103 protein-coding genes and 4 pseudogenes (2 of these 107 only partly in view) are annotated in these 115,343 nt (G+C 63.1%); 45 read left to right on the top strand and 62 right to left on the bottom strand.

Annotation, left to right across the window (positions count from 1 at the left end):
- The 3 genes from LY284_RS05440 to LY284_RS05430 all read left to right on the top strand — a co-directional run.
- A protein-coding gene (locus LY284_RS05440) for a PrkA family serine protein kinase (protein WP_014191328.1) crosses the window boundary here: on the top strand, positions 1–1,876 show its 3' portion. Its footprint begins 47 nt before the window's first position; 1,876 of the gene's 1,923 nt are visible here — the last part of the coding sequence; its start codon lies beyond the left edge, outside the window; its stop codon occupies positions 1,874–1,876.
- A 196-nt stretch (positions 1,877–2,072) separates the two neighbouring features.
- On the top strand, positions 2,073–3,338 hold the full coding sequence (locus LY284_RS05435; protein ID WP_014191329.1) for a YeaH/YhbH family protein: 1,266 nt from the start codon (positions 2,073–2,075) through the stop codon (positions 3,336–3,338).
- Entirely contained in the window at positions 3,335–4,996 is a 1,662-nt protein-coding gene (locus LY284_RS05430) for a SpoVR family protein (RefSeq protein ID WP_014191330.1), read from the top strand. Before LY284_RS05435 ends, LY284_RS05430 begins: the two co-directional genes overlap by 4 nt.
- A gap of 68 nt (positions 4,997–5,064) precedes the next feature.
- Here the strand turns inward: LY284_RS05430 and LY284_RS05425 are convergent, their stop codons facing one another.
- The gene (locus tag LY284_RS05425; protein WP_233385162.1) at positions 5,065–6,117 is read right to left on the bottom strand and encodes an AI-2E family transporter; all 1,053 of its coding nucleotides are present in this window, start codon (positions 6,115–6,117) and stop codon (positions 5,065–5,067) included.
- 289 nt (positions 6,118–6,406) lie between these two features.
- On the opposite strand from LY284_RS05425, the gene rarD reads away from it, so the two are divergent.
- Positions 6,407–7,282 (top strand): EamA family transporter RarD, encoded by an 876-nt coding sequence (gene rarD, locus LY284_RS05420; RefSeq protein WP_014191332.1) that lies wholly within the window; start codon positions 6,407–6,409, stop codon positions 7,280–7,282.
- 10 nt (positions 7,283–7,292) lie between these two features.
- Here the strand turns inward: rarD and LY284_RS05415 are convergent.
- Positions 7,293–8,226 (bottom strand): annotated as a pseudogene (locus LY284_RS05415) (aldo/keto reductase).
- A gap of 100 nt (positions 8,227–8,326) precedes the next feature.
- Complete coding sequence (locus LY284_RS05410; RefSeq protein ID WP_077157861.1) at positions 8,327–9,727, bottom strand: DHA2 family efflux MFS transporter permease subunit; 1,401 nt, start codon at positions 9,725–9,727, stop codon at positions 8,327–8,329.
- Positions 9,728–9,880: 153 nt separating this feature from the next.
- Here LY284_RS05410 and LY284_RS05405 point away from each other — a divergent pair, with 153 nt between their 5' ends.
- A complete protein-coding gene (locus tag LY284_RS05405; protein ID WP_014191335.1) occupies positions 9,881–10,741 on the top strand; it encodes a LysR family transcriptional regulator in 861 nt (286 codons plus the stop codon).
- Positions 10,742–10,866: 125 nt separating this feature from the next.
- On the top strand, positions 10,867–12,525 hold the full coding sequence (locus LY284_RS05400) for a tannase/feruloyl esterase family alpha/beta hydrolase (RefSeq protein WP_233385160.1): 1,659 nt from the start codon (positions 10,867–10,869) through the stop codon (positions 12,523–12,525).
- Positions 12,526–12,540: 15 nt separating this feature from the next.
- Here LY284_RS05400 and LY284_RS05395 read toward each other — a convergent pair whose 3' ends face one another.
- Entirely contained in the window at positions 12,541–12,939 is a 399-nt protein-coding gene (locus LY284_RS05395; protein WP_233385158.1) for a DUF2917 domain-containing protein, read from the bottom strand.
- 278 nt (positions 12,940–13,217) lie between these two features.
- Between LY284_RS05395 and LY284_RS05390 the strand changes: the two genes are divergently transcribed.
- The 3 genes from LY284_RS05390 (at position 13,218) to LY284_RS05380 (ending at position 15,334) form a co-directional block, all read left to right on the top strand.
- Positions 13,218–13,571, top strand: a complete 354-nt coding sequence (locus LY284_RS05390; RefSeq protein ID WP_014191338.1) for a YciI family protein — start codon at positions 13,218–13,220, stop codon at positions 13,569–13,571.
- A 66-nt stretch (positions 13,572–13,637) separates the two neighbouring features.
- The gene (locus tag LY284_RS05385; RefSeq protein ID WP_233385157.1) at positions 13,638–14,036 is read left to right on the top strand and encodes a VOC family protein; all 399 of its coding nucleotides are present in this window, start codon (positions 13,638–13,640) and stop codon (positions 14,034–14,036) included.
- Positions 14,033–15,334: an RNA polymerase sigma factor gene (locus LY284_RS05380; RefSeq protein ID WP_233385149.1), complete on the top strand. Its 1,302-nt coding sequence runs from the start codon at positions 14,033–14,035 to the stop codon at positions 15,332–15,334. Before LY284_RS05385 ends, LY284_RS05380 begins: the two co-directional genes overlap by 4 nt.
- Positions 15,335–15,473: 139 nt before the next feature.
- Here the strand turns inward: LY284_RS05380 and LY284_RS05375 are convergent, their stop codons facing one another.
- The 16 genes and pseudogenes from LY284_RS05375 to LY284_RS05300 all read right to left on the bottom strand — a co-directional run bounded on the left by LY284_RS05375 (position 15,474) and on the right by LY284_RS05300 (position 39,799).
- On the bottom strand, positions 15,474–16,121 hold the full coding sequence (locus LY284_RS05375) for a hypothetical protein (protein ID WP_233385147.1): 648 nt from the start codon (positions 16,119–16,121) through the stop codon (positions 15,474–15,476).
- Positions 16,122–16,198: 77 nt separating this feature from the next.
- Entirely contained in the window at positions 16,199–16,603 is a 405-nt protein-coding gene (gene hfq, locus LY284_RS05370) for an RNA chaperone Hfq (protein ID WP_233385146.1), read from the bottom strand.
- Positions 16,604–16,702: 99 nt separating this feature from the next.
- Positions 16,703–17,797 carry a branched-chain amino acid aminotransferase gene (locus tag LY284_RS05365; protein WP_233385136.1) on the bottom strand — a complete coding sequence of 365 codons (1,095 nt, stop codon included), beginning with the start codon at positions 17,795–17,797 and terminating at the stop codon, positions 16,703–16,705.
- Between the two features lie 117 nt (positions 17,798–17,914).
- Positions 17,915–19,054, bottom strand: a pseudogene (locus tag LY284_RS05360) (2-isopropylmalate synthase); the annotation flags it as partial.
- Between the two features lie 158 nt (positions 19,055–19,212).
- Positions 19,213–20,346 carry an alanine racemase gene (gene alr, locus LY284_RS05355; protein WP_233385126.1) on the bottom strand — a complete coding sequence of 378 codons (1,134 nt, stop codon included), beginning with the start codon at positions 20,344–20,346 and terminating at the stop codon, positions 19,213–19,215.
- Positions 20,343–22,184, bottom strand: a complete 1,842-nt coding sequence (locus LY284_RS05350) for a hydantoinase B/oxoprolinase family protein (protein WP_233385119.1) — start codon at positions 22,182–22,184, stop codon at positions 20,343–20,345. The genes alr and LY284_RS05350 overlap by 4 nt, the downstream gene beginning before the upstream one ends.
- Entirely contained in the window at positions 22,181–24,292 is a 2,112-nt protein-coding gene (locus LY284_RS05345) for a hydantoinase/oxoprolinase family protein (RefSeq protein WP_233385117.1), read from the bottom strand. The genes LY284_RS05350 and LY284_RS05345 overlap by 4 nt, the downstream gene beginning before the upstream one ends.
- A gap of 77 nt (positions 24,293–24,369) precedes the next feature.
- Positions 24,370–25,539 carry a porin gene (locus LY284_RS05340; protein ID WP_014191348.1) on the bottom strand — a complete coding sequence of 390 codons (1,170 nt, stop codon included), beginning with the start codon at positions 25,537–25,539 and terminating at the stop codon, positions 24,370–24,372.
- Between the two features lie 148 nt (positions 25,540–25,687).
- Positions 25,688–26,497, bottom strand: coding sequence for an ATP-binding cassette domain-containing protein (locus LY284_RS05335; protein WP_233385114.1), 810 nt, complete (start codon positions 26,495–26,497; stop codon positions 25,688–25,690).
- Positions 26,484–27,317 (bottom strand): ABC transporter ATP-binding protein, encoded by an 834-nt coding sequence (locus tag LY284_RS05330; protein WP_233385112.1) that lies wholly within the window; start codon positions 27,315–27,317, stop codon positions 26,484–26,486. The genes LY284_RS05335 and LY284_RS05330 overlap by 14 nt, the downstream gene beginning before the upstream one ends.
- Positions 27,314–28,285, bottom strand: coding sequence for an ABC transporter permease (locus LY284_RS05325; protein WP_233385109.1), 972 nt, complete (start codon positions 28,283–28,285; stop codon positions 27,314–27,316). The genes LY284_RS05330 and LY284_RS05325 overlap by 4 nt, the downstream gene beginning before the upstream one ends.
- Positions 28,282–29,217, bottom strand: coding sequence for an ABC transporter permease (locus LY284_RS05320; protein ID WP_233385099.1), 936 nt, complete (start codon positions 29,215–29,217; stop codon positions 28,282–28,284). The genes LY284_RS05325 and LY284_RS05320 overlap by 4 nt, the downstream gene beginning before the upstream one ends.
- Positions 29,218–29,227: 10 nt before the next feature.
- Positions 29,228–30,793, bottom strand: a complete 1,566-nt coding sequence (locus LY284_RS05315; RefSeq protein WP_233385097.1) for an ABC transporter substrate-binding protein — start codon at positions 30,791–30,793, stop codon at positions 29,228–29,230.
- Between the two features lie 237 nt (positions 30,794–31,030).
- A complete protein-coding gene (locus LY284_RS05310; protein WP_233385074.1) occupies positions 31,031–32,140 on the bottom strand; it encodes a LacI family DNA-binding transcriptional regulator in 1,110 nt (369 codons plus the stop codon).
- Between the two features lie 98 nt (positions 32,141–32,238).
- Complete coding sequence (locus LY284_RS05305; RefSeq protein WP_233385072.1) at positions 32,239–38,553, bottom strand: autotransporter outer membrane beta-barrel domain-containing protein; 6,315 nt, start codon at positions 38,551–38,553, stop codon at positions 32,239–32,241.
- A gap of 361 nt (positions 38,554–38,914) precedes the next feature.
- Positions 38,915–39,799: a LysR family transcriptional regulator gene (locus tag LY284_RS05300; RefSeq protein ID WP_233385069.1), complete on the bottom strand. Its 885-nt coding sequence runs from the start codon at positions 39,797–39,799 to the stop codon at positions 38,915–38,917.
- A gap of 171 nt (positions 39,800–39,970) precedes the next feature.
- Here LY284_RS05300 and LY284_RS05295 point away from each other — a divergent pair, with 171 nt between their 5' ends.
- The 6 genes from LY284_RS05295 (at position 39,971) to LY284_RS05270 (ending at position 45,332) form a co-directional block, all read left to right on the top strand.
- Positions 39,971–40,717, top strand: a complete 747-nt coding sequence (locus tag LY284_RS05295) for an SDR family NAD(P)-dependent oxidoreductase (protein ID WP_233385067.1) — start codon at positions 39,971–39,973, stop codon at positions 40,715–40,717.
- A 40-nt stretch (positions 40,718–40,757) separates the two neighbouring features.
- The gene (locus LY284_RS05290) at positions 40,758–41,879 is read left to right on the top strand and encodes an alkene reductase (RefSeq protein ID WP_233385064.1); all 1,122 of its coding nucleotides are present in this window, start codon (positions 40,758–40,760) and stop codon (positions 41,877–41,879) included.
- Between the two features lie 203 nt (positions 41,880–42,082).
- Positions 42,083–42,931, top strand: coding sequence for an alpha/beta fold hydrolase (locus tag LY284_RS05285; RefSeq protein WP_233385062.1), 849 nt, complete (start codon positions 42,083–42,085; stop codon positions 42,929–42,931).
- A gap of 34 nt (positions 42,932–42,965) precedes the next feature.
- On the top strand, positions 42,966–43,712 hold the full coding sequence (locus LY284_RS05280; protein ID WP_233385060.1) for an SDR family NAD(P)-dependent oxidoreductase: 747 nt from the start codon (positions 42,966–42,968) through the stop codon (positions 43,710–43,712).
- A 150-nt stretch (positions 43,713–43,862) separates the two neighbouring features.
- On the top strand, positions 43,863–44,609 hold the full coding sequence (locus LY284_RS05275; RefSeq protein ID WP_233385057.1) for an SDR family NAD(P)-dependent oxidoreductase: 747 nt from the start codon (positions 43,863–43,865) through the stop codon (positions 44,607–44,609).
- 75 nt (positions 44,610–44,684) lie between these two features.
- On the top strand, positions 44,685–45,332 hold the full coding sequence (locus tag LY284_RS05270) for a glutathione S-transferase family protein (protein WP_233385055.1): 648 nt from the start codon (positions 44,685–44,687) through the stop codon (positions 45,330–45,332).
- Between the two features lie 62 nt (positions 45,333–45,394).
- On the opposite strand, the gene LY284_RS05265 is transcribed toward LY284_RS05270, so the two are convergent.
- The 7 genes from LY284_RS05265 to LY284_RS05235 form a co-directional block, all read right to left on the bottom strand.
- A complete protein-coding gene (locus tag LY284_RS05265) occupies positions 45,395–46,753 on the bottom strand; it encodes an MFS transporter (protein WP_233385052.1) in 1,359 nt (452 codons plus the stop codon).
- Between the two features lie 81 nt (positions 46,754–46,834).
- Complete coding sequence (locus LY284_RS05260; protein ID WP_233385050.1) at positions 46,835–48,409, bottom strand: AMP-binding protein; 1,575 nt, start codon at positions 48,407–48,409, stop codon at positions 46,835–46,837.
- Positions 48,402–48,953, bottom strand: coding sequence for a (2Fe-2S)-binding protein (locus LY284_RS05255; protein WP_375294236.1), 552 nt, complete (start codon positions 48,951–48,953; stop codon positions 48,402–48,404). Before LY284_RS05255 ends, LY284_RS05260 begins: the two co-directional genes overlap by 8 nt.
- Positions 48,950–49,771, bottom strand: coding sequence for a xanthine dehydrogenase family protein subunit M (locus LY284_RS05250; RefSeq protein ID WP_233385048.1), 822 nt, complete (start codon positions 49,769–49,771; stop codon positions 48,950–48,952). Before LY284_RS05250 ends, LY284_RS05255 begins: the two co-directional genes overlap by 4 nt.
- A complete protein-coding gene (locus LY284_RS05245; RefSeq protein ID WP_233385047.1) occupies positions 49,768–52,710 on the bottom strand; it encodes a molybdopterin cofactor-binding domain-containing protein in 2,943 nt (980 codons plus the stop codon). The genes LY284_RS05250 and LY284_RS05245 overlap by 4 nt, the downstream gene beginning before the upstream one ends.
- A gap of 427 nt (positions 52,711–53,137) precedes the next feature.
- Entirely contained in the window at positions 53,138–54,007 is an 870-nt protein-coding gene (locus LY284_RS05240) for an AraC family transcriptional regulator (protein ID WP_014191368.1), read from the bottom strand.
- 61 nt (positions 54,008–54,068) lie between these two features.
- Entirely contained in the window at positions 54,069–54,875 is an 807-nt protein-coding gene (locus LY284_RS05235) for an enoyl-CoA hydratase/isomerase family protein (protein WP_233385037.1), read from the bottom strand.
- Between the two features lie 520 nt (positions 54,876–55,395).
- Between LY284_RS05235 and LY284_RS05230 the strand changes: the two genes are divergently transcribed.
- Positions 55,396–56,088, top strand: a complete 693-nt coding sequence (locus LY284_RS05230) for an alpha/beta family hydrolase (protein ID WP_233385029.1) — start codon at positions 55,396–55,398, stop codon at positions 56,086–56,088.
- Positions 56,089–56,236: 148 nt separating this feature from the next.
- On the opposite strand, the gene LY284_RS05225 is transcribed toward LY284_RS05230, so the two are convergent.
- Positions 56,237–57,118 carry a LysR substrate-binding domain-containing protein gene (locus LY284_RS05225; protein ID WP_233385020.1) on the bottom strand — a complete coding sequence of 294 codons (882 nt, stop codon included), beginning with the start codon at positions 57,116–57,118 and terminating at the stop codon, positions 56,237–56,239.
- Between the two features lie 177 nt (positions 57,119–57,295).
- Here LY284_RS05225 and LY284_RS05220 point away from each other — a divergent pair, with 177 nt between their 5' ends.
- On the top strand, positions 57,296–57,625 hold the full coding sequence (locus tag LY284_RS05220) for a cupin domain-containing protein (protein WP_233385009.1): 330 nt from the start codon (positions 57,296–57,298) through the stop codon (positions 57,623–57,625).
- A 524-nt stretch (positions 57,626–58,149) separates the two neighbouring features.
- Here the strand turns inward: LY284_RS05220 and LY284_RS05215 are convergent.
- Genes LY284_RS05215 through LY284_RS05200 form a run of 4 tightly spaced genes read right to left on the bottom strand, consistent with a single transcriptional unit; the run spans position 58,150 to position 62,311 of the window.
- Positions 58,150–59,535 carry a tripartite tricarboxylate transporter permease gene (locus tag LY284_RS05215; protein WP_233384993.1) on the bottom strand — a complete coding sequence of 462 codons (1,386 nt, stop codon included), beginning with the start codon at positions 59,533–59,535 and terminating at the stop codon, positions 58,150–58,152.
- Complete coding sequence (locus LY284_RS05210; protein WP_233384992.1) at positions 59,535–60,005, bottom strand: hypothetical protein; 471 nt, start codon at positions 60,003–60,005, stop codon at positions 59,535–59,537. The genes LY284_RS05215 and LY284_RS05210 overlap by 1 nt, the downstream gene beginning before the upstream one ends.
- A 22-nt stretch (positions 60,006–60,027) precedes the next feature.
- Complete coding sequence (locus LY284_RS05205; RefSeq protein ID WP_233384989.1) at positions 60,028–60,966, bottom strand: hydroxymethylglutaryl-CoA lyase; 939 nt, start codon at positions 60,964–60,966, stop codon at positions 60,028–60,030.
- Positions 60,959–62,311 (bottom strand): hydroxymethylglutaryl-CoA reductase, degradative, encoded by a 1,353-nt coding sequence (locus LY284_RS05200; protein ID WP_309243191.1) that lies wholly within the window; start codon positions 62,309–62,311, stop codon positions 60,959–60,961. The genes LY284_RS05205 and LY284_RS05200 overlap by 8 nt, the downstream gene beginning before the upstream one ends.
- 106 nt (positions 62,312–62,417) lie before the next feature.
- On the opposite strand from LY284_RS05200, the gene LY284_RS05195 reads away from it, so the two are divergent.
- Entirely contained in the window at positions 62,418–63,791 is a 1,374-nt protein-coding gene (locus tag LY284_RS05195) for a PLP-dependent aminotransferase family protein (RefSeq protein ID WP_233384971.1), read from the top strand.
- Positions 63,792–63,873: 82 nt separating this feature from the next.
- Here the strand turns inward: LY284_RS05195 and LY284_RS05190 are convergent, their stop codons facing one another.
- The 7 genes from LY284_RS05190 to LY284_RS05160 all read right to left on the bottom strand — a co-directional run bounded on the left by LY284_RS05190 (position 63,874) and on the right by LY284_RS05160 (position 70,548).
- A complete protein-coding gene (locus LY284_RS05190; protein WP_233384962.1) occupies positions 63,874–64,422 on the bottom strand; it encodes an MAPEG family protein in 549 nt (182 codons plus the stop codon).
- 291 nt (positions 64,423–64,713) lie between these two features.
- Complete coding sequence (locus tag LY284_RS05185; protein WP_233384946.1) at positions 64,714–65,040, bottom strand: BON domain-containing protein; 327 nt, start codon at positions 65,038–65,040, stop codon at positions 64,714–64,716.
- Positions 65,037–65,459: a BON domain-containing protein gene (locus LY284_RS05180; protein WP_233384938.1), complete on the bottom strand. Its 423-nt coding sequence runs from the start codon at positions 65,457–65,459 to the stop codon at positions 65,037–65,039. The genes LY284_RS05185 and LY284_RS05180 overlap by 4 nt, the downstream gene beginning before the upstream one ends.
- Positions 65,460–65,769: 310 nt before the next feature.
- Positions 65,770–66,966, bottom strand: a complete 1,197-nt coding sequence (locus LY284_RS05175) for an AI-2E family transporter (protein ID WP_233384936.1) — start codon at positions 66,964–66,966, stop codon at positions 65,770–65,772.
- Positions 66,967–66,986: 20 nt separating this feature from the next.
- A complete protein-coding gene (locus tag LY284_RS05170) occupies positions 66,987–69,278 on the bottom strand; it encodes a heavy metal translocating P-type ATPase (RefSeq protein WP_375294235.1) in 2,292 nt (763 codons plus the stop codon).
- Between the two features lie 34 nt (positions 69,279–69,312).
- A complete protein-coding gene (locus LY284_RS05165) occupies positions 69,313–69,762 on the bottom strand; it encodes a CBS domain-containing protein (protein ID WP_077157866.1) in 450 nt (149 codons plus the stop codon).
- 93 nt (positions 69,763–69,855) lie between these two features.
- Positions 69,856–70,548: a CBS domain-containing protein gene (locus tag LY284_RS05160; RefSeq protein ID WP_233384934.1), complete on the bottom strand. Its 693-nt coding sequence runs from the start codon at positions 70,546–70,548 to the stop codon at positions 69,856–69,858.
- Between the two features lie 248 nt (positions 70,549–70,796).
- Here LY284_RS05160 and LY284_RS05155 point away from each other — a divergent pair, with 248 nt between their 5' ends.
- Entirely contained in the window at positions 70,797–72,062 is a 1,266-nt protein-coding gene (locus LY284_RS05155; protein WP_233384931.1) for a cation:proton antiporter, read from the top strand.
- A gap of 413 nt (positions 72,063–72,475) precedes the next feature.
- On the opposite strand, the pseudogene ppsA reads toward LY284_RS05155, so the two are convergent.
- Positions 72,476–74,899: pseudogene (gene ppsA, locus LY284_RS05150) on the bottom strand (phosphoenolpyruvate synthase).
- 45 nt (positions 74,900–74,944) lie between these two features.
- Entirely contained in the window at positions 74,945–75,409 is a 465-nt protein-coding gene (locus LY284_RS05145; protein ID WP_233384917.1) for a hypothetical protein, read from the bottom strand.
- A gap of 232 nt (positions 75,410–75,641) precedes the next feature.
- Here LY284_RS05145 and LY284_RS05140 point away from each other — a divergent pair, with 232 nt between their 5' ends.
- From LY284_RS05140 to LY284_RS05125, 4 genes are read left to right on the top strand one after another with little or no spacing between them, the layout of a single operon-like run.
- Positions 75,642–76,304, top strand: a complete 663-nt coding sequence (locus LY284_RS05140) for a SagB/ThcOx family dehydrogenase (protein WP_233384908.1) — start codon at positions 75,642–75,644, stop codon at positions 76,302–76,304.
- An 18-nt stretch (positions 76,305–76,322) separates the two neighbouring features.
- Positions 76,323–76,922 (top strand): hemerythrin domain-containing protein, encoded by a 600-nt coding sequence (locus LY284_RS05135; RefSeq protein ID WP_233384906.1) that lies wholly within the window; start codon positions 76,323–76,325, stop codon positions 76,920–76,922.
- Positions 76,919–77,311, top strand: coding sequence for a c-type cytochrome (locus tag LY284_RS05130; protein ID WP_375294234.1), 393 nt, complete (start codon positions 76,919–76,921; stop codon positions 77,309–77,311). The genes LY284_RS05135 and LY284_RS05130 overlap by 4 nt, the downstream gene beginning before the upstream one ends.
- Before the next feature lie 41 nt (positions 77,312–77,352).
- Positions 77,353–78,192, top strand: coding sequence for a universal stress protein (locus tag LY284_RS05125; protein ID WP_233384904.1), 840 nt, complete (start codon positions 77,353–77,355; stop codon positions 78,190–78,192).
- Positions 78,193–78,221: 29 nt separating this feature from the next.
- On the opposite strand, the gene LY284_RS05120 is transcribed toward LY284_RS05125, so the two are convergent.
- Both LY284_RS05120 and LY284_RS05115 read right to left on the bottom strand, forming a co-directional pair.
- Positions 78,222–78,527 (bottom strand): hypothetical protein, encoded by a 306-nt coding sequence (locus LY284_RS05120; RefSeq protein WP_233384902.1) that lies wholly within the window; start codon positions 78,525–78,527, stop codon positions 78,222–78,224.
- Between the two features lie 2 nt (positions 78,528–78,529).
- Positions 78,530–79,222: a CBS domain-containing protein gene (locus LY284_RS05115; protein ID WP_233387144.1), complete on the bottom strand. Its 693-nt coding sequence runs from the start codon at positions 79,220–79,222 to the stop codon at positions 78,530–78,532.
- A 234-nt stretch (positions 79,223–79,456) separates the two neighbouring features.
- Here LY284_RS05115 and LY284_RS05110 point away from each other — a divergent pair, with 234 nt between their 5' ends.
- Positions 79,457–80,248: a TIGR00730 family Rossman fold protein gene (locus LY284_RS05110; RefSeq protein WP_375294233.1), complete on the top strand. Its 792-nt coding sequence runs from the start codon at positions 79,457–79,459 to the stop codon at positions 80,246–80,248.
- Here the strand turns inward: LY284_RS05110 and LY284_RS05105 are convergent.
- On the bottom strand, positions 80,220–80,420 hold the full coding sequence (locus LY284_RS05105; RefSeq protein WP_233384894.1) for a hypothetical protein: 201 nt from the start codon (positions 80,418–80,420) through the stop codon (positions 80,220–80,222). The genes LY284_RS05110 and LY284_RS05105 overlap by 29 nt on opposite strands.
- Here LY284_RS05105 and LY284_RS05100 point away from each other — a divergent pair.
- Positions 80,410–80,526: pseudogene (locus tag LY284_RS05100) on the top strand (SagB/ThcOx family dehydrogenase); the annotation flags it as partial. The gene LY284_RS05105 and the pseudogene LY284_RS05100 sit on opposite strands and share 11 nt — an antisense overlap.
- A gap of 82 nt (positions 80,527–80,608) precedes the next feature.
- Here LY284_RS05100 and LY284_RS05095 read toward each other — a convergent pair.
- Positions 80,609–81,607, bottom strand: coding sequence for a universal stress protein (locus tag LY284_RS05095; RefSeq protein WP_233384884.1), 999 nt, complete (start codon positions 81,605–81,607; stop codon positions 80,609–80,611).
- A 187-nt stretch (positions 81,608–81,794) separates the two neighbouring features.
- On the opposite strand from LY284_RS05095, the gene LY284_RS05090 reads away from it, so the two are divergent.
- The gene (locus LY284_RS05090; protein ID WP_233384883.1) at positions 81,795–83,150 is read left to right on the top strand and encodes an MBL fold metallo-hydrolase RNA specificity domain-containing protein; all 1,356 of its coding nucleotides are present in this window, start codon (positions 81,795–81,797) and stop codon (positions 83,148–83,150) included.
- Between the two features lie 123 nt (positions 83,151–83,273).
- Here the strand turns inward: LY284_RS05090 and LY284_RS05085 are convergent, their stop codons facing one another.
- The 3 genes from LY284_RS05085 to LY284_RS05075 all read right to left on the bottom strand — a co-directional run bounded on the left by LY284_RS05085 (position 83,274) and on the right by LY284_RS05075 (position 85,554).
- A complete protein-coding gene (locus tag LY284_RS05085) occupies positions 83,274–83,924 on the bottom strand; it encodes a BON domain-containing protein (RefSeq protein ID WP_233384874.1) in 651 nt (216 codons plus the stop codon).
- Between the two features lie 58 nt (positions 83,925–83,982).
- Positions 83,983–84,414, bottom strand: a complete 432-nt coding sequence (locus LY284_RS05080; protein ID WP_233384865.1) for an Hsp20/alpha crystallin family protein — start codon at positions 84,412–84,414, stop codon at positions 83,983–83,985.
- Positions 84,415–84,576: 162 nt separating this feature from the next.
- Positions 84,577–85,554 carry a universal stress protein gene (locus LY284_RS05075; protein WP_233384856.1) on the bottom strand — a complete coding sequence of 326 codons (978 nt, stop codon included), beginning with the start codon at positions 85,552–85,554 and terminating at the stop codon, positions 84,577–84,579.
- A gap of 258 nt (positions 85,555–85,812) precedes the next feature.
- Between LY284_RS05075 and LY284_RS05070 the strand changes: the two genes are divergently transcribed.
- On the top strand, positions 85,813–86,844 hold the full coding sequence (locus tag LY284_RS05070; protein WP_233384855.1) for an Acg family FMN-binding oxidoreductase: 1,032 nt from the start codon (positions 85,813–85,815) through the stop codon (positions 86,842–86,844).
- Between the two features lie 195 nt (positions 86,845–87,039).
- On the opposite strand, the gene LY284_RS38995 is transcribed toward LY284_RS05070, so the two are convergent.
- The 3 genes from LY284_RS38995 to LY284_RS05055 form a co-directional block, all read right to left on the bottom strand.
- Positions 87,040–87,231, bottom strand: coding sequence for a hypothetical protein (locus tag LY284_RS38995; RefSeq protein ID WP_309243178.1), 192 nt, complete (start codon positions 87,229–87,231; stop codon positions 87,040–87,042).
- A gap of 113 nt (positions 87,232–87,344) precedes the next feature.
- Positions 87,345–87,932 carry a lipocalin family protein gene (locus LY284_RS05060; RefSeq protein ID WP_233384848.1) on the bottom strand — a complete coding sequence of 196 codons (588 nt, stop codon included), beginning with the start codon at positions 87,930–87,932 and terminating at the stop codon, positions 87,345–87,347.
- A gap of 214 nt (positions 87,933–88,146) precedes the next feature.
- Positions 88,147–88,386 (bottom strand): hypothetical protein, encoded by a 240-nt coding sequence (locus tag LY284_RS05055; protein WP_014191401.1) that lies wholly within the window; start codon positions 88,384–88,386, stop codon positions 88,147–88,149.
- Between the two features lie 306 nt (positions 88,387–88,692).
- Here LY284_RS05055 and LY284_RS05050 point away from each other — a divergent pair, with 306 nt between their 5' ends.
- The 6 genes from LY284_RS05050 to LY284_RS05025 all read left to right on the top strand — a co-directional run bounded on the left by LY284_RS05050 (position 88,693) and on the right by LY284_RS05025 (position 93,711).
- Complete coding sequence (locus tag LY284_RS05050; protein WP_233384839.1) at positions 88,693–89,541, top strand: universal stress protein; 849 nt, start codon at positions 88,693–88,695, stop codon at positions 89,539–89,541.
- Between the two features lie 168 nt (positions 89,542–89,709).
- Positions 89,710–91,077: a PAS domain-containing sensor histidine kinase gene (locus LY284_RS05045; RefSeq protein ID WP_233384833.1), complete on the top strand. Its 1,368-nt coding sequence runs from the start codon at positions 89,710–89,712 to the stop codon at positions 91,075–91,077.
- Positions 91,074–91,727 (top strand): response regulator transcription factor, encoded by a 654-nt coding sequence (locus tag LY284_RS05040; RefSeq protein WP_045450555.1) that lies wholly within the window; start codon positions 91,074–91,076, stop codon positions 91,725–91,727. The genes LY284_RS05045 and LY284_RS05040 overlap by 4 nt, the downstream gene beginning before the upstream one ends.
- A 197-nt stretch (positions 91,728–91,924) precedes the next feature.
- Positions 91,925–92,713, top strand: a complete 789-nt coding sequence (gene fnr / locus LY284_RS05035) for a fumarate/nitrate reduction transcriptional regulator Fnr (protein WP_233384831.1) — start codon at positions 91,925–91,927, stop codon at positions 92,711–92,713.
- Between the two features lie 207 nt (positions 92,714–92,920).
- Positions 92,921–93,211, top strand: coding sequence for a c-type cytochrome (locus LY284_RS38595; protein WP_309243190.1), 291 nt, complete (start codon positions 92,921–92,923; stop codon positions 93,209–93,211).
- Positions 93,212–93,234: 23 nt separating this feature from the next.
- Positions 93,235–93,711, top strand: a complete 477-nt coding sequence (locus LY284_RS05025) for a DUF3564 family protein (protein ID WP_233384815.1) — start codon at positions 93,235–93,237, stop codon at positions 93,709–93,711.
- Positions 93,712–93,752: 41 nt separating this feature from the next.
- On the opposite strand, the gene LY284_RS05020 is transcribed toward LY284_RS05025, so the two are convergent.
- Both LY284_RS05020 and LY284_RS05015 read right to left on the bottom strand, forming a co-directional pair.
- Positions 93,753–94,055, bottom strand: a complete 303-nt coding sequence (locus LY284_RS05020) for a hypothetical protein (protein ID WP_014191408.1) — start codon at positions 94,053–94,055, stop codon at positions 93,753–93,755.
- A gap of 136 nt (positions 94,056–94,191) precedes the next feature.
- A complete protein-coding gene (locus LY284_RS05015; RefSeq protein WP_233384814.1) occupies positions 94,192–94,662 on the bottom strand; it encodes a hypothetical protein in 471 nt (156 codons plus the stop codon).
- A 300-nt stretch (positions 94,663–94,962) separates the two neighbouring features.
- Between LY284_RS05015 and LY284_RS05010 the strand changes: the two genes are divergently transcribed.
- The 5 genes from LY284_RS05010 (at position 94,963) to LY284_RS04990 (ending at position 99,174) form a co-directional block, all read left to right on the top strand.
- Positions 94,963–95,802, top strand: coding sequence for a universal stress protein (locus LY284_RS05010; RefSeq protein WP_233384811.1), 840 nt, complete (start codon positions 94,963–94,965; stop codon positions 95,800–95,802).
- Positions 95,803–95,843: 41 nt separating this feature from the next.
- On the top strand, positions 95,844–96,671 hold the full coding sequence (locus tag LY284_RS05005) for a universal stress protein (RefSeq protein ID WP_233384803.1): 828 nt from the start codon (positions 95,844–95,846) through the stop codon (positions 96,669–96,671).
- A gap of 348 nt (positions 96,672–97,019) precedes the next feature.
- The gene (locus tag LY284_RS05000) at positions 97,020–97,454 is read left to right on the top strand and encodes a YeeE/YedE family protein (RefSeq protein ID WP_233387138.1); all 435 of its coding nucleotides are present in this window, start codon (positions 97,020–97,022) and stop codon (positions 97,452–97,454) included.
- 1 nt (position 97,455) lies between these two features.
- On the top strand, positions 97,456–97,887 hold the full coding sequence (locus LY284_RS04995; protein WP_233384794.1) for a DUF6691 family protein: 432 nt from the start codon (positions 97,456–97,458) through the stop codon (positions 97,885–97,887).
- A 231-nt stretch (positions 97,888–98,118) separates the two neighbouring features.
- On the top strand, positions 98,119–99,174 hold the full coding sequence (locus tag LY284_RS04990; RefSeq protein WP_233384792.1) for an IS630 family transposase: 1,056 nt from the start codon (positions 98,119–98,121) through the stop codon (positions 99,172–99,174).
- A 403-nt stretch (positions 99,175–99,577) separates the two neighbouring features.
- Here the strand turns inward: LY284_RS04990 and LY284_RS04985 are convergent, their stop codons facing one another.
- Complete coding sequence (locus LY284_RS04985; protein ID WP_233384783.1) at positions 99,578–100,111, bottom strand: cytochrome b; 534 nt, start codon at positions 100,109–100,111, stop codon at positions 99,578–99,580.
- A gap of 144 nt (positions 100,112–100,255) precedes the next feature.
- Here LY284_RS04985 and LY284_RS04980 point away from each other — a divergent pair, with 144 nt between their 5' ends.
- Together LY284_RS04980 and LY284_RS04975 are read left to right on the top strand one after the other, a co-directional pair.
- The gene (locus LY284_RS04980; RefSeq protein ID WP_233384781.1) at positions 100,256–100,915 is read left to right on the top strand and encodes a response regulator; all 660 of its coding nucleotides are present in this window, start codon (positions 100,256–100,258) and stop codon (positions 100,913–100,915) included.
- A complete protein-coding gene (locus LY284_RS04975; RefSeq protein WP_233384779.1) occupies positions 100,912–102,363 on the top strand; it encodes an ATP-binding protein in 1,452 nt (483 codons plus the stop codon). Before LY284_RS04980 ends, LY284_RS04975 begins: the two co-directional genes overlap by 4 nt.
- 10 nt (positions 102,364–102,373) lie before the next feature.
- Here LY284_RS04975 and LY284_RS04970 read toward each other — a convergent pair whose 3' ends face one another.
- Together LY284_RS04970 and LY284_RS04965 are read right to left on the bottom strand one after the other, a co-directional pair.
- Complete coding sequence (locus LY284_RS04970) at positions 102,374–102,724, bottom strand: hypothetical protein (RefSeq protein ID WP_233384772.1); 351 nt, start codon at positions 102,722–102,724, stop codon at positions 102,374–102,376.
- A gap of 259 nt (positions 102,725–102,983) precedes the next feature.
- On the bottom strand, positions 102,984–103,688 hold the full coding sequence (locus tag LY284_RS04965) for a GntR family transcriptional regulator (RefSeq protein ID WP_233384770.1): 705 nt from the start codon (positions 103,686–103,688) through the stop codon (positions 102,984–102,986).
- A 171-nt stretch (positions 103,689–103,859) separates the two neighbouring features.
- On the opposite strand from LY284_RS04965, the gene LY284_RS04960 reads away from it, so the two are divergent.
- Genes LY284_RS04960 through LY284_RS04940 form a run of 5 tightly spaced genes read left to right on the top strand, consistent with a single transcriptional unit; the run spans position 103,860 to position 109,733 of the window.
- Positions 103,860–105,158 (top strand): MFS transporter, encoded by a 1,299-nt coding sequence (locus LY284_RS04960; protein ID WP_014191416.1) that lies wholly within the window; start codon positions 103,860–103,862, stop codon positions 105,156–105,158.
- A 53-nt stretch (positions 105,159–105,211) separates the two neighbouring features.
- Positions 105,212–105,940 carry an aspartate/glutamate racemase family protein gene (locus LY284_RS04955; protein WP_233384768.1) on the top strand — a complete coding sequence of 243 codons (729 nt, stop codon included), beginning with the start codon at positions 105,212–105,214 and terminating at the stop codon, positions 105,938–105,940.
- 11 nt (positions 105,941–105,951) lie between these two features.
- Positions 105,952–107,358, top strand: a complete 1,407-nt coding sequence (gene hydA / locus LY284_RS04950) for a dihydropyrimidinase (RefSeq protein ID WP_233384759.1) — start codon at positions 105,952–105,954, stop codon at positions 107,356–107,358.
- Between the two features lie 15 nt (positions 107,359–107,373).
- Entirely contained in the window at positions 107,374–108,558 is a 1,185-nt protein-coding gene (locus LY284_RS04945; protein WP_233384757.1) for a serine hydrolase, read from the top strand.
- A 2-nt stretch (positions 108,559–108,560) separates the two neighbouring features.
- Positions 108,561–109,733 (top strand): serine hydrolase, encoded by a 1,173-nt coding sequence (locus LY284_RS04940; protein WP_233384755.1) that lies wholly within the window; start codon positions 108,561–108,563, stop codon positions 109,731–109,733.
- A 23-nt stretch (positions 109,734–109,756) separates the two neighbouring features.
- On the opposite strand, the gene LY284_RS04935 is transcribed toward LY284_RS04940, so the two are convergent.
- The 6 genes in view from LY284_RS04935 to LY284_RS04910 are tightly spaced (at most 50 nt apart) and all read right to left on the bottom strand, a layout consistent with a single transcriptional unit that may run on beyond the window.
- Complete coding sequence (locus LY284_RS04935; protein ID WP_233384752.1) at positions 109,757–111,145, bottom strand: aromatic acid/H+ symport family MFS transporter; 1,389 nt, start codon at positions 111,143–111,145, stop codon at positions 109,757–109,759.
- 50 nt (positions 111,146–111,195) lie between these two features.
- Positions 111,196–112,347, bottom strand: a complete 1,152-nt coding sequence (locus LY284_RS04930; protein ID WP_233384750.1) for an FAD-dependent monooxygenase — start codon at positions 112,345–112,347, stop codon at positions 111,196–111,198.
- A gap of 10 nt (positions 112,348–112,357) precedes the next feature.
- Positions 112,358–113,140 (bottom strand): Asp/Glu racemase, encoded by a 783-nt coding sequence (locus tag LY284_RS04925; RefSeq protein ID WP_233384748.1) that lies wholly within the window; start codon positions 113,138–113,140, stop codon positions 112,358–112,360.
- Positions 113,137–113,613 (bottom strand): thioesterase family protein, encoded by a 477-nt coding sequence (locus LY284_RS04920; protein ID WP_233384746.1) that lies wholly within the window; start codon positions 113,611–113,613, stop codon positions 113,137–113,139. The genes LY284_RS04925 and LY284_RS04920 overlap by 4 nt, the downstream gene beginning before the upstream one ends.
- Positions 113,610–115,292 (bottom strand): AMP-binding protein, encoded by a 1,683-nt coding sequence (locus LY284_RS04915; protein ID WP_233384743.1) that lies wholly within the window; start codon positions 115,290–115,292, stop codon positions 113,610–113,612. The genes LY284_RS04920 and LY284_RS04915 overlap by 4 nt, the downstream gene beginning before the upstream one ends.
- 32 nt (positions 115,293–115,324) lie before the next feature.
- A protein-coding gene (locus LY284_RS04910) for a VOC family protein (RefSeq protein WP_233387136.1) crosses the window boundary here: on the bottom strand, positions 115,325–115,343 show its 3' end. It continues 845 nt past the right edge of the window; only the last 19 of its 864 coding nucleotides appear in the window; the start codon falls outside the window, past its right edge — the gene reads right to left on this strand; its stop codon occupies positions 115,325–115,327.

The following is a 115,343-nucleotide window of genomic DNA, read 5'->3' as shown; positions in this document are numbered from 1 at the left end:
GGAGGAATTCTCGCTCGAAGAGTACCTCGCGCTCTGCAAAGAAGATCCTGCCACGTATGCAACAGCGGGCGAACGCATGTTGACGGCCATCGGGGAGCCGGAGCATGTCGATACGCGACTCGATCCGCGGCTTTCGCGTGTGTTTGCAAACAAGGTCATCAAGGTCTATCCGGCATTCCGCGAGTTCTACGGAATGGAGGAAGTGATCGAGAACGTCGTGTCGTACTTCCGGCACGCGGCACAGGGTCTGGAAGAGAAGAAGCAGATCCTGTATCTGCTGGGTCCGGTGGGCGGCGGCAAGTCGTCTATCGCCGAACGGCTCAAGCAGCTCATGGAACGCGTGCCGTTCTATTCGCTGAAGGGCTCGCCCGTCAACGAATCGCCGCTAGGTCTCTTCGATTACGACGAAGACGGCCCTGTGCTCGAAGAGCAATACGGCATTCCGCGCCGCTATCTGCGCAACATTCTTTCGCCGTGGGCCGTGAAGCGCCTGCACGAATACAACGGCGACATCCGCAAGTTCCGCGTGGTGCGCCGCTATCCGTCGATCCTTCGCCAGATCGGCATCGCGAAGACGGAACCTGGCGACGAGAACAATCAGGACATCTCGTCGCTCGTCGGCAAGGTCGATATCCGCAAGCTCGAAACGTATTCGCAGGACGACGCCGACGCATACAGCTATTCCGGCGGCCTGTGCCTCGCCAATCAGGGCTTGCTGGAATTCGTCGAAATGTTCAAGGCGCCGATCAAGGTGCTGCATCCGCTGCTCACTGCAACGCAGGAAGGCAACTTCAAGGGCACGGAAGGCTTCGGCGCGATTCCGTTCGACGGCGTCATCCTCGCGCACTCGAACGAGTCGGAGTGGAAGGCGTTCCGCAACAACAAGAACAATGAAGCACTGCTCGATCGTATCTTCGTCGTGAAGGTGCCGTATTGCCTGCGCTACGGCGAAGAAATCAAGATCTACGAAAAGCTCTTGCGCAACTCGTCGCTCGCGGAAGCGGTATGCGCGCCCGGCACGCTCAAGATGATGGCGCAGATGGCCGTGCTCACGCGTCTGCACGAGCCGGAGAATTCGAGCCTCTTCTCGAAGATGCAGGTGTATGACGGCGAGAACCTGAAGGACACCGACCCGAAGGCGAAGTCGTATCAGGAATATCGCGATTACGCGGGCGTCGACGAGGGCATGACGGGCGTCTCCACGCGCTTCGCGTTCAAGATCCTGTCGCGCGTGTTCAACTTCGATTCGAGCGAGGTCGCCGCCAACCCGGTGCATCTGATGTACGTGCTCGAACAGCAGATCGAGCGCGAGCAGTTCCCGCCGGAAACGGAGCAGAAGTACCTCTCGTTCATCAAGGACGTACTGGCTTCGCGCTATGCCGAGTTCATCGGCAAGGAGATTCAGACCGCTTATCTGGAGTCGTATTCGGAGTATGGACAAAACATCTTCGACCGCTATGTGACGTATGCGGACTTCTGGATTCAGGATCAGGAGTTCCGCGATCACGATACCGGCGAGAGCTTCGATCGCGCGTCGTTGAATGCCGAGCTGGAGAAGATCGAAAAGCCCGCGGGCATCAGCAACCCGAAGGATTTCCGCAACGAGATCGTGAACTTCGTGTTGCGCGCGCGTGCGGCCAACGGCGGCAAGAATCCGGCGTGGATCAGCTATGAAAAGCTGCGCGTGGTGATCGAGAAGAAGATGTTCTCCAACACCGAAGAACTTCTGCCGGTGATTTCGTTCAACGCGAAAGGCTCGGCCGAAGAGCAACGCAAGCACGAAGACTTCGTCAATCGCATGGTCGCGAAGGGTTATACGCCGAAGCAGGTGCGGCTCCTGTGCGACTGGTATCTGCGCGTGCGCAAGTCGTCGTAGCAGGGTATTGGCCGGAACGGCGCTTCGTGCGCGGTTCCGGTCCCGCGCAGCGCGGGAGTTGGGCTGTCTCTGGTCGTGCGGACGCGCGGTTTGCGTTCGGGCGGCACAGTGGACGAATTGCGAGAGAGAGACGCTGCGACAGATGCACGACGCAGGCAGCGCCTCGCTTCCTCGCCAATAACGCGGGAGACTGGATGTGCTGCACCAAATCATCGACCGCAGGTTAGCCGGCAAGAACAAGAGCATCGCCAATCGCGAGCGCTTCCTGCGACGCGTCAAGAGTTATATTCGCCGCGCGGTGTCCGACGCGGTGCGCGATCGCAGCATCAAGGACATTCAAAGCACGCAGAGCATCACCATCCCGAAGAAGGACATCTCGGAGCCCTCGTTCCGGCATGGACCGGGCGGCAAGCGCGAGTATGTCCATCCGGGCAACGCCGACTACATTCGCGGCGACAAGATTCCGCGTCCGCCGGGCGGCGCGGGCGGCGGCGGCAAGAGTGCGAGCAACGAAGGCGAAGGGCAGGACGATTTCGTCTTCGAACTGTCGCGCGAAGAATTCATGCAGTACTTCTTCGACGATCTCGAACTGCCGCGCCTCGTCAAGACGCAACTGCTCGCCGTGCCGACCTGGAAGAACGTGCGCGCAGGCTGGGCGGCGGAAGGCACGCCGAACAACATCGATGTGGTGAGATCGCTGCGCTCCGCGCTCGGAAGGCGCATCGCGCTCGGCTGGCCGCTCGCGTCGCAATTGCGCGAGATGGAGCGTCAGCTTGAACAGTTGAAAGACGAGAACGGCGACGCCGAGGAAATCGCGCGGCTCGAAGCGGATATCGTCATCATGCAGGGGCGCATCACGCGCATTCCGTTCATCGATCCGTTCGACCTGCGCTATATCAATCGCGTGAAGCAGCCGACGCCTTCGAGCAAGGCCGTGATGTTCTGCCTGATGGACGTTTCCGGCTCGATGGACGAGCAGCGCAAGGATCTGTCGAAGCGCTTCTTCATTCTTCTGTATCTGTTCCTGCAGCGGAACTACGAAAAGATCGAAGTCGTGTTCATCCGGCACCACACGCGCGCCGAGGAAGTCGACGAAGACACGTTCTTCCATTCAACCGAAAGCGGCGGCACGGTGGTGTCGAGCGCGCTCGAACTCATGAAGAAGATCATGGACGAGCGCTATTCGCCGACTGAATGGAACATTTACGGCGCGCAGGCCTCCGACGGCGACAACTGGACGGACGATTCGCCCAAGTGCCGCAAGCTGCTCGCGGAAGACATCCTGCCGAAGGTCCGGTATTTTGCCTATATTCAAGTTGCGCCGGAGGAGCAGAATCTCTGGTTGGAGTATGCTCAGCTAGCGATGGGCGCGCCTGAACTTGCCATGAAGAAGGTGGATTCGGCCGCCGACATCTATCCGGTGTTCCGCGAACTTTTCGAAAAACAGCAGGCGGCCGCATGACGATGCGGCATTTGCAAAACGAGACGCGCGGCTATCAGCTGGAAGGCACGGACGATCGTGCGGCTTCCAGGCTGGGGCCCGAGGCAGAGCAACGCAAGGCGTCAGCGACGAACGATGCGCACGAGGAAGGCAGGATGAATGTTTCGGAGAAGCGGCGGCCGCTGCCGTGCCCGTCGGACTGGAGCGTCGAGCTGATCGAGGAATACGACGCCGAGATTTCGCGCGTTGCCAACCGGTACGGGCTCGACACCTATCCCATTCAGCTCGAAATCATCAGCTCCGAGCAGATGATGGACGCGTATGCGTCCGTCGGCATGCCGGTGAATTATCGGCACTGGTCGTTTGGCAAGCACTTTCTCTCGACCGAGAAGGGCTATCGGCGCGGGCAGATGGGCCTCGCGTACGAGATCGTCATCAATTCGAATCCCTGCATCGCGTATCTCATGGAAGAGAACACCATGACGATGCAGGCGCTCGTGATCGCCCATGCGGCGTACGGGCATAACTCGTTTTTCAAGGGCAATTATCTGTTCCGGCTGTGGACGGACGCGCACGCGATCATCGATTACCTCGTGTACGCGAAGAATTACATCGCGGAGTGCGAGGAGCGGTTCGGGCTCGATCGCGTCGAGGAACTGCTCGATTCGTGCCATGCGCTGATGAATTACGGCGTCGACCGATACAAGCGTCCGCAGAAGCTGTCGCTTGCGAAGGAAGCGGCGATGCGCCGGGAGCGCGAGGCGTATCTGCAATCGCAGGTCAACGAACTCTGGCGCACGCTGCCCAAGGGCAAGGAGCAGTCGCAGGAGGAAACCGAAAGCCGTTATCCGCCGGAGCCGCAGGAAAACCTGCTGTATTTCGCGGAAAAGAATGCGCCGCTGCTGGAGCCGTGGGAGCGGGAAGTCATTCGCATCGTGCGCAAGATCGGACAGTATTTTTATCCGCAGCGGCAGACGCAAGTGATGAACGAAGGCTGGGCGACGTTCTGGCATTACACGCTGCTCAACACGCTCTACAACGAAGGCCGGCTCGAAGACGGCTTCATGATGGAGTTTCTGCACTCGCATTCGAACGTCGTGTATCAGCCGCCGGTGACGAAGCCGTATTACAGCGGCATCAATCCGTACGCGCTGGGCTTTTCGATGATGAGCGATATCCGCCGCATCTGCGAAAACCCGACGGACGAGGACCGCGAGTGGTTTCCGGAGCTTGCGGGCAGCGACTGGCTCGAATCCCTGCATTATGCGATGCGCAACTTCAAGGACGAGAGCTTCATCGCGCAATACCTGTCGCCGCATTTGATCCGCGAGATGCGCCTGTTCTCGATTCTCGACGACGACATGCGCGACGCACTCGAAGTGTCGGCCATTCATGACGGCAGCGGCTATCGCTATGTGCGCCAGGCGTTGTCGCGTCAATACGATATTCACCACCGCGAGCCGAATATTCAGGTGTATTCGGTGAACACGCGGGGCGACCGCAGCCTGACGCTGCGTCACTTCATGACCGATAACCGCCATCTCTCGAACGACAGCGACGAAGTGCTCAAGCACATGGCGCGCTTGTGGCAGTTCGATGTCTATCTCGAGAGCGTCGATGAGAACGGGACGGTGAGGAAGCGGTTCGAGTGCAGGTATGTGGCGCCGAGCACGCGCTGATAGCTTGTTCTTAGAATAAAAAACCGGCTCCTTGCGAGCCGGTTTTTTTTTGCGCAGTGCCTGAAGCCCTACGAATTCATCCGATCCTGCGAGAACAAATCCCAGCTCGCCATGAACAGCGCGGCCACGAGCGGCCCGATCACGAACCCGTTGATGCCGAACAGCGCCATCCCGCCGAGCGTGGAAATGAGCACGACCCAGTCCGGCATCTTCGTATCCTTGCCGACGAGAATCGGGCGCAGCACGTTATCGACGAGCCCGATCACGACGACGCAAAAGACCACGAGAATCAGCCCCTTGATAATCGCGCCCGTCATGAAGAAGTAGAGCGCCGCGGGCACCCAGACGATCGCCGCGCCCACCGCCGGCAACAGCGAAAGAAACGCCATCAGCACGCCCCACAGCAGCGAGCCGCCGATACCGAGAACCCAGAAGATCAGCCCGCCGAGCAAGCCCTGAACCGCCGCGACCGCGATGTTTCCCTTGACCGTCGCGCGCACCACGGTTGTGAATTTCGCGATCAGATGAAGCTTCGGCTCCGGATCGAGCGGAATCGCCCGGCGGATGCGCCGCCCAATTTCGCCGCCATCGCGCAGCAGGAAGAACACGAGATACAGCATCACGCCGAAGCTCACGACGAACTGGAACGTGTTCTGCCCGATCGACAGCGCCTGCGCCGCCGCGAACTGGCTGATCTGCGCGGCGCCTTCCATCAGCTTGCGCTGCACGCCGCCGATGTCGTCGAGGCCGTAACGCCCGAGCAGTTGTTGCGCCGAGGCCGGCAACGCATGCAGCACATGCTGGAAGTACACCCCGAAATTCAGCTCGCCGCTCTTGATCCGCGAGTAGACGAGGGCGATTTCCTGCACGAGCGTCACCGCCACGACCGCGAGCGGAATGATGACGATCAGGATCGCGGCGGCCAGCGTCGTCAGCGCGGCGAGATTGCGGCGCTTGCCGAAGCGCGCGGCGAGATAGCGCTGCATCGGCTGAAACAGGATCGCGAGAATCGCGCCCCAGAAGATCGCGCCGAAGAAGGGCAGCAGTACCCACGCGAGCGCGACTGTCACGACGAAAAGCAGAATATGGAAAAAATTTTGATGAACGGTTTGATTATCCATTGGCAAAGCCTGTGCGGGCGGAACGGCGGACTGCGGGGCTGACGTCGGGGCTGACTGAAGCAATCGCGAGGCCGGCCATGCTATCACGGCCCTTCGAACGGCTTTTCTCGCTCAGGGTTCGAGCACGAATTCGTCCAAGGGTTCGCGCGCCGCTGGAGCGCAACCCCGCGCGTCGACTAAAATCCGGCTTCCAATCCCTTGCGGATCGCTTACCGGCCAACGGTCAGGCAAACGCGGGCGAGCGAGCCGATCGTTCGTGCGCGCCCACGTCCGCTCAACGCATCGAACAATGAATCCAGGCGTCGTCTACGCATTCTCGGCCTTTGCCATCTGGGGCCTTTTTCCTATTTATTTCAAAGCCTTGCATTCGATCGGCGCGGTCGAGATGCTCGCGCATCGCATGGCCTGGTCGATGGCCTTCCTGCTGATCGTGATGACGGCGCGCCGTCAGTGGACGTGGCTCGGCCCGGTGTTGCGCGACAAGCGCCTGCTCGCGCGCTTCGCGGCGAGCGCCGTGCTGCTGTCGGCGAATTGGGGCATTTATATCTGGGCCGTGAACGACGGGCGCATCGTCGAGGCGAGTCTGGGCTACTTCATCAATCCGCTCATCAACGTGCTGTTCGGCATGGCGTTTCTGCACGAGCGGCTGCGGCCCGTCCAGTGGATCGCGGTGATCGTCGCGGCGGCGGGTGTCGTCTGGCTGACGTGGGTGAACGGCGCGCCGCCGTGGATCAGCCTCGCGCTCGCGCTGACGTTCGGCGGTTACGGTTTGCTGCGCAAGACGGCATCGCTCGGCGCGCTCGAAGGGCTCACGCTCGAAACCATGCTGCTCTGTCCCGTCGCGCTGCTTTATCTGTTTTTCCTGAGCTCGCACGGCGGCAGCGGCTTCGCGCACGCATCGATCGGCGTGAAACTGCTGCTCGCGGCAGCCGGGCCGGTGACGGCCGTGCCGCTTTTGCTCTTCGCCGCGGGCGCGCGGCGCATTCCGCTTTCGATGCTCGGCCTGATCCAGTACATCACGCCGACCTTGCAATTGCTGATCGGCGTGGTGATCTATCAGGAATTCTTCGGGCACGATCAGCTGATCGGCTATGGCGCGATCTGGACCGCGCTCGCCCTCTATTCGCTCGAAGGTTTTTACCGGGCGCGCGCGGCCCGGCCTTGAAACACCGCGCTCAGCGCAACGCGTCGCCGAAGCGATACTCGCGCGTCGCTTCGTCGAGCTTCGCCTTGATCTCCGGATCGATCGGCAGATCGACGGCGGCGAGCGTCTCGTTCAACTGATCGGGCCGGCTCGCGCCGATGATCGCCGATGTCACCGCCGGATTGTCCAGCACCCACGCGAGCGCCGTGCTCGCGAGCGAGCGGCCCGTCGGCGCGACGATTCCGTTGATCGTCTCGATCGTGTGAAATTCGCGCTCGTGCCAGTAGCGCTCGGTGTACGTCGCGCCCGCCTTGCCGACCGCGCCGGTGAAACGGCCTTCGCCCGGCGCGGCATCGAATTGATGCTTGCCGGTCAGAAGCCCGCCCGCGAGCGGGTTATACGGAATGACGGCAAGGCCTTCCTCGGTGGCGAGCGGCAGCAGTTCGCGCTCGATCTGCCTGAAAAGCAGGTTGTAGCGCGGCTGCACGGAGACGAAGCGCGCGGCGCGCAGCACGTCCGCACGGCCGAGCGCGCGCAAGCCGGTACGCCAGAAAATTCGACACGCCGATATAACGCGCCTTGCCTTGCCGCACGATGATGTCGAGCGCTTCGAGCATTTCGTCGAGCGGGGTGTCGCGGTCGTCGTTGTGAAGCTGGTACAGATCGACGTAATCGGTGCCCAGACGCTTGAGCGAAGCGTCCATGGCGTCGAGCAGATGCTTGCGCGACGTGCCCTTGTGCCACGCGAGCGGCCCCATCTCATGCGCGGCCTTCGTCGCGAGAATGTAATGATCGCGACGGCCCTTGAGCCAGCGCCCGACGATTTCTTCGGTGCGTCCCGCGAGATCGTGGCCGCTGCCGAGCGGGTAGACGTTCGCCGTATCGATGAAATTCACGCCCGCGTCCGCCGCGCGGTCCATGATGCTGCGCGACACGTCTTCGTCGGTCTGAAGGCCGAACGTCATCGTGCCGAGTGTGAGACGCGAAACGGTGAGACCGGTATTGCCGAATTTGCGGTATTGCACGGTTGCGCTCCAGAAATCGGTTGGACCGACAGAATAATCGTTAAGCGGCGCGCTTGCCGACGCCGGCCGGCGCGGCATTGCCCGGCTTGGCCGGCGCGGAATCGAGGCGGCGGAACACGACGCCCGAGAAAAGCGTCACCACGCCCATGCACACGAAGCTCAGCCTGAAGCCCGTCGATGTCGAAAACGGCCCCTGGAACAGCTGCACGAGCGAGCCGCCGATCGACACGCCGAGGCCGATCGCGAGCATCTGCACCATCGAGAACAGGCTGTTGCCGCTGCCCGCGTCCTTGCTGGCCAGGCCTTTGAGCGTGACGCTGTTCATCGCGGCGAACTGCATCGAGTTGCAGGCGCCGAACACCACGAGAATCGCGATTTCGACCGCGAGCGGCAGTGTCGGCGAAAACAGCGCGAACGCGACGATCGACGCGCCCACGAGCGCCGTATTGACGAGCAGGAAGGTCTCGTAGCCGTAGCGCTTCACGAGTTGCGCAATCCAGCGCTTGCTGATCGTCCCGGCGACGGCGATGGGCAGCATCATCAGCCCCGAATGCAGCGGGCTGTAGCCGAGTTCGAGCTGCATCATGAGCGGCAGCAGGAACGGCACGGCGCTCGATCCGACCCGGCAGAGCAGGTTGCCGATCAGCCCGACGCTGAAATTCGGCTCGCGAAAGAGCGCGAGATCGAAGAGCGGATTGCGCTTGCGGCGCGCGTAAGGCACATACGCAAACGCCGATACGGCCGCCAGCGCGAACAGCGCCGCCGAGACCGCGCCGCGATGCGTCTCGACCGGGCTATCGAGCGCAAGCGAGAACGACACCATGCACATCGAGAGCAATCCGCAGCCGACGAAATCGAAGGGTGGCGCATCGTGCAGCGTGTCGTTCGGCAAGAAGCGCTGCACCGCATAGAGCCCAACCGCGCCGATCGGCACGTTGATCAGGAAAATCCAGTGCCACGAAAACGACTCGACGAACCAGCCGCCGAGCGTCGGGCCGAGAATCGGGCCGACCTGGCCGGCAATGGAAATCATCGCGAGCGCGGAGACGTAGGCTTCGCCCGAGACGGCGCGCAGCACGGCGAGACGGCCGATCGGCAGCAGCATCGACCCGCCGATGCCTTGCAGCACGCGCGCCAGCACGAGTTGATTCAGGGAATGCGCGCTCGCGCAGGCGAGCGAACCGATGACGAACAGCGAAATCGATACGAGATACACGCGCCGCGTGCCGAAACGGTCGGCGAGCCAGCCGGAAGCGGGCGTGAAGAGCGCCATCGTGAGCGTGTAGGCGACGACGATGGACTGCATCGCGAGCGGCGCGGCGTTCAGGCTGCGCGCGATGGAAGGCAGCGCCGTGTTGACGATCGTCGTGTCGAGCGCCTGCATGAAAAAGCCCACGGCGACGATCCAAAGCAAAGCCGTGTGCGAAGAACTTTTGGTCATGAGAAAACGAGGGTGCGGTGGCCGCACCGCCAGCAGAAAGCCGTTTGAAAACAAGCGCATTGCGCGATTGATGAAATATTAATGACTTCCGGCGTCATCGGGAAGACCGCTAACCGCATTGACTGTCATCGGCATTAACGATCACAATGGCGCATGCTGAATCCTGTCTGGCTGAATACCTTCGCGACCGTGGCCGCGTCGCACAGCTTCACCGACGCCGGCCGTCAGTTGGGCCTGCGGCAGTCGAGCGTCTCCGAGCATATCCGGCGGCTGGAAGAGAGCGTCGGGCGGCGGCTTTTCGTGCGCGACACGCATTCGCTCGCGCTCACCGCCGACGGCGAAGCCATGCTCGTCCACGCCCGCGTGATTCTCGAAGCGATGGCGCACGCGGAGTCGCAGTTCAGTTCGCCGCGGCTGCGCGGTCGCGTGCGGCTCGGCTCGTCGGACGATATCGCGCTCGGGCCGCTGCCGAGCGTGCTCGCCGCGTTTCGCGACACGCATCCGGACGTCGAGCTGGAAATCACCATCGGTATGACGGGCAGGCTTTATCAGATGGTCGATGCGGGCGAACTCGACCTCGCGGTCGGCAAACGGCGGATCGGCGATGCGCGCGGCACGCGGCTTTTTTCCGGCCGCCTCGAATGGCTCGCGAAGCCCGGCACGGTGGTCGATACGGGCGAGCCGCTGCCGCTCATTCTGGTGTCGGAGCCGAGCGTCACGCGCGGCGTCGTGCTCGATTCGCTCGCGATGACCGGCGCGAGCTGGCAAATGGTCTGCACGAGCAGCAGCCACGCGGGCTGTATCGCCGCGGCGCGCGGCGGGCTCGGGCTGACGGTGCGTTCGCATTTTCTGGCCGCGCGCGGGCTTGCACCGCCCGTGAACCGCGCGGACTTGCCCGAATTGCCCGAGGTGGAATTCATCGCGTTCGGCGCGAAGCACCTGAGCCGTCCGGCCGAAACCTTGCTTCAGCTTCTCGAACGCAGCGACCTGCGCGGCGAATGGACCGGCGAATAAGCGGGCAAATAAGCAGGCGAGGGCGGCAGGCCGGTTGTGCCGCCGCAACGGCCGGACGTTCCGAATGGCGGTCGAAAGACTGTTCTTATATATTGTGCGGCGTTTGAAGTAGCCGCTTTCAGGACGTGTTCCGCTTCCTCCGTATCCTTTCTTTCGCTCCGTTGCGCTTTCCGGTGTTTTTCGCCGCGATGGCGCTCGTCGCGTGCTCAACCGCCCAGGCCGCCGCGTACGTGACGAAGCATTGCGACGACCTCGAAGGCAAGACCGTGCCCGCGTCGATCATCGGCCTGCCGACGCGAGGCGGGACGATCGTCTCCGCGTGGGTCGTGAAAGCCGCCGCGCCCGGCAACCGCAACGGCGAGTACTGCCGCATCACCGGGTTCATCAAGGCGCTGCAGGACACCACGCCCGATATCCGCTTCGAAGTGAATCTGCCGAGCCGCTGGAACGGCCGCGCGCTGCAGATGGGCGGCGGCGGCTACAACGGCACGATCGTGTCCGGCACCGATCCGATGCCTTTCGCACCCGATTCGACGCCGCTCGCGCGCGGTTATGCAACCTTCGGCTCCGATTCGGGCCACGTCGGCAATTCGGGGCGCGCGGATTTCGCGGGCAACGACGAAGCCATCGTCAATTTCGGCTTCGGGCATCTCAAGAAAACGCGCGATGTCGCGCTCGCGCTGATCCAGATGGGCTACGGGCGCGCGCCGGAAAAGACCTATTTCGCGGGCGGCTCCACGGGCGGGCGCGAAGGCTTCACCGTGATCGAGCGCTTTCCGAACGACTACGACGGCGTGATCGCCAACGCGCCGGCGATCAACTTCTCGGGCGTGCGGCTGATGGGCGTGAAAGTCGGGCAGGCGTCGTATGCGAAGCCGGGCGGCTTTGTCGGGATTGCGCAGCAGCGCCGCGTGTTCGAAACCGTCGTGCACGATTGCGACAAGCTCGACGGCGCGGCGGACGGCATCGTCAGCAACGTGGAGGCGTGCAGAAAGCTGGAGCCGCAGATCATCGCGTCGCTGCGTTGCGCGAACGGCCAGCGTCCTTCCTTGCGCGACAGTTGCCTGTCCGATGCGCAGATCGACACGCTCCAGACCTTGCGCGACGGCGTGAGCCTGCCGTATCCGCTCGCCTACGGCGTCGATACGTATCCCGGCTACAACGTGTTTCAGGGCGTGGATTTTTCCGGCTCGCTCGGACTTGGCGACTCGCCGGTGCTGCTCAATCCGCCGACCTTCGCCGCGAACGGCTACCTCTTCGCCCAGGGCGACGCGTATATCCGGCACTTCGTCACGCGCGATCTCGGCTTCAACGCACTCGGATTCGACCTCGACAATCCCGGCCGCTTCAAGCAGCGGCTGACCACGCTCGCGTACACCGTCGGCGCGATGAACCCGGACTTCTCGGCGTTCATCGCGCGCGGCGGCAAACTTATCGCGATGCATGGACTCGCCGACGAAGTCATCAGCCCGAAGCAGACGATCGCGTTCTATCACGGGCTCGTCGAACGATACGGGCAGGACACCGTCGATTCGTTCATGCGGCTCTACATGGTGCCGGGTTTCCAGCACGGCAACGGCGTGTTCATTCCCGCCTGGGACGAACTCGGCGCGCTCGACGACTGGGTGAGCAACGGCATGGCGCCGGAAACGCTCGTCGGCAGCGACATCGCGCCCGCCACCAACGGACGCACGCGACCGATATGCCGTTATCCGAACTATCCGCGCTACGTCGGCAAGGGCAGCGTCAACGCCGCCGCGAATTTTCGCTGCGTGGAGCCCTGACACACGCATAAGCGGCTAAAGCGCGTTCGCGTGCGCACCCGCCATGCGCGGCCAATAGCGCCCGAGCCAGCGCGCGATCACGCCGCGCCGTTCGACGCGATACGACGTGAGCGACACCTCGAACGCCTCGTCGCTTTCCGATGTGAGCCACACGCGTTCGCCGCGCGACAGGCGCACCGTATCGCCGGGCTTCATCCAGTAGTCATACGGATCGCGATGACGCGTGAGCCACAGCGAACCCGTGGATACATCGCCGATACGCAGCTCGGCATCGCGCGTGACCCGCCACGACACCATCTGATGCGGATGCACTTCGACATAGACCACGACGCGCGCGCCCGATGTGCTCAGGCGACCCGATGCGACGCCGTGGCCGACGCCATGACGCGCGAAAACTTGCGACACTTCTTCCATCTCTGCTCTCCATGATGTGAGCCGAAGACGGAAACCTTGCACGCAAAAACAAGAAGGCCCCGTCTTGCGGCGGGGCCTTCGGAATCGATTTGCTTGCCTGTCTCGCTAGCGCACACGCTCTTCCGATGACCCGCCACACATGGCGTTCATACGGTTTTTAATCGCGGCGATGGAGAAAAGGATGGCTGCGTGCATGTGTCGCAGTATCGAGGGGCGCATCTGTGTTTGTCAATATCGAGATAGACTTGAACGCATCAAAAAACTTCCGGAGGCTTGTCGTGGCTTATCTGCTGCTCGTCGTGGAACCGGTTGAACAACGTGGCCAGCGCACGCAGGAGGAGGGGCGCGAGGCGTATGACCAGATGGTGCGCTTCGCCGACGACCTGAACGCGCGCGGCATCCTGCGCGCGGTCGAATCGCTGAGCTCGCTCAAGGATGCGGCGCGCGTCACTGCGAGCAATGGCGATGCGCGCGTCGTCGATGGTCCTTTCGCCGAGGCCAAGGAGATGATCGGCGGCTTCTTTCTCATCGATTGCGAGACGCGCGAGCAGGCGGTCGAGATCGCGGCGCAATGCCCGGCGGCGAAGTGGTGCACGATCGAAGTCCGCAAAGTCGGGCCGTGTTATTCCTGAGCGCTTTCGTGTCGATTTTTGCGTGAGTCGTTCGTCGTGGTATTGAAAACCCCGGAGACCCCTGTCATGCACAAACAGATTTTCGTGAACCTCCCGGTTCGCGACCTCAAGCGTTCGATGACCTTCTTCAAGGCGCTGGGCCTGAGTTTCGACCCGGCATTTACGAACGATGACGCCGCGTGCCTCGTCATCGGCGAGAACATCTTCGCGATGCTGCTCGTCGAGAAGTTCTTCCAGACTTTCACGGAAAAGCCCATCGCCGACGCGCACAAAAGCACCGAAACGCTCGTGTGTCTGTCATGCGAGAGCAGGGCGGAAGTCGACGATCTGGTGGCGAAGGCCATCGCCGCGGGCGGGCGCGCGCCGCGCGAGCCGCAGGATCACGGCTTCATGTACGGCCACGGCTTCGAGGATCTCGACGGTCACATTTGGGAGCTCGTGCATATGAATCCGGAAGCGGCGTGAGCGGAAAAGCGAAGGCGGCAGAAGCCGGCGATGCGGCCCGGCGGGCGATCGACGCCGTCTGGCGCATCGAGTCGGCGAAGGTGATTGCGAGCGTCGCGCGCGTCGTGCGCGATGTCGCGCTCGCCGAGGAACTCGCGCAGGATGCGTTCGTCGCGGCGCTCGAACACTGGGGCCAACCGGGCGTGGGCGTGCCGGATAAGCCGGGAGCGTGGCTCATGACGACAGCGAAAAACAAGGCGCTCGACCGGCTGCGGCAGCACGCGCTGCACGCGAGAAAACACGAGGAATACGGCCGCGATCTCGACGCGCAGGAGGCGTACGTCACGCCGGATTTCGTCGATGCGCTGGACGCCGCGCGTGAGGACGACATCGGCGACGATCTGCTGCGGCTTATCTTCACGGCGTGCCATCCGGTGCTGTCCGTCGATGCGCGGGCCGCGTTGACGCTGCGCCTGATCGGCGGGCTCACCACGGACGAGATCGCGCGCGCGTTTCTCGTGCCCGAGCCGACCATCGCGCAGCGCATCGTGCGGGCGAAGCGCACGCTGTCGGCGGCGCGCGTGCCGTTCGAGGTGCCGCAGGCGGATGCGCGAGCGGCGCGGCTCGGCTCGGTGCTCGAAGTCATCTATCTGATTTTCAACGAGGGGTATTCGGCGACCGCCGGCGACCACTGGATGCGTCCGGCGCTCTGCGAGGACGCGCTGCGGCTCGGACGGATTCTCGCGGAACTGACGCCGAACGAGAGCGAGGTTCACGGGCTCGTCGCGCTGATGGAGATTCAGGCGTCGCGCATGAAGGCGCGCGTCGACCGGGATGGGCGGCCGGTGCTGTTGCCGGATCAGGATCGCAGCCGCTGGGACCCGTTGCTGATCCGGCGCGGGCTGGCGGCGCTGAAGCGTTCGGAGGCGCTGGGCGGCGCGCGCGGCGTGTACGCGCTGCAGGCGGCGCTGGCGGCATGCCACGCGCGCGCGGCGAGCGCCGCCGACACCGACTGGCCGATGATCGTCGCACTTTACGACGCGCTGATGCAGACCGCGCCGACGCCGGTCGTGGAACTGAACCGGGCGGTCGCGGTGAGCATGGCGTATGGGCCGGAAAAGGCGCTGCCGATCGTCGATGCGCTCACCGACGCGGCATCGCTCAGCCGGTATCACTGGCTGCCGAGCGTGCGCGCGGATCTGCTGGCGAGGCTTGGGCGTAGAGATGAAGCGCGAGCGGAGTTCGAGCGCGCGGCGTCGCTGGCGAAGAATGCGCGGGAAAAGGAGTTTTTGATGAGGCGGGCTGGGGAGATGGGTTGAGGGGGTCTTGTTGCGGTGAAAATTTGATTTTACATAAGATAAATTATCAACGTTTTGGTTGTAGGTCCCAAGTTCAAATGTCGCGTTACCGCCAAACAGATCGCGATTCTTCGCAAGAACAACGAGCCCCCACACCAACTCAGCTTCGGAGATTTTTCTCGCAATCGTCCCAGTACCGCAGCGGGTCGTGATGATCTGGATAACGTAAATCAAGCCACGCTGCGAGCTTCGTCCAATCTGGATGCTGGGTGCCCGTGCGCGCCGACCAATTGGAAGACCGCTCGAGAATTTGACCGTTCCCGCGATCGCGAACAAGCACGCTTCCCAATCCGTTCGAAGTGTTTGTCTGTGACTCGATCTGATAACGCGGCAGGAGCCTGAGCTCAGCATTCTTGGCCCATCCGAACAAGCCGCGGACTACGCCGGACGGATCTCGCAACTCGCTGGGGCCACTTACTGGGCGAATCGCCGTCCAGCCTTCCGGAAACTCGGCGACAACCTCGTCTTTGCCCTCCCTGACCCACTTCACGCGCAGAGCCCGCGTCATCGCTTCGCGCATGCGCGACACCGAGTCATAGCCTTTGGGCAACTCGATTGCCACCGGGAGCGTGATCAGGTTGTCTTTCCAGAGCGCGGATTCGTCTTCGACGCGCTTGACGACGTCGGACACTTCTGGCCCGAAAGGATTCTCAGGACGGCTCGACGCCTTCGCGGTTGCTCCCGCAGGCAGACCCTCGAAAAGGCGCTCAGCGTCTTGACGGGTTAGTTTCGTCTTTGCCTTATTCATCGTCTCGTACGGTCTTTAGCTGAAAACGAACGCGGCTGGAACGCAGCGAAGCCACCCCCTGGAAACGCCGTAGCTGCCTATTTTGCGTGAGAACGATTTGTGAAGTCGCGCGGTCCGCTCGCTCGGCTGTTCGACCGAACGGCCGGACCCGTGTCTTCGCCGATCGTCGAGATCGAGTGCTTGAAGATCATCTGGGATCCTGTGGTCGAACTGAGATAAAGCATGTACGTATCGAATGACTGGATGTGTCCAACCAATCTGATTCCGTTGACCAGATAGATCGCCACGCGCTTCCCTTCCTTTCTCGCCGCATTGAGAAAGTCGCCTTGTACACCGGGTTGGTTCTGCGCCATTTCAGTTTTGTCCTTAAGTTTTGATGGGCTCAGGCATATTCGATCGTGTCCGATCACTGAATAGAAATCCGCTCGACAACCCATCTCGGGATACTGCTCCAGGCGCGCAATAAGCTCAACGATAATCACGTCTGCCTCTTGGCGCGGCGTTTTCCCGCACGAGTGCGCGACGCATGGCGCCACGCACCCACTTCGGCAAGGATGAGCGCAAACCAGCTCCAATCAGCCTCAGTCGATGCGATAAACCCATTCAAGAGGATCGGCGAGCTTACCACGCTGAATTCCGGTCAGCTGCGTGCGGATGCGTTGCGTCACCGGCCCTTCTTCCCCGTTGCCGATCTTAAACTCTCCAGCGGCATGGCGAACCTCACCGACCGCAGTGACGACAGCAGCGGTCCCACAAGCGAATGCCTCCCGCACACGGCCGCTCGCGGCATCGGCACGCCACGCGTCGAAAGCATACGGCGTTTCGTTGACTACGATGCCTTCACGCCTGGCAAGCTCGATGATCGAAGCCCTGGTGATGCCCGGCAGAATCGTGCCTGAGAGTGGCGGCGTTGTCAGGGAACCATCGTCCATGACGAAGAAAAGATTCATCCCGCCCATCTCTTCGATCCATTTGTGCTCGGCGGCATCGAGAAAAACGACCTGGTCGCAGCCCTTGGCCGCAGCCTCGGTCTGCGCGATCAGGCTGGCAGCATAGTTTCCCCCGCATTTGGCCGAACCCGTTCCGCCCGGCGCCGCGCGCGTGTATTGGTCGGACACCCAGACAGTCACCGACGACTTCCCTGCCTTGAAGTACGGACCTACCGGGCAGGCGATGACGCAGAACACGTACTCGTGTGACGCGCGCACGCCGAGGAAGCTCTCGGAGGCAAACATGAACGGACGTAGATAGAGACTGCCATCGCCACCCGGCACCCAGTCCCGGTCTACCTTGACGAGAGACTCCACCGCCCCGACGAAGAGCGCTTCCGGCAGATCGGCCATGGCAAGACGCGCGGCCGAGGCCCGAAATCGTTTGGCATTCTCGAACGGGCGGAATAGCGAGATCGAGCCGTCTTCGCCGCGGTACGCTTTCATGCCTTCAAAAATTTCCTGCGCATAGTGCAGCACGGCGCAAGCGGGATCGATCTGAAACGGCCGGCGAGGCTCGACCTTCGCATCGTGCCAGCCAAGGGTGTTGGTCCAGCGCATCGTCGCCATGTGATCGGTGAACACCCGGCCGAATACGGGGTTTGAAATGCTCGCGACGATCTGATCGTGCGGAGTCGGCGTCGCGCTCGGGGAAACGACAAACTGTGTGGGCATATCAGTTTTCATGCTTTCATTCGACCAAAGACAAGACGGGGCACCAGACTCACACGGCGACCCGCGATGGATTGAAATGGAACGTCAACGTTGCAAACCGGTAGTATCCGTGACCTTGCCTTGCTGCGACAAAGCGACGAGTGCGTCGTCGGACACGGTTGCTTCCTGATCGGCGAGCGCCTTGAAGCGAACGAACGCGGCGTTCAGTTCAGCGTCGCTGGCCATCTCGATTCCCAACTCCTGCAACCGCTGCCTGAATGCATTTCGTCCAGACAGTTTGCCGAGCACGATCTTGTTCGCGCTCCAGCCTACGTCTTCGGCGCGCATGATTTCGTAGGTGTCGCGCGCTTTCAGGACGCCGTCCTGGTGGATACCCGATGCGTGTGCGAATGCATTAGCGCCCACTACCGCCTTGTTAGGTTGCACCGTGAACCCTGTGATCTCCGACACCAGCCGCGAGGCTTCGACAATCTGAGTCGTGTCTACGCGCACATCGAGGCCGAAGACATCGCGTCGCGTCTTGACTGCCATCACGACTTCCTCGAGCGCCGTATTGCCCGCTCGCTCGCCCAGGCCGTTGATCGCACATTCGATCTGTCTGGCCCCGCCCGACTTGACGGCCGCCAGCGAGTTGGCCACGGCCAGGCCGAGATCGTCGTGACAGTGGACCGAAAAGACCGCCCGGTCGGAATTGGGGATGCGTTCGCGAAGTTCGCGGATCAAGGCGGCATAGCCATCCGGAACGGCATAGCCGACCGTATCGGGAACGTTGATGGTAGTCGCACCTTCGTCGATCACGCCTTCTATCACGCGACAGAGAAAGTCGAGATCGGAGCGGCTTGCGTCTTCCGGCGAAAACTCGACGTCATCGGTGTAACCACGTGCCAGACGCACCGCGCGCCGCGCCTGTTCATAGACCTGATCAGGCGACATGCGCAGTTTCTTCTCCATGTGCAGCGCGGACGTGGCGATGAAGGTATGAATGCGCGACCGGCTGGCCGGCTTCAGCGCCTCGGCGGCTCGCGAAATATCACGCTCGTTCGCCCGCGCCAGAGAACAGACGATGCTGTCCTTGATCTCGCTCGCGATGGCTCGAATCGCCTGGAAGTCGCCTTCGGAACTCGCGGCGAACCCCGCTTCGATCACGTCGACGCGCATGCGTTCGAGTTGTCGGGCGATGCGCAGTTTTTCGTCTTGGGTCATCGACGCACCCGGCGACTGTTCTCCATCGCGCAAGGTGGTGTCGAAAATGATGAGGCGGTCTGACATGCCAGTCTCCTGTGGGGAACGGCAATTGCGTTGATCAGGGAATGGGGGGTAACCCTTCCTGCCTGTCGAGACGCTGGATCACAGCGCCTGACCGCGCGATTATAGCTAACGATGCCGCGAGCCAATCTAGGGGCAACCCGCGTTTCCCGCCTCCAAATTCAAATCTGGGATATCTGAGGCAGCATCCGGACGACCCGTGGCAGCAACTCCATTACCGGAACGCGAACCGCATCCGCCAGTTCGTCGATGCCGATGAACCCGCCGCCGTCCTCGCCGACGAACGTCACGACGCTGCCGACTTGGGCCTCGGGCAATGCGCTCAGATCGATCACCGTGTGCTGCAATGAGCGCCGCCCCATGATCGTCGCCTCGCGTCCGCCGATGAGCACGCGCCCGAGCGGCGGCACGTGATTCAGCCCATCCCCGAACCCGATCGGCACGACGCCCACGCGCACCGCGCGCTCGAGGCGAATGGGCGCCGCATAGCCGATGCCGAGCATCGATCCTGCCGGATGTTCCTGCACATGGATGATGCGTCCGCGAATGGCGCGCAGCATCGGGCGCAACGGCACGCGCGCCATCCATTCGGCATCGAGTGCGCCGTAGAGCAGCCGTCCCGGATCGACCGCGCTGTAACGCAGTTCCGGATGCGCGATCATCACGCGCGAGCTCGCGAGCATGGTTTCCAGATCGTCAAAGCCCGCTGAACGGGCATCGGCGAGCGCGGCATCGAAGACGCCAGCCTGGCGCGCAGTGATTGCGTCGTCGCCGGGCGAACTCAGGTGCGTATAGATGCCCTTCAGGCGAACCGTGCGCTGATGCGCCAGCGCGGAGAACGCCTCCGGCCATTGCGACGCGAGAAAGCCGAAGCGGCCGAAGCCCGGATCGATCTCGATGAACGCATCGACCGGAACGCCCGCCGTCACGAACGCGCGCAGGCTCTCCATGCTCTGGATCGTGACCGTCAGGCCGAGCGCCGCGACGCGCGCCGCGTCCTCCGGCAGCGTCGATGCGAACAGCAGGATGTCGCGCGTGACGCCCGCCGCGCGGATCGCCATGCCCTCCTCCGGACTGCCGACACAGAGGCCATCGACACCCGCTGTGTCCGCCAAGCGTGCAACCTTCGCCGCGCCGAAACCGAAGCCGTCGCCCTTGCAGACGAACCAGATTTTCGCGTCGCCCGCGAGCTTGCGCGCCACCGCGAGATTCGCGGCGATCGCGCCTTCATCGATTTCCGCCCATGCGGGGCGCAGCAAACGGTATTCGCGCAGGTCGTCGGCGCATGCGTTCATGTCCGCACCTCGCCGGTTTGGGAAGAAAGCGCTTCCTGCAGACCGTTCGATTCGGCGAAGACGCGTTCCTGCCGCGCGCGCAGTTCATCGGCCGGCAATCGTGCGAGCGCGGCGCGTGCCGCTTCGGTCGCGGCAGGATCGATTTCGCCCCGGTCGATGACCACGCCATACAGATCGCGCGCCATGCGCTCGGAAATCAGTCCGTCGAGCACATCCTCGAAGACTGCTCGCGGCTCGCGCTCCCAAGGCGGACCGTAGCCCGCGCCGCCCGCCGCGATATGACAGACCCGGTCATCACGCCCGAGCGCGATGACCGCGCTCGGCATGCTCGGCAGCAGCGTGACTTCGCCCTCGCGCGTGAGCAGATTGAACGACGGCGAGCCGTCCAGTCCGCCGTGCGATCCCGCGGGCCGATGCACGCGCCGGTCCGAGCGCAAGCCGAGCGACGCGCTTTCCGCCCGCAGCGCGTAGGTGCGGCGCATCGCGAGACCGCCGCGATGCTTGCCCGCGCCGCCCGAGTCCGGCACGAAACCATAATCCGTGATGACGACGGGCAAGCGCGCCTCGATCAGTTCGACCGGCTGATTCGACAGATTGCCGAGCGGATTGGCGATGCCTTCGCTGCCGTCGCGCTGCCCGCTTGCGCCCCAACTGCCGAGGATGCCGTCCGTGATCAGCCAGTTGCCCGCCGCGCCGCGCCCCGAGATCGACACCACCGACGGGCCGCCTTCGCCGAGCGCCGGCATCGCGTCCGGCACGATCTGCGCAAACGCGCCCTGCAGCACGTCGAACATGCGATACGCCATGATGCCGCGCGCCGCGCACGCCGCCGGCTCCACCGGATTGACGATCGAGCCCGGCTCCGCGAACACGCGCACCGGCCGCGAGAAGCCCTCGCAATTCGGCACGTCGACGCCGATCGCGCAGCGCACCGCCGCGTACGCGACCGATTGCGTCGTCGCGAACGGGCCGTTGATCGCGCCGGCGACCTGCGCATCGGTGCCGCTCCAGTCGATCGTCACTTCGTCGCCGGCAACGGTCACCTTGACGCGAAAGCGGATCGGCTGCGGCCGCTCGCCCAGGCCGTCGATGAAGTCCTCATAGCCGTATTCGCCGTCGGGCATCGCGGCGATCGCCTGGCGCGTCAGACGCTCGGCATAACCGTGCAGCGCATTGACGAGCCGCGCGAAGCCATCCGCGCCGTATTTCTCGATCAGTTGCGCGAGCCCGCGTGCGCCCGCGCGGCACGATGCGACCTGCGCGCGCAGATCGCCGCGCAGTTGATCGGGCATGCGCGAATTGGTTTCGAGCAGCGCGATCAGCGTGTGATTCGGCTCGCCCGCGTCGAAAAGCTTGAGCAGCGGAATGCGCAAGCCTTCCTGAAAGATCTCGGTCGCGCCGATCGCCATGCTGCCCGGCGCCATGCCGCCGACATCGGCGTGGTGCACGATCGTCGCGACATAGCCTTCGATGCGTCCGTCGAAGAAGACGGGCTGGATCAGATACACGTCGGGAAGATGCATGCCGCCCGAGGTGTACGGATCGTTCATCACATAGACATCGCCCGGCTGGCCGTTCGCGCTAAAGCGTTCGATCACGTTGCGCATTGCCGCCGGAAACGCGCCGAGATGGATCGGCAGCGTGAGACCCTGCGCGATCACGCGGCCCTGCCGGTCGAAGACGGCGGTCGAGAAGTCCATCGAGTCGCGCACGATCGGCGAATAGGCCGAGCGCAGCACGACGAGCGCCATCTCGTCCGCCACCGAGCCGAGTGCGTTCTTGACGATTTCGAGCGTGATGGCGTCGTCCGAAGACGGCGTGTGCGGTGCGGAGGTCATGCGTTCTCTCCCAGCGTAATGACGATGTTTTCATGCGCGTCGACGCGGGCGCGCGCGCCCGGCGGCACGACGCAGGTCGAGTCGTATTCCTCGACGATGACCGGTCCGTCGAGCGGCGCGGCGCGCAGCATTGCGCGCGAGATTACGGGCGTATCGACGAATCCATGAGCGGGGCCGAAGTACGCGCGCCGCGTTACGCATGTGGCCGCATCGGCTCGGTTCCCTCCCGCGCGCCGTGCGTCGTACACGCGCGAGCGCTCCGACTTCAGACTGCCGAGCACGCGCAGATTGACGAGCTCGACGGCATCGTCCTGCGACGCGTGGCCGTAGGTGCGCTCGTGCTCCGCGTGAAAGGCGCCCTTCACTTCTTCGATATCGACGGTCTCGCCCGATCGCCACGCGAGCGGCACCGCTAGTTCATACGCCTGTCCCGCGTAACGCAGATCGAGCGAGCAGCGCATTTCGATGTCATTGCGCGCGAGGCCTTCTTCCATCATCTCCGCGCGCGCGCTCGCGGCCAGATCTTCGAGCGCATCGCCAAGCGGCGCTGCGGCATCGGCGTCGAGGCGGCGGAACATCGTCTGCATGAATTCGTGCTGCGTCGTCGAGAACAGCAGACCGAGCGCGCTGAACACACCGGGGCTGGGCGGAACGATGACCGTACGCATGTCGAGCAGCGCGGCGATCGCATGCACGATGATCGGTCCGTTGCCGCCGAACGCGAACAACGCAAAGTCGCGCGGGTCGCGGCCGCGATACGTCGATACGGCTTTTACGGCGCGCGTCATCGTCGATGCGGCGATCGAGAACACGCCGTAGGCGGCTTCGTGGAGTTCAGTGTTCGTCGGAACGGCCACATGCGCGCGCATCGCGTCGCAGGCTTTCGCATGGTTGATGCGTAACTCGCCGCCTGCGAGATACTCGGGATTCAGATAGCCGAGCGCGAGCACCGCGTCGGTGAGCGTGGGCGTCGTGCCGCCGGCATCGTAGGCAACCGGACCGGGCACGGAACCGGCCGAGTCCGGTCCGACCTTCACGAGGCCGCCCGCATCGATGCGCACCATGCTGCCGCCGCCCGCGCCGATCTCCGACACATCGATGAACGGCAGCTTCACCGCATGGCCGCCGCCCTTCACGAGCTTGCTGCTCAGGTTGATGCCCGCGCCGACTTCATATTCCGTCGTGCGCGCCGGTTCGCCGCGTTCGATGATCGCGGCCTTCGCGGTCGTGCCGCCCATATCGACGGTGATGCAGTCGGCATAGCCTGACGCCGAGGCCACCGATGCCCCCGCGATCACGCCCGCCGCCGGACCGGACTCGATGATCGCCGCCGGTTTCTGCATGACGGCCGCCGCGCTCATCACGCCGCCATTCGAATGCATGATCTGCACCGGCCCGCGCATGCCGACATCGCGCAGCCGGGCGATCAACGAGTGCAGGTAGCTCACCACGACGGGGCCGAGATAGGCGTTCACCACGGTCGTGCTGGTGCGCTCGTATTCGCGGATCTCGGGAAGAATCTCGTGCGAGCACGTCAGATACACGCGCTCGCCGAGCACGCGGCGCAACAGTTCGCGAACGCGGATCTCGTGCTCCGGATTCGCATAGGCGTGCAGCAGGCTGATCGCGACCGCTTCGATGTTCTGTTCCGCAATTCGCTCGGCCACCGCGAGGACTTCCGCTTCGTCGAGCGCCTTCGCAATCGAGCCGTCGGCATTCAGGCGCTCGTCGACTTCGTAGCGATGACGGCGTTTCGCCAGCGGCGCAGGCTTGCGATACGCGAGGTTATAAAGCATCGGCACGCGCAGGCGGCCGATCTCGACCACATCGCGAAAGCCGCGCGTCGTCACCAGCGCCGTGCGCGCGCCCTTGCCCTCCAGCACCGTGTTGGTGGCGATGGTCGTCGCGTGCACGAGTTCCGTCACCTGACGCGGCGTCGCGCCGAGCGACGCGAGCAGCGCCTCGAGTCCCGTAACGATCGCCACGCCGTAGTCCTGCGGCGTGGACGACACCTTCTTCGTGTGCACCACGCCCTGATCGTCGATGACGACGATATCGGTGAACGTCCCGCCGATATCCACGCCTGCCCGATAAAGTCTTTCTGACATGCTCACCGCCTCTTCATGTTCGACGCAGCCAGAGCCGCGTTGGTGAATCGATTCATTATCCGCATCAAAAAAAGCGGTTAGAACTTGTGCACGAAGCCGATGCTCGCCACCGCCTGATTCTTCGACGACGACGGATTCATCGTCTGGATCTGCGAAGCGAGCGTGCCATCCGAGGTCGCCGGCAGCGGACCGCCGACCGGGCGCGGAAACACCCCGCCGCCTGCCCGCAACCAGATCACTTCCAGATAGACCGACGTGCGCTTCGACAGGAACTGGTCGACCAGCAGGTTCACCTGATGCCAGTGCACCTGCGCGGGACCATCGGGGCCGCCGGTGATGTTGTCGCTCGTATAGGTGTACGCCGCGCCGACGATGAGCGACGGCGTGATGGTGTAGCGCACGTTCGCCTCGTAGTTGTTGAAGCGATAGTTGATGCCGCTCGTGAGCGACGTGCCCACGTCGGTATAGATCGCATTGCTGTACATCAGGCTGAACTTCGCCGGCCCGTAGATGTACGACGCGCCAATGCCCGCGATCTGTTCGCGCTTCGAGGTGATCGGCGCGTCGCAGCAGGTGATCGCGCCGCCGGTGTTGACCGTCGGCGTGGTGTTGACGCCGGGCCTGTCGTAGAGCGAATAGGCCGCCGCGATCGAGAACGGGCCCTGCGTATAGATGCTGCCCACCGACCACATGCGATTGTTCGAGAAGTCGCCGGCGGCGTTGCTGAACGCATACATCGCGATGCCGGTGAACCCATGAAAATTCGGCGAGGTGTACTTCACCGAATTGTTCACGCGCAGATAGTTGTCGGTGTTGTCGTTGTCGTAGGGATGCGAGAACATCACGCCGCCCCACGCGCCGTTGGAGGTCATCGTCTGCAGCGTGCCGACGATGGCGTCGTACTGGCGTCCGAACGTCAGCGTGCCGTACTGCGCGTTGGTCACACCCATGTAGGCCTGACGCCCGAACATGCGGTTGTTCTGGCCGAGCGCGCCGTTGACGGGATTGAAGCCGTTCTCCAGCGTGAAGATCGCCTGGGTTCCGCCGCCCAGATCCTCCGCCCCCTTCAGGCCCCAGCGGCTGCCATATTCGCCGTTGCCCGTCAGTTGCACGGCGTGATGGCCACCCTGATTCGACGACCACGTCAGTGCCTCGTTGATGACGCCATACAGCGTGACGGAACTCTGCGCGTGGGCCGCACAACTCGCGCCCGCGAGCGCGAGCATGCCGAGCGATCTGATCTTCACTGCTTCTCTCCAGACTGGCGTCGCCGATGGCCCGGTCCCGGCGACAGTTGATATTCGTGAGTGAATCGATTCATTCCGCATGGATTTTCAGGCAGTCCACCGAATGTCCGGGCTTCGATTCAGTCGCGTAGTGGGTTTGTCGCGCCGCTCAAGCGGACGCGTGCTGTCCTGCCAGCCCTCGCGGAATGGCCGCCAGCAGTTCCGCCGTGTAGCGTTCGCGCGGCGCGTGCAGCACTTGGCTCGCACTGCCGATTTCGACGAGACGCCCGTGCTGCATGACGGCGACGCGCTCGCACAGTTCACCGACAAGCGCGAGGTCGTGACTGATGACCACGAGCGTCACACCCGCCGTGCGATGCAGCTCGCGCAGCAAGCGGATGATCTCCGCCTGAATCGATACGTCGAGCGCGGAGGTCGGCTCGTCGGCGACGAGCAGCGTCGGCCGGCGCGCCAGCGCCCGCGCAATGCCGACGCGCTGCCGCTGTCCGCCTGACAACTGATGCGGCAGGCGCGCGAGCACCGCGCGCGGCAGGCGCACCATGTCGAGCAGATCGGCGACCGGCACGCCGTCGCGACCGATGGCTTCGGTGAGCGTCGTGGCGACCGTCTTGCGCGGATTCAGCGAGTTCATCGTGCTCTGGAACACCATCTGCACCTGCTGGCGGAATGCGGCGAGATCGCGGCCCGCCAGTTGCGCGATGGATTGCCCCTTGAACGCGAGTTCGCCCGTCGTCGGATCGACGAGGCGCACCATCATGCGCGCGACGGTCGACTTGCCGCTGCCGCTTTCGCCGACGATCGCGAACGACTCGCCCGCCGCGACATCGAACGACAGTCCCGACACCGCGTGAAACTGCTCGCGATTCAGAAGGCGCGTCAGCACGGAGCGCCCCAGCGCATACGATTTGCCCACATCGGACAGGCGCAGCAGCGGCACGGCGCGATCAGATTGCGGCATGATTGCGGCCCTCCCCGGCCATGGCGTCGCGCGGCAGGCGCGGAATGCTGTCGATCAACTGACGCGTGTACGCGTGCGCCGGCTGCCTGAAAAGTTGCGAAACTCCGCCGTGCTCCACCACTTCGCCGTTACGCAGCACGACAGCACGCGAGCACAGTTCGGCCATCAAGTCGAGGTTGTGCGTGATGAAGACGAGACCCATGTTCAGCTCGCGCACCAGCGAGCGCAGCAACGCAACGATCTGCGCCTGCACGGTGACGTCGAGCGCGGTGGTCGGTTCGTCGGCGATCAGGAGCGCGGGCTCGCAGACGATCGCCGCCGCGATCAGCGCCCGCTGCTTCATGCCCCCGCTCAGCTCGTGCGGATAGGCGCGCGCCGCCCGACGCGGATCCTTGAAGCCGACCCGCGCGAGGATGTCTTCGATCTCGGCCGTGAGCGCCCGGCCGCGTGCCGGACGATGTGCGCGAATCACATCGGCGATCTGCGTGCCGACCGTGAACGCGGGATTGAGCGCGGTGCCCGGGTCCTGAAAGATCATCGACAGACGCTTGCCGCGCAGTTCGCGCAGATGCGCTTCGCCCACTCGCGCGAGATCTTCGCCTTCGAAGAGGATGCGCCCGCCGGTCACGTGCCCGCCCGCGCCGAGCAGACCGAGCACGGCAAGCGACGCCACGCTCTTGCCCGAGCCCGATTCGCCGACCAGGCCCACGGCCTCGCCTGCCCTCACCGTCAGGTCCAGACCGTGCAGCACGTCGAGCGCATCGCGGCCTTGCCCATACGCGACCCGCAGACCTTCCACCGATAGCAGCGCGCCGTTCATGCCGTGCCTCCCTGCGTTGCGTCGGCCACGCGGCGGCGACGTCGCGGATCGAGAATCGTGCGCATGCCGTCGCCGACGAGATTGAACGCCAGCACGCTCACGAACACTGCCGCGCCGGGAAAGATCGAGACCCACCAGAAATCCGTGAAGATGAGCGCGCGCGAATCGGAGAGCATCGCGCCCCAGCTTGGCGTCGGCGGCTGCACGCCCAGTCCGATGAAACTCAGGGAGGCCTCGACGATGATCGTCACGCCGAGCAGCAGCGTCGCCTGAACGAGCACGGGCGAAATGATGTTCGGCAGCACGTCCGAGAGTACGATGCGCGTTGCGCTCGCGCCCTGAAGACGGCGCGCGGCGACGTACTCCGCTTGCACCTCCGCGCGTGCCAGACCATACGTGAGACGGGCGAGACCCGGCGCATAGAGCACGCCGATCAGCAGCACGAGCTTTGTCTCGTTAGAGAGCGCAATACCCGCAACGCGGATCGTGTCCGTTCCCGTGATGCCGACGAGCGCAATGGCCCAGATGAGCAGCGGGATCGACGCGAGCACCTCCATCGCTTTCATGAGCAACTCGTCGATCCACGTGCCCGCCCTGTAGCCCGCGATCAGGCCGATGGCGGTGCCGAGCACGATGCCGATCGCGACCGCCGCAAGCCCGATGGCAAGCGACGCCCGCGCACCCCAGATCACGCGGCTCAGCACGTCGCGGCCGACCTGATCGGTGCCGAGCCAGAACTCCGCGCCCGGCGCCTGCAAACGATGTTCGATAAAGAGCTTCAACGGATCCTTCAGCGGCAGGAGCGGCGCACACAGCGCGACGCCGAGCAGCACGACGATCAGCACGAGCCCGACCGCACCGGTCGGCTCACGCATCAGCGCGCGCACGAAGCGGCCCGCGCCGCGCGCGGTGGCGGTCATCGCGGAAGGCCGGTCGGGCACGGCGGGCAAGGAGGAATCGGCCATCATTTGCGGTTCACCTTCGGATCGAGAGCGCCTTGCACGAGGTCGGCGCAGCAATTCGACACAATGAAAATCGTCGTGATCACGAGCACGATTGCCTGCACGGCGGGATAGTCGCGCTGGAAGATCGCGGTCAGCAGCGCGCGCGACACGCCCGGCAAATTGAAGATCTGCTCGACGATCAGCGCCCAGCCGAACATGTAGCCGTAGCTCATCGCCGCCGTGCTCACGAGCGACGGCAACGCGTTCTTGAGCGCATAGACGAGAATGCGTCCGCGCGGGAGGCCGAGCGCGCGCGCCGTGCGGATATAGTCCTGCGACAACGCATCCACCATGTTCGTGCGCACGAGCCGGCTCAGCACCGCGATGTAGTACACGGACATCGTGAGCACCGGCAGCACGAACGAGCCGAGATGCGCGCCGATGCCGTCGCTCCACGACGCGACTCCACCGACCGGCAGCCAGCCCGTCTTGAGCGACACATAGCGGATCAGCAGCAGGCCGAGCCAGAACGAAGGGATCGACAGACCGACGATCGCCGCGATCCGCAACACGTGATCGGCGGCGCCGTCTTCTTTCAACGCCGCGATCGTGCCGAGCAATATCGACATGACGACCGTGAACACGAACGACAGCGTGACCAGTTCGACCGTGCCCGGCAGCGTATCGGCGATCTCGGGCCCGATGTCGTTGCCGGAGACATAGGAGCGCCCGAAATCGAGCGACGCCGCCTGCCCGAGCCACGTGCCGTATTGCGCGACGACCGGCCGGTCGAGCCCGTACTGACGGTTGAACGACGCGATCTGATCGGCGCTCGCGTCGCTGCCCAGCGTGAGGCGCGCGGGCGAAACGGGCGTCGCGCGGCACATGGCGAAGAGCAGCGCGCTCACGACGACGAGCAGCATCAGCGAAGACAGCAGCCTGGAAAAAATTCTCATCGCGTATCCTTTATGCCCGCCCGACGGACACGCCGCCCAGCGCGAGCGAAAATCCCGTGTTCACCTCGAAGCCCTTCACTTCGCTGCGCCAGAGGTTCTGCACTTCCAGCGCGCCGATCCAGATCGCGGGCGCGTCGCGCGCGATGGTCTGCTGCATCTTCGCAAGCAGCGCCTTCAGTTCGGCAGGTTCGTCCGCGCCGTAGCTCTGATCGATCAGATCGACGAAGGCCGGATTGTCGTAGGCGGTCGCTTTCCAGAGGCTCTCGGTCGGGCGGAACAGCGCGTTCAGCAGATAGGTTGCCTCCGGCGGCGCAATGAAGCCCGTCAGCACCGCCTGATGATTGCCGACCATCGCCTGCGAGATCATCTGGCCGAAGTCGAGCGGCCGCAGGTTGACGCGCACGCCGATCGACGCGAGCTGCGACTGCATGAAGAGCGCAGTCATCGAGGTATCGATGAGATACGCAGGCTGCACGTACAGCAGATCGAATGATGCGCCCGTCGCGTACTTCGAGCGCGCGAGCGCCGCGCGGGCTTTCGCCAGATCGAAATCGAGGCGCGCGGCGCTGGCCGCGTCGTACCACGGCGAATCCGGCGCGAACGGCATGCTGCTCGCCTTCACCGCGCCGTAGCACAGGTCGCGGCAGATCTTCACGCGGTCGAGCACGAGCGAGACGGCCTGACGGAACGCCGGATCGTCGAACGGTGCGCGGCGCGTGTTGAGGCACAGCATGAGCGGACTTGTCGGCGACGGCCGGCTTTCACCGACGATGCCAGGCGAACGGCTAATCTGCCCGAAGAGCTGCGCGGGCGGCGCGCTGATGACCTGCGTCTGCATCGACATCAGCGAAGCAAGGCGCGACGACTCCTCGGGGATGATGCGGAACATCACGCGCTCCCATTGCGGCTCGCCGTGGCGCCAGTAATTTGGGTTGCGGCGCAGCTCGACGAAGTCGTTCGCGCGCGACTGCACGAAAATGCCCGGTCCCGTGCCGACGCCCACCGGTGCATGCCTGAAGAAGTCGCCCGGATGCTGCTCGCGGCTGCCCGCCGGAAAAATGCCCATGTACTTCGACATGTAATCGAGCAAGGGCCGATACGGCCGCTTCAGGCGAATCACAACCGTGTTCGCGTCCGGCGCGCTCACCGAATCGATGACGGTCCAGAACGGGCGGCGAAACGCCTTGTGCGCCGGATCGAGCACGTAATCGAAGCTGTATTTCACATCGGCGGACGAAAACGGCTGGCCGTTCTGGAACGTCACGTCGCGCGCCAGATCGAAGCGGTATGCCAGACGGTCGGGCGTGACGGTCCATGCGCGCGCCAGTTGCGGCACGCGCTGGCCGTGCGCATCGATGCCGACGAGATTCTCGAAGATCAACTGGTTGATCGCCATCACGTCGTGATTCGGCTGATTGATCGGATCGAGCGTCTGCGGATTGCTCGGGATCGCGACGGTCAGCACCCCGCCCTGCGCCGCCAGCGCGCGCTCACCGAACGCAAGCGGCAGCGACCATCCCGCGAGGCCTGCCGCGCCGATTCGAAGCACCTGTCTTCGGGTTCTGTCGAAACTCATTGATGTCCTCTGTGTCACCGGCGTGCCCGTTTGAATCTGATGAATCGATTCACGAACAGTACGAGCCCGATGTTTGCTCGTCAACCAATCAAAAATAAAGAACGCCTGAATTGCGATCCCAACTCGCGCAACGAGATGAAAATTTGCCACGGGCTCGTTGTTCGCTGATTCGGTGAATCGATTCACTAAAGATCGTCGATTTGAGGTGCGCTGTCAATCGGGTTGACCCTGAGTGTCTCAGCCGGGCTGAACGGACCGCGCCCGGCGGCGACCCGGCTTGGCAGACCCGGCAGGCAGGGCTGCGCACGATTCACGGATGATCATGCGCATCGGGTGGCGCGATCGCCGGATGCCCGGCGGCGCGGTGCCGTCGAGCAGTTGCAGCATCAGGTCCGCCGCTTCGGTGCCGATATCGCGCGGCTCCTGCGTCACGACGGTCAGCGCCGGCGCGCAGAGGCTCGCGTACTGATGATCGCCGACCGACACGACCGAGAGATCGCGCGGCACATTCAGACCGAGTTCGCGGGCGGCCTGCAGCACGCGCGCGGTATCGTTGAGCGGAGCGACGATCGCGGTCGGCCGCGACGGTCCCGCGAGCAGCGCGTGACAGGCGGTTTCGTCGAAGGCGTCCGTCCGCTGGATGAGCGCGGGATCGACCAGGATGCCGGCGGCTTCGCACTCGACGGTGTACCCGCGGACCATCTCCCGCCCGACCCACGTGTGCTCGTGCCCCGCGACCAGCCCGATGCGCCTGTGTCCGAGCGATGTTAGATAACGCACGGCCTGCCGGCATCCATCGGCGTGATCGGTGAGAACCGAGTGGAACTGGCCTTGGGCGTCGCGTTCCCACAGCACGACAGGCATGTTCAGCGTATGGAGGATGTTGTAGTACGAAGGCGTCTCGTCATCGGAGATCACGCCGATCAGGCCGTCGAGGCGCCGCTGACGCAGGCTCTCGAGAAAGGCGCGCTCGCGCTCCAGATCGTAATGCGAATTGGCGATGAGAATCTCGTAGCCGCGCTCGCGCAAGCGCGTTTCGGCGGCGCTCACCATCTGCGCCGCCGTATGCTGTGCGATATCCGAGATGAGGCACGCGATGGCCTTCGAGCTTCCGCTGCGCATGCTGCGCGCCACCGCGTTCGGCACGAAGTTCAGCCGCGCAACCGCCTTCGTCACGGCCTCGCGGATTTCCGGGGCGACGTTGTCGCGCCCGTTGAGTACGCGCGATACCGAGCCCACGGACACCTTGGCGAGACGCGCGACATCCTGGACGGTCGGCGACCCTTGCGGCGACTTTCGGCTGCGCGTGGAAGGCGATGCGGACTCTGGTGCTTTCAGTTTCGACATGGGCTTTTCGGCGTTGACGAAAATTTCGAACAGCGCTCGGTGAATCGATATATCGAGATTATAAGCACTCGGGTGTTTGTTTATGTTGCAGCCCCCCCTCAAAACCTGTACTTCAGCCGCACCTGTCCGCCGTTTTCAACTTCATGTGCGGCCACTACGCCGTCATACTCCAGACGCACATCGACGCGTTTGGCCGTAAACACCTCCACCCCGGCGGAGAACTTGCCCGCGACGTGCGCGTTGGTGAGGGTATTCGTGAAGCTGCCGTAACCCGGGGCAGCGGCGAAGGACGCGTTGGTCGTGTAAGTATTGCCCGCAATGAAGCTCACCCCGGCGCCGACATAGGCGTCGACTGTCGCTGACCCGACCTGCGCGCGCGTCCCGATCCGCAGATTCGGCGTGCCGGTCGCAATGAAATTATTCGCACTCTTCACCTTCAGATTGAGTGCGCCCGCACCGCTCTCCGTGTAGCCCGGCAGATTGATATCGTTCAGATCGGCGTCGAGCGCAGGCTCCAGGTAGAAGCGATCGAACGGAATCTGGTACGCCGCGCGCAAGTGCAGTCCGACATTGAACGAATCGGGCGAGGCAGTCGCCACCGTATTGGCGCTCGGAATGACGCGCGAACTGTTCATCCAGCCGTAGCTGGCGTCCGCCGCACCGGTGAATGTCCACGGCCCAACCTCGTGCTTGAGCGCGACGACTCCAAGAAGGGCATTGCCATTGGCGCTCGTCAGGTTGTCGTTGCCGGTGAAACGGTCGGTCTCGTAGCCAAGGGCGCCACCGAGAAACCAGCCGGGCTGCAGCTCGATCTGTCCGCCGACCTTCATCGTCGTACCTTGCCAGCCGAAGCCCGGGAAGGACGCGTCGGCGCTGCGGTTTTCCCACATGCCCGTGGCGCGGAACCACACGCACGAGCCCTGCTTTCTCACGGCGGTGTCGTCGTCGGCGAACACCGGGCAACTGAATACGGAGCGCGCGAATGCCTGGCTGGCCTGGTAGCGCGCCGCAGCGATGCCGAGCAGCTCCTGGCCCGAGACGGCAGTCAGCGTCTGGGCATAGCCCGCCGCGCTACCGACGTTGCCGAAGGCGCCGAAGATGGGCGCGAAGGCGGGATCGGCGCTATTCCACAGCCGGTCCAGGTTGGCGGCGACGCTCTGCTGTGTGGCCGAAGCACCCTTGCTCGCACCCACGAAATCCGCATCGGTCCTGATGGCGACGGTGTTGCCCTGCATCAATGGCGTGAAGCGGTAGACGGGCGTCGAGGTGCCCGCGAGCGTCGCATCCGGCTGAATTCCACCGGCCGCCGTCAGCACGGTGCTCGTACTCTTCAGATAGCTCACCGGCTCAACCTGCACCTTCCCGGCAAGCGCGGCGGTACCCGTGATGTCGAGCAGATCGGAGCGCTTGTTGGCTGGATCGATCTGGACGTTCAGCGCGCCAGTCGGGCTCTGCACGAGATTGCCGGTGAGCACCGTCTTGCCGGCCGAGTTGGCGCCGCCGACTGTGAGCGTGCCGGCATTGTTCACCGTGCCCCCTCCGACGTTCAGCGTGGTGGGTGTGTTGATCACGCCACCGGGCAGATTATGGATATTGCTGGGGCCGCCAAGGGCATCGATGTCACCGGTGATCGTGCCGGAGTTGTTGACCGTGATGGTGCCGGTGGGCACGCCCCCGTACGTCGTGGGGTTCACCAGGATCGCGTATTTGCCCAAGGTCTGGATGGTCCCCTGGTTGTTGATGACGTTGTTATTGCCCCCAAGTATGCGGATCGCGGCAGCGTCGCGATACTCGTCGTACTGCCCAACCATTTTGCCCGTCGGGAAATTGGGATCGGTCGTGCCGCCGATGACTTTCGAGCCGGGCGCCAGGTTGATCGAAATTTGCCCGCCTGTCTGGCCGTCGCTCTGGGCCAGGATGCCGGCAGACCCGACGCCTGTCGCCATGACCGTGTCGTTATTCCTCACGTTGACGAAGACCGGGCCGCCCGCGCCCGCGCCACCCGCGCTGCCCTCTCCCATCACATTCGGCAGGTTGGCTGCGCTGTAGTTAGCGACCACCAGACCACCGCCACCGCCGATCGATTGCGCGAAGATCGCCGGCGCGTACCGGCCGGTCGTCACAACCTTCCCGCCGTTTGCCACGAGGACGTTGACGGTGCCGCCATTGCCGCTGTTGGCCAGTACCGCGGTGTTCGTCGCGCCACCGTAGCCCTGCGGGGCGGACGGGTCGCCCGCAAAGCCCCCGCCACCGCCGATCGATTGCGCGACGATCCCATACGCACCGTCGCCGGAGGTGGCGACAGTGTTATTGGTGTCCACGACGAGAACCTTGCCGCCATCGCCCTTCGCGTTGCCGGCGCCGGAGGTCGTGTTCGCGATCTGTCCGCCCGCCACGAAGCCGCCCCCGCCGCCGATCGATTGCGCGACGATACCGTGCGCGTCGAGCCCGCTCGTCGTCACGTTGCCTTCCGTGTTGACCGTGACTTCGCCGCCATTTCCCGAACTGCCGTTCTGACCGCCGAAGCTCAGTGTCACACCGTAGACGTCGGCGAGCCGTCCCTGAGGATTCACGAAGATTTTGGAGGGATCGAACGTCTCGTCGCTGCTCGCGGTCGTGACGACACCGCCGCCACCGCCGATGCTTTGCGCGAAGATGCCGACGCTGTGCTTGCCCAGTGTCGTGACCGCGCCGTTGTTATCGACGCTCACGGTGCCGCCATTCCCGGCGCCTCCGCCATTGCCGCCCACCGCGATCGACAGGCTTTTCAGCGAACCGCTGACCGCCCCCGACATCGCGCCGTTGCCGCCCCCGCCACCTACGCTCTGTGCGTACACGCCAAACGCTTCCACACCCTGCGTTTCGACTGCGCCACCCGATTTCTGCACGACACTCACCGCACCGCCCGAGCCGGCCGCGCCGCCGCTGCCGCCCACGGCGACCGCGGCCTGCACCTTCGAATCATTGTTCGACTTGCCGACCGAACTCGCCGCGCCGCCGCTGCCGCCGCCGCCGCCGATGCTCTGCGCGAAGATGCCGTGCGATTGCGCGCCATAGGTGCCGATCGCGCCGGCGTTGGTGGTGTTCACCGCCCCGCCCTGGCCACCCGCGCCGCCGCTGCCGCCGACCGACACGCCAACGCTGATCTGTGACACGGTGCCCAGAACTTTCGATACCCCATCCGGCTGCGTGAAGAGTTTTTGCAGATCACCATAAGTCGCTTTGATTTTTTCGCCGAGCACGCCGACCTGCAGGATGTTGTCGCCCAGGTTCTGCACATCCTGGTTGAGGCCGAGGCCCTGACCCAGAATACCGAACAGGGTCTGGGCGTTGGAAATCGTGTCGAGGCCGCCGCTGCCGCCCGCAGCCGCCGCACCCTTGCCGCCTTTGCCCCCGCCGCCGCCGACGCTTTGCGCGAAGATGCCGGTCGAGGCCGCGCCGCGGGTGACGATGTTGCCGTTGTTGGTCGTCGTCACCGTGTTGCCGTCGCCGCCGACGCCGCCCTTGCCGCCCACACCCACGGCGATGGCAGCCTTGCCGCCGCTGGCCGCAGCGGTACCGCCGCCGCCTGCGCCGCCGCCGCCGCCCACGCTCTGGGCGAACACGGCATCCGCGCCGTCCCCGCGCGTCGCGATCGAACCGTCGTTGGTCAGGCCGACCGTGCCGCCCGTGCCCCCGGTTCCACCCGTTCCGCCCACCGCGATCGACGCGCTGAAGCTGGCTTTGGCGTTGGCCGCCGTGGCCGAGGCATCGCCCGTGCCGCCATTGCCGCCGCCACCGCCAATCGACTGTGCGAACACGCCGTGGGCGTCCTGGCCCAGGGTGGCGATCAGCCCCGAGTTTTCCAGGCTGACGGCGCCGCCCGTGCCACCGCTGCCGCCGCTGCCGCCGAGCGCCACGGAGACCGAGAGGGACGCCCCTTTGGCAGGCGACGCGGAGTAGGACGCGGCGGTCGCGTCGCCGCCCGTACCCCCGCCACCGCCGACGGATTGCGCGAAAACGCCGGTCGCGCTGTCGCCCGCTGTGGTGATCAGACCGGAATTATCGAGCGTGACATTGCCGCCGGTGTTTCCGGTCCCGCCGGCGCCGCCGATCGCGGCGCTGACACTGATCGATGGAATGTTGGGGCTACCCGATGCGGCAACGGCACGCGCCGTGGCGCTGCCACCGGAGCCGCCGCCGCCGCCGATGCTTTGCAGCACGACACCTTCGGCATCCGAACCATACGTCGCAACCTGTCCCGTGTTGGTCAGCGAAACCGCGCCCGCCGCGCCGCCTCCGCCGCCTTGTCCGCCAATGGCAACCGAACTCGTCAGGGGGCCGCCGACCGTGAACGCTGTAGCGTTGCCGCCATTGCCGCCGCCGCCGCCGATCGACTGGGCCTTGATACCGGCTGCGTGGTCGCCGTAGGTCGTGACGAGTGCGCCGTTGTCGACCGTGACCTGGCCGCCCGAGCCGCCACCGTGGGCATCCCCGCCGATCACCATAGTGATCAGCCCTCCGCCTTTCGACGTCGCGCTGCCGGCGTTGCCGCCGGAGCCGCCGATGCTTTGCGCGAGTATCCCCGCGCCACCGCTCTGGTCGAGGCTGCCAAATACGCTGTTCTGGCCCAGCGTGAGTTTCACCGCGCCGCCATTGCCGCCTTGACCGCCGTTGCCGCCGATCTGAAAACCCGCACCCGCGGTGACGCCGCTGGCGTCGCCGCCGCTTCCGCCGCCACCGCCGATGCTTTGCGCGATCAGCGGGATGCTGCCTTCGCCTGAAGTGCTGCCGGCCGTGACAAAGGCGTGGTCCGAGTTCACCGTGACCGCACCGCCATCGCCGCCCGCGGCACCTGCACCGCCCGTGCCGGACAGCGCGAAGCTGACACTGCCGCCATTGCCCCCGCCGCCGCCGATACTTTGCACCAGGGCGCCATGCGTATAGGGGCCGTTCGTTTTGATGGTCGCCGTGTTCGTCGCGTCTCCGAGGGTCAGCGACGCGCTCCCGCCAGCGCCTGCCTTACCGCCGTTACCGCCTTCACCCACGATCGTGCTCTGGGCGCCGTCACCGACACCGCCGGCGCCTCCGTTGGCCTGCACCAGCACCCCCTCACCCCCGATCAACCCGGCAGTGGTCTGCCCGGCCGGAACACTCGCGGTGTAATCGATCGCACCAAGGACGGTGGCGCTCGCGCTGCCGGCATTCCCGCCGTTGCCGCCCGTACCACCCTCATTGCGGATCGTGCCGTCGATGGCAGCGCCACCGCCACCGCCCGCGCCACCATTCGCCGTGGCGGTGATGCCGCTGCCCGGCTGATACTGACTGTTCACCGGCTGCATCTGATCGGAGAAAACAATCTGGCCACCACTGCCGAGTGCCGCGCTGGCTGTGCCGCCGTTACCTCCGTTGCCGCCGGTCCCGCCAAAACTGCCGCTTCCACCGAGCGCACCACCCGCATTGCCGCCTCTACCGCCATCGGCGTTAGCCTGCATCGGGAAGATCTGGCCTAAAGGGGTGCTGGCGGTCAGACTGCCGTTCTGATACGCAAGTGTCGCGGTACCGCCGGCGCCGCCATTGCCGCCCTTGCCTCCATGGCCTTCCACGGCAAGATCGCCCGGAGTCGGCGAGTCGCCACCTGCCCCGCCGGCTCCGCCCCGGGCGGACGCTCGCAGGCCGACGCCATAGAACTGAATATTGCCGGAGGCGTCAAGCGCTGCCTGACCACCCTGTCCCCCTGATCCCCCGTTGCCGCCATAGAGCGGCTCAATGCCCTGGGCATTGGACACGGCGCCCGCTCCGCCGGTGCCGCCATTGGCTTCTACGTCGAGAGCAACTTCCGGAAGGACGCCCTTCGAGTCGGGACCCACCGTGCCGCTAAACTGCACGGAGACCGCGCCGCCATTGCCAGCCGCTCCGCCGTTTCCCGTGTGGGCGGAGCCATCATCGTCATAACCGCCCTGTCCGCCGGCACCGCCGTCACCGCCGTTGACAGACCATCCCGCTCCGATCGTGGGACTGATGGGCGTCGGCGCGAAGCCCCCCTTCACCGAAATGCCGCTGTTGACGCTGTTAAAGGAACCACCCGACTGACCAGCGAAGCCATCCTGGCCTTTTCCGTTCCAGGAGCCGTCGTCGGCGCCTTTGCATCCCGCCTGCCCCGAGGCGTCCAGGTAATACTGGGGAAGCGGCGCTGCGCCAAACGACTGATTGGAAAAGTTGGTCTGTGCCGGCGCCGAAGGCCGCGCGGGATTGGCGCTCCTGTTGCACTGGGCTCGCGCCGCGACCGGAACGAATAGCGGGGCAACTGACGCTACGGCCAATGCCAGCGCAACCACAATCCGGCGCTTCTTCCCGCAGCCATCCTCCACAAAAAGTGCCGACGTCACTGCCCGCGCAGACCCACAACGCGATGAATGCTTGAACATGTACATGATCTTTTCCCTTTTTGGTTCCGTCGCATTAACAGATGCAAATGGCCGATGTCATAATCCAATTGATTTGCACTGCGAATTACATGAAGGTCGCACCTGCGCGTGAGATCTACGAAATTGAGCCCTAACCAGGAATGGACGAGAAGACTTCAGGCCGACGCACTTAATCCCGACCTGAAACACACATCAATCGCTTGCCCTTAGGCTGCATAGTGTGCGCGATGAGTTAGATATTGATTAGTCGGATGGAACGGCGGGTACCGACCCACTCGGACGCGGCCGCCTAAGAAAAGTGGTTCCACGAGAAGGTGCAGCGGATATCTGATCCGGGGTCATGGCGGTCCACCGCCATTTCCCGCCCTCACTTGGCGGCAATCAGCTCATCCGCTCTCGACAGAAACAGCTTCAGCACGGGCGATGCATTCGAACGACTGTAGCCGATGGCGAGATCGACCGTCGGCGCCTCGCCTTCGAGCGGCCGGCTCACGACCGACCACGGCAGCAGATTGTTCGCATACTCGGGCATCAGCGACAGGCCGCGTGTCGAAGCAACGAGCGACATGGCCATCGCGAGATTGTCGACGCCATGCGCGGGCTTCGGATCGAGCCCATTCTCGTGCAGATATCGCGCAACCACATCATGCAGCACGCGCGCCTTGTTCGACGCCATCACGAACGTCTCGCCCCGCAGGTCCGACGGATGGATCGCCGTCTTCGCCGTCAGCCGGTGATCGCTCGGCATCAGCACGACAAGCTTCTCGCAATAGACGACGCGATACTCGAGATCCAGACCCGGCTCCGTGCGCACGAACGCAAGATCGAGCTTGCCGCGCGCGACGGCGTCGGCGAGATCGGGCGAGTAGCCGCTCGACACCGTGACGTCGATGTTCGGCAGCTCGTCACGCAACACCTGCATCGCTCGCGGCAGCCACGTCATTTCCTGTCCCGTCAGAAAGCCGAGCGCAAAGATCTGCTTCGCGGGACGCGCGGCACGGCGCGCGGCTTCGATCGCGGCATCGACCTGCGCGAGCGCCAGCCGTGCATGGTCGAGAAAAGCCTTGCCCGACGCGGTCAACTCGACGCCGCGCGCGCTGCGGCTGAACAGTTCCGCGCGCACTTCGTCTTCGAGATCGCGGATCTGCCGGCTCAGCGAAGGTTGCGACGTGAACAGCCGCTGCTCGGCGGCGACGGTGAGGCTACCTGTTTCCGCGACCGCAACGAAATAGCGCAGATGGCGTAGCTCCATGCTTTCTCCCGGTTCCGCCTCGCTGTGCCGCGCCGCTCGTGGCCATGCTTGCAAGGCATGCCAGCAAGCCTACAAAGTCTTTTTCGGTTGCGCAAGCGACGGCTAGATTACCTGCCAATCGCACATCGAGCCGGGGGAACGACCCGCTCGTCAACCTAACGGAGCTTCGTCATGAACGACCTCGCAGGAAAAACCGCGCTCGTCACGGGCGCGTCGCGCGGCATCGGCCGGGCCATCGCGCTTGCACTCGGCCGAGCCGGCGCGCAGGTGCTGGTGCACTACAGCAGCAACGAATCGGCCGCCGATTCGGTCGTCGCCGAGATCATGGCGAGCGGCGCCCATGCGCAGAAAGTCGCCGCCGATCTGCGCACCGCCGACGGTCCGCATACGCTCGCTCGCCGTGTCAGTGCGATCGTCGGCGGACGGCTCGACGTGCTGGTCGCCAATGCAGGCATTGCCACGGCCGCGAGCATCGAAGAGACGACCGTCGAAGACTTCGATGACCTCTTCGCCGTCAACGTGCGCGCGCCCTACTTCCTCGTCCAGCAGCTTCTGCCGATGCTGTGCAAAGGCAGCAGCGTCGTGCTGCTTTCTTCGCTGGCTTCGCGCGCGGCGGTGGGCGAACTGGCCGCGTACGCCGCAACCAAAGGCGCCATCGACACGCTCGTGCGCCATTTCGCGTCCGCGCTCGGCGAGCGTGGCGTGCGCGTGAATGCGGTCGCGCCCGGTGTCGTCGCGACCGACATGTCCAGCTTCGTGACCACCGACGCGGGCCGCGACTACGCGCTGAACCTGCAAGCCCTGAAGCGCGTCGCGCAGCCCGACGATATCGCCGGTGCAGTGACTTTCCTTGCTTCCGACAGAGCGAACTGGATCACGGGCGACACACTGCGCATCGACGGCGGATCGAAGCTCTGATCATGATGTGATAACCGTATCAATCAATAAGGTATCCAGAATGATGAAAAAAAACTTGAAACTGTTTTCATCCACGAAGGTAGGACGACTGCAACTGTCACATCGTGTCGTCCACGCGCCGATGACTCGGCTGCGTTCCGACTCCGACGACAGCCCAAGCGCGATGATGATCGAGTACTACGAGCAGCGCGCCTCGCAAGGCGGTCTGCTGATTACAGAGAGTGCGCATCCTTCGTACGACAGCCGCGGCTATCTCGGCGCACCGGGCATCTACACCGACGAACACATCGAAGCGTGGAAGAAGATCACCGACGCCGTTCACGCGAAAGGCGCGCACATCTTCATGCAGATCGCGCACGACGGCCGTCAGTCGCACGTCGATCTGAGCTGGGGCAATGCGCCCGTTGCGCCCTCCGTCGTGCCGTACGAAACCACCGTATTCACGCAGAACGGCTGGGTGCCGAACTCGCCGCACCGCGCGCTGGAAACGAATGAAATTCCGGCCATTGTCGAATCGTTCCGGCGCGCAGCGGAGCGCGCAAAAGCAGCGGGTTTCGACGGCGTCGAGTTGCACAACGCGAATGGCTATCTCGCCGACACGTTCCTGCAGGACGGCACGAACAAACGCACGGACGCCTATGGCGGCACGATCGAGAAGCGCGCGCGCTTTTCGCTGGAACTGGTGGACGCGTTCGCGTCCGTGTGGGGTGCGGATCGCGTAGGCGTGCGCGTGTCGCCGAGTGGCCGCTGGGGCGCCATCTCCGACAGCAATCCCGAAGCAACCTTCGGCCATTTCGCCGCGCATCTGAACGGCTATGGCCTCGCGTATCTGCATGTCATCGAACCGCGCGTGATGGGCACAGAAACGCTCGACGAAGCCCAGCCAGCCGTTGCGTCATCGTTCCTGCGCAAGGTATTCGACGGACCGATCATCGCCGCCGGCGGCTTCGATCGTGCCGGGGCCGAGCAGATTCTTGAACGTGGCGATGCCGATCTCGTTGCCTTCGGCCGCTGGTTCTCATCGAACCCGGATTTGCCCGAGCGCCTGCGTCGCGACCTGCCGCTCACGCCCTATCAGCGCGATGCCTTCTGGGGCGGAGACGAACGCGCCTACATCGACTTTCCCGCCCATGACGAGACGGGCAGCCATGCAACCGTCTGATTCGAAGAGCAAGCCGTGTCCAACGGCAACTTCACGGACCGCGCCGTGTCCGCTCATGCTTTTCAGGCATGCCGCGCAGCTTATTAAGTCTTTTTCCTCTTAGCCCGGCGCGCCTACATTACGCGTCAGGCCGGTGTTACGCGAAGCGACGCTTCAGCGATATCGCACCGCAATGACGATCAACGGTTCAAAGGAAAACTGCCATGACCCGCCATACCCACCAGACCGCGCCGACTCAGTTCGTCGAAGCCAACGGCATCCGCTTCGCGTATCGCCGCTTCGGCAATCCGGGCGGCGTGCCGCTCGTGATGAACATCCACTTCACCGGCACGATGGATCATTGGGATCCCGCCGTCACCGATGGACTCGCGCAAAACCGCGAAGTGATCCTCTTCAACAATGCGGGCATCTCCAGCAGTTCCGGCACGGTCCCCGAGTCGATCGAGGAGATGGCCGCTAACGCTGCCGCGTTTATCGAAGCACTCGAACTGAAACAGATCGACGTCCTCGGCTTTTCAATGGGCGGACTGATCGCGCAGGAGCTTGCCATCACGAAGCCGCAACTCGTGCGTCGCGTGATTCTCGTCGGCACGGGCCCGCGCAGCGGCGAAGGCATGGCGACGCTCACGCCTGAAGCGCAGGAGATTTTTGGCGCGTCATACGCGCACCCCGACGATCTGTGGCTGCGCGTGCACTTCTCGCCTTCGGAGGCGAGCCAGGCGGCGGGCCGCGGCTTTGTCGAGCGGTTCCGTTTGCGCGCCGACAATCGAGATCCCGAAGCCAACGACCTGGTCGCGCCCGCGCAGCTCGCCGCACTCGCGAAGTGGGGTGCGCCGCGCGAGAACCCGTACGACTACTTGCACGCGCTCAAGCAAGCGACCCTCGTCGTCAACGGCGACAACGACGTGATCATCTATTCGATCAATTCGTGGCACCTGCAGCAGCACATGCCGAACGCGCAACTGATCCTCTATCCCGACGCCAATCACGGCTCGCTGTACCAGTACCCGGAGCGTTTCGTCGCGCACGTCGATCAGTTTCTCTCGGAATAACGCACCCCTACACGACTCTCAACGGAAACCCGCCATGACCAAACTCACAGGCAAAACCGCCCTGGTGACAGGCGCATCCCGCGGCATCGGCCGCGCCACGGCCATCGCGCTCGCCCATGCAGGCGCACGCGTGCTGGTCCACTACAGCAACGGCGAGCAGGCCGCCGATTCCGTCGTTGCGGCCATTCGCGCAGCGGGCGGACAAGCCGACAAGGTCGCCGCCGATCTGCGCGATGCGCGCGGACCACACGAACTGGCGAGACGCGTGCGCGCGCTGACGGGCGAACGGCTCGACATTCTCGTCGCGAACGCCGGCATCTCGAAGGCCGCGCCGATCGAAGAAACGACGGTCGAGGATTTCGATGACCTCTTCGCCGTCAATGTCCGCGCGCCGTTCTTCCTCGTGCAGCAATTGCTGCCCGTGCTGGGCGATGGAAGCAGCATCGTGTTGCTGTCGTCGCTCGCGGCGCGCGCATCCGTGAACAATCTGTCGGCGTACGCCGCGACCAAGGGCGCGGTCGATACGGTCGTGCGCCACTTCGCGTCCGCGCTCGGCGGGCGCGGCATTCGCGTCAACGCGATTGCGCCGGGCGTCGTCGAAACGGACATGTCGAACTTCGCGAAGACGGACGCGGGCCGCGACTTCACGCTAGGCATGCAGGCGCTCAAACGCGTCGCGCAACCGCACGATATCGCCGGCGCCGCCGTGTTCCTCGCCTCCGACGATGCGCGCTGGGTCACGGGCGACACGTTGCGCGTCGACGGCGGATCGAAGCTCTGATCTGTACGGCTCGCATGCCTCGCAAGCATGCCCTCCAGCCTTAAAAGTCTTTTTCACGGCCGAAAGAGACGCCTAAAGTTAGCTCCGTCATGCTCACCGAGCAGCGCGACGCGAGCCACGTGTCGTGAACCTTATTGACAGGAGCCTCAAATGTCCCAACCCGTCGTTCTTATCACTGGCGCCCTCACGGGCATTGGCCGCGCAACCGCTTTGGCGTTCGCCCGTTCGGGCGCGCGGCTCGTCGTATCCGGCCGCCGCCCGGCGGAAGGCGCCGCACTCGAAGCCGAACTGCGCGAAGCCGGCGCCGAAGCACACTTCGTCCAGGCCGACGTGCGCCGCGACGAAGAAGTCCGCAACCTCGTGGATCAGACCGTCGCCCGCTTCGGCCGTCTGGACGTCGCCGTCAACAATGCCGGCACGGAAGGCCGGCCGGGACCTGTCGTCGAGCAGACCGCCGAAAGTTATGCCGACACGTTCGACATCAACGTGCTCGGCACGCTGCTGAGCCTCAAGCACGAACTGCGCGTGATGACCGCGCAGAAGGCCGGCAGCATCGTCAACATTTCGTCGACTTACGGTCATGAAGGCGCCGCATTCGCATCGGTTTATGCGGGCAGCAAGCACGCCGTCGAAGGCATCACGAAATCGGCCGCGCTCGAAGTTGCGTCGACGGGCGTTCGCGTCAACGCCGTCGCGCCCGGACCGACCGACACGGGCATGCTGGATCGCTTCACCAGCACCGCTGAAAACAAGGCAGCGCTCGCCGCCACGGTGCCGCTTGCGCGTATCGGCAAGCCTGACGATATAGCAGCAGCGGTGCTCTATCTCGCAGCCGACGGCGCGGCTTTCGTCACCGGGCAGATTCTGACTGTCGACGGCGGCAAGACGGCAGGCTAAGGCAACTTCACATGCTCGCCTGCGCGGTCACTGTCAGGCGGGCAGCTTGAAACTTTTATCGGAATGAACACGTACATGAAAACCGATCTCACGCTTTACGAATCCAAGGCGTCTCCCAACGCTCGCCGGGTTCGCATTTTCCTGGCCGAGAAAGGGATCGAAGTGTCGACGAGGGCCGTGGACCTCGGCGCAAAAGAGCAATTTTCCGACGCCTATGTCGCCATCAACCCGCGCCGGCAGGTGCCGACGCTCGTGCTGGAAAACGGCACGGCGATCGGAGAAGTCCCCGCAATCTGGCGCTACATCGAGGAAGCGCATCCCGGCACGCGTGCATTGCTCGGGACCACGCCGCAAGAAAAGGCGCTCGTCACGATGTGGGAGCGGCGCGCCGAACTCGACGGATTCGCGGCCGTGATGGAAGGCGTGCGAAACGCGGTCGCCGGACTGAAGGGGCGCGCGTTGTCGGGTCCGCATGCGTATGAGCAGATTCCGGAGATCGTGGAGCGCAGCAAGCTTCGCGTCGCGAACTTTTACGCTGATTTCAACGAGCGCCTGAAGACAGTGCCTTTCGTGGCAGGCGAAGCGTTCTCGGTAGCCGACATCACGGCGCTCGTGACCGTCGACTTCGCGGCGGGCGCGATGAAGATGAACATTCCTGCGGATTTCGATGCATTGCAGGCATGGTACGACAGGATATCGGACCGCCCTTCTTCCAGGGCGTAGTGAAGGCCCACTGAATGCGATGCCCGATGTTCGGGCATCGCATTCACCTCACGCGCGACCGGTCATTTTTCGTCCGCAAGACTACCCTGGGTCTCCGGTATGACGAAAGCACCGACCAGATACAGTACGCTCACGGCAGCCAGACACACGGCCAGCACGATCGGCAGATCGGCGGGTGTGCGAGCGATCATAGAAACCACGGTAGGCATCATGCCGCCAATCGCGAAGCCTATGTTCCACGAAAGGCCGGTGCCCGATGCGCGGATTGCGGTCGGAAAACGTTCGTTGAGGAAGATGAGGATCGGCGCATAACTGGCACTTCCCAACGCGCTCAGCAGCACCGCGCAAACGCCAATCATGACAACGCTGTCTGCCCGCGCCAACGCGATGAAAAGCAGTGGGAAGCCGACGAGCCGTGCCACGCCGAGCCAGATGAAACTACGCTTGCGCCCGATGAGCGTGCTCATATGACCGGCTGCCGTCGACGCGACGATCACGGCGACGCTCGATATCATGAGAACAATGCCGGCCACGCTGTTGGGCGCGTGATTCACGACCTTGAAGAAGGTGGGCAGGAAGCCCGATGTCAGGTAATAGCCGCTTCCGCCCCCGATCGTGAGCAACAAGTTCACCATGAGAATGGCGCGATACCGCTTCGAAAACAGCGTTCGAAGCGGCGACCTGGCGGGCTTTTGTTCATCGCGTCCGGCGACGGAAGCGGCCTTGCGTTTTTCGGCGGCAAGCGCAGCCCACACGGGAGACTCTTCGAGGCTGTTGAACACGAACACACCGAGAATCGAGCTGACGATTCCGGCAAAGAACATGCATCGCCATCCCCATACTTCGAATTGCGCGCCGGGAAAAGCCGCGGACATGGCCAGATAGACCAGCGAGGCGAGCAGCGCGCCAAGTCCCGCGCCACCGCCGCCGACGAATCCCGAGACGGCGCCCCGATACTTCGGGCTCACCGTTTCCGTACCGATGGTATGCGTCGATGCGACCACACCTCCGACAAACACGCCCTGAACCAGACGCAGCACCAGGAACAAGACCGGCGCAATGACGCCCGCCTGCTGAACGGTCGGCAGCAATCCGAACGCTGCGGTCGAAAGGCCGACGCCCACGACCGATATGATCATCGATCGCTTGCGGCCATGCTGGTCGGCCAACGATCCGAAGATCGCGGAGCCGAGCGGCCGCATCAACAGAGTGACGGCGAAGGACGCATACACCGCTGCGAGTGAAAGCATCGAGTCCGTCGAAGGGAAGAAGAGTTTCCCGACCACCGGCGCCACGAACAGCACGACGAACAGATCGAACAGGTCCAATGCCCAGCCCAGACACGAGGCGCCGACGGCGGCGAGAACCTGCTTGCTGTCCGCACTTCTGACCATGCGGTCATTTCGAAACACTTCTTCCATGAGGATCTCCATCCGATGTTAAATATAGTTAGGATTACCATGTTTTATTCATGGTTTTTTATTGATGGTCCTTTACGCGCTTCAGATCTGCTCGCCCGCGCCCTCCACATCTGCCGCGCGGTTCTCGCGCGCATATTCGCCACTTGAGAGCTTTCGTCTCAGGATCTTGCCCACCGGAGACTTCGGTATCGCATCCACGAAGATGTATTCGCGCGGCCGTTTGAAATTGACCAGATCCGATGTGCGGCAGAACTCGTCGAGTGCCGTCGCGTCGACCGCGCATGAGCGTTTGATGAAAGCCACCACCTTCTGGCCCCAACGCTCGTCCTTCAGGCCGACGACCGCCACCTCATCCACCGCGGGATGCAGCGAGAGAATCGATTCGATATCGACGGGAGAAATGTTCTCGCCGCCGCTGATGATCATGTCGTCGACGCGACCCGTCACATAGAGATCGCCGTCCGCGTCCAGATAGCCCGTGTCGCCCGTGAAGTACCAGCCCTCCCTGATCGCCTTCGCATTTGCATCGGGACGTTTCCAGTAGCCTTCGAAGGCTTCGTCGCCCGCGAGTTCGGCGATGATCTGCCCTTCTTCACCCGTGCGCGCGAGCGCCTCCGGACTCGATGCGTCGAGATTGACGACCCGCAGGCGCGTGTTGATGCCTGCGCGTCCCGCACTTCCCGGCTTTATCGTGGCGTCCTGATCGACGCTGAAGGTGTACACCTCGGAAGAGCCGTAGTGATTCACGAACAGCTCGGGCCTGAAAGCAGCCGCGCAACGCCTGAGCAGGCCATCGTTCATGGGCGCGCCGGCAAAGCCGAGTTTCGTTATCGAGCCGATTTCCGTTCGTGCAAAATCGGGCGCCGCGAGCAGATCGTGATACAGCGTCGGAACCAGATACAGACAGGTGATCCCGTACTTCGCGATGCAATGCAGCGCGAATGAAGCATTCCAGCGACGTACGCAGACGAAGACACCGTCGACCAAGGCCATCGCGAGCAATGAGCGCACGCCCATCGTGTGATAGAGCGGCATCACGCCAAGCGTGCGTTCGCCGCGCCGGTAGAGGTTCTGCGCGACATGCGCGAGCGCCGCGGCGCGCTCGTGACGATGCCGCCGCGGAACACCTTTGGCCAAACCTGTCGTGCCGGACGTATAGAGCATCACAGAGTAGTCGTCGGCCGATGCGGCAGGCCGCGGCGCGAGCGCGGCAGCATCCCGCTCTTGCGTCGCGATCAGTTCCTCGAAGCTGCAAGTCGCGCCTTCGACCTGATTGAGACCGACGCGCGTCGTCGTCCGGGCTGCTTCGCTTGTGATGACGGCATCGGCCGAAGCAGGTTCGTAGATCACGACCGTGGCGCCCGCATCGGCGATCGTGTGGTCGAGCTCTTCCGGTTTGGCGCGCCAGTTCACAGGCACGATCACAATGCCGACGAACTGGCAGGCCCAATGCAGCGTCGCCATTTCCCAGCGGTTCTGAAGCACGACGATCAACCTGTCGCCGCGTTCGAGTCCGAGGCTCCGCAAACCCGCAGCGAAGCGAGCGATTTGCGCATACCACTGTGAATACGTCAGTTCCACCTCACCGTCGACGATTGCAAGCGCATTCGGATTGCGTTCGACTGCCTGCAGAAACGTTCGTCCCAGATCAAGCATGGCTCACCTCTATCGTGTTGTCGTTATTGCGTCGCCGTGCGGCCACGTCGAGTACGGCCTTCACAATGGGCGTATAGCCGGTACAGCGGCAGATGTGCCCCGACAACATTTCCCGCACTTGTTCCTCGCTCGGATTCGTGGCGCGTTGCAGATAATCGGCGCATGACATCAGGATGCCCGCGGTGCAGAACCCGCACTGAAGCGCGTGGTGCCGCTGGAAGGCCGCTTGCAGATCGCTCAGCGTATTGCCGTCGGACAGTCCCTCGACCGTATCGATGCGCCGCCCGTCGGCCTGCACGGCGAGCAGCAGGCAGGATCGGCATGCCACGCCGTCGACATGCACCGTGCACGCACCACATACGCCGTGCTCGCAGCCCACATGCGTTCCGGTTGCCCCCAGTTCGTGCCGGATGAAATCGGAAAGTAACTCGCGCGGTTCGCATGCACCGCTTCGCTTCACGCCGTTCAGATTCACCGTAATGCTGCACAGCGCCCCTGCCTGATGAGCGTCGTGCAGCGGATTGCCGTTCTTTGCTTGTCTCACATTGCCTCCTGTATCGCTTTCCATCCGAGATGTCGAACGAGATGCCTGCGATGACTCGCGCTCACATGCGCGTCGTCCTGAGCGCCCAGCTTCCACGCAAGATCGTTGAGTGCCGCACGCAGATCGTCACCGGTCAGCCTGGGAAGCTGTTCGACGACGGGCCGATCGGCCACGCCGCCCACGCCAATGCGAATCGAGTCGTCGGTGACGACCGCCGCGCACGCCACCAGCGCGAAGTCGCCGTGCCTCGCAGAGAACTCCGTGAACGCGAAGCGCTCGCCCGGTTTCCTGAGAGGGAAGCGCACGGCCTCGACAAGCTCGTCGGGTTCGCGGGCGGTCATCAGCATCCCCTGGAAGAAGGCATCGGCGGGAAGCCGCCGCTTCATTTTTTGCGAGCGCAGCATCACGTCTCCGCCCAGCGTCGCGAGAACGAGCGGCAGTTCGGCGCTCGGATCCGCATGCGCCACCGACCCGCATACCGTGCCCCGGTTTCTGATCTGAAAATGCGAGATGTAGGGAAACGTGTAGCGCAAGAGCGGCACTTCCTGCTCCAGCGTCTTGCGCCACTCCACGCTGCCTTGTGTCGCTGCGGCCTTGACGACGAGATAACCACCGTCCTCATCGACCTCCACGACATTCAGATCGCCCGTGCGCGACACGTCGACGATCCAGCGCGGCTGCGACAGCCGCATGTTCAGGACGGCCATCAACGACTGGCCGCCGGCCATGATGCGGGCATCCGCGCCGCCGTGATGCAGCGCCTCGAGCGCGTGCTGCGTGCTTTCCGCGCGTAGATAACTGAATGGCGATGGCTTCATGCTTTCCTCCGGAACCGGGCCAGCAGCTTTTGCAACCACGACCCGCCGCCATCGCCGACGGGCTTGCCCGCAGCCTGCCGGCCGAGCGATTCGAAGAGCTGATTCAGCACGACCTTGGCGGCGCCTTCCAGCATTCGGCCGCCGACGGCCGCGACCTTGCCGGAGACCTGTGCTTCGTAGTCGTACGTCAGCAACGTGCCTTTCGCGGTGGGCGTGAGTTCGACGAGTCCCTCTCCCTCGGCTGTGCCGAGCGGCGAGATCCCTGCGCCCGCGAGCCGAAGCCTGCGCGGCGCTTCGATATCGGAGAGGCCGATCCTGGCCTCGAACCGCGCCTTGATCATGCCGACCCCGACCGTGACATCCGCGCGATACTGATTCGCGCCTGTCGTTTCGAGCGCGTTGCAGCCCGGCACCACCCTGGCGAGCGCAGCCGGGTCCATGAGAACCGCGAAGACCGCCTCCGGCGTTGCGTCGAACTCGACCGTGCCTTGCGCCGTGAGCGCCTTACCTGCGCCAGCCGCTTTTTTCTTTGGAGCCGCCGCGCGATACTCGGGCCGCGACGGCTCCGGATCGTCGATCCCGATGAACGCAAGCACCTTCGCTGGCGTGACAGGCAAGCGCACATCCTCGATGCCCAATGCATCTGCGACCGCATTGCCGATGCACGGCGGCGTGCTCATGTTGTTGCCCTCGCCGAGGCCCTTCGCCCCGAGCGGCGTGAATGGCGACCGCGTCTCGAGATGCAGTATCAGCGGGTCCGGAACCTCGCAGGTCGTGGGCATCAGGTAATCCGCGAGCGTGCCCGACTGGAAGCTGCCGTCCGCGCCGTACCTGAACTCTTCGAGCAGCGATGCGCCGAGCCCCTGTGCAAACGCGCCGCGAATCTGTCCGTCCGCGAGCGCGGGATTCAGCAACGTGCCGGCATCGTGGGCGGTCACGTAGCGGTCGATTCGGATACGGCCTGTCATGCGGTCGATCTCCACGGCGCACATGTCGAATGCGAAGCCGTAGCAGGCCGACGTGTTGATCCGGTCGTGCTCGTCGGGCGGTTCCATGTTCGGAGGCGTCCAGAAGACCGTTTCGCGCAGGCCGGGCTCCTCCCCGTCAGGCAAAAGCGCGGGCGCCCAATGCGGTGCGTTGCTCGCCGCGCGATTGAACGGCAATGCGCTTGCTTCGTCGCCCATCGGCACGATGCGGCCGCCTTCGAACGTGATCTGCTCCGGCGCGCAACCGAACTGCTTCGCGACGATGCGCGCGAGCTTGTCTCTCACGCGCATGGCCGCCAGATGAACGGTTCCCGCCACGGCCCCGGCGAAGCGGCTGGAGTAGTTCCCCGACGCCACCGACCACGCGTCCTTGTGCGTATCGAATTCGACGTTGACGACGATGTCGGCCGGGTCGAGCCCGAGCACGTCGGCCACGACCTGCGCGCACACGGTCATATGCCCTTGACCAGCGGGTGTCGACGCCACGGTGACGACCACGCCGCCCAGCAGGTCGACGCTCACGGTCGCACTGGCGATCGCGCCGTTCTTCGGACCGGCCTTGCGCCGCGCCTCCACCGGCAGCACGGTCGAGATATAGCCCATGTTCGACACCGAAGGCTCGATGATCGCCGCGAATCCGATGCCGTAAAGTCGCCCCTCTTTGCGCGCGGCATCGCGCCGTGCGGCCAGCTCATCGAAACCGCCATCCGACAGCGCGCGTCTCAGGGCTTCCTGATAGTTGCCCGAATCGTAAAGCGCGCCTGATGGCGTGCGATACGGAAACGCGTCGGCGGGGATGAAGTTGCGCCGGTAGACCTCCACGATGTCGAGCTTCAGCTCGATCGAAATGCGCTGCACCAGTCTCTCCAGCGCGAAGTAGACCTGCGGGCCGCCGAAACCGCGCACGAGGCCGGTCGGCGTCTTGGTGGTCAGCGCTACGCGGTTACGCACGAGCAGGTTGGGAATCGCATACGCGCCCGTGAGGCAGCCGTGCATCCGATAGAAAGTAGCGGGCTCTGGCGCACGGAGATAGCCGCCGCAGTCCTCGATCTGATCGTAGGAGAGCGCCGTGATGCGGCCATCGCGCTCGACAGCGGCCTCGAGCTTAGTCAGACGCGCGGTCGCCGACGTGGCGGCGCTCAGATGCTCGAGCCGGTCCTCGACCCACTTGACCGGCGCGCGCGCCTTGCGGGATGCAAGACACATCAGCACTACGTAGGGAAAGACGGCCTGCTTGACGCCGAAGCTGCCGCCCGAGTCGCGCGGCGCCTTGTGCCGCAATCGGTTGGCGGGCAGCTTGAGCGCCATCGCCATGACCGCGTGCAGCGAGAACGGTCCCATGAAGTTCGACGTGACCTCGTAACCTTCGTTGCCGGCCAGATGCTCCGCGACGACCACGGCGCATTCGATCGGCGTGCAGGTATTGCGCGGGTAATGTGCTTCGAGCGTCACCCGATGAGGCGCCTTCTCGAATGCCGCTTCGGGGTCGCCATAGCGAAAGCGGCGGTCGCTCACGACGTTCGAGCCGACCTTCGGATGCAGGACAGGCGCATCGTCGGCGATGGCTGCCTCGATCGACGTGACGGGCGGCAACGGTGAATAGTCCACCTTGATGTGCTCGAGCCCATCCTCGGCCTGTGCCCGCGATTCCGCAACGACCACGGCCACGGGTTCGCCGCTGTAACGCACACGGTCGATCGCGAGCGCCCAATGCTCCATCGGCGACTTGACACCCACGACGAAGGGCTGAGACCAGGCGCGTACATCGTCGCCGGTCAGAACGGCATGCACGCCTTGCTGCGCGAGCGCGCCCGCAACGTCGATGCTTTTGATCACGGCGTGGGGATGAGGAGATCTGAGCACGGCCGCATGCAGGGTGCCGGGCTTCACGGCGATATCGTCGCCGTAGCGGCCACGTCCGGTGAGGATGGCTGCATCCTCGAGCCGTTCCATCGGCCGACCGACATGGCGATGTAATCGCCGCCCGTCGTTCGATGGTTCGACGGTTGGTGCTGGGCGAGCTTCCTTTTCGAGGAGGAGCCCGGTTTCGTGTTCGCTCACGCGTGTCTCCCGCATGGATGAATCTGTCTTCACATGGATGCTGATGCCTTGCTTGCCGTGCGCTTCGAGGCAAGTCAGCATGCTCCGTTGACTTCAATGTAAAGCCGGATATCCCGAATCGTTTTACCCGGAGATCGGGCGATTTACCCTGGAGTCTGATGCTTTCTCGATGATCGTCTTCGGACGCGGGCAGCAGCGGTGACCACGCGCATCGCGTGCATCGAATGTTGAATCGAATGTTGTCGCGGGAAGGGGACGTTCGGGCGAGCGGCCGTCATTTCCGAAAGCTCGACTGCACTTTCGGGCCACGAATGGACGCCTATATCTGCACCTCACCGCGATCGTCGTAGAGTTCGACCACGCGGCGGTATTCGCTCGGCGTGATGCCGAGATGTTGTCGAAAAAACCTGGAAAAATGCGCTGGGGCTGAGAATCCGAGATCGTATGAGATGTCGGTCAATGACGTCTTTGCGGACGCCAGATCCCTGATCGCACTCTCCATGCGCAATACATTGAGGTACACGTTTGGCGTGACCCCGGTGCAGCGATGAAACAAGGCGAAGAAATGGGCGCGTGACAAGCCGCAGTGTTCTGCGAGCCTGTTCATATCCGGCTCGCCTCCCGTATTTTCGCGAAGCCAGGCGATCGCACGGCGAATGCGCGGATCGCTCGGGCGGCGGCTGGCGAACTCCATTTGCCGTGACAAATCGGCCCAGCTCCGGTCGGGGTCGATCACCGAGATCATCACCTCGCAAAGAAGCCCCTCCAGCCGCTCGGATGCAATGCTGTCGGACCACCACATTTCCAGCGCAAGCTCCTCCGACAGCTTGCGCGCATGCGCCGACATCCGCACACAAGCCTGCGGGAAAAATTGCGGATGACCGCTGCCGCCCAACGGATGCTGGATATCCGTGAGCCAGTCTGGTTCGATGTACATCGCCAGAATGACCGTATGCTGCTCCGAGTTCGCATTGTGCTTATAGGCGTGCGGTTCCCAGGGATTGACGAGTACTGCTGTGTCGGCCGTGAGCGGCTGCATCTCATCATGCACGGCGAAGAACGTGTCAGGCCCCGCCGCCTTGATGAGCAGATGGCAGTGGTGATGTGCATGGTGAACGAGGGGCGCATCCATATCCAGCAGTGCGACCCGCCCGAATCTGCCCTGGTAGATTTTTATCGCGCTCGACACTCTTGCGGCCTCTCACAAAACACATCTGGCTTTGAGCCCGGTCGTCATCCTGAGGCACTACTCAGTTACCCGTGAAGGTTGCCTTGCGCTTTTCATGAAACGCCTCGACGCCCTCGCGAAAGTCTTCCGAGCTGCGAAGCCGGCTGTAGCTGTGTCCTTCCAGCTCGATCGCAATCGAAAGCGGAGCGTCCTCTGTATCGTTCAGCAGTTTCTTCGCGGTGCGTTGAGCGAGCGGAGAAAACGCGATCAGTTCGCGAACGAGTGCATCGGTTGCAGCTTCGAGATCGCTATCGGCTACGCACTCCGTCGCGATACCCCAATCGTACGCCTGCTCGCCAGGAATGCGACGCGAGCGCATGACGATATCCTTGGTCCGCCCGATGCCGACCATTTTCTGCAGACGTGCCGAGCCGCCCGAGCCGGGGATTTGCCCGAGTTTCTGTTCGGGCAGCGCGTAAAGGGTCGTCTCGGTGGCGATGCGGAAATCGCAGGCAAGCGACAACTCGAAGCCGACGCCGAAGCAATAGCCCCGATTGGCGGCAATCACGGGCTTACTGCAGCGAGCCGGCGAAGCGATGTTCCAGGCAAGCTTCGACACATGCTCCGGCGATGACTCGATAAATCCCTTGATGTCGCCGCCGCTCGAAAAATGTTCTCCGACGGCGCGCACGACAATCACGCGTACTTTGGGATCGTCATCCAGGGCCTCGAACACCACGCGGAGTTGTTCGCGCTGCAGCATCGACACGATATTGAAGGGCGGGCGGTCAAGAATAATGTCGGCACGCGAGCCCGCCTCGTTAATTTCGACGCGAAAGCCATCAAGGTCTGCGAGCAACTGATGCGCTTTATGGATGAGCTGATTCATGAAGGTTCCTCTTCTCCGGCTAGATTAATCAGGGTTATCACGGATCCGACACCGATGGTTCAGATATAGCAGACACTCGCGAGGAGAGTTTTGATGATTCGAGTATCGAGTAATGCCTGTCTTCCTGCTTACCCGTGATTCCGGTCACTTACCCTGGAGTCTGATTTTGCGCGTCGCGGTTGAGGGTATGCGGCGCTCGGTTAAGCTGAGCATCATGAGGCGCGGATGAAGTGAAGAACACACTCTGAATTTTAGCGACGCTGTTTAACTTTATGAATTATGCGGGCTCAGTTGTATCCGGGAACACAGCAAGTTGTGATATAGGCCAGATATTTTCAAAGGCTCATCTGAATCACGATCTCTTGAGATTATCTTGTGATCCATGGTTTCGTTTATCTCAGATTCGTGAAACACGCTTCACCTCGTATAGGTGAAATTCTGATAGATTCGCGCTCGCATCTCGATGCAGGGCTGTGATGCAGAATAGGCGCAAAGGCCACAACGACAGGACCTGAATACGATGGACGACCCAGAATCGCTTTCCCTGACACTGCCCGACGACACTAAGGTCTCTGCGCTTCTCCAAGTGCCGGAGGACGCGCGAGCCGTCTATGTCTTCGCGCACGGTGCCGGTGCGGGCATGCAGCACGCCGGCATGTCGTCATTGGCCGAGGCGCTTGCGGCGGCCCATGTCGCCACACTGCGCTACCAGTTTCCGTACATGGAGCGGGGCTCCAAGCGGGTGGACTCGCCGGCCGTGGCACATGTTGCCGTGCGGGCAGCCGTCGCGGAGGCACGCCGGCGGCTGCCAGCCCTGCCGCTGTTCGCGGGCGGCCGGTCGTTCGGCGGCCGCATGACGTCCCAGGCCCAAGCCATCTCCCCGCTCGACGGCGTGCGTGGCCTCGCGTTCGTCGCGTTCCCGCTGCACCCGGCGGGCGCGCCCGGCGTGGAGCGGGCACAGCACCTGGCGGACGTCACGGTGCCGATGCTCTTCCTGCAGGGCACGCGCGACAAGCTGGCCGAGCTTCACTTGCTGAGGTCTGTCGTCGAGACGCTGGGGCCGCGCGCCACGCTGCATGTGGTGGACGACGCAGATCATTCGTTCCACGTGCGCGCGTCCTTCGGCCGGACCGACGCGGAGGTCGTGCTCGAACTGGCACGGACGATGGCGGCGTGGTTCTTCGCCGAAGGAGACTTCGTGCGCGTTACCTGAGCAAGCGCAGGAATGCTTGTAGCAGAGTCGGGACGGCGAGCCGGCGAACTCGCCGTGCTGCACTCGCCCGCTCAATCCCTTAGCTATCCGCAGATGGTCTGTCGCATAGCCAAGCACACCACTCCCGCTTTCACGGAAACCCGAGCGGCTATGGCCGGATCTCTGTCGAGGCCTCTATACACAGCCATTCGCGAAGGATACGCACTGGCCCGCCCTGCTGATCGCGCTTTGAACAAAAAGCGAAGGTGGCGTCAGTCTTGATAAAACCGAGCGGTGCAATCAATCGTTCTTGCGATATCTCGCGCTCCACAAGCAATGCAGGGGCGATCGCAACGCCAAGACGCGCGGCGGCTGCTTCCAGGAGCAAAGACAAGTGATCGAAGCGACGGCCGATCGCGAACAACGATGGGTCCAGCCTATTACTCGCCGCCCATGCTTCCCACGCGTGCGGACGCGAACTGGTATGGAGCAAGGGTTGGCCGACCAGATCGTCCGGTCCCTTAAAACGAGGGGCCCAATCCGGCGCACACACGGGACCAATTGTCTCGTCAAAGAGGCTGACGGCGTCAACATCCGCTGGCCAGCTTTCACCACTGACGACCAGGCAATCGATGATCTGCTTCTGAAGGTCCTCTAGGGTTCCGCTCGTCTGCAGGCGCACCCGCACGTTTGGATGGGTCGCCTCGAACCGCTCCAGGCGCGGAATGAGCCAGTTGGACAGGAAGCTCGCTGGCGCTCCCAGCACAATCTCGGCAATTTGCGCCTGTTCCACAAGCTCTTCGCAACAGGTTTGCAACTGCGAAAAGATCTGATCAGCAGCCTGCTTGAGACGCTGTCCTTCAATCGTCAAACGAACGCCGCCCGCGTGGCGGACGAAGAGCGATTTGCCGAGCCATTCTTCCAGTTGCCGGACCTGGTGGCTCACGGCACTGTGAGTAACATGAAGCTCGCGTGCTGCCGCCGAGATATTCAGGTGTCGGGCTGCGGCGTCGAACGCGCGGAGTGCATTGAGGGGTGGCAGTCGGCGCATCTGGCTAGGGTGTCAATTTAATTCACGTCATTGTGCACAAATTGGTCGCTACCGGGAAAATGCGCCGGCCCCTACAGTAGAGGCCGTGATGATGAGCAACCAGGCGTGCTTTGAAACTGCGTGTTCTGAACCCGTCAGCGCCCATCGATTCTCGTGGAAAAAAAAGGCCCACCTTAAATGAACGACAAATACATTCCCCTGGCTAACCAGAAAGTAGTCTATGAGACGCTGTTGACGGCCGACAGTTACGTCGTCGCTCAGACCACCGTCAAGCCGGGCGGCGAGACACAGTGGCACCACCACACCCATGTGAGGGACCGATTTCTTGTTGTACAGGGCGTTTTGACCGTTGAGACAAGAACGCCCGAAGGGATTGTCAGTCGACAAGTACGTGACCATTACACTGTGGACCAAGGTGTCGTGCATCACGTTAAGAATGAAACGGCTGACGACGTCATTTACGTTATGGTGCAGTCGGGAGGAGCAAGCGACATCGTGCTCGCTTGAACGCGTCCGACAAAAAGCGCGGTGCAATTCGTATAAATCGAGGGCCAAAGGGCTCACGGTTGAGGCACAGCTTCGGCCGTTGGGTATGCGCGTTATCGGGGTCTATCCCGGACCCATCGACACACCGATGAGTGCCCGCATCTCATTGCCCAAGATATCGCCCGACCAAGCGGAACGGATGACTTGTTTCATGGCGAAGTAGCTGAGACATTCATTCAGAAGTTTGCGTTGCTGTCGTGACAGATGACCTTTCTGGAAGCGGCGGCGCGCCGTCCATAAGCGCGTGCGCCCGCTTCGAAAGCGGGCGGTTACGCAAGAGCGCAAACGTAGCTGATCGCCGACGCGAACAACGTGACGTCGACATTCCCGCCCGACGCTATGCAGTAAAGCTCTTGGAGTACGACGCGGGGTCGGTCGTGACCACAGTCCTTGCCTAAAGCCGCGTGACTGGAAATCTGCGCGGAAAACAAAGTCACCGCTGTCTGCAGCACGCGGCGCGCTCGCTGTGACACGAGCGCGCTGCTTCATGCGCCGAATGCCTTCGTGAGCGCAGGCACGCTCAGCACCGCCGTGTAGTACCCCATGAACTGCACGCCGGTATTGAAGCCGAAGTTGCGCGACAGCAAACCGCCGAGCAAGCCTACGCTCAGAATCACGAGAAGCCCGAGCAACTGCCCTTCCCACACGCTGATGACGACGATCAGGCCGACGAACGTCGCGATGATCGCCTCGTGACTCAGCTTCCTTGCGACGAACGAAGCCGCACGATGCGCGTAGTTCATCGACAGCGGATACGCGACGAGCGCGGCAAGCACGACCGCGAGCAAGCCGAAGCCGAGGAACTGCCATGTCGTCATCAGCGTGTGCAGATTGTTGATGTGACCCGTGGCCGTATCGACGAAAAAGCGCGGCGGTGCGTTGAAGAGCGGCGCGGCCGGTCCCGCCGCAACCGGACTCAACGGCAGCCCGAACGCGATCAGCGGAATCAGCGCTTCGGCGATGTACGTCGCTTCGGTCACGCCGTTGCGCGCGGAGATCACGGTCGTCAATCGGTGATACGCATGCTTCACGCGTGAGCCGACGAGCTCGCCGAGCACGACCGTCATCGCGACCGGGCTGAACACGAACGTCGCGCTCGATATGGCAGCGGTCGCCGCAACCCAGCCGCGTTGCTGGCCGTCGAGCACTTTCATCGGATTCGGGAAGTAGCCACTCCAGCCCTTCACGTCCGGCGCGAGCGAGAACGTGCGCACGCGTTCGCGGCGCATGCGGGCGCGATCGGCCGGCGAAAGAATCGAAAAGAGATCGGCGATGAGCGGCCCGATCGCGATGCCGAGGAAGTAGCTCACGGAGAGCTTCACGCCATACTTGCCCGTCAGCGCCTGCAAGCCGACGATCACCAGCACGAACGGCACGAGCAGGAATACCGAAGCCCATCGCCCCGACGAGAAGTACGCGATGAAGATCGATGCCGCGAGGAACACCCACGGCGCGGCCTTCGTGATGACCGGCCCGAACGGTGCAAGCAGCACGGCAAACAGCACCGCGAGCGGCACGGCGACGAAGGCCGCGACGATCGCGCCCGAGATCATCTTGCGCAACGCGATATGCGGCACGCCGAGATTGCGCAGCATCGTCGCCTGTTGCAGCAAGGGCGTCGCGAGCGTATCGCCGGGGATGCCGAGCAAGGCGGTCGGAATCGCGTGCGTCATGTGCTTCGACACGGCGCCCGCCATGAAGAACGAGAACACGCCGACGGGCGGCACGCCGAGCAGCACGACAAGCAAGGTGAGCGGCGCGAGCGTCGTGGTTTCATCGGTGCCGGAGATGAGGCCGATGCCCGAGAACACGATCGCGCCGATCAGCCCCATGCCGAGCGCGACGAGCAGTTGAGTGACGAACGGTTCCATCAATGTGCCCCTTCGCGCTTTTCGTACTCTGCGAACAGCTCGTACAGGCCGAGCTCCTTCATCTCCGCGACGACCGCGGGCGGCAGATCCGCGACACGCCCAAGCCCGCCCGCTTCGCTCGCGAGCTGCCTGAGCACCTCTTCGCGACCGGCCGCGCCGTGCGCTTCCTCGATCACTTCGCGCTTCGGCTTGAAGAGCCTCGCGCACACCGCACCGGCGACGAGACAGCCGCCGAGGCCGACGAGCATCGCGTAGGCACGCGCCATCGCGGCGTCGGGCACGTATGCCGCGAGCACGCGATTAGCGATCGCAAACGCGCCGTAGCTCATCGCGATGCCGAGCACGACCGACCACGCGAGATGCCGCGTATCGACCGTATCGCCCCAGATTTCGACGAGCTGAAAGTCCGCTCTGTCCGCGCTCTTCGATGACGCATGACCGCGCTCGTGCGCGGCGAGTTGCTGCTCCATGTCTCCTCCTTTGATGGAGTTTTTAGATGCACTGCTGTTCTTGCCGAAGCCGCTTTGCTTCGAGCGCACGCGCCACACGCGATGACGTATCGCGTTTCAACGCACGCGAAATGAACGCGCCCGCCTCCGCGAGCTTCATCAGATCAATGCCTGTTTCGATGCCCATGTTCTCGCACAGGTAGACGATGTCTTCCGTCGCGACATTGCCCGTCGCGCCCGGCGAATAAGGGCATCCGCCGATGCCCGACACGGAGCTGTCGAACACGGCGACGCCGCGTTGCAGCGCCGCGTGCACATTCGCGGCGGCCATGCCCCACGTATCGTGAAAGTGACCCGCCAGCGCATCGACGGGCATGGAGTCGATGCACGCATCGAGCATCGCCTGCGTCTTCGACGGCGTGCCCGCGCCGATGGTATCGCCGAGACTGATCTCGTAGCAGCCCATGTCGAACAGTTTCTTCGCGACACGCGCGACGGCCTGCGGCGCGATCTCGCCTTCGAACGGACAGCCGAGCACGCACGACACATAGCCGCGTATGCGCACGTTCGCGTCGCGCGCGGCGGCAATCACCGGCGCAAAGCGCGCGATGCTCTCGTCGATCGAGCAATTAATGTTCTTCTGCGAGAACGATTCGGAGGCCGCCGCGAAGACCGCGATTTCATCGACATGCGATGCGAGCGCTGCTTCGAGTCCTTTCATGTTGGGCACGAGCGCGGCGAGCGTCGTGTTCGTCGCGCGCGCCTTGTCGCGCACGCGCTCAAGCACCTGCGCGCCATCGGCCATCTGCGGCACCCATTTCGGCGACACGAACGATGCGGCTTCGACATAGCGCACGCCCGCATCGATCAGGCGTTCGATGAGTTCGGCCTTCACTTCCGCCGATACAGGCGAGGGTTCGTTCTGCAAGCCATCGCGCGGCCCGACTTCGACGATGCGCACACGCCTCAGCGTCTCATTCATCGCGCGACCCTTGCAGAAGGCTCATGCCGTAGTCGACGCTCACGTTGCGCGCGGCGACCATCTTCTTCACGACCCAGTCGATGTCCGCGCCGCTCGCGCCCGCGGCCAGCGCGATGTTGCGCGCGTGCAGCGCCATGTGTCCGCGCTGAATGCCCTCGGTCGACAACGCGCGCAACGCGCCCATATTCTGCGCGAGTCCGACCGCGACCGCGATCTCGCCGAGCTCCTGCGCGGACGTGACGTTCATGATCTTCAGCGCGAGCCGCGCAAGCGGATGCGTCTTGGTCGCGCCGCCGACGAGGCCGACGGGCATCGGCATTTCGATGGTGCCGACGAGGTCGCCGTTGTTCGCCACTTCCCACGTCGTGAGCGACGTGTAGCGTCCGCCGCGGCTCGCGTACGCATGCGCGCCCGCTTCGACCGCGCGCCAGTCGTTGCCGGTCGCGACGATGACGGGATCGATGCCGTTCATGATGCCCTTGTTGTGCGTCGCGGCGCGGTACGGATCGATCGCGGCGAAGAGGTACGCATCGACGACGCCTGCGATCACATCCTCGCCCGCGTATTCCTTCGTTTGCAACGTCGCTGCGCTGTAGCGCACTTGCGCACGCGCGAGGCGCAGATCGGCGAGATTGGACAGGATGCGCAGACGCACCTTGCCGCCCGTGATTTCCTCGATGCGGCCCGCGACTGTCTCGGCCATCGTGTTGACGGTGTTCGCGCCCATCGCGTCGCGCACATCGACGATCAGATGCGCGACGACCATCGCGCCGCGCGGCGTATCCGGGAACACGTGCACCTCGATGTCGCGGCAGCCGCCGCCGAGGCCGATCAGCACCTTGTCGCGCGCGTTCGCCATCTCGATCAGCTCGTCCCGGTGCTTTAGGATCGCGAGCCGCGCGCCGTATGGATCCGTCACGCCGACGATCTGCACCTGCGCGCGCATGAGCGGCCCCGTGCTCGACGTGCGAAAGCCGCCCGCCTCGCGCGCAAGCTTCGCCATGTACGACGCCGCTGCGACGATCGACGGCTCCTCGACCGCCATCGGCACGAGCACGTCGCGGCCGTTGATCTGAAAGTAGCCCGCGACGGCCATCGGCAATTCGAACGTGCCGACGACGTTCTCGATCATGCCGTTCGCGGTGTCGAGCGGCAGCGCGCCGGGTTTGGCGAGGAGCGCGTGCTCGGCATCGTCGAGACCCGCCGCCTGCGCGATGTGGGAAAGGCGCTGAGCAGGCGACATCGCGCGGAAATTCGGCAATTTCGAATCGATCATGTGTCTTCCTCTGCTGACTGGATGTGTGTTCTGGGTTTCGCTTGCAACGCTTGCAGCCGCGCGCCGGATGGGCGAATAATAGGCTTACTGTACCCATTGGAAAGGTACAATTCCGGCAAACAGTGAGAAGGCTGTACCCAATACAGCCGAATCACTTTCAGAACAGGTCAAGACGATGCGGCACGAGAAGCCGAGCCTGTCGGCGACACTCGCGGACAATCTCGCCAAACAGATCACCGAAGGCGTCCTGCGTGCAGGCGACAAACTCCCGTCGATCAGGGAATACGCTGAGGCGAACGGTTGCGCGAAGAACACCGTGATCAGCGCGTTCGACATGCTGACGGCCAACGGTCTCATCGAGCCACGGCGCGGCGCGGGCTTTTACGTCGCGAGCGTCGCGAAGCCGCAGCATCAGGACGAGGACGCGCCTACGCTCGATCGCGCGATGGATTCCGTCTGGCTCATGCGCGAACAGTTGCAGAGCAAGCCGGACTTCCTCAATCTCGGCGAAGGCTTTCCGCCCGTTACGTGGCTCGAAGAAACCCGGCTCGATCACTTCCATCAGCGTGTGGTGCGCACTGGCGTTGCATCGCTGTTTCGCTATGGCAGCCGCTTCGGCTATCTGCCGTTGCGCCAGCACTTGCAGCAGAAGCTTGCAGGCTATGAGATCGAAGCCGCGCCGCAACAGATCGTGCTCACGCACGGCGCGAATCAGGCGATGGATATGGTCGTGCGCTACTTCGTGCGCGCAGGCGATACCGTGCTCGTCGACGATCCCGGTTATTACGCGCTGTTCGGCAAGCTCAAGCTGTCGGGCGCGAATATCGTCGGCGTGCCGCGCGGCGTCGACGGACCCGATATCGCCGCGCTCGAAGAGCGCCTGAAGACGCATCGGCCGCGGCTCTTCTTCACGCAATCGGTCGGGCACAATCCGACCGCGACGGACATCAGCGCGGCCAAGGCGCATCGCATCTTGCAACTGGCGGAGACGTACGATCTGATCGTCGTCGAGAACGACGCGCTTGCCGATCTCAAACCGCGCTCGGCCACGCGCATCAGCGCGCTGGATCAGTTGCGCCGCACGATTTACATAGGCAGCTTTTCGAAGTCGGTGTCGGCCGCGCTGCGCGTGGGCTTTCTTGCGTGCGATGCCGATCTCGCGAGCGATCTTGCCGACGTGAAGATGCTCACGCACGTGAGCAGCAGCGAGTACTGCGAGCGCACGCTCGATGCGATCGTGAGCGACGGGCACTTTCTGCGTCACACGAACCGTTTGCAGGAGCGGCTCAAGCGCGCGACGGCGACGGGCGTGGAAGCATTGATGCGTCTGAACGCGACCATCTTCAAGGTGAGCGATCAGAGCCTTTATTTATGGGCGCGTTTGCCGGGGCGCGACGATTCGATCGCGTTTGCAAAAGAGATGCTGGACAAGCACGTCATTCTCGCGCCAGGGACGATCTTCTCCGCGCATGCGAATGGCGTGTCGCCTTGGCTTCGCTTCAATGTCGCGTATCTGGGCGATCCGAGGTTCGAACGAGCGCTAGGATGATTTACTTCGCCATTGACATGACGACTCGTGGTTTCGCAAGCCTTCCAGACCTCGAACTGCACGGGCAGCATCTGATTGGGTCTCAACGCATCTGAAGTGCGAGCCTGATGACCATGAGCCACAGAACAAGGCACGACAACGCGTAGACGATGAATCTCCACATGACAATGTTGACCGTGCAATGAATCGCGCTATGAGCGATGCGCAAACCGACGTATGTCCAGGCGGCATAAAGGTAAGCCTCATCGACCCTTTGAGTAAGTATCAAAGTAAGACAAAGGGCATAGAAAAGTACGGGAAGTTCGAAAAGATTTTTCAGATTGTTGGACGGGCTGTTGATATTGGCGGGAATGACTGAATTCAAAAGCTCGGGCGTGGCCACGCTCTGTGCGTCTATCTTGTTGCCGAGAATATAGACGAGGCGTCTGATGTACATGAACAGCCAAACCATGCCGGTCAAGATAAACATGACAATGACGGGATGAAGGATGAGTTGCTGATTCATCGCCAAACCTCTTCTAATTTTTGAAAAGTGATATAGCGCTGCTTCACGCAGCTTCCCTTGAGACAGGCAGTGCGGCAGCCGTTCAACATGATGGGACAGGCCGATGCGACAGATAAACTGATGCATCAGCCCAGCGGAGGGATACAGCGACCAACCTGTATCAGCGCGTTGATTCAGTGTAGGCGATCAATGCGTTTTCACGCACTAGCCAGCGCGATCAGGCGCCTTCTCTTCGTCGTTGCAACAATCCGACTGCGTGTCGGCATGCATGAGCGGCCTCATGTTGCGGTCCGGGAGATGACCGATGATCCTCATTTCACCCTTCCTTGCGATGGTCGTTCTCTACAGCTTGGAATCGAGGAAGCCTTGCAGAGAGTGTTAAATCACTTCGCCGCTGCAAACTGACAGCTCCGCCGGTCAGTCGTCTTTCCAGATGCGAATCTCGTCGCGCACCGTATGAACGCCATCAAGCGAACAAACCGCGTCGTATGCGGCCTTTTTTGCGCGTGCCGACGATACGGTTCCTCGCAGCGTCACCGTGCCGTCGGCAATCAGCACTTCGATGGCGTCTGCTTCGATATCGGCCGCCCGGCGCAAGGCCGCGTGAATATCCGTAACCGCCTGCATTTGCGTCTGCCGGTCGCTCACCCGCAACAGGTTGACTATTCCCGTGACGCCGGTCAGACGCGCGACGGCGCGCTCTGCAAGCTTTCTCTGGAAAGACCAGGGCATCTGACCGGTCAATGTGACACAGCCAAGCCGACCTCGACATCGATGGCGTCGGCGGGAAGGCATGCCTCCCATTTCAAGGATGAGCGAACGTCCGAAGTCAATTCGGCGTCGGTGCGCCGAGCGTCAGGTAACAGTTCCACGACCAGGCAGTCGCTTGCCGCGGCAACGCCTGGCAGGCCCCGAATGAGCTCGCATGCTGCCACCTTCCTGGCATAGCTTGCGACGATTCCCCGCAACGTCACGCGTGCGTCGCGGACATCCACCAACACCGCTTCCGAAGCAAGGAGCGGGTCGCGCCGAAGCGCGTTGATCGCCTCGACGAACAGGGCATTGTCGGATTGCGGCGAGCCTTCAGTTGCAAGATGCCCTTTTGGGAACATGATCGGGCCGGGTGCGGCGGCCTCCGCTGCGCGCATAGTCATCGTGCTCATGTCAGTCGTCCTCGCCGCATTCGACTTTCAGGTCGAGCCACGCCGAATGGTCACGGCTGTGTCCGCGTTGGTGTTCGATTCGCATTTGACTCTCCTCTTCGGTTCGCACGCCCTTGAGGACCGCGCGACGCTCGTATGGAGAATGACCATCCGCTTTGCGTCAGAACGCTGTGTGCTCCCGTCGCGCCACGGCCGCAATCCGCTCGAACAAAGCCTGAAATGCCCTTGCTTGGTCTACGCCGAGCCGCCATCGTCTATCCGCCCGGTGATAAAAGCATCCCACCGTCGTACTCTTTCCGGTTGACCCACATCAAGTGGACCGAGCCTTCGAAGGCGGGTCCCGCCTCGCATGGTGAACCGGACGCAACCGCTCTTCTTCCCGACTCCGCTGCTGTCGCGCGCTGCGGCGCGCCATCGCGCGCGCGGCGGCTGTCGGATGGTGACGGTGAACCAGCAGGCAGCCGCCACCCTTCGGCCTGATGACGCGAGCCGGCGTGCGTGCATCCCACAGCATGCGAAGCATCTCCGCCACGAGCGGACCGGCGAACAACCCGATCAGCCCGGATGCGGCAACACCTCCGAGGATACTGACCAGCGCGAGGACGAACGGCATGCGGATCGCGTTGCCGACGACTACCATGCGTATGACATTGTCGATCAGGCTCACTACCACTGCGCCCCATAGCAACAGTCCGACGCCGCCCCACAGGTTTCCATCCACGAGCAGAGCAACGCCAGTGGGCAGCCAGACGAACAGCGCCCCGAATGGAACGAGCGCGGCGAGCATGGTGAGCAGCGTAAGCAGGACGGGCCCGTCCGCGCCTGCCGCCCAGTAGCCTATGCCCGCCACGGCCGCCTGTCCGATCGCGGTGATGGGCACGCCGACGAGCACCGCGCGCGTGACACGTCGAAGCGATGCCACGTAAAGCTGGAGCCTCGGACCGATGAGCGGCTCCAGCAACCGATGCGCCTTCACGATCAGCGATTCACCGTGCCGATAAGTGAAGTAGAGCGCAATGAACGTAAAGCCGAATTGGAGCGCGTTTTGACCCGCGAGACGCCCCGCCTTCGGAAGAGCGCTCAGCCATCCGTTGCGCAGGGCTTCGACTTCTGCGCTCCATGCAGGCATCTCGCGTGTCAACTCGGACAGCTTCGGGCCGACGACAGGAATATCCGCGACTATCGCCACGAGCCGGTTCGGCTCGCCTCCGCTCCAAGCGACGAGCCGACGAACGACGTCGACGACTTCACGCGTCAGAGGCACCGTAATGGCAATCATCGCCCCGATGATGACAATCGCGACTGCCACGGTCGTCGCAAGCGCGCTCAGCGAGGCCCGTCCACCCAGGCCCTGGCGCACGATGACGAACAACGGCCAGGTCGCATAGGCGAGAATGAACGACCACAATACGGGGCCGATGAACGGGCGGAACACCACGATGCCCAACGCGAGGATCAGGATGACGGGGAGCCACGAGGCGTCGAAAACAGGCGGTTTCTTTTGCATCTCGATGTCATCGCCTTCGCTCAGGCACCTTCGTCGAGCGTATGAAAAAGCTCGTCTTCCTGCGCGCAGTGCATTCGAACGACGGCATCGAGGACGTAAAGAAGCCGTTGCAGCTCTCGCATGCCCTCTTCGTCCGGTCCTTCAGCCGGAAGGTCCGCCGCTATGCGCTGCAACACGTGAATGGTGCGAAAGATCTCCGCGTGGGTGCCGCTCATCGCGGCCAGGGGATCTTCACCGGCGAGTCTGCTGGCGAGGTCTGGGTACAGATGGACATCGTCCTCCTTTTCGTGCGGAAGCAGAACGCGCAGCAGAAGCTCGTTGATTCGGGCAAGCTCGGCCGGCACCGATTGCCTCGGAAGCTCCGGCAGCGCTTCGGCGAGACGCCTCAGCTCGCCCAATACCGGCTCCAGATTCATGTGGGCGGCCTGCAAGCGACTTGCATCGCCTCGCGGCAGCACCTGGTGATGCGATCCGGGTCTCATGCGCAGAACGCGAAGTGCGTTACCGATCACCGCAATGTCTATGACCTCCTGCAATACCGCGCCGTAGGGCGGACTCAGATAGCCGAGAGCGGCCACGATCATCGCCGCGATCGATAGCCCCATCCCTGCCGTGCCGCTTTGTATCGCGATGCGCCGGCATCGTCGGGCAATTTCAAGTCCGTCCACGAGGCGGTCGAGCCGATCGGTCAGAAGCACGATATCGGCAGCCTGCGCGGATGCCGCCGCACCCCGGGCGCCCATTGCCACGCCGATGTCGGCGGCGGCGAGCGCGGGCGCATCGTTGATCCCGTCCCCGACCATGACGACCACGCCGTGCTCGCGCGCCGACCGGATCAACGCGAGTTTGCCGCCCGGCGTCTGTTCCGAATGAATCTCACTGACTCCGAGACTCGCGCCGATGCTTTCCGCGACGTCCCTTCGATCACCCGTCAGCAGGGCGATTCGCGAGACTCCTGCGCGTCTGAGCAGGCGTAATGCGCGGGGCGTGTCGAGCCGGATGGGGTCCGCGAGCCTGAATGCGCCAACCATCACGCCGTCGACGTCGACGAAGACCGCCGAACCGTCTTCGTGGCCGAGACGACGCAAGAACGCGGCGCTCCACGGTGCAGCTTGCGCCTGGGCCGCTGCATGCGTGAACGAACCGATCGCCACGACGGACCCGTCGACGGTGCCGATGAGTCCCGCTCCCGGACACTCGGTGACCTGCGATGGCGCACTGAGCGCGAGACCGCGCTCGCGCGCCGCCAGCGTAAGCGCGTGCGCCACGACATGGCACGACGCCTGCGCCAGGGAAGCGGCCAGATGCAACGCACGTTCAGGCTTGATGCCGGGACTGCTCTCGATTGCGACCAGCCGGGCTCGACCACTCGTCAACGTGCCGGTCTTGTCGAAGAAGAGGATTTGCGCTTGCGCCAGACGCTCGATTGCGTCGCCGCTCTTGACCAGCACGCCATGTTTTGCGCAAGCGGACATGCCCGAAACGATCGCGACCGGCACCGCGAGTAATAACGGGCATGGCGTGGCGACAACGAGAACCGCCAGTGCGCGGATTACATCGCCTGTCGCGATCCAGCACGCGCCCGCGATCAGGAGGGTCACGGGGACGAAGAAGATCGCGTATCGGTCTGCCAGACGTGCGGTCGGACTGCGTGTCTTCTGCGCCGCTTCGACCATACGGACGATCCCGGCGAACGTGCTGTCGCACACGGTCGCCGCCGCGATCATCTCGAAAGGGGCGCCGGCATTCAACACGCCGCTCTGCACGCCCTCGCCGGCGCTTCGCGACCTGATGGCCGCCTCGCCGGTGAGCGCTGACTCGTCGAGTTCTGCGCGATGCGCCAGCGCTCCGTCGGCGGGCACTCTTTCGCCCGCCCGCACGAGCAGGCGATCTCCCGCGCAAATCGCTTCCGGGTTCACCTGACGCCATTCGCCCGCTTCGTACCGGTTGGCGAAGTTCGGAGCAAGCTTGAGCAACGCCGTCATCTCGGCGCCCGCACGGGCCTGCGCGAAAGCTTCGAGCGCGCGCCCGCCTGCCACCATCATTGACACCACCGCTGCGGTAAAGAATTCGCCGGTGGCCGCCGCGACAATCATCGAGAAGAGCGCCAGCACATCGATGCCGACCTCTCGTCTACGCAACGCATTGACCGCCGAAATGCACAAGACCACGCATGAAGGCACGACACACGCAAGCCAGATTGCATGTGCCATGCCCACCATGCGAGTCATGAAGAGGACTCCGCCAGCTGCAAGGCCGAGCGCCGTCATGCCAAAGATGCAAACGTGGAACGAGGGGTATTTTTTCAGCATGACATTCGACGCCATACCTCGCCCACAATCGGACTCAGGCGCGCCGCTTCTCTTCGAGTATCGTCTGGCGCGTGCTGACGTGGGACAGCTCCACGAGATAATCGCCGATGAATTGCAACAAGTCGTCCTCCGTGACCACGCCGACGAGACTGCCCGCGTCGTCGATCACGGCAATGCGTCGAACGCCGAGCCGTCGCATGCGCCGTGGCAGGCAAAAGCCGTCTTCCCATTCGAAGGCTGTCACGACGGGCGAGGTCATGATGTCCGCGACGAGAACCGATCCCGGCTCGATTTCTTCGGCCACTACGGAAATGGCGATGTCGCGGTCAGTGACAATGCCGAGGGGCGCGATGCGATCATGCTTGTTCTCGACAACCACGACGTCCCCGACATGGCTTGCTCGCATGAGCTTCGAAGCCTCCAGGACCGTTGTGTTGCGATCGCATGTCACCACGTTAAGCGTGCAGATTTGGCCGGCGCGCATGGTCACCTCGAGTTGGGCGTAAGGACTGGGTTCGTCATTCAAGGATCACGTGATCGAGTCGATCGGGGTAGCCGGAACGTGCATCTCTTTCCGCTAAGCGGCCGGCATCACCACGGGAAACTCGAGGTGCGAGACAACCTTTTTCACGCCCTCCACGTTCTCCGCCGCGATGCGAGCGGCCTGGCGTTCCTCCTCACTCATCACGACACCCCAGAGATGGACGACGCCTTCCTTCACGATGACGTTCTCCGGTGCGACCGCCCAGCGCTGGCCCTTCATGGCAAGCACTATGGCGTTGCGTATCCAGGCATCGTTGTGATCAACCGGCGCGGGTGGCTCGGGGGCCAGGGTGACGATCGCGCGCAACAGGTTGGCGCGGCTGATCAGGCCAACGACCTTTCCGTCGCGCATGACAGGCACCCGCTTGATGCGCCGCCGCTCGAGCAGCTCGGCGAGTTCCGCAACGGTGCAGTTCTCGTTGACGGTCACGACCTCCGTCGACATGACGTCCTTGACCTTGCCTGCGTGTTCCTTGACGTACTGGCTTGCAAGTTCCCGCGTCGAAGAAAGAAGCTCGAGCCACCACGCGCGATGTTTGAAGCCGGTGCCAATCTCCTGCCGATGCAGCAAATCGCCTTCGGTCACCATGCCGACGAGCCTGCCGGTCTCGTTGATCACCGGCATTCCGCTGATGTGCCCGAGCACCATCGTTCTTGCGGCGTCGCGCACGGTCATTTCCGGGTCGGCTGTGATGACGGACGTCGTCATGATGTCGGCTGCTCGCATGCTCATCCCCTTCGAGAAAGTTGGCGCCGTCGCCACGACGGCATCGGGCCGCGGAATGCCGCACGGCTTTGCGCCATTGTTCGCCTAGCCGCATCTCACGCGCTTGACCGAGATCAATTCGATCGCACACTCGACGAGACAGCGAGCGATGCGCACCATCAACACTGGCTTGACCTGGGTCAGCCAACATCGCCTTTATCTACGGTTTGATACCGGGGTGAGCTTTCGTTTTCCACAGGAGGCCGCTGATGCTGATCATTGCCGCGTTTATCTCGACGGTCTTTCTGTATAGCCTCATGTCCCGGGCGCTCGAGCGAACGGTCCTCACTGCACCCATGCTGTTCACGGCGCTTGGCGCGCTCATGTCTCTTTCGCATGAAGCACTGAACGAGCTCGCGCTCGACCGCAAGGATCTGCTCCTGGTTGCCGAACTGGGACTCGTGATGACACTCTTCGCCGACGCTTCGCGAGTCAGTCCCGGCATGCTGAAGGGTGAGACCAATTTGCCCGCGCGCCTGCTGAGCACCGGCATGTTGCTCACCATCGCGCTCGGCGTGCTGTGCGCGATGGTCGTTCTCGGGACGCTGAGCTGGTGGGAGGCAGGGATCCTGGCTGCCATTCTTGCGCCAACCGATGCAGGGCTCGGGCAGGTCATCGTCAATAGCCCGCGCGTGCCACCACGCATCCGCCAGGCATTGAACGTCGAGGCGGGTCTCAACGATGGCCTTTCGGTGCCATTCCTGATGTTCTTCATCGCATTGGCGGAAGCCCACGAGACAAACCGCGGTGGCGCGCTCCTCACGCGTTTCCTGATCGAGCAACTCGGCTATGGCGCGCTGATAGGACTCGGGATCGGCCTGCTCGGCGGCTGGTTGCTGGGTCTCGCCCAGCGAAAGCAATGGATGGCGGAAGCGGCCGCGCAACTTGGCGTGGTCGCGTTGCCGCTTGGCTGCGTGGTGGCGTCCGAAGCGACGCACGCCAGCATGTTCATCGCCGCATTCGTCGCCGGCTTCGCAACCCAGGCCGGCTTCGGCCAGGTCGGCAAGCATAGTCTGGGGTTCGCCGAGGATTGGGGGCAGTTCTTCAACTATTTCGTCTTCTTCATATTCGGCTTGCTCGTCACGCAGGTGTGGACGCAGTTCAGTCTTGCGATCGTCGCTTATGGCGTACTGAGCCTCACCCTGATTCGCGTCATACCGGTCGCAATCGCGTTATGGGGCACCGGGCTTAGCCGGCCGTCCGTCCTGTTCATGGGATGGTTCGGCCCGCGCGGATTGGCGTCGATCGTGCTCGGTCTCGTCTATCTCGACGGGGGAACCGCCCTGCCCGGCGAGCCGACCATCAAACTGGTCGTCATGGCGACTATCCTGCTCAGCATTTTCGCTCACGGTGTCACGGCGCTTCCCGCGATCGGCAAGTACGTAGACGCTATCGGCCCGCTTGGCGATGATGCGCCCGAGCATCGGCATGACGTACTCGGTGGCGCGGCCGACACACCGGCGGAGCGAGCGTGATCCACGCTGCTCGTGCAGACGAGCGGTATCGGCCGGAACAAGACGGAAACCGGCCGCCGGGTTGCGAGCAAGAGCGGATGACTGGGCCCGCGTCGTCCGCCAGCGCAGGATCGATCAGGCAGCACTACGAGGTCAATGCGCCGGCCGCAGGTATCAGTGGAGCGGCGTCGCAGACACGCCGATACATCGCCGCCACGGCCGACGCTTCGCATAGCCCGGTGCCTTCGCTCAACAGCATTCCTGCGGGACGCGCGCCGTCATAGACAGTTCAGGCACGGCGCTGGCCGCGACCCTGGCTGCCCCAGTGTTTCTGCTCAAAGCGAGTGGACCACGTCGACCGACGTCGCCACATCCACGGCGGGATTGAACGTCACCGTCACGATGTCTGTCATCTCGATTCCCCTTGCCGCCCATCACCACGCTACGGCCGCACCGTGCTGACGCTCGTGATCCTGCCGCCGTTCCGCGGCGGCGACGCGCCGCTTGACGGCAACGAAGCTGTCGGGACTGACGGAAATCGAATCGATGCCGCAGTCCACCAGAAAATCGGCAAACTCGGGATGGTCGCTAGGCGCCTGTCCGCACAATCCCACTTTGGCCTGCGCCTCATGCGCCGCACCGATCACGCTGCGAATCATCCACTCGACCGCTGCGTTCTGTTCGTCGAAGAGCGCTGCAAGTTCCGCCGAATCGCGATCCACGCCGAGCGTGAGCTGCGTCAGATCGTTGCTGCCGATGGAGAACCCGTCGAAACGCGCCGCGAACGACCTGGCCAGAATCGCGTTTGACGGAATTTCGCACATCACGTAGACCTGGAGACCGCGCTCGCCGCGTCGCAGGCCGTTCTGCGCCATGGTGTCCAGCACGCGGTCCGCTTCTTCGATCGAGCGGCAGAAGGGAATCATGACGATCACGTTGCTGAACCCGAGCTCGTCGCGCAAACGCCGGATGGCGCGGCATTCCAGTGCAAAGCCGTCACGGTAGCGAGGGGAGTAATAGCGGGAGGCGCCGCGAAAGCCGAGCATCGGGTTTTCTTCGTTGGGCTCGAACTGTGCGCCGCCCAGCAGATTGGCATACTCGTTGGTCTTGAAGTCGCTCATGCGCACGATGACGGGCCGCGGATGCAGCACGGCCGCGATGCGCGCCAATCCGCTTGCAAGCTGATCCACGAAGTAATCGGTCCTGTCGGCGTAGCCTTGCGTAAGCGCCGCGATCCGGCGCTTCACGTCTTCGTCTTCGAGCGCGTCGTAGCGAGCGAGCGCGAGCGGATGCACCTTGATGTGATTGCCGATCACGAATTCCATGCGCGCGAGTCCCACGCCATCCGCCGGAAGACGCCACCAGCGCAGCGCGGCGGCAGGATTGGCAAGGTTGAGCATGACCTTCGTGCGGGTTTCGGGAATGGATGAAAGATCGATGTCCTCGACCTCGAAGTCCGCCACGCCTTCATACACGAAGCCCTCGCGTCCTTCGGCGCACGAGACGGTCACGTCCTGCTCGTCGTGAAGCACGCGGGTCGCGTTTCCCGCGCCCACGATGGCCGGCAGCCCCAGTTCCCGGCTCACGATCGCCGCATGCGAAGTGCGGCCGCCGTGATCCGTGACGATGGCGGTCGCGCGCCGCATGACGGGCAGCCAGTCGGGATCGGTCGTCTGCGTGACGAGGACCGCCCCATCCACGAACCGCCCCATATCGCGAATGTTCTAGATGATGCATACGCGCCCCGAGGCGATCGCCTCGCCGATGCTGATGCCCGTCGCGAGCCGCGCGCCTGCCTGCTTGATGCGCCAGCTCCGCACCCCGCCGGCCGCACGCTGCGACTGCACGGTCTCCGGCCGCGCCTGCACGATGAAGAGTTCGCCCGTGTCGCCGTCCTTGGCCCATTCGATGTCCATCGGCTGGCCGTAGTGTTTCTCGATCGCACAAGCAGAGCGTGCGAGCTTCAGGATTTCCGCGTCGTCGAGCACGAAGGACTCGCGCTCATGCTTCGACGTCGGCACGTTTTGGGTCGGGTGCTCGCCCTGGGTCGCATAGACGAGCTTGCAGCGCTTCGCGCCCCGCTTCTTGCTGACGATGGGCGTGAGCGGCTCGTTCGCGAGCAGCGGTTTGAACACCTCGTACTCATCGGGCTCGACCGCGCCTTGAACCACGTTCTCTCCGAGTCCCCATGAAGCCGTGATCAGCACCATGCGATCGAAACCGGTTTCCGTGTCGATCGAAAACATCACGCCCGCCCCCGCGCGGTCCGAGCGGACCATGCGCTGCACGCCGACGGACAACGCCACCTTCATGTGATCGTATCCCTTCGCCTGCCGATATCTGATCGCACGATCCGTGAATAGCGACGCATAGCAACGGCGGCAGGCATCGAGCAGCGCCTTTTCTCCGCGAATGTGCAAATAGGTTTCCTGCTGTCCCGCGAAGCTGGCGTCGGGCAAGTCCTCAGCCGTTGCGCTGGATCGCACCGCGACGTCGCACTGCTCTTGTCCCGACCGACTGCCGAGCGCCGCATAGGCGCTGCGCACCGCTTGCGCGGTCGCCGGGGGCCAGTCGCCTTGAACGATCGCCTGACGTATTGCGTCGCCAGTCTCCGCGAGCGAGCGCTTACCCTGCGCCCATTGTTCGAGAAGGGACGATATGGGTTCGCGCAGCCCGTTTGCGTCAATGAATTCCCAGTATGCTTCTGACGTGAGCGCGAAGCCGGGCGGCACCTTGACGGCGGCGCCTTGCAGCATCGCCACCATCTCGCCGAGCGATGCATTCTTTCCGCCCACGCGTGCGATATCCGTGCGCCTCAGGTCCTCGAACCAGACGATCTGTGAAATGCAAGCGTCCATCTCCAGCTCCTTTCGCCTTGAGCGAGCGCGCGCTCTTTCAGATGCTCAGATATCCCTGAAAGAGCCAGGGCAGTTCATGCCCGAGCCGCTCTCGCTCTCCCGATCTTCTTTCGCCATGCACGTGCCGACGAATCCGGGGCCGCCGTCTTTCGCGAAGACAGGCGTGAACGCGAATGCGTCATCGATCCGAACAGTGAAGTCCGAATTGAACGACGAGGGCGCGATGATCGAAATCTGCCTGATCAGCGGCCTGCCGGTTTCGTCGGTCGAAGCGCCGCTCAGCGAGCCGGGCTGCTGCGTGCCTTCATAGCGCGCGGGCAATGCGTACGCTCTGCCGCCGGCTTCGACTTTGCCTCCGGCGACATACGAAAGCGGCAGGCCCCCATGCGGCAGCCGCCAGCAAGCCGGCGCCAGCGGTCCTTCAGGCCCGAGAGACAGCGGTGGATAGGCCCAAAGATAAAGCGTCAAAGGGCTTGTCTTCTGCAGAAAGTATTCGTTGAGCCAGTTCATCGCCTCGCCTCCGTCACGATCTGTCGATCGATTCGGCCCAGCTTAAGCGTGAGCACAGGCAAGTCGTTGATATGAGTCAATCGGGACGTGCGGCAAGAACCTTGAGCGATGTTTGACGCGAGGGACATGGCAGCAAGCCCATGCAGACTGATCCAGATCAATCGCCGGGCCGCATGCGGTGCAAGAATCGGACAACTCACCGTCACCTGCTTGCTTGCGCAAGCCTGCAGCCATGGCCAAGCCTCTTTTTCGTATCGGCGCCGTGCTCAACGCACCGTCTCCGCGACCGCTCGACAAGCCGCCTCGCGCCGTCGTCGATCTTCCCCGGCCGCAGCGCTTTGGCGGCATGCCTTTGCTGGACGCGCTCGCTGCGCGCCGCACGTCGCGCGACTTCGCGGATGAACCCGTCAATCTGGATCTGCTCAGCGAGTTACTGTGGGCCGCCAATGGCATCAACCGCGATGCCGAGGGCGGCCGCACGGCGCCCTCCGCGCTAGGCGGGTACGAGATCGATATCTACGTGCTGCTTGCGACGGGCTCGTATCGATATGAACCCGATGGACATCGGCTCGTGCTCGCCGCGCCGTTCGATCTGCGCGCGACGACGGGTTATCAGGACTTTCTGTCTTACGCGCCTGTCGATCTCGTCTTCGTCGCCGACCTGAACCGCATGCAGGATGTGCCCGCCCGCCAACGCGAAAGCTTCGCTTACGCCAGCGCGGGCGCGATCGTGCAAAACGTCTATCTGTATTGCGCTTCCGCCGGTCTGGCGGTGGGTGCGCGCGGCTGGATGAACCGCACGGCCCTCGCGGTCAACCTGAAACTGCCCACCGGATCGACGCCGGTACTGGCGCAAACGGTGGGCCATTTCGCGCGCACTCAATCGGCTCAATGACTTCGAAGTGGAACAGTGATGAACAGCAAACCCGAACACCTCGCGGTGCATGTCATCCGTCTCGACCACAAGCGCCTCGCCTCCGTCACGGCAGCCATGCTTGATTTCGTTCGCATGCTTGGCGAAGACGGAGCCGCGCCGGACCCTATCCTCCTGCGCGCGATGCTTTACTACATCCGTGAATATCCGGAACAGTTCCATCACCCGATGGCGGACCGCTTGCTCTTCGCCGCGTTGCGAAGCCGCACGGACGACTTCGACGACGTGCTGGTCGAGCTGAAATGCGAGCACATCGAAGGCGACCTGCGCCTGCGCAATCTCGAGCATGCGCTCACGCGTTTCGAGTTAAAGGGCGAGGCGGTCCTCCTGGGTCTGCGCACACTGATGGAGCAATACGTCAACTTTTGCGCGAACCACAGGCGCGTCGAGGAGACGGTGATTCTTCCTGCCGTCGAGCGTTTCCTCTCCGAGAGTGACTGGGCCCGCATCGACGCGATTGTTGAGAACCGGTTGGACCCGTTTGGCGAGGCGACATTCGAAGGCGAGAGCCTCGAAAGCCTCTATCGTCTGATCGTCAATGCGGTGCCGGCGATCGCCGAAACCCGCCAGGACGCATGAACACGAAGGCCGCGGCGACTCAACGGCGGTCGTCGCGGCCGCTCCGGTACCGCGCGAACCCATTCAAGTTGCTCGCCCCATTCCTATGGGTGAGTAGTTGCGGGACCTGTCTCGCGTTCGCCACGCCGGAACCGACCAGGCTGGTCGATGAGCAGCGCTGCATGTTCTGCCATACGGTCGACACGCCTTTCCGTGCGCCGTCGTTCAGACAGATCGCCGACCGCTACCGGGACGTGCCGGATGCGAGCAGCATGCTGGAAAAGAAGCTGCGCGAGGGTGGAGAGGCGCATTGGGGAAAGATGGCGATGCCGTCCGCGGCCGCGCGAGGCGGCGGGCCGCTTTCTGCCGCCGATGCCCGCAAGCTCGTTCAGTGGGTCCTGAGCCAGTAAGGTCAAGTTGCGCCTTCAACAACCCGGCTAGTGAGACCAAGATGACGTTCAAGACGATTGTCGTTCGACTCGATACGGGCACCCACGCGGCGAACCGGCTCGATGCCGCCGTCGCGCTGGCCGAGCGCTTCGACGCTCATCTGCGCGGCGTGTACTCGGAATTCACGCTCGATCCGCGCTTCTACTATCAGGCGGACAGTGCGCACCGCTATGAGATGTCGCTCGCGGAGGTGTGCCGCGCGCGGCGCGAAAGCGTCGAACACGTGTTCCGGGAACGACTTGCTGCAACGAAGCTCGCGCACGACTGGCTGGCGAGTGAGACGACCGGCGGGTCTTCGATCATCCCGTATGCACGATGCGCCGATCTCACGATCGTCGGACAGCATGATCCCAATGAACCGGATGCTTATCTCGCCGACCGTTTCCCCGAAAGCACGATCATGGGCGCAGGCGGCCCGGTACTGGTTTGGCCCCGCACAGGCGCGTCGAGTCCGCTTGATGGAACGGCGGTCGTCGCATGGGATGGAAGCCGGGAAGCCGCGCGCGCCGCCTTCGATGCGCTTGCGTTTCTGCGGCGGGCGAAGCGCGTGGACATCGTATCGGTCCGTGCCGATGGCGATCCTTCGCTCGGGGACGGACGAGCCGCGTCGGACCTCGCGCGAAGCCTGATCAGGCACTCGGTGCATGTGAATGTCGTCGAACTCGCCGTCCGACGGGAGGCCGACGTCGAATCAGCGTTGACGTCTTATCTGAGTTCGGCGAGCGCGCGACTGCTCGTGATGGGCGCCTTCCATCACGGCCGTGTGCGCGAGACCCTCCTCGGCGGCTTCACTCGGGCCGCACTGCGCGAGGCGGATCTGCCCGTCTTGATGTCAAACTGATCTCGAACGGACAGACCGATCCGGCGCGCTCAACGAAGCAGATCGGCAAGCGTCAACTGGATCGGCGTGCTGCTCGGACCCGCCTCGGCGAACTTGCGCGCCGCGACGAACAAGAAGTGCTCCGGGTCGGCCAGGAAGAGATTTTTCATGCTGGTTTCGTCGATATGCCTGACCTGCAGCATGTCTCTAAACACGCTGGCATCGACGCGAAAAGCCTGCTGCCGTCCATCCAGACTCCCGCTGAATTCAACGCCGTCCGCGTCGACGCGCAAGGGTACATCGAGCATCAAATCCTGAATCATGGCTTCGCTCCTCGTCCGGGCTTCGATTCGCACGTTCAGATACCCGGCATGATCGGATAAGGAATCGTATGGTCTTCCACCCGCTTGACCCCGGGAATGGCTTCCGACGCAATGCGCATGGCGTCGAGCTGATCGCTGGACCAGACGGCGCCCCACAAATGCACCACGCCGTCGCGCACCACGATGTTGCGTCCGGGGAATGCCCAATCTCGCCCGGCAAGCTCGCCCATGAGCATTGCGCGGATTTCCGCATCGTTTGCACCGGGGGCGCGGTCGTCAACCAGCGCGGATGCGAGCGCCTGCACGAGATTCGAGCGGCTCACGATGCCGACGAGGCGCCCGTCGCGTAATACCGGAACGCGTTTGATGTGACGGCTCTCCAGAACGGACGCGATGTTCGCGAGCGAGGCATCCTCGTTCACGCAAACGGGTTCGCGTGTCATGATCTCGCCGACCGTGCGCGCATGCGATTTGATGTAGTCTCCGGCGCCGCGGTCGGCGCCGAGCATTTCGAGCCACCAGGACTGGCGGCCTTGTGTCTTCTCGGTGTCGATTTCCTCGCGATGAAGCAAGTCGCCTTCGCTCACCATGCCGATCACACGCCGGTTCGCGTCGATGACCGGTGCGGCGCTGATGCGATGCTGCACCAGCAACAAGGCCAGCTCATGCACCGTGGTTTCGGGCGTCACGGAAACGACAGTGGTGGTCATTACATCGCGTGCTTGCATCATGGTCTCCAGGCGGTTCGGATATCGGAGCAGGAAAAAAAGCCAACTCGTCTAGTGCGTGTCCACGATACCGCGCGCGGCCTTTACCCCGTTGACATGCATCAATGGCTTGCAACGTAGTTGAAGGTGCGCCGGTCCCCCGATACGGGAATAGCGCAGCCTTGACTCGCATCAAGATCACACAGCCGGTAAGGCGCGACGATCGCCTCACTCAGATGCCGACGAGGCAACGAAATGGCCGCCTCCCTGCCAGAAATGCCGGATTCCAACGGATTCACGCCGCATCGCAACGACGATCCGGAAGTCGCGCGCCGCGTGCAGAAGTTGATCGATAGCCCGAGCTACGTCCAGGCGGACCAGGACGCGGAGTTCCTGCAGCGCCCGGAGATGTGCGGCTTGCGGCTTCAACTCGACTATTGGAAGGCCGAAGCGCTGTTGAAGGCTCACGCAGTCGACCACACCATCGTCGTCTACGGCAGCACGCGCATTGCGTCCAATAGCCGCTACTATGCGATCGCGCGTGCGCTCGGCGAGATCGTCGGCCGCGCGCCAGCGACCGCGACGTTGCCAAAGCTCACCGTCGTGACAGGTGGCGGCCCCGGCATCATGGAAGCCGCCAATCGCGGTGCGTTCGAAGCGGGGCACGCCAGCGTCGGTCTGAACATCACCCTGCCGCACGTGCAGTATCCGAACCCGTACATCACGCCGGAGCTGTGCCTGCGCTTTCACTACTTCGCGATCCGCAAGCTGCATCTTCTGGAACGCGCGATGGCAGCCGTGTTTTTTCCCGGCGGATTCGGGACCTGCGACGAGCTTTTCGAAGTGCTGACGCTCTTGCAGACGGGCAAGATCCGGCCTCTTCCGGTCGTGCTGGTGGGTGAGGCGTTCTGGCGCAAGGCGGTGAACTTCGATTTTCTCTTGCAGGAAGGACTGGTGTCCGCGGCGGATCTCGCGTTGTTCAGCTTTGCGGAATCGGCGGCGCAGACCTGGGAAACCGTCAACCGCTGGTATGAATCGCCTCGTTAGGCGTCTGCGTCTGCAACGCCATCGATTCAGACGCGTGTTGCCCATTGGCCTGCCGAGAGGCGTCGCTTGCCATCAGCTGCCGCAAGGTCTCGTGATCGACGACTTCCCGTGCCAGCAGCAGGCGGGCGAGCTTTTCGAGTAAGGGCTTTTCGTCCCGCAGCGGGCTGGCCACGGTGGTGCGTGGCTGGATCAATCATCGCGTACTTGCCGATGCCTTGCGGCTGAACGAGGACGAGTTGCCGGTTCTCGCGCAGACGATCGGCAAGCCTGCGATTTGATGACGATAGAGGCCGCCGAACTACCCTGCCCGGATGCCGGCGGCCCGTCGCATATCACTTCTTCGTGTCCGCCGACTGCTCGTCAACTCGCGTTCTTCGATTCGCCATCTGGCGTGATCTCTTCGTGCTGGTCGCGCACCAGCATCAGGGGAATCCTGGCGAGACTGGCCACCCGGTTGGCGACACTGCCAAAGAACGCACGCGCCACGCCACGCCTGCCGTGGGTGCCCATTACGATGAGATCGGCATTCCAGCGTTCGGCGTCGCGCAGCAGTGCATGGGAAACATCGTCTGCGCTGATGTCGGTGCTGACAAGATTGGCCGAAACATGCGCGCGCGTCACATTGCGCAGCGATTCGAGGCGCCGTGCCGCCTCTGCGATCGCCAGCTCGCCTTCCTTGACAAAGGCGTCTTCGAGCAGTGTCATCGGCACGAACTCGCTGTAGCGTATCGCGCGATCGACGACGTAGACCACGCGTATTTCTGTCTCGGGCGTGGCGAGCAAAGCGCCCATGTTTACCGCAGCGTATGACGTCGGACTGCCGTCGACCGCAAACAGAATGCGCTGAAATCCGGCCTCGCGCGCACTTTCGTATTTGTCCGGCACGACGACCATCGCACAGGGCGCGAGCTGGCTGAGCCTGTCTGTCACGGACGGATCGAGCCACCTCACCAGGCCGTGATGCTGGCGTGTGCCGAGAATCATCAGATCTGCGTGAGCGGCTTTGGCCTTGTCGGCGAGCGCATGCGCAACATCGCCATTTTCTTTGGCGAGATCGATCAAGTGCTCACGCACGCTGGCGGCCGTGTTCGCAAGCGCACTCTTGGACTCGGCTATCGCGCGTTGTGCGTCGTCCAGCAATTCCCTGCGCGCGACGCCCAGATCCAGACCTGCGAGCGCGGCGTGCGGTGCGAGCGGACGCGGATCCAGCGCCACAGCGGCGATGGTCAGTTCGACGCCGTGCTGCGCGAATCGCCGGGCAAACCTGGCGGCACAGTGCGATGCGTCGGAAGAATCGACGCAAAGAACGATGCGTCTGAAGCCGCTTGTCCGTGGCGGCACGTCTGTATCGGTTTCCATTGCTCCTCCCGTCGCGCTCTGCGCAGATCCATGCACGCCAGCCTAACGTTCGGCCCTTCCCGAACCCATGACTCAGATCAACCAGGTCGGCGGATTCGGCTCGATGCGCGAAATTGACTGGCGTCAAATCCCGTCAGGTCAACGCGAGTACCTTCACGCTCATGGACGAAAAACACTCGGAGACATCGTGCGACTCACGTTTCTTGGCGCGGCCGAAACGGTCACCGGCTCGAAATACCTGCTGGAATATGAGGACAAGCGCATCCTCGTCGATTGCGGCCTGTTTCAGGGCACGAAGAACCTTCGTCTGCGCAACTGGGCAAGTCCGGCGTTCGAGGTCGATTCGCTCACCGCAATCATCCTCACGCACGCGCATCTCGACCACTCGGGCTATCTGCCCGTGCTCGCTCAGGCGGGATATCGAGGGCCCGTCTACTGCACGCCCGGCACGAGCGATCTGTGCGAGATCCTGCTGCTCGACAGCGCGAAGCTTCAGGAAGAAGAAGCGTCATTCTCGACGCGACACGGCTTCTCCCGGCACCATCCTGCTCTGCCGCTCTACACGCTCAAGAACGCGCAGGACGCGCTCCGGCTGCTCGCGCCGCGCGCCTTCGACGTGACGACAGAGCTTGGCCACCATGCGGCATTTCGGTTTCTGCCCGCTGGACACATTCTTGGGGCGGCGAGTGTCGAGTTGCGGCTCGGCGGCCAGACGCTGCTGTTCTCGGGAGATGTCGGCCGCCCTTGCGATCCGCTCATGCGCGCGCCCCAGGCGCCTCCGCGCGCGGATGTGCTCGTCGTCGAATCGACCTATGGAGACCGGCTTCATGCGACGGTCGACCCTCTCGATGAAATCGCTGCCGTGTTCGCCGATACCTTCCGCCGTGGGGGCGTAGTGGTCATTCCTTGCTTCGCGGTTGGACGTGCGCAGACGCTCCTTCATTTCATCGCTTCGCTCAGGGAGGCCGGGCGCATTGCGCGGGTGCCCGTGTTCCTGGACAGCCCCATGGCCACGAGCGTCACGCAGACCTACGTTCGCCACGCAAGCGAGCACCGCCTGACGCGTTCGCAACTCGAAGCGATCGAGCACGTGGCGACCATCGTGCGCACCGTGGACGAGTCGAAAGCCGTCTGCGCGCGCAAGGGGCCCATGGTCGTCATTGCCGGCAGCGGCATGGCGACGGGAGGCCGCGTTCTGCATCACCTCAAAGTCTTCGCGCCGGATGACCGCAACACGATCCTGCTCGTCGGCTATCAGGCAGCCGGAACGCGTGGCGCCGCCCTGGCGGCGCATGCGCCCGCGATCAAGATCTTCGGCGAATATGTTCCGGTTCGTGCGCGTGTCGCCTCGCTCGACTCGATGTCGGCCCATGCCGACTATGCCGAGTTGCTCGACTGGCTGCGCGGCATGCCCGAGGCGCCGAGCCAGACTTTCGTCACGCATGGCGAACCGGCGGCGGCAGATGCGCTCAGGCGCCGGATCGAAGAGACCCTGCACTGGCCCTGCTCCGTGCCCGTCTACAAGGAGAGCGCGGAGTTGTGACACGTTTTCGGTTGCGTATCATCTCCGCTTCCGAAACGGTCCGGATTTGCTGACAATTCTCTCCGCTCTTCGATTCATGCGCCCTGAACACGAACTCGCTCGCCCTTCGAAGCTTCGGCCTTATCAAGTGAACTCGAGGTTGTCGACCACCGCCGTCACGCCGCGCGTCGCCCACGCCGCACCCCGGGCAGCATCGCGCTCTGACGCGCTGTCGACCTTGCCGGTGAGCGTCACGGTTCCGCCCTCCACCTTGATGTCGATGTGTTTGGCTTCACGCTCCGCGTGACGTTTGAGCGCGCGTGAGATCGCATCGCCAATATCTTCGGCGGCAAGGTCCGCGCGCACGCGAATCGCATTCGTTACGCCGGTTACCCCTCTCATGCGGGCTATTCCACGGGTAAGGCGATGGCTTTGATACGCCCAATCGACGTCTCCGCGCAGAGTGACATGGCCCTTTTCCACTTGTACGGACACCGCGCCCGCAGGCAGACCCGCTGTCCAGCGCAGCAGTGTATCCGCTGCGCTCGCTATATCGGCGTCATTACGCACATCATGATGAGGCAGCCGAATCTCCATCTCGACCACTACCGCGCGCACGCCCGACACGCGACGTGCGGCGTCCTCCGCCGCGAGCTTCTCGGCGTAGCTCGCAGGATGTCCCGATAGCGTGACGATCCCGTTCGCAACCTCTACGCCAATGCGGGTCGCGACCACGCCCGGGGTCCATTCGAGTTCTTCTTCCACGTCCTGCTTGATCTTCCAGTCCTCTTTCATGAGGCGCACCTCCTGCTTCGATCGTTGGCGCGCCAAGGCCGCGCGCCTGCCCTGGTCCTTAACTGATTTGCAGACGTTTCTGGTCCGCGGATGCCTTCTTCGGCAGCGTCAGCGTCAGAATGCCGTCCTGATATTGCGCACTCGCGCCGGCTTCATCGATCTCGCTGCCGAGCGAGAATGTGCGGCTCACTTCACCGGCATAGCGCTCGCGGCGAATCAGACGCTCGCCCTCCTTCACTTCCTTGTTGCGCTCGGACTTGGCATGGATGGACACGGTGTTGCGGTCGAGTTTGACGTCGATGTCCTTCTTCTCGACGCCGGGCAGTTCGGCCTTCACTTGATAGACCGCGTCCGTTTCGCTCACGTCGATCTTGACCTGGCCGAGGGGCAACTCCTCCGGCGAGAGGCCGCGCAGTGGCCGGAATAGCCCCTGGAACATGTCGGATACGGGTTCGATGGAAAAGGGATCGAAACGGGTTAGATGGCTCATGACAGTCTCCCTGAGAGCAAAGTCGAAAAATGACGGACCGGTGTCTGACGATCGGCTCGTGTTTGGACTCCTCATCGCGTTGATGGAGTACCGGACCACTGTAACTTTCGCGTCCCTGACCCGATTGACATGAGTCAAGCAAAGCCGGTCAAAGAGCGTCGATCAGGCGTTCTGAATCGCTTCGAACGGCCGACGGCGTGATAGCAGAACCGGCACTTCCGTCAGTTCGGTCACGCGCCCGGAAACGGTGCCGAGCATCCACCGCGCAACGCCGCGCTGCCCGTGCGTGCCCATGAGAATCGCATCGGCTCTCCAGCGCGCCGCCTCCCGGACGATCGCATGCGCGACATCGTCCGCGACGTCCTCAGTGGGTACGATCGCCGCTTCGAACGTGAAGTCTTTCGTGCTCCAGGACTGCGAAAACATGCTGCGCGCCTTGGCCAATGCCAACTGCCCTTCGTCGCGGAACGCTTCCTGAAGCGACGCACGCGAGGCGGCGTCCGTTCCCCTCACCGATCGATCCACGACGTAGATCGCCCTCACGAGCGCCCCAGGCTCGGCGATTCTGAGCCCCGCACGCAAAGATTCCAACGAACCGGGGCTGCCGTCCACCGCGCACAGAAGCCGGCTGGGGCGTGTGATCAGATTGCGCGGATGTTTCTCAGGCAGCACGAGCATCGAGCAATGGGCCGTGCCCGGCGCTTCTCGCGCCGCGCGCTCGGTCCACTGCAGGATGGCAAGGTGCTGGCGCGCGCCGAGCACCACGAGGTCCGCCCGCCACGCCTGCGCGGCGCGCGTGAGCGCGTGGGCTGCGTCCCCGCCGCCTTCGAACAGATCGGCGATGAGCATGTCGACGTCGATGCCCGCGTCATTCAGGCAAGCCTGCGCGCGGCTCACGCTCGCCTCCACCCCGCGCTGCAAGTGCGCGTGTGCGGCGCTCAGATTGAAGAACGCGAGCGGCGCATGCGGAATCATCGCGCGTGCGTTTTCGAGCAATCCGACGATGCGCACCTTCGTGTCGGCGTCGGCGAGTGAGACGATCAGCGCGGCGGCATTGGCCCAGTCCTCGGTCGAATCAATGCATAGCATGATGCGCCCGAAGGATGCGCGATGCTTGCGCGGAGTTGGTGTGTTGTTCATACGATCCTCATGCCCTGAACGCAGCTTCGTCGGTACAAGGAAATGCGACGAGAGCCGCAACCTCTTCCCTCTGCTCTGCACGGCGCGACCGCTGTGCGTACGCCCCGACTCTATTCTCAGACCACCCTGCACGGTTGATCCACATCAACGGCACCGGGACTTCCTCCGTCTGCCTGCCGTTGATGTGGATCAATCGAGGCGCATGAACCCGGCTCAAGCTAGGGGAGATCCATTCAACGCCACTCACCGAGGCACGTCATGCTTTCGAATGTCTCAAACGATCCCTGGAGCATCAAAGAGGCCGACCTTTCTCCGCTCGCGGATGACGCCGCCAAACTGCGCTTCGCGCTCCATTACGCCGTGCTTGCCCCCTCGAATCACAATGCGCAGCCATGGCGCTTCATCGTCGACGGGACGAACGTATTTCTGTGCGCCGATCGCACGCGCGCGTTGCCCGTTGTCGATCCTTACGATCGCGAGCTCATCATCGGATGCGGCGCGGCGCTCTTCAACTTGAGGGTCGCGTTGCAGCGTCTCGGCCTCGGCTACGCGATCACGTTGCTGCCCGATCGCCTCGACCCGGACGTTCTAGCCAAGGTGCGCGTTCTCGAGGGCGCGGGCGATGCGAGCCTCACGGGGCTCTTCGAGGCGATGACAGAGCGCGTTACCACGCGTGAAGCGTTCGACATCGAGCCGGTGCCGATGGACGTCCAGGATGAACTCGTGCAGGCTGCCGTAGCGGAAGGTGTGGACGCGCAGTGCTTCGCGTGGGCCGCCACGCGTGAAAGTATTGGCGAACTCGTCGCCCAGGCGGATCTCGAGCAATTCCGCGATCCTCGCTTTCGTCGCGAACTCGCAAGCTGGATTCACGCAAGCCGGCGCAAGGACGGCATGCCTGCCTACTCGGCGGGCGTAAGCGCTCTGCTCGATTTCGCATCGCCGATTGCATCGTCCGTGCTGCGTACGTTCGATCTCGGATCTGGCGCTGCGGCAGCCCATCGGCGCCTGGTGGAACATTCCCCGATGTTGCTTTGCATCGGCACCGGCGAAGACAATCCCGCCGCGTGGCTCGCTGCCGGGCAGGCGCTCGAACGCGTGCTTCTCACGGCGGTCAGTCGCGGACTCTGTGTGTCGTATCTGAATCAGCCGATCGAGGTCGAAGCGCTTCGTGATGTACTGCGGCGCGAAACCGGCATGGCAACGCTGCCTCAGTTGCTGTTGCGCATCGGCCGAGGCCCGAAGTGCCCGCATACGCCGCGGCGGGCGATGTCGGACATGGTCGTCCTTTGAGGGTTGGTCGTGTGGTTGCTCGCATGGCTCAGCGAGCTTTGCATGCGACTCACGATGCACGCAACCCATGTCCGCTCAGTTCAGCCCGAACCGGCGTACGAACCAGCGTTTGAGGATGTGCGTGAGCAATGCGTAGCCTGTGAGCATGGCGAGCAGTCCGATCCAGTATGTACTCGGCAAGGGAACGAAGCCGAGCTATGAACCGAGCGAAAGATAAGGCAGGATCGTGCCGAAGGCCGCGACCGACAGACTCGTCGCGATCAACGCCGCACTCGCGCGGCTCTCGACGAACGGCACCTTCGCCGTCCGGATGATATGAATGATGAGCGTCTGGCTCATCAGCGATTCGACGAACCAGCCTGTCTGGAAGAAGGACGCATGTCCCACGCAATACCTCTGGAGATTCACCCGGCGGCACCCATGGCGAACCCTCGTTCAATCGATGTGAAGAGCGCTTGAGAAAGCCGAGCATGTATCGTCGACGCCGATGCGAGCACGCCTCAGCGCACGGCGTGAAAGCCGGGCTGGCCGATCTGCTCGGGAAACTGCACCACTCTTTTGAAGCGTGGCGTGTCGAAGCCCATTTGATCGAGCCGGGCGAGCAGAGACTGGTATACCTCTTCGCTCATGTCGGGGCGACGCGAGAGTATCCAGGCGAAATCCTTGTCCGGTGTTGCACGAACCGTGTACTGATAGTCTGCGTCGACGTACACCGTGATGACGATGAACTCGAACGGCCACAAGGGACGCACTCGCCAAACCGAATTGTGCGCGCCGTGCCCGGGCTTCGCGATGAACGTTGTGCCTGTTTCAGGTTGATCGAACCCGTGTTTTCGGCCCACGACGGCATCCTCAATGCGCCCGTCCGGGCGCAAGGTCCACACGGCGCAACTTGCCACATAGTCACGCTCATCCACCATCGGGATATTCGCGATCACGTACCAGCGACCCATGTAGCGCGGCAGATCCACGAGCACCGGTACGAGCATGTCGTCCGCGTGCGGGTTCGGGTTGACGGGTGCGTTAGTACATCCGAACATGCCCAAAGCGATCAAGCTGATCAGCACGGCACGAAAGAATCGCTTCATCCATCCCTCGAAGAGACAATCGATTGAGCCAGACCATGCTCGCGTTTGCATGGCGCGCCCAGATTGACTTGAGTCAAACGAAAGCACATGTTCCACGCGCACAGTCGTCTTCGACTTCAGGACACGCAACGCGACGGTCCGCGATCTATCCGCATCCGGCCGGACGCTTCGCGCGAATCGGCCGGCAGTGTCACGACGTATCGGCCGAACCGGGTTAAACGCCGATCGTGTTCGAAGCCTTGAGACGAATCCAGGTCATGCCTTCGCGCAGCCCTGCGAGAATGGCCTCGTGCTCGTTGTCGTAGGTATGCGCATGCTTGAACCGATGCATGAAGCGTCCGCCGTCGACGTTGCGCTGCTCGACGCTGACCGCGCATTCGATGCCCCGCGGCGTGTGCTCCGTGCTGCAACTGACGGTCCAATCGCTATTGTCGATAGATCCCTTGAGCGACATGTCGGTTCTCCTTCGAGTGATTCGGAAAATGCGTCGCAGCGCGCGGCAGATCGAGATCAAGAGTATTGGCTTTCAACGTCGGCTGAAGATCGAACGCTTGATTGACGTAATGCACTGGCGCGGTTGAACACGCCGACTCTACGGGTGGCGAACCGCGCACACTTGAGCCAGATCAACGGAATCCCCGATCGGCGGCGCAGTGTAATCGCTTGATTTCGGTCAACGTCCATCCGGGGCGACGGCCGCAGACTCGATCTCACTCAATGACGCATCGCTTTTCGATGCAATCCGCTTCAGGAGTCTGCGATGAGCTACAGGAGCATCGTCGTCCATCTGGATGCAAGCGAGCGCGCCACGTATCGCCTGGACAGCGCCCTCTCGATCGCAAAGCGTTTCAAGGCGCACCTGGCCGCCATCTACGCGACGTTCACGCCCGAGCCTTCGCCTTGGGGCGTCATGGCGGGCTCCGCCGGATGGTACGAAAAGCTCGAAAGCGATCGGCAGGCGCGTGGCCAAGCGCTCGAACGTCTATTTCATGCCGGCCTCGCCCACGCGGGCCTTTCCGGAGAGTGGATCGATGAGCTAACACGCCCGCGTGAGCAAGTCGCCCGACGCGGACGGAGCGCGGATCTCGTCATCGCCGGACAGGACGATCCGAACGATCCGGATACTCATATCGCCGATCATTTTGCCGAGACGCTCGTCATGACGGCGGGACGACCGCTGCTGCTGGTTCCCTATTCAGGCGTGTTTGCCAACGTGGGCAACAACATCCTGGTCGCCTGGAACGGCAGCCGGGAAGCCACGCGAGCGGTGCACGACGCGCTGCCGTTCATGCGGGAAGCCAGGCAAGTCACACTCGTCGCCATCGATGCGATGAAACGCGAGCAGACCGGCGCCCGCATCCCCGGCGCGGATATCGCGTCGACGCTCGCGAGGCACGGCGTGCATGTGACGGTCCGCGAAACCGGCGCAACCGGCGAAACCGCTGACGCATCCGTGGGCGACGCGCTCATCTCCGAGGCGCGAGGCGTCGGTGCGAATCTCATCGTCATGGGCGCCTACGGCCATGCTCGCTGGAAGGAAGTCGTGCTCGGGGGCGCTACACGAACCATGCTGCGCTCGATGACGGTGCCTGTCCTCATGTCGCATTGAACGAAACCGCTTCCACGCTTTGACGAGTCGCATCGCGGGCGCGGACGCCTTTTCCCTGCGTGCGCCGCATGCGCCGATCTGGAAATATAATGAACTCGCCATTCCCTTACCGTGCGGTCTTTCCACACGCAAGCACGGGCGGCTGACCGCCGTTCGTCCAAGGCCACTATGAGCAAAATCGCAGGCCACAGCTCCGCGCAAGCGAACGGTTCGGCCGTCCTCCAGGCCCCGTCGTACAGAGTGATTGCATACGGAATCCTCGCGGGTGCGGCGCTCTTCGGCGTGTGGTGGATTGGCATCCAGCAGCTTCTCTTGATGTGTCCCATCGGCACCTTTGCCGCGTCGGCCCGCGCGTGGCTGCTCGCGGGAGCAGCCGTGTCCGCCCTGCTGCTCGCGAGCCTCATTTTCGTCCTCGGCAGGCAACGCGCCGTGCAGGCGGGCGTGGATCGGACAAGCATGAGCCACGCTCGACTCGAGAGCATCATCCGGTCTACGACCGACGCCATCATCACCATCGACTCCGCGCAGCGCATTCTCCTGTTCAACCCGATGGCGGAGCGTGTTTTTCAGTGCGCTGCAAGCGATGCCATCGGCGGCCCGCTGTCGCGCTTCATCCCCGAACGTTACCGTGCGGGGCATGAACATCAGGTTCGGCAGTTCGGCAAGACCGGCGTCTCGGATCGTCAGATGGGTCCGCAGCGCGTCTTGTACGGACTGCGCGCCGACGGAGAGGAGTTTCCCATCGAAGCATCGATATCGCAGGTCGAAGATGACGATGAGAAGCTATTCACCGTGATTCTGCGCGACGTGACCGAGCGCGTGAAGGCGGACGCGGCGCTCAGGCAGTCACGCGAGGAATTGCGCGCGCTCTCCGCGAATCTCCAGGATGTTCGCGAGCAGGAAAAGACCCGGGTCGCACGTGAACTGCACGACGATCTGGGACAAACGCTCAGCGCGCTCAAGATGAACGTGTTCGCACTGCACGCGCAGCTTGGCACACATGTCTTGCTGAATGAGGACGTTGGCACGCAGTTGCAGCGCATGGTCGGTCTGATCGATCGCAACATCGCATCGCTCAGACGTATCGCGGCGCATCAGCGGCCCGTCATGCTTGACGACCTCGGATTGCAGGCGGCCATCGACTGGCTCGTCGACGATTTCATGCAACGTCACGGAATCGGCATCGAACACAGCATCGAGACCGGCGAAATTGCGTTCAAGGCCGACGCGGCCACGGCGATTTTCCGTATCATCGAAGAAGGGCTGACGAATGTCGTGCAGCATGCGCATGCGAGCCATGTCGATCTGTCGCTGCGTGCCGACAGCGACAATTGCGTGCTGCGTATCGGGGACGACGGCATCGGCGCCTCGGCCTTGCCGGCCGCGAACAGCAAATCCTTCGGCCTGCTCGGCGTGCGTGAACGGGCCAACGCGCTAGGCGGCCGGGTCTTCATCGATTCAATGCCGGAAAACGGCTTCGTGCTGACAGTCGTCCTGCCGCGCGAGGCGGTGCGAGACAAGGAAGCGCAACCATGACCACGAGAGTGCTGATTGCGGATGATCACGCAATGGTGCGCGACGGGCTACGGCAAATCCTCGCCAACGCCCGCGATTTCGAAGTGGCCGGTGAAGCCAACGACGCCGCGAGCACGCTCGCCTTGGTGCGCTCGACACCAGCGCAGGTCCTGGTGCTCGATCTGTCTATGCCGGGCCGAAGCGGCATCGATTTGCTCAAGCAGATCAAGGACGAGATACCCGCGCTGCGCATTCTGGTGCTCACGATGCACGCCGAGCAGCAATATGCCGCACGCGCATTCAAGGGCGGCGCATCGGGGTATCTGACCAAGGAGAGCGCGAGCGCGGAATTGCTTGCCGCCATCACCAAGGTGGCCGCAGGCGGCGCATACGTGAGCGTAGCGATGGCGGAGCGCTTTGCGCAAAGCCTGACCGAACCGGCCGGCGCGCTGCCGCATGAACGCCTGTCGGACCGGGAATTCGAGGTGTTTCGCCGTCTTTGCGCGGGCGAATCCATCAATCGGATCAGCGAGACGCTCTCCGTGAGCGCGAAGACCGTCAGCACCTACAAGGCGCGCATTCTGGAAAAGATGCAGATGCCGCACGAGGCGGCGCTGGTGCGCTATGCGGTACGTCACAAACTTTTCGACGATGACACCGACGACGCCTGAGTCCTGCGGTCAATGATCCGTCAGGATTTCCCTACACGCCTGCCGAAATCCCTACCGAACTTTCCGCGATCGCCGATTTAATTTTGAGATGACGCGGCCAATAATTCGATGCATGGATTCATCCGCCGCGCATCGAGAGGCTGAGCTTCCCGGCATCTGGCCCGTACGCGCGAACCCAGTTCGACAGGAGACATAGCATGTTCCCAGTGAACGAAGGCAGGTCCCTCGGCCCGCGATCGGAAGCCCCCGCACCGCGCCGCGCTTTCCAGATAGCGGATGTCTCTCGGCCTCCCGCTGCACGCAAGGCCGTGCGTTGCTCAACCTGCTCGATGCAGGATGTCTGCATGCCGAGCGGACTTTCGGCAGACGAATGTGAGCGGCTCGATGAGATCATCTGCTCGACGCGAACCGTGCGGCGCGGCGAAACGCTGTACCGGACCGGAGACGACTTCCAGAGCGTCTACGCGGTGCGCAGCGGCTGCTTCAAAACGGTGGTCGTGCATCGTGACGGGAATGAGCAAGTCACGGGCTTTCACCTGGCGGGCGATGCACTCGGTCTCGACGGCGTCAGCTCGGATCACCACGGATGCGATGCAATCGCGCTCGAAGACAGTGTGGTCTGCATCATCCCGTTCGACCTCCTCGAACTGCTCTGCCGCGAGGTCAAGACGATCCAGCATCACGTGCATCGCCTCATGAGCAGCGAGATCGTGCGCGAGTCCAACCTCATGTTATTGCTCGGCACGATGACGGCGGAGCAACGGGTCGCAGCATTTCTGCTCAACATTTCGACGCGCATGAAAGCGCGCGGCTATTCACCCGCTCAGTTCGTCTTGCGCATGACGCGCGAAGAGATCGGAAGTTATCTCGGCCTCAAGCTGGAGACGGTGAGCCGGATGTTCTCGAAGCTGCAGAAGGCCGGCGTGGTCGATGCGCGTGGCAAGGAAGTGCGAATCCTGGATCAGGCAGGTCTCGAAAGCGTGTGAGCATGGCCGCTTCAGCGTTCGCGCTTGGCGCGTGACAAGCATTGATTCAGGTCAACGGTCCGGGACGGGCACGCTCGCATCATCACAGTGTCCCCCTTCCGTTTATGCGCCATGCTCACTCTCCTTCCTCCCGACTCGCACGCCCGGTCACACGTCGTCCATGTTCGCGCCCGCCACATCGCGCTGGCTGCGCTTCTTGCCGGGTTGCTGCTCTTCGCTTCGCGAGCGCTCGCCCAGTCCGAGCCGACTGCCCTTATCGATCAGCAGCATTGCATGTTCTGTCACACCATCGATGCGCCTTTCCTCGCTCCGTCGTTCCAGGAGATCGCGAACCGTTACCGCGATGACCCGGATGCCCGGATCATGCTCGAACATAAGCTCCGTGTAGGCGGCCGAGCGCACTGGGGCAACATGGCCATGCCGTCGCCCGCGGAGCGCGGCGGCCCGCTCTCGCCCGAGGACGCGCATACGCTCGTCGAATGGGTGCTGCGTCATTGACTCTCTGTCAAAGGAAATCGGCTATGCGTATCACCATCAAGCTCGATGCATTCGATCACACCAGCGAATCCGCTTTCGCCGTACTGTGGCTCGACCGGGAAAACGGACGCTGGTCCCGCGAAGGACACGAGTGCCTCGACATTCCAGTGTGGGGAACGTGGAAGTCCGAAGCTGGCGGCATGCTGTTGCTCGATGCGGCCACGTCGAATGCGCTTCTCATGCTTCACGGGTTGCGGCTGAGCACAACGGGCGACGGGCGCTCTGCGGAAGGCGCGCTTCAAAACGTTGCCGATAAGAAGTGGGAATCGCAAAGAGGCCGCGCCGATTACTTCGGATGCGGCGCAAACAGCGAACCTCGTCCGCTGGACCACGGCCACTGGCATGTGCAGTGCGTCGATCGCGAGCGCATCGTTGCCGAGCACGAGGTTTTTTCCGACGAGCCAGATGCGGTTAGCGGCGGCAGTGCGTGCCCAGGCGATCCCGGCTCGTTTGCAACGTAAGATGCGCTCGGACCCGCTCGAAAGCGTCAGCCCAGAAGCGCTCACCCATTGCGCCTTTGCCGAAGCAGGCGCATGGCATTGTCGAATGCCTGGTGAATGGCCACCCCGACATCCGCGTCCGAACCCCGTTCGATAGGAATCAGGTTGAATTCACGGGTCACCAGATCGAGCCTGGCATCGTATCGCCGGTCCCCCGACGCGTCGCGATACGCTTCGATCGTGAGATGGCAATTGGCGATGTCTTGCGCGGCGCGTTCGAGCCTCACGAGCTCGACGCCAGCTTCGCGTTCAACGTTGTTGTTACCGATGAAGCCTTGATAGGCGATTTGCATTCCGAGGCCCATGACGTTTTCTCTCCCGCCGACTGCTTTCGTTGCCAGCTTGCCTGATGGACCTGGCGTTCGACACACACGTTGCAACGTTACCCATCCTCTGCTTTCGACGCTTGCCCTGAATTGACCCACATCAACTTGTGTGCGATCACGCGGCGTCGTCCGCCGGTCCAAGGAGAGGCGCCAGGATGAAGCCACGAAAATTCGTCTCGATACTACGGATCTGAGCGGCGCATTGCGTGTAGAGCAAACCAGGGCCACCGTCCATGCCGTACATGCCCTTGCACATTCCTTTGAGCCTGATTCGCGCGCGCTCACTTCCCGGTTCCACTGCGGTGCGCGTGGCCCATAGATAGACGACGCCGGCTTCGAGCGGCCGTCCTGTTTCGATTTGGGCCTGGTCCGCACGTCGTATGCGCGTGGCGGAGTAACGCGCGACATACTGGCGCGTGCGTTCCCAACGTTGCGTACACTCGCTGATGCCGGAACAGTCGACCGACGCGAACTCTCGCGCCTGCATAAGCGCTGCTTCGGTCTGCTCGAATCGAGTCCAACGCGCTTCCGATGCGCACGCGCCGAGACCTGCCAGCAAGATTGCGCAGATAGCCCGCCTCTTCATCTTCGGCTCCGTTCCTCTTTCCGTTGATGAAAGGACGATACCGGCCCGGATCGTTTGCCGATTGATCTGGCTCAGCGAAGCGCGCCGTGTTACAGCAGATTCACCGAAGCGGGCGCTTTGCCTCGACTGCTTTTGAAGCTTCGGGCGCGAGAAGCTCGTGCAGCACGCGCAGGTCATCCCGCATGCCACGCCGACAAAGCATGGTGCGATTGACTTGCGTCAACCGGGTCGCCGCGCCGCCTCCTTAGACTCGGTGCCTGTCAGTTCACTTTTGCAGGTCTCGACTCAAAGGAGTCAGGCATGAGCTATAAAACGATTCTGGTGCACCTCGACACGAGCGTGCGCGCACACCCCAGACTGGAAGCCGCGTTGCAGTTGGCCAAGCGCTTCGACGCGCATTTCATCGGACTCTTTGCCGTCTTCGAGCCCGCACCGCGCGCCTTCGAAGTCATGGCGGGCACCGCCGGATATTACGAGCAGCACGCGGCCATGCGCAGAGAACAGCGCGGCGCGATCGAGCGGCTTTTTCATGCGGAGATCAAGCGCGCGGCCGTGTCGGGCGAATGGGTCGAAACGCATGAGCGGGCGAACCATGCTGTTCCGCGCTATGCACGATGCGCAGATCTCGTGATTGCGGGCCAGGACGATCCGAGCGACCCCGAATCCTACGTCGGCGATCACTTCCCGGAAACCGTCATCCTCTCCTCTGGCCGCCCGGTCCTGCTCCTCCCGTACACCGGCTTCTTCTCTTCAGTCGGCCAACATCCGATGATCGCCTGGGATGGCGGCCGGGAAGCAACACGCGCCGTGCATGATGCCCTGCCCTTTCTCAAGGGAGCCGAGCGTGTCTCGATCGTCAGCATCGATACGGCCCGAGGCGAGGCGCGCGGCGACCCGATTCCGGGCGCGGACATCGCTGCGTGCATCGCGCGGCACGGCGTCAAGGCCGAAGTCTTGTCGGCCGGCATCACGTCAGATACATCCGCGGGCGAATTGCTGCTGTCCCGGGCTGCGGACCTGGGAGCGGACCTCGTGGTGATGGGCGGCTATGGACATGCACGATGGCAGGAACTCGTGCTCGGCGGCGCAACGAAAACGTTCCTGGCGGCGATGACTGTGCCCGTCCTGATGTCTCACTGACCTTCATGACGCGGGGGACCATTTTCGAGGGAAACGGCATCATGAACTGGAAAACCATTCTTGTGCATCTGGACGACAGCCGCCGTTGCGAGACGCGCACGCGCTTGGCGTTGGATATCGCTCGTCGTTTCGACGGCCATGTCGTCGGGCTCTACCTGGTGTGTCAGGATCTGGGTCATCACCTGTTCGACCCGGACGAGCCGCTGGTGCGCCTTGCACGTGAAGAGACGCTTCGGATCTCTCGCGACAACGCACGTGCGGCGTTCGAGCACGCAGCACAGCTAGCCGGCGTCATCGGGGAATGGCGTGCGCCGACCGGCTCCGTGCACGATGCGGCTACGTTGCATGGCCGCCATGCCGATGTGATCGTACTCGGACAGGACGACGCCGACGATCCCGAGGCCTTCATCGCCCGACACTTTGTAGAGAACATCGTGTTCGCTTCTGGCCGCCCGGTGCTGCTCGTACCGCGCGCTGGCGATATCGGGACGCTCGGCGAGAATGTGGCCATCGCGTGGGACGACAGTCGGGAAGCCGCTCGCGCCGTCGCTGACGCGCTGCCCATCCTGCGTGGCGCGCGTTTCGTCGAGGTCATGACCGTCGAGCGCAACCGGAACGAGCAAGCGCCCGCGGGCATCGAGATCGCCGCCTATCTCGAGCGTCAAGGCGTGCGTGCGAGCTTTTCATCGACGCCCCGCCTTCGCGGCGAAAACACGGGGATGACGTTGATCGATAGAGCGAACAGCGTGCACGCCGACGTGCTTGTCGCGGGTGCCTATGCCCACTCGCGCGGACTCGAACAGGTGCTTGGCGGAGTCACGCGCACTCTGCTGGAGACTTCGACGCTGCCGGTTCTGCTGTCGCACTGAAAACGGCCTTAGGCCTGCGGATATCAGCGATGTCTTGTCAGTCGGCGTTTTTCCAGATCGTGTACTCAAGGACCGCGACTCCGATAATAATCACAATCAGCACGGCGATACCGACTAACCCCAGAATCTTGCTCATTGCATCAGCTCACGAGTGTTGGTCCGAGCGTTCAGGTTATGACCGAGAGCACCGTGGCTGATTGACCTGGATTAAGACTTTCTGCTTTTCACGCAGCGCGAACCAACGCGCTTGTCGAGACACGCCGGGAAGGAAAAAGTATCCTTCATTCCATCGCGAGCACAGAAGCGCTCGCGGTCATGAATGTGCCCAATGAAGATGCGGAGATGGCCATGTCGATTGATATCGCGAGTTTCACGCCCGTCCTGTCGATGACTGGCGGCGCGGTGATTGGCGCTGCGGCTGCCGTGCTTGTTTTGTTAAACGGACGTATCGCCGGCATCAGCGGCATTCTCGGTGGCCTGCTGGGCGCGCCGCAGAAAGATGCGGGTTGGCGTGTCGCTTTTCTTGCGGGGCTAATTGGAGCACCTGTGCTGGCAAGTCTGCTCGGAAACCCGGTCGCGCCGGATATTCAGGCTGGGTGGGGCGTAGTACTTGTCGCAGGCTTTCTCGTTGGCATCGGCACGCGTTACGCAAGCGGTTGCACAAGCGGTCATGGTGTTTGCGGCATCTCGCGGGGATCCATCCGGTCACTTATCGCAACGGCAACGTTTATGGCAAGTGGTTTTCTGACCGTATTCGTGTCCCGACATCTGCTGGGAGGTTGAAATGGGCTTGCTCGCAGCTTTAATGTCCGGGCTTCTGTTTGGCGTCGGTCTGATGGTCTCCGGCATGGCCAATCCAGCGAAGGTGCTGGGATTTCTCGACCTCGCGGGACGATGGGACCCGTCACTTGCATTCGTGATGGCAGGGGCGATAGCGGTCGGCTCTATCGCGTTCCTGTTTGCAAAGCGCCGCAAAATATCGCTGCTGGGTCTGCCCATGCAGATTCCTGCCGGTACCTCCGTGACGTTGAGACTTGTGCTGGGAAGCGCGGTGTTCGGCGTTGGCTGGGGGCTTGCAGGATTCTGCCCGGGGCCCGCACTGGTCGCAATGGGCGCCGGCTTTCCGAAGGCGTGGGGCTTTGTGGGCGCGATGCTGGGCGGCATGATGGTGTTCGAGTTCATCGAGCGCGCGAAGCTGACGCGGCAGCGGGCCTAAGATGCTATGCATTTACTTGAGCGTCGCCGCCTGTCTTACGGAGATGGCGCAATCAAGCTCAGTCTGACTACGCGGAAGTTTCATCCAATGAAACCGACCATACTTGCGCCGCACTTGTGTCCTTGGAAGCAGCGTGCAGGACGGGGAATGTCAATGCGACACCGACAGTCAGCGCAACTAGTGGACTGTAACGTTTAAATGGGAAGTATCATTGCGTCTTGGGAGGACGCGATGAACTTGACCGAAAGCGAAATCATGGAACTGCAGCGGCGAGCCAGTGCGAGGACCGTGCGAGCGGATTCGGCACGTCGCGCTCGCCTGATCTTGCTGCTCGCTGACGGGCTGACCTGGTCGGAGATCAGAGCCAAGCTCGATTGCAGCGACAGCTACATCGATCGCTGGAGCAAGCGCTTCGCTGCGGAGCGGTTGGCGGGCTTGTTCGCTCGTCACACCGGGCGCGAACGCTACAAGGTGACCGATCGCGTGGAAGCACGAGTGCTTGCGCGTACGACCAGGCACACGCCCGCGGACGGCTCCACGCACTGGTCCACGCGCAAGCTCGCGGCCGAACTCGGCGGCGACATCTCGCACATGACTGTGGCCCGCATCTGGGCCAAACACGGCATCAAGCCGCATCGGCTGGAGGGCTACCTTGCCTCCAATGACCCGGACTTCGAGACCAAGGCGGCCGATGTCATCGGGCTGTATCTCAACCCGCCGCAGCATGCGGCCGTATTCAGCGTCGACGAGAAGACTGCCATTCAGGCGCTCGATCGCAAAGACCCTGTGCTACCCCTGTCGCCGGGACGCGCCGAGCGTCACGGCTTCGAGTACCTCAGACACGGCACGCTTTCGCTGTACGCCGCCTTCAATACAAAGACTGGCGAAGTCCTCGGCAAGACGGCAACGCGGCATACCTCGGCCGAGTTCGTAGCGTTCCTGAGCGACCTCGTGGCCAACCAACCCCGCGGCAAAGAAATTCATGTCATTGCCGACAACCTCTCGGCGCACAAGACCCGGCAGGTCGATGCGTTTCTCAGCGAGCACCCGCAAGTTCATATGCACTTCACCCCGACCTATTCGTCCTGGCTCAACCAGGTGGAGTTATGGTTCGCCAAGATCGAGCGTGACGTGATCTCGCGCGGCGTGTTCACCTCGGTACCCGATCTCAAGCGAAAGCTCATGCGCTACATCCGCAAATACAACGAGCAACCCAAACCCGTAAAGTGGAAGTACTTTGACCCAACACGTCGAATTACTCCCGTTTCAATCGTTACAGGCCACTAGAAGCCTTTTCATATCTCCTCCCTGGACGCGCCATTCGACAACGAACAGAGCGTGTGCAGTCATCGTGCACACGAGGCTACAGGTCTGCACCGACCTTCCCTTGACGCTGGTCAACGAAGAAGCAGTAGGCAGCGGGCAAACGATGCGATTGCTGCAAGCGGCGAAATGCTGGCCCACTGTCCGTGACTTGAACGAGGTCAATAACCCGTCTGTGAGAGGATCTGCGATACGACGTAGATGGCGCGAACGCTGCTCGCGAACGCTTGCGAAGCGATGGGTTATCGGAAGCCGCGAGTGAGCAAGATCATTCGACTGGCCGCCCAAACTCAGAAATCGGATTGCACAACTGCCGAACCTGTCGGCCCGGCTACGTCGACTGTGCCCTTTTGAACCTCAATCAGAATCAGAGCATGCGTCGAAGCACGGAGTCACGCAATACAAAGCGGTGAAAGAAGGCGGCAGCGATATGCAGAGCAATTACCGCAAACAATACCCACGCGAGCACGCTGTGAATGTCCCCCAGCGCCATTCCAACGGATGAACCTTTCGCCGCAAGCGCCGGAAAAGGCAGCATGCCGAATAGGTTCACCATCCAGCCACGTGCCGACGCATTTGCCCATCCCGCAAGCGGCACCGCAAGAAGCAAGCCGTACAGAAGCAGGTGAGTCGCTTTTGATGCGAACATCAGTGTGGGCGAGAGCCTGGCCGGTTCCGGCGCATGGGTGACGCGCCAGATGATTCGAAGTACCATGGCTGCGACAATCGCCGCACCCACGCTCAAGTGCCAGGCTATCTCGCCAGTCGGCAACGTATCGCGATGCACGTCCGGCATCGTCCAACCGATGATGAATTGAGCCAGAATGAGACCGGCGATAAGCCAGTGGAGTACACGGGCGACCGGACTGTACACGTAACTCTGCGAATGATTCTCAACCACTTTGCGTCCGACTCCTATAAAGGCGAAGGCGCCGATATTAGCGCGGCCGACCTGAGGACAACCTTAAAGGCCTGTTCCTGCTTTGAAAGACTAACCCCTTAGACTACCGACGGAAATCCTGGTTGCAGACCTGGTGGAACGAACATGCGCATCCTGTTGGTTGAAGACGATGACCTTATTGGCAGCGGCCTTGAAGCAGGTCTGCGCAATGCAACATTCGCGATCGATTGGGCGAAAGACGGACGCCACGCCAAACTTGCGTTGTCGACGACACACTACGACATGGTTGTGCTCGACTTGGGACTGCCCGGTCTTACGGGAACGAGTTTGCTCGCTCAGTTGCGGGCAGAAGGCAACCTCGTACCCGTTCTCGTCCTGACAGCGCGGGACACCGCCGAGGACCGCATAGCGGGACTGGACGCCGGCGCCGACGACTATGTCGGAAAGCCTTTCGATCTCGGCGAGGTCATCGCGCGCTGTCGCGCGTTGATGAGGCGCTCGCAGAACCGCGCCGCAGAGAAGCTCGTATGGCACGACCTGACCGTGGATCCGGCGGCGATGACCGTCATGAAGGGTGATGCGCTCCTCCCACTCACCTCACGCGAATTCAGCGTACTGGTTCACCTGCTCGTGCACGTCGGCGAACCGCAACGCAAGGCCAAAATCGAGGAAAGCATCTACGGCTGGAATGAGGAGGTGGAAAGCAACGCCATCGAGGTCTATATCTCTGGGCTCAGAAAGAAAATCGGCATGGACGCAATTCGAACCATTCGTGGAGTGGGTTACGTGATGGAGAAACCATGAACTCGAGACAGCCGTCGATTCGAAACCGTTTGATGTCGCTTGTTCTGTTGAGTGTCGGGCTCTCGTGGGTCGCAATGTTTATATGGAGCTTCCACGCGGCGCGTCATGAAGTGACCCAGTGGGATGAAACGCGACTGATTCAGCTTGTTCCGTTGCTTTCCCGACTTGACGCCGACGATCTGGCAAAGTTGGCAGCGCATGGTATCGATGCTCGTAACGAGATTCCCGATCATGCTCGTTCCGTTGAACATGATTCTGATTACGGCGACCGGTTTGTGCACGTTCATGTGATCGGGCCGGATGGCGGTACGATCGCTAGAAGCAGCGATTTTCCCGTTAGCGACGTCGCCGCCTATCCTACTAACGGAATCACGGAGGTCGATGCGGGAAACGGAAGGTGGCTGCGATACACCGCTCGCGACGCCCAAAGCGGGAGAACCATCAGCCTCATGGAGCCCGTCAACGAAGAGAGCGACCTTGTAAGCGGCGTGGCGGCACGCATCGCACGACCCGTCCTCCTCATCCTTCCCATCATGATGGCTTTGGTCTGGTTTAGCATCGGGTTTAGCCTGCGCCCCCTTGCGTCGCTCTCGAAGGCAGTACAGGCTCGAGACGGCCGGAATCTTCGCCCTATTGAAATTGCGCGGTCGCCGAGGGAATTTAGCGCGGTCGTGGCGGCCACGAACGGCCTCCTCGAGCGTCTACGCATGTCGCTCGCTCGAGAGCGGACTTTCACCGCCGATGCAGCGCATGAACTGAAGACGCCCCTTGCCGCCATCAAAGTGCAGGCCCAGGTCGCCATGGCTTCGGACGATGCTGCTCAACAACGTCTGGCGCTTGAGCGGGTGGTCCTTGGGGTAGACCGGAGCGCTCGTCTCGTCGAGCAATTGCTGTTGCTCGCGCGTCTCGATGAGGAGGCCGGGATCAAGTTGTCAAAGCTCGCGATTCGCGATGTTGTTGCTGAGGCGATAGCCTTCAGACGGCAGGCGGCCCATGACAAGTCGATAAGTTTGCGAATCTCGGGCGACGAACGAGCGGAAGTCTACGCGGACCGAGTTCTCCTACGGGTGCTAGTCGACAATCTGCTCGACAATGCGATCAAGTATGGCAAGACCGGAGGGATGGTCGATTTCAATCTGGGCATGGATGCGCAATCGGTTCGTTTGACAGTTCGTGATGATGGCCCTGGCGTAAGTCCCGAGGAGATGAACCGCCTGACCGACCGATTCTTCAGGGGCTCGTCTGCGACAGCAAGTGGCAGCGGATTGGGCCTGTCTATCGTTTCCCGTATTGCAAGTCGATGCGGAAGCGAGATGAGGCTCGACACCGGACTCAACGGACAAGGGCTTGGGGTTTGGGTCACGTTCCCCGTCGCCCCAAGCTCCAGCAATCTGCCGGACTCTTCAAGCAACACGTCTGCTCGCAACGACCGCACAGCAGTGGCGTGACGCCCTTTACCTAAGGTCGAATGACAAATTCCTTGCGGGCCAGACGAAGATAGAGAATCACGAGTGCAAGTGAGGGACAACTGCTATCGACGAGCACGGGGCGGCCGAAGCCTGCGTCGAAGACATTCTGACATTCGAGGGCTCGCCGAAACGCTCGCATTGCTCGATGCCTGACTGCCATGATGGACACGGCGAGACTGCATACCGCGATAAGTCGGAACAAGGAGCCTTCAAAGATAGTGTCGGACATGTGAAAGATTAAAACCGCAATCACAATGCCTCCGTTGATACAGACCGCCACAATAGAAGCGGTCATAAGATAGGCGCGCAGCATATCAACGGTAGTGCGACTCATGCTCATTTTCGACTCCTCTCATCAACGCACGTCGCAACATGGACTTCGCAGAATGAATGCTAGGGAATCGAAGCTGAAGCAAAGCTTAAAAGGGTGGCGGGATATGAGGACTCACAGACAAGTGCGCGTCGATGCACCGAGCGCTCAAATCGCCTTCAGTTGAAAAAGAAAACCCCACGTCGAGAAAACGTGGGGTTGGTCAGCAGTCTGAAGCCGCTTCTTCGTGGAAGCGGCTCTTTTTAGCGCGGGTGAGTCCACCGGCAGGTCATGCCGTCCTGCCCGAAACCGGGTCCTCCTGCGAGCGCATCAACACCTCCAGCACCTCGCGCGCCGTGTTCTCCGAATGCTCACGCAGAATTCGCGGCAAATCGCGATGCGCAGGATCTTCGAGCGCGGCAAGAATCGCCTCGTGCTCGCTCGCGGACTCCGCCCAACGCAAGGTATCCGCGTTGGCCGCGCCGCGCGCACGATGCACCTTCGACATGAGCGTCGAATACACGCCCGCGAGCACCGGATTGGCCGCGGCGTCGATGATCGCCTGGTGGATCTGCTGATTCAGCTTGAAGTATTCGAGCCGCTTGCCGGCCTGGTGATATTCGACCATGCGCCGATGCCGGGCCGCGATCGCCGCGACTTCGTTATCCGTGATGCGCTGGCTCACCAGTTCACCCGCCATCGCTTCGAGGCCATGCAGCAGTTCGAACGTCGCGACGAGATCGTCGAGGTCGATTTCGGCCACGCGATAGCCGATGTATTGCCGATGCGTCACCCGCCCCTCCGAGGTCAGCACCTTCAGCGCCTCGCGCAATGGCGTCTTCGAAACGTCGAAGGCCGTGCTCAGTTCCTTTTCGTCGATGCGCGCGCCGGGCGGCAGTTCGCCCTCGTCGATCATGACGCGCAGGCGCGCGGCGATCTCCGCAGCCATGCCGCGGGTGCGCAAGAGAAGGGGATTCTTGGTCGTCTGGTTCATCGTAGTGCAAGCTTATCACGAAGTTGGTGAAAACCCTGCACCGAGATCGTGCCAGTCAAATTTCAATAAAACCAAGCGTTTACACTGTTTGTAATTATAAATTTCTAATCCTATACTCTGTCCAACGTTGCGCGACGTCACGAAAACATCCGCCTATCCAGGAGCCCGTTCATGTCTTCAACATCCGGTGTTGCCGCAATGACGGTGGGCAAGTCCACCGTCCGCTGGAAGATTTTCGTCGTCATGCTGAGCCTCATCGCGATCAACTACATCGACCGCGCGTCGCTGTCGGTCGCGATGCCGCTCATTTCGAAAGAGTTCGACATCGGTCCGGCGATGGAGGGCCTCATCCTCTCGTCGTTCTTCTGGACTTATGCGGTCATGCAGATTCCCGGCGGCATGCTCGCCGACCGCTTCAAGCCGCGCATCGTGATCGCCTCCGCGACCGTCTTCTGGGGCTTTTTCCAGGCCATCGCGGCGGTCTGCACGAACGCGCCGAGCCTGCTGCTCACGCGCCTCGGGCTTGGCGCATCCGAAGCGCCGATCTACCCGGCGGGCGGCAAGCTCAACGCGATCTGGATGACGCAGACCGAGCGCGGCCGCGGCGCCACGCTGCTCGACGGCGGCGCACCGCTCGGCGCGGCGCTGGGGGCGATCCTGATCACCGGCCTCATCGCCATGCTCGGCTCGTGGCGGCTCGCGTTCGCGGTGGCGGGCATCGGCACGGTGCTCGCGGGCATCCTCGCTTGGTCCTACGTGCGCAATACCCCTCGCGAGCATCCGGGCGTCAACGAACTCGAAGCTGCGTATATCGAGGAATCGCACGCCCGCGACGCCGCCGCCGAACCGTCGTCACTCTCCGGCCGCTCACGCGACTTCTTCAAGTACCGCTCGGTGTGGTGCATGTTTTTCGGCTGGATGTGCTTCAACAGTGTGTTCTACGGCCTGCTCACGTGGATGCCCAACTACCTTCACATGGTTCACGGCTTCGACATCAAGCAGATGGGCGGTTCGAGTTTCATCATCTTCTTCAGCGGCTTCGTCGGCGAGCTGATCGGCGGATGGATCGCGGACAAATGGAAGGCGGCCGGCGGACGTCCGAATGTCGTGATGCGCACGCTCTTCAGCATCGCGGCGGTCATCGCAACGGTGTCGATCTTCTCGGTGGCGTATGTGACGAATGCCGTGGCGGTCGTCGCCCTGCTCTCTTCGACGCTCTTCTTCCTGCGCTGGTGCGGTCTCTACTGGTGCATTCCGTCGTCGCTCGGCACGCGCAACAAGATCGGCTTTCTCGGCGGCTTCATGAATCTCGGCGGCAACATTGGCGGCATTGCGGTGCCGATCATCGTCGGCGCGATCGTGCAGTTCACGCACTCCTACTTTCTCGCGCTGATGTTCTTCGCGGCGGCCGGCGTCGGCTTGCTGCTGTGCTCCAGCGCCATCGATTACGAAAAGAAGATTCCCGTGTAAGCGGAATCGCCAATGCAGCAACGCTTCGCTCAATTCACACCAGAGATATCACGATGAAAAAACGCACCTTGCTCGGCATGCTCACGCCTTCGTCCAACACGTCGCTCGAACCGCTCACGAGCGCGATGGTTTCGGGCTTGCCCGGCGTGTCCGCGCATTTCGCGCGCTTTCCGGTGACGGAGATCTCGCTCGCGGATCACGCGCTCGGCCAGTTCGACGACTCGAAGATCCTGCAGGCGGCGCAGTTGCTCGCCGATGCCAAAGTCGACGTGATCGCATGGAACGGCACGTCGTCGGGCTGGCTCGGCTTCGAAGCCGACGAGCGCCTGTGCCGCCGCATCACGGAAGCGACGGGCATTCCGGCGACGACTTCGGTTCTCGCGCTGAACGAAGTACTGAAGAAGACCGATGCGCGCGAGTTCGGCCTCGTCACGCCTTACCTCGACGACGTGCAGGAGAAGATCATCTCGAACTATCGCAGCGAGGGCCTCGACTGCATCGCGGAGCGGCATCTGAATCTGAAGGTCAACTTCTCGTTCTCGGAAGTGCAGCCTGACGAAATTCGCCGCATGGTGCGCGAAGTGGCGAAGGACAAGCCGCGCGCGATTTCCATCTTCTGCACGAACCTGAACGCCGCGCATCTCGTGCCCGAGCTCGAAGAAGAAACCGGCATTCCGATCTACGACACCATCACGACGGTCGTATGGAAATCGCTGCAACTCGCCGACTACGACACGCGCAACGTGAAGGGCTGGGGGCGTCTCTTCAGCGACGTCGTCTAAAGGGACATGCCATGTCGAACGATCTCGATTTCGTGATTCGTCACGCCGACGTCGTCACTGCGTCGGACCGCTTTTCGTGCGACATCGGCATTCGCGACGGCCGCGTGGCGATGCTCGGGCAAGGCCTGCCGGGCGCGCCGCGCGAACTCGACGCGAGCGGGATGCTGGTGCTGCCGGGCGGCGTCGACGGCCACTGTCATCTCGATCAGCCGATGCCCGATGGCCTGCGCATGGCCGACGACTTTCTCACCGGCACGCGCTCCGCATTGTGCGGCGGCACGACGACGGTGATCCCGTTCGCCGCGCAGGCAAAGGGGCAATCGCTGCAAGCCGCTGTCGACGACTATCACGGCCGCGCCGAGGGACGCGCGATGATCGATTACGGCTTTCATCTGATCGTCGCCGATCCGACACCGCACGTGCTCGCGGAAGAACTGCCGCGTCTGATCAAAAGCGGCTACACGTCGTTCAAGGTCTATATGACTTACGACGATCTCAAGCTGAACGACCGTCAGATGCTCGACGTGCTCACCGTCGCGCGCGAGCATGGCGCGCTCGTGATGGTGCATGCGGAGAACTCCGACTGCATCGGCTGGCTCACCGAGCGATTGTTGGGCAAGGGCCTGCACGCGCCGCACGCACATGCGCTCGCGCGGCCGGCTGTCGTCGAACGTGAAGCGACGCATCGCGCGATCGCATTCGCGGAACTGGTCGATGTGCCGATACTCATCGTGCACGTATCCGGCGCGGATGCGATCGAGCAGATTCGCTGGGGCCAGTCGCGCGGACTGCCGATTCTCGCTGAGACGTGCCCTCAATACATGTACCTGACCGCCGACGATCTCGGGCACGGCGAATATGAAGGCGCGAAGTGCGTTTGCAGCCCGCCGCCGCGCGACCCGGCGAATCAGAACGCGGTTTGGAAAGCGTTGCGCCAGGGCGTGTTCTCGCTCGTGTCGTCCGATCATGCGCCCTTCTCTTATGACGATCCGCAAGGCAAGAAGCATGGCGGCAAGGAAGTATCGTTCGATCACATTCCGAACGGGATTCCCGGTCTCGAAACGCGTTTGCCGCTGCTTTTCAAGGGCGTGAAGGAAGGGCGCATCTCGCTGCATCAGTTCGTCGATCTCACCGCGCTTGCGCCAGCGAAGCTCTACGGCCTCTATCCGAGGAAAGGCACCATCGCGGTCGGCGCGGATGCGGATATCGTCGTGTGGGACCCGGAAAAGCGCGTGACCATCGCCAATTCGACGCTGCATCACGCGGTCGATTACACGCCGTACGAAGGGCTCGAAGTCACGGGATGGCCGCGCCATTGCTTCTCGCGCGGCGAACTGCTCGTCGAAGACGGCAGGCTCCTCGACGTGAAAGCCGGACGCGGACGGTTCCTGCCCGCGGGGAAGCCTAATCTCGAATGACATCAGGAGCATGCGATGAAGCTACGTTTGTTATCGCTGACAGCGGCGATGTTGTGCATCACGGCGCACGCGGCGCACGCGGCGCACGCGGCGGATAAGGACATGCCGACGGTCGTGCCCGAATCCATCGGCGTCGATTCCGCGCCGCTCGTGCGCATGTCGGCATGGATGCGTGCGGACAAGATGGATGTGCGCAGTCTCGTCGTCGTGAAGGACGGCAAGATCGTGTTCGAACGATATGGCGACGGTCTCACGCGCGACAACAACTACGAGCTGTATTCGGTCACGAAGACCATCACGTCGCTGCTCGTCGGTGTGCTCGAAGGCGAAGGCAAGCTGAACCCGTCGATGAAGGTCGCGCCGCTCATCGCCAGGGCGCGACCCGATCTCGCATCGCAACTCGCGGACAAGCAGGACATAGAACTGCGTCATTTGATGTCGATGTCGAGCGGCCTCAGTTATCAGACGCGCGAAGGGACCGATCCGCTTTACTACGGCGCCCCGGATCGCCTGCGCGTGGCCGTGACGGCGCGTGCGGCGAAGACGCCCGGCACCGACTTCGATTACATCGACGTGAATCCGGTGCTCGTCGGCACGGCCGTCAGCGTGGCCGCGCACGAACGCGAGGACCGTTTTGCACAGAAGAGGCTGTTCGAGCCGCTCGGCATGTCGCATTACCGCTGGACCGGCGTCGATGAAACCGGCGCTGTAGCGGGCGGCTGGGGCTTGCGGCTGCGCGCCGTGGACATGGCGAAGATCGGCATGCTGATGCTCGACAACGGCCGCTGGCAAGGCAAACAGATCGTGCCTCAGGCATGGATCAAGCAGATGACCACGCCCTCGCCCGCCGCCGCCGATTACGGCTACTACTGCTGGATTCAGCATGTGGTCGAGAAGGGCCAGCCTGAATTCGGCGCGATGGGCTTCAAGGGGCAGTTCATCACCGTCTTGCCGAAGCAGCACGCGGTGGTCGTGATGACGAGTCTTCTTCCGACCGATGGCGGCCTGCGCGACGCGACGTATCTCAATCGATATCGCCACATGGTCAACGATTTCATTCTGCCCGCGCTGACGCCGGCGACGCGCCCCGTCGTCACGGCATCGAAGACCGAAGCGCTGAAGAACGAGCTCGAACGCAGCAACAAGACGCAAGGCGTGCCCGGCACGGCAGCCGCATTCAACGACACGCCGGAGACGTGACCATGAAAAGACCTTTGCTGTTCGCGGGCGTCGTCGCGATCTCGATTGCGAGCGCGCAGGCAGCGCCGCTGCACGAAGCCGGGCTCGCGCAGGCGCAGCCCGAAGATGCGAATGTCGATTCGCGCGAACTCGTGCGCCTCTCGCGGTGGATTCGGGACGAGAAGCTCGATATCTACAGTCTGCTCGTCGTGAAAGACGGTAAGCTGATTTTCGAGCGCTATGGCGCGGGCGCATCGCGTGATTCGAACTACGAGCTTTACTCCGTGACGAAGTCCGTCACGTCGATGGTCGCGGGCATGCTCATCGCCCAGGGCAAGGTCAGTCTGGACGATTCGGTCGCGACCCGCCTCGCCGCGTGGCGTCCCGACTTGCGCGCCGATTTCGCCGACAAGCGCAATGTCGAACTGAAGCACCTCCTGTCGATGTCGAGCGGGCTGCATTACGACTTCAGGCCGAAGGACGATCCGATCTACTACGCCGCGCCGGATCGGTTGAAGCTCGCGGCGGAAACCAGTCCCAAGGTCGCGCCCGGCTCGCAGTTCGAATACACCGACATCAATCCGATTCTCGCCGCCGCGATGCTGAGTGCAGCCGCCCACGAACCGGTCGAACGGTACGCGCAGGCGAAGCTTTTCGGTCCGCTCGGCATGAAGCACGCCACGTGGGAACGCGCCGACCGCTCGGGTCTCGTCTCGGCGGGTTGGGGTTTGCGTTTGCGCGCGGTCGACATGGCGAAGATCGGCATGCTCGTGCTCGATCATGGCCGCTGGCAGGGCCGCCAGGTGGTGCCTGAGGAATGGATCGCGAAGATGACATCGCCCGCGGTCGCGCCGTACTTCGGCTATTACTGGTGGATCAACAACGTCGTGCAGAGCGAGCCGGAGTTCGACGCCATGGGCTTCAAGGGGCAATTCATCACGGTGCTGCCGAAGCGCAACACCGTGATCGTGATGACGAGCGTGATGTCGGTGGATGGTGGATTGCGCGACGCGAAGAACCTTCAGCAATTCCGGCATATGGTGAACGGTTATGTGATTCCGGCGCTCGACAACCGGAGCCATGCGCAGCCGTCCGCGCGAGCTCGCGCGCAGATGGATCGCGAACTGGCGGTCAGTGCGCAGACGCGAGGCATACCCGGCGCGCAGGTTGATCCGACGGATATGCCAAAGTATTGAATCCGCGCATATAGTCGGCGCAACTACGATCCAAGTCCCGCCCGAGGCATCTCGAGCGCGCCGTCCGCATCGGGCGAAAGCGGTTTCGCTCGCGCACGGCAGGCGCCCGCGCAGAAGATGCCGGCGGCCGAAAGCCCCGCGGGCAGCGCCAGAACGAGATAGAGCGCGGCATTGGACCAGCCCGCCGATAACATCAACGCGCCGCCGAACGATCCGGCGATCGCGCCGATGCGGCCCACGCCGAGCGCCCACGCAACGCCCGTCGCCCGGCTCGATGTCGGATAGAAGCCGGACGCGATGACGTTCGCGCAGACCTGCGAACCGCTCACGCAAAACCCCGTCACGAAGATGCCCGCCGCCAGCCACCACGCGGAACCCGCGGCCGCCAGCGATGCCACCGCCGCCGCGCCGACGAGATACGCCGCGCTCACGACCTTGTACGCATCGAAACGGTCGATCAGGACGCCCAGCACGATCGCGCCGAGCACGCCGCCGCCTTGCAGCAGGCCCGCGAACACCGACGCCTGCTTGAGCGACAGGCCCGCCCTCGCGCCGAGTATCGGCAGCCAGTTGATCAGCATGTACAGCAGCAACAAACTCATGAAGAACGCGAGCCACAGCAGCAACGTGCCACGCCGATAGTCCGCATCGAAGAGACGAGCGACCGGCGAAGCACTGGCGCGTTCGCCCGAGGTGAAATAGCGCGTGTCGGCGGCCGCGCGATCCGGCGCCACGCGTTTCAGGATCGCCGCGATGCGCGCTTCGTTCCCCGTGCCGAGCGCGAGAAAGCGCACCGATTCCGGCAACGCGAACCACAAGACCGGCACGAGCATCAACGGAAGCAGTCCGCCGATGACGAGCACGCCGCGCCAGCCGAACTCCGCGACGAGATACGCTGTCACCACACCGCCGAGCGCGGAGCCTAATGAGAAGCCGCAGAACATCAAGGTCAGCAAGGTGCCGCGCCGCCGCTCGGGACTGAATTCCGATGTGAGCGTGATCGCGTTCGGCATCGCGCCGCCGAGTCCGAATCCGGTGAGAAAGCGCAGCACGACCAGCCACTCGATGTTCGGCGCCGCCGCCGATCCGAGGCACGCCGCGCCGAACCACGCGACCGACAGGATCAGCACGCCGCGCCGCCCGATGCGGTCGGCAAGCGGGCCGCTCAGGAAGGCGCCCATCATCAGCCCTAGAAGACCGGCGCTGAAGAGCGGCCCGAGCGCAATCACGGACAGGTTCCAGTCGCTGCGCACATGCGGCGCAATGAAGCCGATGATCGCGATATCGAATCCATCCAGCGCGACGATCAGAAAGCACAGCACGCCGATCATCACCTGAAAGCGCGACACGCGCCCCGCGTCGATGATGTCGCGCACGTTCACCGGCTCGCGCCGCAATTCGTTGGCGTCCATGAAGTCTCCTTGACCTGACGTTGACGTTGACGTTGACCTTGACGTGATGCTCACGCGTGCGCGGCTTGCGCCTTGCCTGCGGCAATGGCTTCCACCTGTTCGATGAACGCGGGATCGCGTTCGCGCAGGTCTGCATGGCTGACTCGCCCGGTGCGCCGCATATAGTCGTAGGCGAAGCTCACGGGATCGAGATTCATGCGCGTATCGACGGACTCGTACCAGTCGAGACTCTTGCGCGCCGCATCCTGAAAGCGGTTCGACGCGTCCCTTCGGCTTTCCTCGAAGGCGGCGAAGGCAGCGGGAACATCATCGCGATGAAGCGAGAGCGATTCCGCGAGCGCGATGGCGTCCTGCATCGCCATGCGCGTGCCCGAGCCGAGCGAGAAATGCACGCTGCGCAGCGCATCGCCGAGCAGCACGACCTTGCCGTGCGACCAGCGCGCATTGCTCACGACTTTCGCCTGGAACCATTGCGAGCGGTTGGTCAGCAACGCTTCGCCTTGCAAGTCGTCGGCGAAGACGTTTTCGCAGAACGCGCGGCTCTCGTTTTCGGTCGCGTGATCGAGCCCGCAACGCTGCCACGTCTGCGGATCGACTTCGACGAGAAACGTCGAATGCGTCTTGCTGTACTGATACGCATGCGCGATGAAAACGCCGTGCGGTGTCTCGCGGAAAATCAGCGACACCGGATGAAACAGGCGCGTCGTGCCGTACCACGCGAACTTGTTGCGCCGCTCGTCGAAACTCGGCTGGAAGTGCTCGGCAAGACGCGCGCGCACTTCGCTGTTCACGCCATCGGCGGCGACGACGACATCGTAGTCGTCCAGCGCGGCGGGATCGTTCACGCAACTGTTGTAACGCACATCGACGCCCGCATCGCGGCACGCCTCTCGCAACACGGTCAGCAAATCGATGCGCGATGTGCGCGAGAAATGATTGTTCGACAGCCGCACCGGCACGCCGCGATGCACGACCTCCATATAGTCGCAGCGCTCGTGATGCGCCGTGAACCTGCGGAAGAACGCTTCGTCGGCCTCTTTCAGAAAACTCAGCGCGACATCGGAGAACACGACGCCCCAGCCGTAGGTCGCACCGGCTTCGTTGCGCTCATGAACGACGATCTCGTCGCCGGGATGACGCTGTTTCATCAGCATCGAGAAGTAGAGTCCGGCGGGGCCGCCGCCGATCACCGCGATTTTCATGGTGTACTCCTTAATATTCAGAACAATTGAATGCGGTCTCGCCGAGCAGCGCGCCGGCATTCGGCACGATCGGCGCTAGGCCCAGATGATCGAGCATCTGACGCGTCGTGCAGACGGCCGTCGACGTCACCGGCACGCCAAGCCTGTCCTGCGCGGTCTGAATCGCCGCGAGCGACGGCATCTGCACGCACGCGGACAACACGACCGCATCCGCGTTCGCGATACGAAGGCGCTTCACGTCGTCGAGCAATTGCAGCGGATCGCGTCGGCCGACTTCGAGGTTGTCGGGAATCTCGAACGAAAGCGCATCCAGCACTTCGATGCCTTCCTCTTCGATATACGCAACCACTGCCGCCGTCAGCGGCTTCATGTACGGCGCCATCAGCGCGATCCTGCGTGCGCCCATCGCCTTCAGACCGGCGACGAGCGCGCCCGCCGAAGTCATCACGGGCGCCTCGCAATGATTCTCGCGCGCGATGCGGCGCAAATCTTCCTCGACCTGCCGGTGATAGCCCGGCCCCATCGCCATGATCGCGACGAGACACGCGGTGCTCATCACGTCGACGCGCGCATCGGCGAGTTCGGCCGCGCAGCGCAGGCCCTCGCGATTCATCGCTTCCAGTTCTTCCTTGACGACGCGATGCATGCGCATGCGGCTCGAATGGAACGTGAAGCGCTCGGGCAAGATCGCTTCCCGCGCGCGCAGCATGGCGGGGATTTCGGTTTCCATCGTCGTGTTCGAGCTCGGCACGATCTGGCCGATTCGATAGGTTCGGGTCACTGCCTGCATCATTGCGTTTCTCCAGCGTAAGGTTGTTCTGCGCAGCGCGCCCGATATCCTTCGAGCGCGTCGCGCAGGACGGCGGGCATCTCGATCGATTCGCGCGCGTCGCGGCGGATGCATACCGGCGTGAGACGCGCGATGAACGCGATCTCGCCATCGGCCATGCGCGCGGTGATGACCAGCGTGAACGTGCGCGTGCGGATCGCATCGACTTCCACGGTGGCGTCGAAGGTTTCGTCGGGTTTGAGCGAGCGGCGGAAGTCGAATTCGAGCGCGCGCGTCGGCGTGCCGAAGCCGTGATGATTCTTGACCGCCTGCGGCGCGCCATCGAAGAGAAAGCCGTAGAACAGCTCGGCGAACGAGATGACGTAATCGGAAAACGACGCCGTGTAGACCACGCCCGCCGGATCGCACTCGCCCCAGCGCACGCGGCGGCGCACGACGAACGGTTGCGTGCCGGCCACGTATTCGGTGCAGATCATGCGTCCTCCCTGGCACGCGCGGCATGCTCATCCGCGAGACGCGCGGCGACGTCGTGACGCAAAGCCGCCTTGTCGACCTTGCCGACGCGCGTCACCGGAAACTCGTCGACGATCTCAATGCGCTCCGGACACTTGAACTTCGCGAGCCCCTGCGCGACGAGAAAATCGGCAAGCTGCCGCACGGTCGGCGCGGCATGGTCCGCACGCAGGATCAGATAGGCGCAGGCCTTCTCGCCGTAGAGCGCATCGGGCATGGCGACGAGCTTCGCGTCGGCGACCGCGGGATGATGGCTCACATAGGCCTCGACTTCCTCGCAACCGATCTTCTCGCCGCCGCGATTGATGTTGTCGCGCAGCCGCCCTTCGAACGCGAAGCAACGCACGCCGTCGATGATCCTTTGCGTCACCATGTCGCCGGTGCGCACGAAGCCGTCGGACGTCAGCGTCTGCGCGCTCGCCTCGGGCGCGCGAAAGTAGCCGCGCAGGCTCGACGGTCCGCGAAAGCACAGCTCGCCCGCCTCGCCGTCGGGCGCGGGATCGTCGGCGCCCGGCACCAGCACGCGGATCTCGTCGGCCGCGCTGCCCGACAGCCCTTGCGTGAAGTGCCGCAAACGCGCGGCATGCGCCGGTCCTGCGCCGAGCAGCAGCCCTTCGGTCGTGCCGTACAGGTTGAAGCACGGCACGCCGAGATGCGCTTCGAGCGAATCGGCGCGGCTCATCGTGCCGAACAGTTGCAGCGATGACAGATCGTGTCGCGCGATCTCCTGATACGCGATCATCTGCGGCGCGACAGGTCCGATGGACAGCCCGTGCGTCACCCGATGCGTCTCGATGAGTTCCAGCATCCGCGCGATGTCCACGCGCGGCATCAGCACGGTCGTCGTGCCGGCCGCGACCGTCGAGACGAGCGCATACAGTTGCCCCGCGTTATGCAGCAGCGGCAGAGACCAGATCATGCGGCTCGCCTCGCTCATGCCGATATGCCGCATCCAGTCGAGCGCGTGGCCGATGTACTCCGCATGAAAGCGCGGGATGATCTTCGGCACGCCGGTCGTGCCGCCGGAAAGCTGGAAGCTCAGCACGTCCTCGCTGCCGATGCGGATATCGGCCAGCAGGGCGCGCGCACGCGCCAGCGGCATCGACTCGATGAGCGCGTCGATCGCGTGATCGCCCTCTTCACCCTTACCGCGCGCAACGACCAGATGTTCGAGCGATGCGATCCGTCCGAACATCTGCCGCGCGAAGCCGACGAGATCGAACGCGGAGAAATCCGCCTGCACGAAGTAGCCGCGCGGTTCGGACTGCGCCGCAAGCTGGCCGATCTCGACCTCGCGATACTGCGGCACCGCGCACACCGGCACGATGCCCGCCTTGTAGGCGCCCATCAGCGCAACGGCCGTGTCGATGGTCGTGCCCATCTGGAAGATCGCGCGATCGCCCGGCACAAGGCCGGTTTCGATGAGGGCCGCGCCGAGCCGCTCGCTGCGCGCGTCGAGCTCCGCGAAGGTGATGGTGGCTTCGTCGGAAATGTAGGCGGGCCGCTCGGGCATGCGCGCGGCGGTGGCGCGCAGCGCGTCGCCGAGCGTCATGTCGGGCCATGCGCCCGATTCGAAATAGCGTTGCGCAAGCTCGGGCGGACAATAGATCACGCCGTCGATCGGATGAAAGATGCCTCTCATGGTTGGTGTCTCCTGCAAGTCCACGTGCCGTTTCAAACGCGCGGCGCGATG

The sequence above is a fragment of the Caballeronia sp. PC1 genome (genome assembly GCF_021353155.1).
GTDB classification, from domain to species: domain Bacteria; phylum Pseudomonadota; class Gammaproteobacteria; order Burkholderiales; family Burkholderiaceae; genus Caballeronia; species Caballeronia cordobensis.
The sequence above is the reverse complement of the archived record's forward strand: the minus strand, read 5'-3'. Positions and strand labels throughout refer to the sequence as shown.

Excerpts from the sequence above, each read along its gene's own strand:
- LY284_RS05430 (WP_014191330.1), top strand. The coding sequence starts at position 3,335 with ATGACGATGCGGCATTTGCAAAACGAGACGCGCGGCTATCAGCTGGAA.
- LY284_RS05425 (WP_233385162.1), bottom strand. The coding sequence starts at position 6,117 with ATGGATAATCAAACCGTTCATCAAAATTTTTTCCATATTCTGCTTTTC.
- rarD (WP_014191332.1), top strand. The coding sequence starts at position 6,407 with ATGAATCCAGGCGTCGTCTACGCATTCTCGGCCTTTGCCATCTGGGGC.
- LY284_RS05410 (WP_077157861.1), bottom strand. The coding sequence starts at position 9,727 with ATGACCAAAAGTTCTTCGCACACGGCTTTGCTTTGGATCGTCGCCGTG.
- LY284_RS05405 (WP_014191335.1), top strand. The coding sequence starts at position 9,881 with ATGCTGAATCCTGTCTGGCTGAATACCTTCGCGACCGTGGCCGCGTCG.
- LY284_RS05395 (WP_233385158.1), bottom strand. The coding sequence starts at position 12,939 with ATGGAAGAAGTGTCGCAAGTTTTCGCGCGTCATGGCGTCGGCCACGGC.
- LY284_RS05385 (WP_233385157.1), top strand. The coding sequence starts at position 13,638 with ATGCACAAACAGATTTTCGTGAACCTCCCGGTTCGCGACCTCAAGCGT.
- LY284_RS05375 (WP_233385147.1), bottom strand. The coding sequence starts at position 16,121 with ATGAATAAGGCAAAGACGAAACTAACCCGTCAAGACGCTGAGCGCCTT.
- LY284_RS05365 (WP_233385136.1), bottom strand. The coding sequence starts at position 17,797 with ATGAAAACTGATATGCCCACACAGTTTGTCGTTTCCCCGAGCGCGACG.
- alr (WP_233385126.1), bottom strand. The coding sequence starts at position 20,346 with ATGAACGCATGCGCCGACGACCTGCGCGAATACCGTTTGCTGCGCCCC.
- LY284_RS05350 (WP_233385119.1), bottom strand. The coding sequence starts at position 22,184 with ATGACCTCCGCACCGCACACGCCGTCTTCGGACGACGCCATCACGCTC.
- LY284_RS05345 (WP_233385117.1), bottom strand. The coding sequence starts at position 24,292 with ATGTCAGAAAGACTTTATCGGGCAGGCGTGGATATCGGCGGGACGTTC.
- LY284_RS05335 (WP_233385114.1), bottom strand. The coding sequence starts at position 26,497 with ATGCCGCAATCTGATCGCGCCGTGCCGCTGCTGCGCCTGTCCGATGTG.
- LY284_RS05330 (WP_233385112.1), bottom strand. The coding sequence starts at position 27,317 with ATGAACGGCGCGCTGCTATCGGTGGAAGGTCTGCGGGTCGCGTATGGG.
- LY284_RS05325 (WP_233385109.1), bottom strand. The coding sequence starts at position 28,285 with ATGATGGCCGATTCCTCCTTGCCCGCCGTGCCCGACCGGCCTTCCGCG.
- LY284_RS05320 (WP_233385099.1), bottom strand. The coding sequence starts at position 29,217 with ATGAGAATTTTTTCCAGGCTGCTGTCTTCGCTGATGCTGCTCGTCGTC.
- LY284_RS05315 (WP_233385097.1), bottom strand. The coding sequence starts at position 30,793 with ATGAGTTTCGACAGAACCCGAAGACAGGTGCTTCGAATCGGCGCGGCA.
- LY284_RS05310 (WP_233385074.1), bottom strand. The coding sequence starts at position 32,140 with ATGTCGAAACTGAAAGCACCAGAGTCCGCATCGCCTTCCACGCGCAGC.
- LY284_RS05305 (WP_233385072.1), bottom strand. The coding sequence starts at position 38,553 with ATGTACATGTTCAAGCATTCATCGCGTTGTGGGTCTGCGCGGGCAGTG.
- LY284_RS05300 (WP_233385069.1), bottom strand. The coding sequence starts at position 39,799 with ATGGAGCTACGCCATCTGCGCTATTTCGTTGCGGTCGCGGAAACAGGT.
- LY284_RS05295 (WP_233385067.1), top strand. The coding sequence starts at position 39,971 with ATGAACGACCTCGCAGGAAAAACCGCGCTCGTCACGGGCGCGTCGCGC.
- LY284_RS05290 (WP_233385064.1), top strand. The coding sequence starts at position 40,758 with ATGATGAAAAAAAACTTGAAACTGTTTTCATCCACGAAGGTAGGACGA.
- LY284_RS05285 (WP_233385062.1), top strand. The coding sequence starts at position 42,083 with ATGACCCGCCATACCCACCAGACCGCGCCGACTCAGTTCGTCGAAGCC.
- LY284_RS05280 (WP_233385060.1), top strand. The coding sequence starts at position 42,966 with ATGACCAAACTCACAGGCAAAACCGCCCTGGTGACAGGCGCATCCCGC.
- LY284_RS05275 (WP_233385057.1), top strand. The coding sequence starts at position 43,863 with ATGTCCCAACCCGTCGTTCTTATCACTGGCGCCCTCACGGGCATTGGC.
- LY284_RS05270 (WP_233385055.1), top strand. The coding sequence starts at position 44,685 with ATGAAAACCGATCTCACGCTTTACGAATCCAAGGCGTCTCCCAACGCT.
- LY284_RS05265 (WP_233385052.1), bottom strand. The coding sequence starts at position 46,753 with ATGGAAGAAGTGTTTCGAAATGACCGCATGGTCAGAAGTGCGGACAGC.
- LY284_RS05260 (WP_233385050.1), bottom strand. The coding sequence starts at position 48,409 with ATGCTTGATCTGGGACGAACGTTTCTGCAGGCAGTCGAACGCAATCCG.
- LY284_RS05250 (WP_233385048.1), bottom strand. The coding sequence starts at position 49,771 with ATGAAGCCATCGCCATTCAGTTATCTACGCGCGGAAAGCACGCAGCAC.
- LY284_RS05245 (WP_233385047.1), bottom strand. The coding sequence starts at position 52,710 with ATGGAACGGCTCGAGGATGCAGCCATCCTCACCGGACGTGGCCGCTAC.
- LY284_RS05235 (WP_233385037.1), bottom strand. The coding sequence starts at position 54,875 with ATGAATCAGCTCATCCATAAAGCGCATCAGTTGCTCGCAGACCTTGAT.
- LY284_RS05230 (WP_233385029.1), top strand. The coding sequence starts at position 55,396 with ATGGACGACCCAGAATCGCTTTCCCTGACACTGCCCGACGACACTAAG.
- LY284_RS05225 (WP_233385020.1), bottom strand. The coding sequence starts at position 57,118 with ATGCGCCGACTGCCACCCCTCAATGCACTCCGCGCGTTCGACGCCGCA.
- LY284_RS05220 (WP_233385009.1), top strand. The coding sequence starts at position 57,296 with ATGAACGACAAATACATTCCCCTGGCTAACCAGAAAGTAGTCTATGAG.
- LY284_RS05215 (WP_233384993.1), bottom strand. The coding sequence starts at position 59,535 with ATGGAACCGTTCGTCACTCAACTGCTCGTCGCGCTCGGCATGGGGCTG.
- LY284_RS05210 (WP_233384992.1), bottom strand. The coding sequence starts at position 60,005 with ATGGAGCAGCAACTCGCCGCGCACGAGCGCGGTCATGCGTCATCGAAG.
- LY284_RS05205 (WP_233384989.1), bottom strand. The coding sequence starts at position 60,966 with ATGAATGAGACGCTGAGGCGTGTGCGCATCGTCGAAGTCGGGCCGCGC.
- LY284_RS05195 (WP_233384971.1), top strand. The coding sequence starts at position 62,418 with ATGCGGCACGAGAAGCCGAGCCTGTCGGCGACACTCGCGGACAATCTC.
- LY284_RS05190 (WP_233384962.1), bottom strand. The coding sequence starts at position 64,422 with ATGCATCAGTTTATCTGTCGCATCGGCCTGTCCCATCATGTTGAACGG.
- LY284_RS05180 (WP_233384938.1), bottom strand. The coding sequence starts at position 65,459 with ATGAGCACGATGACTATGCGCGCAGCGGAGGCCGCCGCACCCGGCCCG.
- LY284_RS05175 (WP_233384936.1), bottom strand. The coding sequence starts at position 66,966 with ATGCAAAAGAAACCGCCTGTTTTCGACGCCTCGTGGCTCCCCGTCATC.
- LY284_RS05170 (WP_375294235.1), bottom strand. The coding sequence starts at position 69,278 with ATGCTGAAAAAATACCCCTCGTTCCACGTTTGCATCTTTGGCATGACG.
- LY284_RS05165 (WP_077157866.1), bottom strand. The coding sequence starts at position 69,762 with ATGCGCGCCGGCCAAATCTGCACGCTTAACGTGGTGACATGCGATCGC.
- LY284_RS05160 (WP_233384934.1), bottom strand. The coding sequence starts at position 70,548 with ATGCGAGCAGCCGACATCATGACGACGTCCGTCATCACAGCCGACCCG.
- LY284_RS05155 (WP_233384931.1), top strand. The coding sequence starts at position 70,797 with ATGCTGATCATTGCCGCGTTTATCTCGACGGTCTTTCTGTATAGCCTC.
- LY284_RS05145 (WP_233384917.1), bottom strand. The coding sequence starts at position 75,409 with ATGAACTGGCTCAACGAATACTTTCTGCAGAAGACAAGCCCTTTGACG.
- LY284_RS05140 (WP_233384908.1), top strand. The coding sequence starts at position 75,642 with ATGGCCAAGCCTCTTTTTCGTATCGGCGCCGTGCTCAACGCACCGTCT.
- LY284_RS05135 (WP_233384906.1), top strand. The coding sequence starts at position 76,323 with ATGAACAGCAAACCCGAACACCTCGCGGTGCATGTCATCCGTCTCGAC.
- LY284_RS05130 (WP_375294234.1), top strand. The coding sequence starts at position 76,919 with ATGAACACGAAGGCCGCGGCGACTCAACGGCGGTCGTCGCGGCCGCTC.
- LY284_RS05125 (WP_233384904.1), top strand. The coding sequence starts at position 77,353 with ATGACGTTCAAGACGATTGTCGTTCGACTCGATACGGGCACCCACGCG.
- LY284_RS05115 (WP_233387144.1), bottom strand. The coding sequence starts at position 79,222 with ATGCAAGCACGCGATGTAATGACCACCACTGTCGTTTCCGTGACGCCC.
- LY284_RS05110 (WP_375294233.1), top strand. The coding sequence starts at position 79,457 with ATGGCCGCCTCCCTGCCAGAAATGCCGGATTCCAACGGATTCACGCCG.
- LY284_RS05095 (WP_233384884.1), bottom strand. The coding sequence starts at position 81,607 with ATGGAAACCGATACAGACGTGCCGCCACGGACAAGCGGCTTCAGACGC.
- LY284_RS05085 (WP_233384874.1), bottom strand. The coding sequence starts at position 83,924 with ATGAAAGAGGACTGGAAGATCAAGCAGGACGTGGAAGAAGAACTCGAA.
- LY284_RS05080 (WP_233384865.1), bottom strand. The coding sequence starts at position 84,414 with ATGAGCCATCTAACCCGTTTCGATCCCTTTTCCATCGAACCCGTATCC.
- LY284_RS05075 (WP_233384856.1), bottom strand. The coding sequence starts at position 85,554 with ATGAACAACACACCAACTCCGCGCAAGCATCGCGCATCCTTCGGGCGC.
- LY284_RS05070 (WP_233384855.1), top strand. The coding sequence starts at position 85,813 with ATGCTTTCGAATGTCTCAAACGATCCCTGGAGCATCAAAGAGGCCGAC.
- LY284_RS05060 (WP_233384848.1), bottom strand. The coding sequence starts at position 87,932 with ATGAAGCGATTCTTTCGTGCCGTGCTGATCAGCTTGATCGCTTTGGGC.
- LY284_RS05055 (WP_014191401.1), bottom strand. The coding sequence starts at position 88,386 with ATGTCGCTCAAGGGATCTATCGACAATAGCGATTGGACCGTCAGTTGC.
- LY284_RS05050 (WP_233384839.1), top strand. The coding sequence starts at position 88,693 with ATGAGCTACAGGAGCATCGTCGTCCATCTGGATGCAAGCGAGCGCGCC.
- LY284_RS05045 (WP_233384833.1), top strand. The coding sequence starts at position 89,710 with ATGAGCAAAATCGCAGGCCACAGCTCCGCGCAAGCGAACGGTTCGGCC.
- LY284_RS05040 (WP_045450555.1), top strand. The coding sequence starts at position 91,074 with ATGACCACGAGAGTGCTGATTGCGGATGATCACGCAATGGTGCGCGAC.
- fnr (WP_233384831.1), top strand. The coding sequence starts at position 91,925 with ATGTTCCCAGTGAACGAAGGCAGGTCCCTCGGCCCGCGATCGGAAGCC.
- LY284_RS05025 (WP_233384815.1), top strand. The coding sequence starts at position 93,235 with ATGCGTATCACCATCAAGCTCGATGCATTCGATCACACCAGCGAATCC.
- LY284_RS05020 (WP_014191408.1), bottom strand. The coding sequence starts at position 94,055 with ATGGGCCTCGGAATGCAAATCGCCTATCAAGGCTTCATCGGTAACAAC.
- LY284_RS05015 (WP_233384814.1), bottom strand. The coding sequence starts at position 94,662 with ATGAAGAGGCGGGCTATCTGCGCAATCTTGCTGGCAGGTCTCGGCGCG.
- LY284_RS05010 (WP_233384811.1), top strand. The coding sequence starts at position 94,963 with ATGAGCTATAAAACGATTCTGGTGCACCTCGACACGAGCGTGCGCGCA.
- LY284_RS05005 (WP_233384803.1), top strand. The coding sequence starts at position 95,844 with ATGAACTGGAAAACCATTCTTGTGCATCTGGACGACAGCCGCCGTTGC.
- LY284_RS05000 (WP_233387138.1), top strand. The coding sequence starts at position 97,020 with ATGTCGATTGATATCGCGAGTTTCACGCCCGTCCTGTCGATGACTGGC.
- LY284_RS04995 (WP_233384794.1), top strand. The coding sequence starts at position 97,456 with ATGGGCTTGCTCGCAGCTTTAATGTCCGGGCTTCTGTTTGGCGTCGGT.
- LY284_RS04990 (WP_233384792.1), top strand. The coding sequence starts at position 98,119 with ATGAACTTGACCGAAAGCGAAATCATGGAACTGCAGCGGCGAGCCAGT.
- LY284_RS04980 (WP_233384781.1), top strand. The coding sequence starts at position 100,256 with ATGCGCATCCTGTTGGTTGAAGACGATGACCTTATTGGCAGCGGCCTT.
- LY284_RS04975 (WP_233384779.1), top strand. The coding sequence starts at position 100,912 with ATGAACTCGAGACAGCCGTCGATTCGAAACCGTTTGATGTCGCTTGTT.
- LY284_RS04970 (WP_233384772.1), bottom strand. The coding sequence starts at position 102,724 with ATGAGCATGAGTCGCACTACCGTTGATATGCTGCGCGCCTATCTTATG.
- LY284_RS04965 (WP_233384770.1), bottom strand. The coding sequence starts at position 103,688 with ATGAACCAGACGACCAAGAATCCCCTTCTCTTGCGCACCCGCGGCATG.
- LY284_RS04960 (WP_014191416.1), top strand. The coding sequence starts at position 103,860 with ATGTCTTCAACATCCGGTGTTGCCGCAATGACGGTGGGCAAGTCCACC.
- LY284_RS04955 (WP_233384768.1), top strand. The coding sequence starts at position 105,212 with ATGAAAAAACGCACCTTGCTCGGCATGCTCACGCCTTCGTCCAACACG.
- hydA (WP_233384759.1), top strand. The coding sequence starts at position 105,952 with ATGTCGAACGATCTCGATTTCGTGATTCGTCACGCCGACGTCGTCACT.
- LY284_RS04945 (WP_233384757.1), top strand. The coding sequence starts at position 107,374 with ATGAAGCTACGTTTGTTATCGCTGACAGCGGCGATGTTGTGCATCACG.
- LY284_RS04940 (WP_233384755.1), top strand. The coding sequence starts at position 108,561 with ATGAAAAGACCTTTGCTGTTCGCGGGCGTCGTCGCGATCTCGATTGCG.
- LY284_RS04935 (WP_233384752.1), bottom strand. The coding sequence starts at position 111,145 with ATGGACGCCAACGAATTGCGGCGCGAGCCGGTGAACGTGCGCGACATC.
- LY284_RS04930 (WP_233384750.1), bottom strand. The coding sequence starts at position 112,347 with ATGAAAATCGCGGTGATCGGCGGCGGCCCCGCCGGACTCTACTTCTCG.
- LY284_RS04925 (WP_233384748.1), bottom strand. The coding sequence starts at position 113,140 with ATGATGCAGGCAGTGACCCGAACCTATCGAATCGGCCAGATCGTGCCG.
- LY284_RS04920 (WP_233384746.1), bottom strand. The coding sequence starts at position 113,613 with ATGATCTGCACCGAATACGTGGCCGGCACGCAACCGTTCGTCGTGCGC.
- LY284_RS04915 (WP_233384743.1), bottom strand. The coding sequence starts at position 115,292 with ATGAGAGGCATCTTTCATCCGATCGACGGCGTGATCTATTGTCCGCCC.